This is a genomic window from Isoptericola haloaureus, assembly GCF_036689775.1.
GTDB classification, from domain to species: Bacteria; Actinomycetota; Actinomycetes; order Actinomycetales; family Cellulomonadaceae; genus Isoptericola; species Isoptericola haloaureus.
Genome location: NZ_JBAGLP010000120.1, coordinates 227,586 through 339,938, shown reverse-complemented (window position 1 = coordinate 339,938; position 112,353 = coordinate 227,586). Strand labels below are relative to the sequence as shown.

The window sequence follows — 112,353 nt, the reverse complement described above, 5'->3', positions numbered from 1 at the left end:
TGACGGGGACGACGGCGAGCTTCACCCGGGAGCAGATCGACGAGTGGGCGTCCTCGGTCGCCGGGCGCGACGGCCGGTTCGACTGGGCCATCACGCCGGCCGCGGTACGGGACGGCGAGCTGGTCAGCGACGAGCTGATCGGCGAGATCGTGCTCAACGACATCGACCCGGTCAGCCGCAGCGCCAACCTGCGCCTGCAGATGCTGCCGGACTACCGGGGCCGCGGCTACGGCCGCGAGGCGATCGAGCACGTGCTGCGCTTCGCCTTCGAGGCCGACCAGCTGCGCCTGCACCGGGTGGGCCTGGACGTGCTGAGCATCAACCCGCGGGCCAAGGCGCTGTACGCGTCGCTCGGCTTCGTCGAGGAGGGGCGGCTGCGCGACGCCTACCGCGACGGGGACGACTGGTCCGACGCGATCGTGATGAGCCTCCTCGAGGACGAGTACCGGGCGATGGTGCGCACCGCCTGAGGCCTCGCCTCACCGGCCCCGCTGGAAGTCGTCGAGGCTGACGTTGCGCTCGTGCGCGTGGTCGACCAGCGGTGCCGGGTAGTCGGCCGGCGGGGTGTCCAGCTTCCAGGGCTGGTGCACCCGCCGGCCGGCCACGTCGCGCAGCTCGGGCACCCAGCGGCGCACGTACTCCCCGTCGGGGTCGAACTTCTCGCCCTGCGTGACCGGGTTGAAGATGCGGAAGTAGGGCGCGGCGTCGTGCCCGGTCCCGGCGACCCACTGCCAGTTGAGCTGGTTCTGGGACACGTCGCCGTCCACGAGGTGGGCCATGAAGTGCTCGGCCCCGCGCTGCCAGCGCACGTGGAGATCCTTGACGAGGAACGACGCCACCACCATCCGCACGCGGTTGTGCATCCAGCCGGTGGCGCGCAGCTGGCGCATCCCGGCGTCGACGAACGGATAGCCGGTGCGCCCGTCCCGCCACGCCGTCAGCCACTCGTCCTCCTGCTCGCCCCGCGTCCAGGCGTCGTCGGGCACGACGGCGCGCAGCGAGCGGGTGCGGGCGTCGGGGCGGTGGTGCAGCACGTCGGCGTGGAACTCGCGCCACGACAGCTCCGAGCGGAACGTCGCCACGGCGTCCGGGTCGACGCCGTCGGCCTGCGCGGCGGCGAGGTCGGCGATCATCGTGCGCGGGTGGATCTCCCCCCAGCGCAGGTGCACGGACATCGCCGAGGTCCCGGCGAGGTCGGGGCGGTCCCGGGCGTCGGGGTAGTCGGCGAGCCCGTCGGCGAGGAAGTCCCGCCAGCGGCGCCGCGCCGCGTCCTCGCCGGCCCGGGGCAGGTGCGCGGTGGGCTCCGGTCCCTCCGGCAGGGAGTCACCGTCCAGCGCGGCCCACGGGACCTGCCGCGGTCGGCGGGCCGGGGACGGCCACCCGTGCTCCAGCCACGCCCGCCGGAACGGGGTGAAGACCTGGTACGGCCCGCCGGTCTGCGTGAACAGCCGCCCCGGGGACACGGCGTAGGCCGACCCGGTGCGCTCCAGGGTCACGCCGAGGTCGTCGAGGGCGGCGGCGACCTCGTCGTCCCGGCGGCGCCCGTACGGCTCGTGGCTCGCCGCGACGTGCACGGCACCGGCCCCGGTCTCGCGCACGACCTGCGGCACGACGTCGGCCGGGTCCCCGCGCCGGACCACGAGCCGCCCGTCGCAGGCCTCGTCCAGGGCCTGCAGCGACGCGCGCAGGTAGGCGAGCCGGTTGGCGCCCGCGCTGCGCCACAGCGTCTCGTCGAGCACGTACAGGGCGACGACGGACGCGTCGTCGGCCCGGGCGGCCTCGACGGCGGCGAGCAGGGCCGGGTTGTCGGCCAGGCGCAGGTCGCGCCGGAACCACATGACGGTCGACGGCATGGCGCCACCGTACGGCCCGGCCGGGCCCGGCGCGCTCGCAGGTCGGGCGCCGGGGTGCCAGAGTCGTGCCATGACGGATTCCCCGGCCGGGTCGGACCGCCCCGCGCAGCCGGCCGAGCGGACCTTCTTCGGGCACCCGCGCGGGTTGCTGACGCTGTTCACCACCGAGGCGTGGGAACGGTTCAGCTACTACGGGATGCGCGCCATCCTCGTGCTGTACATCACCGACGCGGTGGTCGACGGCGGGCTGGGCTACGACGAGACGACCGGCAACGCGATCGGGTCGATCTACGGCAGCTCGGTCTACCTGCTGTCCATCGTCGGCGGCTGGCTGGCCGACCGCGTCATCGGTGCCCGGCGTTCGGTGCTGTACGGCGGCATCGTCATCGCCGCCGGCCACGTGGCCCTCACGGTTCCCCAGGCCGCGTTCACCTGGCTCGGCCTGGTCCTCGTGGCCACGGGCACCGGCCTGCTCAAGCCGAACGTCTCGGCGATGGTCGGCGAGCTCTACGACCGGCGCGACCCGCGCCGCGAGGCCGGGTTCTCGATCTTCTACATGGGCATCAACTTCGGGTCGTTGTTCGCGCCGCTCGTGGTGGGCAGCGTGCAGCGGCTCTGGGGCTACCACGCGGGCTTCCTCGTCGCGGCGGTCGGCATGGCGGTCGCCCTGGTCTTCTTCGTCGCCGGCCGCCGCTACCTCCACGGCGCCGGCGACGCCGTGCCCAACCCGGTCCGGCGCGAGGAGCGGGGCACCATCGCACGGATCATGGTGGCGGTCGTCGCCGGCGTCGGCGTGCTCTACCTCGTGGCGGTCGCGGTCTCGGGCGGCTGGTCCGGAGGAGCGTTCGTCGACACCCTCAGCTACGTCGCCCTGGTGACCCCCGTCGTCTACTTCGTGGTGATGTACCGCTCGCCGAAGGTCACCGACACCGAGCGGCCGCGTCTGCTGGCCTACATCCCGCTGTTCGTCGCCGCCATGCTGTTCTGGATGATCTTCGAGCAGGCCGCCACGACCCTGACGACGTTCGCCCGCGACCGGACTCAGCTCGACGTCCTCGGGGTGGAGATCAGCCCGGCCTTCTTCCAGTCCGTGAACCCGGCCTCGATCATCCTGCTCGCCCCCGTGTTCGCCTGGCTGTGGCAGCGGACCGGCGGGCGCCCGCCCACGCCGTACAAGTTCGCGCTGGGGCTGGCGCTGGCCGCGGTGTCGTTCCTGTTCCTGGCGGGGGCCTCGGAGGTCGTCGGGGACGAGCGCGCGCCGGCGTGGGTGCTGATCGTCGTCTACGTGATCCAGACCCTCGGCGAGCTGTGCCTGTCCCCGGTCGGGCTCGCGGCCACGACCCTGCTGGCGCCGCAGGCGTTCCGCGGGCAGGCGATGGCGCTGTGGTTCCTGGCCAACGCCTCGGGCCAGGCGATCACCGCGCAGCTCGTCCAGGCGACCGCCGACGTCTCCGACACCGCCTACTTCGGCGGGATCGGTCTCGTGGCGCTCGCGGTGGCGGGGCTGGTCTGGGCCGTCTCGCCGTGGGTGGTCCGGCAGATCCGGGCCGCCGACGAGGCCGAGGGCGTGCACACGGCAGGCGCCTGAGCCCGACCATCACCTGGGACGGGCGTCCCAGCATGCGGCACGACGGCGTACCCTGCGGGAGCACGTCGCTCACGGTGCATCCGTGAGCCGGTCCGAAGGAGCATGCAGATGAGCCGCCCCCTGCGTTCGCGCACGTCGACCCACGGCCGCAACATGTCCGGCGCCCGCGCCCTGTGGCGCGCCACCGGCATGGGGTCGGAGGACTTCGGCAAGCCGATCGTCGCGATCGCCAACTCGTACACCCAGTTCGTCCCGGGGCACGTCCACCTCAAGGACATGGGCGACCTCGTCGCGGGAGCCATCCGCGAGGCCGGGGGAGTGGCCAAGGAGTTCAACACCATCGCCGTCGACGACGGCATCGCGATGGGCCACGGCGGCATGCTCTACTCGTTGCCGAGCCGCGACCTCATCGCCGACTCGGTCGAGTACATGGTCAACGCGCACTGCGCGGACGCCCTGGTGTGCATCTCCAACTGCGACAAGATCACCCCGGGCATGCTCAACGCGGCGCTGCGGCTGAACATCCCGGTCGTGTTCGTCTCCGGCGGCCCGATGGAGGCCGGCAAGGCGGTCGTCGCGGACGGGGTGGCGAGGACGAACCTCAACCTCATCAACGCGATCAACTACTCGGCCGACGAGAACGTCTCCGACGAGGCGCTGGCGAAGGTCGAGGAGAACGCCTGCCCGACCTGCGGCTCCTGCTCCGGCATGTTCACGGCGAACTCGATGAACTGCCTCACCGAGGCCCTGGGCCTGTCGCTGCCGGGCAACGGGTCGGTGCTGGCCACGCACGCCGCGCGCAAGGAGCTGTTCCTCGAGGCCGGCCGGACCGTCGTCGAGCTGGCGAAGCGCTACTACGACGAGTCCGACGACACCGCGGCGCCCCGCGGTATCGCCACCAAGGAGGCGTTCGCCAACGCGATGGCGCTCGACGTCGCCATGGGCGGCTCGACCAACACGGTGCTGCACGTGCTGGCGGCGGCGCAGGAGGCCGAGGTCGACTTCACGCTGTCCGACATCGAGGAGATCTCGCGCCGCGTGCCCTGCCTGAGCAAGGTCGCGCCGAACCACCCGAACTACCACATGGAGGACGTCCACCGGGCCGGCGGCATCCCCGCGCTGCTCGGCGAGCTGCACCGGGCCGGGCTGCTCGAGAAGGACGTCTCCAGCGTGCACACCCCGACGCTGCAGCAGTGGCTGGACGACTGGGACGTGCGCGGCGGGAAGGCGACCGAGCAGGCCACCGAGATGTTCTACGCGGCACCGGGCGGCGTGCGCACGACGCAGGCGTTCTCCACGCAGAACCGCTGGGAGTCACTGGACACCGACACCGCCGAGGGCTGCATCCGCGACGTCCAGCACGCCTACACCGTCGACGGTGGTCTGGCGGTGCTGCGCGGCAACCTCGCGACCGACGGCGCGGTGTTCAAGACCGCCGGCGTCGACCCGGACGTCTTCCACTTCACCGGCCGGGCGCTCGTGTGCGAGTCGCAGGACGAGGCCGTGGAGAAGATCCTGACCAAGCAGGTCGAGCCCGGGCACGTCGTCGTGGTGCGCTACGAGGGTCCCGCCGGCGGCCCCGGCATGCAGGAGATGCTCTACCCGACCTCCTTCATCAAGGGCCGCGGTCTGGGCAAGGTCTGCGCCCTCATCACCGACGGCCGGTTCTCGGGCGGTTCGTCCGGCATCTCCATCGGCCACGTCTCCCCGGAGGCGGCCGCGGGCGGCGTCATCGGCCTGGTCGAGGACGGCGACGAGATCGAGATCGACGTCGAGTCCCGCTCCGTCCGGCTCAACGTGGCCGACGACGTGCTCGCCGAGCGACGCGCCGCGATGGAGGCCTCGGACAACCCGTGGCAGCCGAAGGACCGCGACCGGTACGTCTCGCCGGCGCTGCGCGCCTACGCCGCCATGGCCACCAGCGCGGACAAGGGCGCGGTGCGCGACATCAACCTGGTCACCCGCCGCTGAGCGTGCGGGTCGTCGACCTCTCCTCGCACGACGTCGACGACGTCGTGGGGCTGTTCGCGGACGACGGGGGTTACTCCTGCCGCGTCGCGGGCCGGCCGGCCACGCGGCAGGACGCCGTCGACGCCCTCACGGCCCGTCCGCCGGGGACCGACCCCGCGGCGAAGACCGTCCTCGGCGCGTACGACGACGCGGGCGTGCTCGTGGGGCTGCTCGACGTGATCCGCGGGTGGCCGGAGGCCGACCACGCGCACGTCGGCCTGCTGCAGACCGCGGCGGGCCGGCACCGGCAGGGACTGGGGCGGGCGCTGCACGCGGCGCTGGAGCGACGGGCCGAGCGCTGGCCGGAGGTCACGACGCTGCGCCTCGCCGTCGTCGACGCCAACCGGGAGGTCGCCGAGCCCTTCTGGCGCGCCCTCGGCTACGCACCGACCGGCGGGGCCACGCCGTTCGCCGCCGGGAGCGTCGAGTCCCCGGCCCGCGTCTGGACCCGTCCGGTCACGCGCCGAGGAACCGCCGGGCCAGGTGGCGTCGTCGGCCCTAGCCTGGGGGCATGACGAGCACCGACGACCGGACCACGCCTGACCTCAAGCCCCGCTCCCGCCAGGTGACCGACGGCCTGGAGGCCACCGCATCGCGCGGCATGCTGCGCGCGGTCGGCATGGGGGACGACGACTGGGACAAGCCGCAGATCGGCGTCGCGAGCTCGTGGAACGAGATCACGCCCTGCAACCTGTCGCTGGACCGGCTGGGCGGCGCGGTGAAGAACGGCGTGCACGCCGGCGGCGGCTACCCGCTGGAGTTCGGCACGATCTCCGTCTCCGACGGCATCTCGATGGGCCACGAGGGGATGCACTTCTCGCTGGTCTCCCGGGACGTCATCGCCGACTCCGTCGAGACGGTCATGCAGGCCGAGCGCCTGGACGGCTCGGTGCTGCTGGCCGGCTGCGACAAGTCGCTGCCCGGCATGCTCATGGCCGCCGCCCGCCTGGACCTGGCCAGCGTGTTCCTCTACGCCGGGTCGATCATGCCCGGCTGGGTGAAGCTCGCGGACGGCACCGAGAAGGACGTCACCCTCATCGACGCCTTCGAGGCCGTCGGCGCCTGCTCGCGCGGGCTGATGTCCCGCGACGACGTCGACCGCATCGAGCGGGCCATCTGCCCCGGCGAGGGCGCCTGCGGCGGGATGTACACGGCGAACACCATGGCCTCGGTGGCCGAGGCGATGGGCATGTCCCTGCCGGGCTCGGCCGCCCCGCCGTCGGCCGACCGTCGCCGCGACTCCTTCGCGCACGCCTCCGGCGAGGCCGTGGTCGAGATGCTGCGCCGCGGCATCACCGCCCGCGACATCATGACCAAGGAGGCGTTCGAGAACGCCATCGCCGTCGTCATGGCGTTCGGCGGGTCCACCAACGCCGTGCTGCACCTGCTGGCCATCGCCCACGAGGCCGAGGTCGAGCTGACGCTCGAGGACTTCGACCGGGTGGCGAGCCGCGTGCCGCACCTGGGCGACCTCAAGCCGTTCGGCCGCTACGTGATGAACGACGTCGACCGCATCGGCGGGGTCCCCGTGATCATGAAGGCGCTGCTGGACGCCGGGCTGATCCACGGCGACTGTCTCACCGTCACCGGGCGCACCGTGGCCGAGAACCTGGCCGACATCGCCCCGCCGGACCCGGACGGCAAGATCCTGCGCGCCCTCGACCAGCCGATCCACCCCACCGGCGGCATCACGATCCTGCACGGGTCGCTGGCCCCCGAGGGCGCCGTGGTCAAGAGCGCCGGGTTCGACTCCGACGTCTTCGAGGGCACCGCCCGCGTCTTCGAGCGGGAGCGGCACGCCCTGGACGCGCTGGAGGACGGCACGATCACCGCCGGCGACGTCGTCGTCATCCGGTACGAGGGCCCCAAGGGAGGCCCCGGGATGCGCGAGATGCTGGCCATCACCGGCGCGATCAAGGGTGCGGGACTCGGCAAGGACGTCCTGCTCGTCACCGACGGCCGGTTCTCCGGCGGCACCACCGGGCTGTGCGTCGGGCACATCGCCCCGGAGGCCGTCGACGCCGGACCGATCGCCTTCGTGCGCGACGGCGACCGCATCCGCCTCGACGTCGCCGCCAAGACGCTCGACCTCCTGGTCGACGCCGACGAGCTGGCCGCCCGGCACACCGACGACTGGGAGCCCGTGCCGCACGGCTACACCCGCGGTGTGCTCGCCAAGTACACCAAGCTGGTGCAGTCCGCCTCGACGGGTGCGGTGCTCGGCTGAGCACGCGCGAGCGGGCGCGGAGCGCGGCACGGTAGGGACATCGCACCGGCGACCGCGGGAGGGGCCATGTCCACCGAGTCCGACGATCCCGTCACGGACGAGCTGACCCCGGACCAGTTCGAGCACGCCGACACCACCGGCCACTGGCGGGTACTGTCGCACGGGGCCTGCGCGCTCTTCCGCACCGGGACGCCGGGCGCCGGAGCCGTCCTGCTCGAGGACGTCGCGGTGCTCGCCGACGCCGCGAACCACCACCCGGACGTGGACCTGCGGCCCGACGGCGTCGTCGTGCGGTGCGTCTCGCACGACGTCGGCGGCCTGAGCCGGCGCGACGTCGCGCTCGCCCAGGACGTCTCGGCCGCGGCCGACCGGCTGGGGCTGACCGCCGACCCGGCGGCGCTGCAGGACGTCGAGCTGACGATCGACGCCACCGACCGCGAGCGCATCATGCCGTTCTGGGCCGTGGTGCTCGGGCACGAGCGGGCCGGCGACGAGGACCTGCTCGACCCGGACGCGCGCTGGCCCGGCATCTGGTTCCAGCAGATGGACGAGCCACGGCCGCTGCGGAACCGGCTGCACCTGGACGTGTTCGTGCCGCACGACGACCGGCCCGCCCGGGTCGAGGCCGCTCTGGCGGCCGGCGGGCGGCTCACCACCGAGGAGTTCGTCCCGCAGTGGTGGACGCTCGCCGACCCGGAGGGCAACGAGGCCGACGTCGAGGCGTGGGAGGGTTTCACCGACGAGCTGCCCGAGGGGCTCGTCTCCCCGGACGCCTTCCGCGCGGCCGACGGCGTGGAGGACTGGCGGGTGCTGCAGGGTGCGTGCGCGCGCTACCGGACCGGACGGTTCCACACCGGGGTGGACCTGGCGGCGAGCGCGCAGCGGATCGCCGACGACGCCGGGGTCCGGCTCTCCACGGACCTGCGCTTCGGCCACGTCACCTTCCGGGTGGGCGCGCCCGAGGACGGCTGGATCGACGACGCGGCCCTCGCGGTGGCCCGCCGGATCCAGGCCGCCGCCCGCGCCGCCGATCTGGAGCCCGACCCCAGGGCCCTGCGGGACGTCCAGCTGACGTTCGACGCCCTGGACGTCGCCGCCGTGCAGCGGTTCTGGGCCGCCGCCCTCGGGTACACCACCCGCGAGGACACCGACCTGTTCGACCCGCTGCTGCGCGGTCCGGCGGTGTTCATCCAGCCGATGGCCGAGCCGCGCGAGCAGCGCAACCGCATCCATGTCGACGCGTTCGTCCCCGCCGACGTGGCGGACGAGCGGGTCGCGGCCGCCGTCGCCGCGGGCGGGCGCGTCGTGCGCGACGCCGAGGCACCGCTGTGGCGGACGGTCGCGGACCCGGAGGGCAACGAGATCGACATCGCCGTCTCGATCGGGAGGGAAGACCATGAGTGACCACATGACCCCCACGCAGTTCCGTGCCGCCGCAGGGACCGCGGACTGGAGGGTGCTCGACGACGGGCGGGCGACGGCGACCTTCCGCACCGGTGCGTTCACCACCGGGGTGCGGCTGGTCGAGGAGATCGGCGAGCTCGCCGAGGCCGCGAACCACCATCCCGACGTCGACCTGCGGTACGGCACCGTCGTCGTGCGGACCGTGTCTCACGACATCGGCGGGCTGAGCCAGCGGGACGCCGCGCTCGCCGCACAGATCTCGGCGGCGGCGCGCGAGCTCGACATCCCCGCCGAGGCCCCGTCGTCCGCCTGACCGGTTTGCCCTCGGCATCCGATGTGCCGCTATGCTCCGCATCACACCCGGCGTCCCGCCGGGGCGGAGCAGGCGACGTGGCCGACGTCCGGCCACCGGGAGGCGACGTGGCGGTCGAGGGCGAGCTGGCGATCGAGACCCGCGGGCTGCGCAAGACCTACCGCAGCGTCCGCGGGCGGCGCGTCGGGGTCGAGGACCTCGACCTGCAGGTGCCCGTCGGCGGCGTGCACGGGTTCCTCGGACCGAACGGCTCCGGCAAGACCACGACCATCCGGATGCTGCTCGGGCTGGTGCGCCCGGACCGGGGGAGCGCGACGATCTTCGGGCACGACGTGCCGCGACACCTGCCCGACGTCGTCGGTCGGGTCGGCGCGATCGTGGAGAGCCCGACGTTCTTCCCCGCCTTCAGCGCCCGGGCGAACCTGCGCCTCCTCGCCGACGGCATCGAGGCCCCGCGCGAGCGGGTCGACGCGGTCCTCGACGACGTGGGTCTGACCGGCCGCGCGAGGGATCGGTACCGGACCTACTCGCTCGGCATGAAGCAGCGTCTGGCGATCGCGGCGACGCTGCTCAAGGATCCCGACCTGCTGATCTTCGACGAACCGACCAACGGTCTCGACCCCGCCGGCATCCACGAGATCCGGCGCACGATGCGCGACCTGGGCGACCGGGGCAAGACGGTCCTGGTCTCCAGCCACATCCTCGCCGAGGTCGAGCAGGTCGCCGACACGGTCTCCATCGTCGCGCGGGGCCGACTCGTGGCCTCCGGGCGGGTGACCGACCTGATCTCCGGGCAGGGCGGCGCGGCCGTGCGGGTCGTCGTCGCGCCCGACGACGTCGCGATCGCGACGAGCCTGCTGGCCTCCCGCGGGCTCGTCGCACGGCACGAGGACGACGCGCTCGTCGTCGAGGGCGCGGACCCCGCCGGCGTCAACCGGATGCTCGGCGAGCAGGGCGTCTGGGCTCGCGAGATCGCACCGCGCCAGGTCGACCTGGAGTCGGTGTTCCTCGGCCTGACCCAGCACGAGACGCCGGGCGGCCGCGACCACCGGGGCGGACGTCGTCGTCGGCGACGAGACGCCGAGCCGCCCGTCGAACCCGTCGAACCCGCCGCGACGCCGGCGGCCACGAGCTCCGGGACCGGCCGGGCGGACGGCGGCGAGGAGGCCTGATGCGACTGCTCAGGGTGGAGCTGCGTCGGCTGTGGATGCGGCGCGTGACGTGGGGCGGCCTCCTGCTCGCGCTGGTCGTCGCGGGCCTCGGTGTCGCCGGGCAGATCGGCAGCGCCCAGCCGCCCACCGACCGGCAGGTCGCCGAGGCGGAGGCGTTCTACGCCGAGGAGCTCGAGCGCTGGGAGGAGAACGGCGAGCAGCAGGTCGAGCAGTGCGAGGAGGCCGAGGCGGAGGCCGCCGCGGACGACCCCGGTGCGGACTTCGGCTGCGACGACATGGCGCCCCGGCTGGAGTACTTCCTGCCGCCGACCGTGTCGTTCGTCCCCGACGCCGACGACCGGGAGGCCGCCGCCTTCGGCGTACCGCCCGACCGGGGCGAGAGCCAGGACCCGCGCGTCGCGGAGATCGAGCAGTCGCTCTGGACCGGCTGGTCCGGTGTCGGGGCGGCGGCCGGCTACGCCCCGGCGTTCCTCATGCTCGCCTTCGTCGTCGGGGTGAGCTTCATGACGGCCGAGCGCAGCACGGGGGCGCTGGGCATGTGGCTCACGTTCGAGCCCCGGCGCTCGCGGGTGTACGGGTCGAAGGCGCTCGCGGCCGCGCTGGGGACCGTCCCGCTCGTCGTCGCGGGCTGGGTGGCGGTGGCCGGGGGCATCTACACGCTGCACGCCGTCTTCGGCACGGTGGGCCCCGTCGCCGCGGAGGACTGGGTCGAGATCGGCGCCTTCTCGGCCCGTCTCGTGGTGGCCGGCGTGCTCTGTGCAGCGGTCGGCACGGCCCTCGGCGTCCTGCTGCGGCACGCCGTGGCGGCGGTCGGCGCGGTGGCCGTGGTCCTGTGGGCGGGTGCGGTCTTCGGCTACCCCCTGGGCGCCGCCCAGCGCTGGACCCCGACGACGAACCTGACCGCGTGGCTCGAGGGCGGCACCGCGTACGGCGTGGCCCAGGAGTTGCGCGACGAGACCGGCATGGTCACCACGACGTGGACCACCGAGGTGGTCACGGGCCTGCAGGGCGGGCTGTACCTGCTGGCCGTCGCGGCCGTGCTCACGCTGCTCGCCGTCGTCGTCTTCCGCCGCCGCGACGTCGCCTGAGCAGCGTTTCCCTGCGGGTCCGCGAGACGCTGTCCCATCATCTGGGACGTTTGGACCAGCGCGTGACATCTGCGTTCCGACGGCGTAACGTGCGTCACGTGCAGACGATCTTCCTCGTAGTACTTCCTGGGCGCGCCGGCTGAGGCCACGTTCCGGGCTTTCGTCAGCGCGCTCACCCCTCGTTCGTCCCCACTCGTCGGGACCGAGGGGTTTTTCATTGCACAGATTCACCTGATATCCCCCCAGATTCCGTTCCAGCGGCAGGAGTGACCGATGGGCCAGCCGAACCCGACACCAGCCCAGGTGGCAGCGCGTACCGCCCCGCGCCCGGTCGAGCGCCGGGTCGACGAGCAGGTCACGGGGGCGGAGTCGATCGTCAAGTCGCTCGAGGCCGTCGGCGTCGACACCGTGTTCGGCATCCCGGGCGGCGCCATCCTGCCGACCTACGACCCGCTGATGGACTCGCAGAAGCTGCGCCACATCCTGGTGCGGCACGAGCAGGGCGGCGGGCACGCCGCCTCCGGGTACGCCCACGCGACCGGTCGGGTCGGCGTGACGATGGCGACCTCGGGCCCCGGCGCGACCAACCTGGTCACCCCGCTGGCGGACGCCAACATGGACTCGATCCCGATGGTCGCGATCACCGGCCAGGTGGCGGCGCCCGCGATCGGGACCGACGCGTTCCAGGAGGCGGACATCGTCGGCATCACGATGCCGATCACCAAGCACTCCTACCTGGTGACCGACCCGGCCGAGATCCCGCGGACCATCGCCGAGGCGTTCCACATCGCCTCGACGGGGCGTCCCGGTCCGGTGCTGGTCGACATCGCCAAGTCCGCGATGCAGGCCCAGACCACCTTCTCGTGGCCGCAGCAGCCCGCGCTGCCCGGCTACCACCCGGTGACCAAGCCGCACGCCAAGCAGATCCGCGAGGCCGCCAAGCTGCTGGCCACCGCGCGCCGGCCCGTGCTGTACGTCGGCGGCGGGGCCGTGCGCTCCGGGGCCGCGGCCGAGCTGCGCCGTCTGGTGGACGTCTCCGGCGCCGCCGTCGTGACGACCCTCATGGCACGCGGTGCGGTCCCCGACTCGCACCCCCAGCACCTGGGCATGCCCGGCATGCACGGCACCGTGCCCGCCGTGGCCGCGCTGCAGAAGGCCGACCTCATCGTCGCCCTCGGCGCGCGCTTCGACGACCGCGTGACGGGCAAGCTGTCCAGCTTCGCTCCGCACGCCGCCGTCGTCCACGCCGACATCGACCCGGCCGAGATCGGCAAGAACCGGGCCGTGGACGTGCCCATCGTCGGCGACCTGCGCGAGGTCATCGGCGACCTGGTCCCGGCGCTGGAGGCCGAGCACGCCAAGGTCGGCCGACCCGACGTCGAGGCCTGGTGGCACCAGATCGACACCTGGCGGGAGACCTATCCGCTCGGCTACACCTCCACGGACGACGGCCACCTGGCGCCGCAGTCGGTGATCTCCCGGCTCGGCGAGCTGGCCGGTCCCGACGCCATCTACGTCGCCGGTGTGGGGCAGCACCAGATGTGGGCCTCCCAGTTCATCCGCTACGAGCGGCCCAACACCTGGATCAACTCCGGTGGTCTGGGCACCATGGGGTACTCGGTCCCGGCGGCGATGGGCGCCAAGGCCGGAGCGCCCGACCGCGAGGTGTGGGCGATCGACGGCGACGGCTGCTTCCAGATGACCAACCAGGAGCTGGCCACCTGCGCGATCAACGACATCCCGATCAAGGTCGCGCTGATCAACAACAGCTCCCTCGGCATGGTCCGCCAGTGGCAGACGCTCTTCTACAACGAGCGGTACTCCAACACCGACCTGCACACCGGGCACGGCACGGCGCGCATCCCCGACTTCGTCAAGCTCGCCGAGGCGTACGGCTGCGTGGGGATCCGGGTGGAGCACCCCGGCGAGGTGGACGCCGCGATCAAGAAGGCCCAGGAGATCAACGACCGCCCGGTGGTCGTCGACTTCACCGTCTCGCGCGACGCGATGGTGTGGCCGATGGTCGCGGCCGGGGTCAGCAACGACGACATCCAGTACGCGCGGGGCATCTCGCCGGCCTGGGAACGAGAGGACTGAGCCGATGAGCCGTCACACGTTGTCCGTGCTGGTCGAGGACAAGCCGGGTGTCCTGACCCGCGTCGCCGGGCTCTTCGCCCGACGCGCGTTCAACATCCAGTCCCTGGCGGTGGGTCCGACCGAGCACGCGGAGATCTCGCGGATCACCGTCGTGGTCGACGTCGAGGACCACCCGCTGGAGCAGGTCACCAAGCAGCTCAACAAGCTGGTGCACGTCATCAAGATCGTCGAGCTCGACCCGGAGTCCTCGGTCCAGCGCGAGCTGCTGCTGGTCAAGGTCAAGGCCGACCAGGCCACCCGGTCGGGCGTGCTCGAGGTCGTCGAGCTCTTCCGGGCCAAGGTCGTCGACGTCGTGCCCGACACGGTCGTCATCGAGGCGACCGGGACGGGGAGCAAGCTCGAGGCGCTGCTGACCGCGCTCGAGCCCTACGGCATCCGCGAGATCGTCAAGTCCGGGACCCTCGCCGTCGGGCGCGGGTCGCGATCCATCACCGACCGGGCGCTGGAGCGGGTCCGCAGCGCGTGAGACGCCTGCACCGCCGACCTCCCGCGCCTGCCAGAATCCCCCTGACGCGTCACACCCTGAAGAAAGAGGAGCACCACCGTGGCTGAGATGTTCTACGAGGACGCCGCCGACCTGTCCATCATCCAGAGCAAGAAGGTCGCCGTCATCGGCTACGGCAGCCAGGGCCACGCCCACGCGCTGAACCTGCGCGACTCGGGTGTCGACGTCCGCGTCGGCCTGCGCGCCGGCTCGTCGTCGGCCGCCAAGGCGGAGGACCAGGGCCTGAAGGTCCTGCCCGTCGCCGAGGCCGTCGCCGAGGCCGACGTCGTCGTCGTCCTGGCGCCGGACCAGGTCCAGCGCGACCTGTACCGCGACGAGATCGCCCCGAACCTCCGCGAGGGCGCCGCCCTGGTCTTCGGCCACGGCTTCAACATCCGGTTCGGCTACATCAAGCCCGCGGCCGGTCACGACGTCTTCATGGTCGCCCCGAAGGGCCCCGGCCACCTCGTGCGTCGCGAGTACGTCGACGGCCGCGGCGTGCCGGTGATCGTCGCCGTCGAGCAGGACGCCAGCGGTTCCGCCTGGGACCTCGCCCTGTCGTACGCCGCGGGCATCGGCGGGCTGCGTGCCGGCGGCATCAAGACCACGTTCACCGAGGAGACCGAGACCGACCTGTTCGGCGAGCAGGCCGTGCTCTGCGGCGGTACCTCGCAGCTCGTCCAGTACGGCTTCGAGGTCCTCACCGAGGCCGGCTACCAGCCCGAGGTCGCGTACTTCGAGGTGCTGCACGAGCTGAAGCTCATCGTCGACCTCATGGTCGAGGGCGGTCTGGCCAAGCAGCGCTGGTCGATCTCCGACACCGCCGAGTACGGCGACTACGTCTCCGGCCCGCGCGTGATCTCGCCCGAGGTCAAGGAGAACATGAAGGCCGTGCTTGCGGACATCCAGTCGGGTGCCTTCGCCGAGCGCTTCATCGCCGACCAGGACGCCGGCGCCCCGGAGTTCACCGAGCTCCGCGCCAAGGGCGAGTCGCACCCGATCGAGACCACCGGTCGCGAGCTGCGCAAGATGTTCGCCTGGATCAAGCCTGCCGACTCGGACTACACCGAGGGCAGCGCCGCTCGCTGACGCCACCCCTGTCAGCGATCGACGCGCGCGGCCGTCGCCCCCACCCCGGGGCGGCGGCCGCACGCATGTCCGCCCCCGGGCGTCCGCCCGCGGGCGTCCGGCCCGGACGACGCGGGGACGACGGCGGACCGCTCAGCCCGGGACGGCGTCCGTCGCGCCGGGACCGCCGTCCTGCGCGGAGAGGTCCAGCACCCCGGCCATCGCCAGCGCGCGGTCGACGAGCTCGACCCGCGGCAGGTGGGGGACCGCCTCGAGGGGATGCCAGGCGACGTCGTCGGTGGACCCGTCCTGCTCGACCGTCAGCGACCCGCCGACGATGCGGGCCCGGTACACGACGCGGATCCCGTGCAGGGGGTCGACGTCCGCGTCGTCGTCGAACCCGATGAGGTGCTCGGGCGGGACGACGATGCTGTCGACGCCGAGCAGTCCGTCGAGCTCCACGCCGTAGCCGGTCTCCTCGCGGACCTCCCGCACGGCCGCGTCCTCGGGGTGCTCGCCCGGGTCGATGCCCCCGCCGGGCAGCGTCCAGCCGGACCGCCGTCGGTCCGACCAGTGCGGCAGGAGGACCTGTCCGTCGGAGATGATCACGGCGTAGGCCGCCACCCGCAGGTACATGGCTGCCATCGTCCCAGGTCCTCGGCACGCGCGGGTGGTCGGCAGCGTCGTGGCCGTGGTGGCAGGATGGCCGCATGACGGACGAGCAGGGACCGCACCTCGACGACGTGGCACAGGCCGAACGGATCACCGCCTTCTGGGACACCGCCCGGCCCTCCGCCGGACGCACGAGCCACGGCGGTGCCGTCGGCGAGCGCTCCGAGAACGTCGTGCCGCCGCCGGCGTGGGCGTTCGGGGACAACCCGGCGCTGGCCGACGAGCTGCTCGGCCTGGTGCTCGCCGGCACCAAGACGGCGACGGCGTCGCTCGTCGTCGAGTACGAGGACGCCGCCGAGCCCGCGCCCCGCAAGGGCGACCTGTCGATCCTCCTGGACGGCAGGGGCGAGCCCCGGGCTCTCGTGCGCACGACGCAGGTCGACCGGGTGCCGTTCCGCGACGTCACCGCGGAGCACGCGTGGCGCGAGGGGGAGGGCGACCGGACGCTGGAGTCCTGGCGCGAGGGGCACGAACGCTACTGGCGGCGCACCCTGGCCGGCACGGAGCACGAGTTCGACCCGTCCCTGGAGGTCCTCTGCGAGCGGTTCAAGGTCCTCTACTCCGAGTGAGGTGAGCCGAGGTGGCGTTGCGCTGGTACTCGACGGTGGTGGAGACCACCGACCCCCGCGCCCTGGCCGGTTGGTGGGCCGAGGCGTTGGGCTGGACGTTCGCGCACACCTCCGACGAGGAGTGCGTCCTGGTGCCGCCGTGGGCCCGCGAGCTCGTCGACCGGTTCGAGTTCCACCAGGTCCCGCCGGGGATGGTGTTCGTGCGCGTCGAGCACGAGAAGACCTCCAAGAACCGGCTGCACTGGGACTTCGCCCCGCACACGTCCGACGACCGGGACGCCGAGATCGACCGGCTCGTCGCGCTGGGGGCGACGGTGATCGACGTCGGGCAGCCGGCGGACGCGTCGTGGACGGTGCTCGCCGATCCGGACGGCAACGAGTTCTGCGTGCTCTCGTCGCGCGAGTACTGATTCCCGGTACGTCCGCATCGTGGGACGGGTGTCCGCATCCTGGGTCCGAGGCGCGTAGGATCGGCCCATGACGCGCAACATCGATCTGGCTGTGGTGGCAGGCGACGGCATCGGCCCCGAGGTCGTCGAGCAGGGGCTCGCCGTGCTCGACGCCGCGCTGGCCGGCTCCGACGTGAAGGTCTCGACCACCGAGTTCGATCTCGGCGCGCGTCGCTGGCACGAGACCGGCGAGACGCTCACCGACGACGACCTCGCCCGGATCCGCGAGCACGACGCGATCCTGCTCGGTGCCATCGGCGACCCGTCGGTGCCCTCCGGCGTGCTCGAGCGCGGCCTGCTGCTCAAGCTGCGCTTCGCGCTGGACCACTACGTCAACCTGCGCCCCGGCACGCTCTACCCGGGCGTCACCAGCCCGCTGGCCGACCCGGGCGAGGTCGACTTCGTCGTCGTGCGCGAGGGCACCGAGGGGCCCTACGTCGGCAACGGCGGGTCGGTGCGCACCGGCACGCCGCACGAGATCGCCACCGAGGTGTCGGTCAACACCGCGTTCGGCGTCGAGCGGGTCGTCCGCGACGCCTTCGCCCGCGCCCAGGCGCGCCCCCGCAAGCACCTGACGCTGGTCCACAAGCACAACGTGCTCGTGCACGCCGGACACCTGTGGCGGCGCACCGTCGAGGCCGTGGGCGCCGAGTTCCCCGAGGTGACCACGGACTACCTCCACGTCGACGCGGCGACGATCTTCCTGACCACGAACCCCTCGCGGTTCGACGTCATCGTCACCGACAACCTGTTCGGCGACATCATCACCGACCAGGCGGCGGCCATCACCGGCGGCATCGGCCTGGCCGCGTCGGGCAACATCAACCCCGACCGGACGGCGCCGTCGATGTTCGAGCCCGTGCACGGCTCCGCCCCGGACATCGCCGGGCAGGGCAAGGCCGACCCGACGGCGACCGTGCTGTCCGTGTCGCTGCTGCTGGAGCACCTGGGCCTGACCGAGCAGGCGCGTCGCGTGGAGGCCGCCGTGGCCGCCGACCTGGCCGAGCGCGGGGACCGAGTACGCTCGACGGCCGAGGTCGGACGCGAGCTCGCCGCCCGCGTCGCCGGCTGAGCGACCTCGGTCGTCGCCCCGACGATCCCCGCGAACCCACGGTTCCGGGTGACCGTTGTGGTCGAGCGCCCGCGCGGTGTCCCACGGTGCCGCCAGACGTGGAAAACTACAGGGGTTACCCGGTGAAAGGCCCCTGATCATGACCACGACCTCGCACAACGTGCTCCCCGAGGAGCTCGAGGACCTCGTCGCGCTCTTCGACGTCCGCGGAACCGACGAGCCCACCCCCGACGCCGAGCGCGAGGAGGCGCTCGCGTCACCCCGCTTCGGCACGGTCTTCACCGACCACATGGCCCGGGTCTCCTGGCGCCAGGAGGACGGTTGGCTCGACCGGCGGGTGGAGAAGTACGGACCGCTGCAGCTCGACCCCGCCACCGCCGTCCTGCACTACGCGCAGGAGATCTTCGAGGGCATGAAGGCGTACAAGCACGCCGACGGGTCGGTGTGGACCTTCCGCCCCGAGTCCAACGCCGCGCGGTTCGCACGCTCCGCCCACCGGCTGGCGCTGCCCGCGCTCACCGTGGACGACTTCATCGGGTCGATCGCCGCGCTGGTGCGGACCGACCTGGCGTGGGTTCCCGACGGCGAGGACTCCAGCCTGTACCTGCGCCCGTTCATGTTCGCCTCGGAGCCGTTCCTCGGCGTCCGCCCGGCGGCGCAGGTCGAGTACCTGTGCATCGCCTCGCCGGTGGGTCCCTACTTCGCCGGCGGCGTGAAGCCGGTGTCGATCTGGGTCTCCCAGGACTACCACCGCGCGGGCCCGGGCGGCACCGGCGACGCCAAGTGCGGCGGCAACTACGCCGCCAGCCTCCTGCCGCAGACCGAGGCCCAGCAGAACGGCTGCGACCAGGTGTGCTTCCTGGACGCCACGACGAACTCCTACCTCGAGGAGCTCGGCGGCATGAACATCTTCGTGGTGATGGACGACGGCACGGTCCACACCCCGGAGCTGACCGGCTCGATCCTCGAGGGCGTCACCCGCTCGTCGATCCTGCGCCTCGTCGCCGACCACGGGCGCGAGGTCGTCGAGCGCAAGATCCCGCTCGAGGAGGTCGTCGCGGGTCTCGCGGACGGCAGCGTGCGGGAGATCTTCGCCTGCGGCACCGCCGCCGTCGTGACCCCGGTGGGCCGCCTGGCCGGCGGGACGTTCGACCACACGGTGGCCGACGGCGAGCCCGGCGAGCTGACGATGGCGGTGCGGACCGAGCTCACCGACATCCAGTACGGGCGCGCGCAGGACCGGCACGGCTGGATGCGCCGCCTGGCCTGACCGCAGCCCACCGGGCGTTCCGTGCAGGCGGGCCCGGCCCGGACGTGCGACGGGGCGGTGCCGACGAGGAGGATCTCGTCGGCACCGCCCCGTCGGCGGTTCAGCGCGGCGGTGTCGGGACCACGAGGGTCCGCACGATGACGCTGCCGAGCATCGAGGACACCGCGATGCCCAGGATCACCCACACCAGCGCGGTCATCGCGCCGGGCAGCGGGTCCGGGTTGCCGGTGAACGGCAGCACCGCCAGGATCACGGTGGCCAGGCCCACGAGCCAGCCGAAGAACATCCGCGGCCGCGGGGCCACCACGACCAGCAGGTTGAGCACGACGGCGGCGGCGAGGGCGAAGAGCGCCCCTGCGGCGGCCCACGAGGCGTCGTCGCCCGCGCCGAATGCGTCGGGCGGCGGGATGAGCCCGATGTCGAAGACCTCGTCGAAGATCACCGAGGCGGTGAAGCCCAGGAGGGCGCACACCAGGACGGTGGCCGCGGCCCCCGCCCAGTACCGGCCCAGGTCTAGCCGCGGCTCGGGAGGCGGGTCCTTCGGAGCGGCCTCCCAGGAGGGCTTCGCCGCGGGCGGCATCCCGGGGGGCTGGTCCGCCGGCCGGTTCACCGGCCGGTAGCGCTGCGTCGGGTCCTCGGACCCGTACGGACGCTGCTGATCGCTCACAGTTCCTCTCCTCGCCGTCGTCGTGCCCCTAGCCGACCACATCCGCGGCCTCGGCGCCCCCTGGGACGGCGTGCTGCGGGGACCCGCCGGGAGCGATCCCCTGCAGGGCGAGCACGAGGTCCTTGACCGCGGCCGCCGGGACCGACCGGTCGTCGTCGTGCACCTGCCGCGCCACGACGTCGGGGACCTCCGGGGCCGAGCAGAGGATCATCGGGGAGTCCGCGGCGTCGTCGGGAAGGCGGCCGTGCGTGCCGCCCACCCAGGAGGCGTCCAGGGGCACGGTGGACATCGCGTAGCGCAGCCCGAGCTTCTTGCGCACGAGGTTCAGCCCGGCCTTGGCCTTCGCGAGCCGGTCGGCCGGGTCGAAGAACAGCTCGGCCGGGTCGAAGCCGGGCTTGCGGTGGATGTCCACGGCGCGCGCGTACTCCGGGGCCCGGTCGTCGTCCAGCCAGAAGTAGTAGGTGAACCACGCCCCGGGCTCGGCGACGACGACGAGCTCGCCGGAGCGCTCGTGGTCGAGCCCGTAGCGGGCCTGGGCCTCGCGGTCGAGCACCTCGTCCACGCCGGGCACGGCGCGCAGCAGGTCGGCGACCCGGGCGACGTCGGCGGCGTCGTCGACGTACACGTGCGCGACCTGGTGGTCGGCGACGGCGAACGCCCGCGAGGTCCACGGGTCGAGCTGTTCGCGGCCCGCCTGGGTGTAGACCTCCAGCAGCCCCTCACGGCGCAGCACCCGGTTGAGGTGCACGGGACGCTCCGCGCGGGTGATGCCGTACTCGGACACGACGACGACGGTCACGCCGTCGGCCTCGGCCTGGTCCAGCAGCGGCGCGAGCACGCCGTCCAGGTCGGCCGCGGCGGCGTCGGCCTGCGGGGACTCGGGGCCGAACCGCTGCAGGTCGTAGTCCAGGTGCGGGACGTACGCGGTGGTCAGGTCCGCGGCGCGGGTGCGCAGCAGGTGCCGGGTGGCGTCCACGACCCACCGGCTGGAGGTGAGCGACGCCGTCGGACCCCAGTAGGTGAACAGGGGGAAGTCGCCGAAACGTTCGACGAGCTCGTCGTGCAGGCCCGGCGGGCGGACGTAGGCGTCGGGGGACTTGCGGCCGTCGGCGTGGTAGATCGGCCGGGGCGTCACGGTGACCTCGGTGGTCATCCCCATCGCGTACCACCAGCACACGTTGACCGCGGCGTAGTCCGGGTGCCGTCGGCGACCGGTCTCCCAGACCGTCTCGCCGGCGACCAGACGGTTGTGCTGCCGCCACAGGAACACCTCGCCGAGCTCGCGGAAGTACCAGCCGTTGGCGACCGCGCCGTGCTGGGCGGGGGACAGGCCGGTGAGCATCGTCGACTGCACGGTGCAGGTCACGGCGGGCAGCACCGTCGCCAGCGGCGAGGACCACCCGGTGCCCGCGAGGCGGCGCAACCGGGGCATGTGGGCCAGCGCGCGGGGCGTCAGGCCGACGACGTCGAGCAGCAGGACGGGTCTCACAGCGTGTTCCTCCCGGTGGTGGTCAGGACGGCGTCGGGGGCCTCCACGGCCTCCAGGTGGTCGGCGGCCCAGCGCAGCTCGGCGGCGATGCCGGCGACGAGCTCGTCGGCCCCCGTCGGCAGCACGTCGGCGGGGAGCACCCCCCAGGTGTAGGTCTCCACGTCCAGGTGCGTCTCGCGCCCGTGCGGGGCGCGCGCCACGGCGTCGACGGCGGTGCGCAGCACGTCGGTGGTGGCCGACAGCGGGGGAGCCGGGTCGTGATGCAGCGGCACGTGGAAGTGCACGCGCCACGGACCGGTCCGGGGCAGACCGCCGGCGAGGGCCTCGGGCAGGTCGTCGACGCCGTGCAACCGGCCCGCGGCGTCCAGCGCGCGGGTCTGGTGCAGGTAGCGGGGCTCGGCGAACCGGGTCAGGGCGCTGCGGGTCTCCGGGTCGGCGGGGTCGGCGACGTGCAGGGCGGCCGACGCCTGGACCTTGACGACGCGCAGCCCGGCGTCGGTGACGCGACGCACCGCCGCGGCGGGGTCCGCGAACGACACCGCGAGGTGGCAGGTGTCGAGGCACACCCCGACGAGCGCGGGGTCGATGCGCGTCCCGGCGGGCCGGTCGGTACCGGTCCGGTCCGCCAGCCAGCCGACGACGTCGTCGACCGTGTCCAGCACGCACCCCGGTTCCGGTTCGACGGCCAGCCGCACCACGACACCGGTGCGGTCGGCCAGGGCGCGCAGCTCCGCGGACAGCGCGGCCAGCGCCCGGGTGGCGGCCTCGTCGTCGCGCGTCGTCCAGCCGGTGCGCCAGCCCAGCGGCAGGGTGGAGATCGACCCGGCGGCGCCGGGCGGCAGCAGGTCCGTGAGCACGCGGGCGCAGGCCAGGGTGTACGCGAGCCGTTCCGGCCGGGTCCAGTCCGGGTGGTACACGTCGCGGCCCACGACCTCGGCGTGGAAGCCGCCGGCGGGGAAGGCGTTGAGCGTGCGCACCTCGAGGCCGTGCCGGTCCAGCGCTCCGCGCAGCCGGTCGCGGTCCGGGGCCGAGGCGTCGAGCCGGTGCGCGAGCGCGGCGGGCAGCCACAGGCCGATCCCGAGGCGCTCGCGGCCGGTGGCGCGCCGGACCGGTGCCGCGTAACGCTCCAGCTGCGCCAGCACGCCGTCGAGGTCCTCGGCGGGGTGGACGTTGGTGCAGTACGACAGGTGCATCGGCGTCCCTCAGACCCGCGCGCCGCGCAGCACCGAGGAGCCCTCGAACTCCGCGGGCGCCGGGACCTCGCCGGGGACGAAACCGGGGACGGGGTCCAGCACGAGGTTGCCGGAGGTGCCGTAGAAGGCCACCGGGTTGCGCCACAGCACGCGGTCGACGTCGTGGTCGGTGAACCCGGCGGCGAGCATCTCGGACCCGGTGCGCGCCGTGCGCAGCGGGTCGCTGCGCCCCCAGTCGGCCGCGGAGTTCACGATCATCCGCTCGGTGCCGTACTCGTGCAGCAGCGCGACCATGCGGTGCGGGTCCATCTTGGTGTCCGGGTAGATGGAGAAGCCCGCCCACGCCCCGGCGTCGCGGACCATCGCCACGGTGGTCTCGTTGAGGTGGTCCACGAGCACCCGCGACGGGTCGATGCCGGACTCGCGCACCACGTCGAGCGTGCGCCGCGTGCCGTTCAGCTTGTCGCGGTGCGGGGTGTGCACCAGCACGGGCAGCTCGGCCTCGCGCGCCATCTGGAGCTGCGCGGCGAACGCCTCGTCCTCGGCCGGGGTCATCGAGTCGTAGCCGACCTCGCCCACGGCCACGACGCCGTCCTTGAGCAGGTACCGCGGCACCTCGTCCAGCACGTCGCGGCAGCGCGGGTCGTTCGCCTCCTTGGGGTTGAGGGCGATGGTCGCGTGGTGGCGGATGCCGAACTGCTCGGCCCGGAACCGTTCCCAGCCCACGAGGGAGTCGAAGTAGTCGCAGAAGGAGGCCACGCTGGTGCGCGGCTGGCCGAGCCAGAACGCGGGTTCGACGACGGCGCGGACCCCGGCGGCGTACATCCGCTCGTAGTCGTCGGTGGTGCGGCTGGTCATGTGGATGTGCGGGTCGAAGATGCGCATGGTCACTCCGCGGTGCTCGGGGTCGGGGCGGTCGGCGCGGGCCGGCCGGGGGTGAGGGGGTGCAGGATCCGGTCGACGTCGTCCGGGACCGGCCGGCCGGCCGCGCGCCGTTCGGCGGCGAAGTCGGACGCCATGCGGACGGTCTCGTCGTCGAGCCGGTCGGTCAGCCCGGCGACGGCGTCCAGGGGGACGCCCAGGAACACGAGCTTGAGCACCGTGTGCCGCCAGGTGTGCTGGTCCAGGTGCCGCCCGCCGAACCGGCCGACGGCGGCGGCCACCAGGGACGGGTCGTTGGCGCGGTGGGCGTCGTGGGCGAGCTCGACGCCGGTGCGCGCCAGCGGCGAGCCTCCGGGGACGCCCCCGGCGGCCTCGAGGGCGTCCAGACCGCGCAGCACGCCCCGGCGCTCGCCGGTGTCGCCCCGGTCGTAGAGCTCGCGCAGCCGCGCGGCCGTCGCGTCGCCGGTGTCGCTGCCGGTGCCGTCGACGCCGCGGACCAGCGCGACGACGAGGGCGGCGCGCGCGTCGTCCTCGGCGGTGCCCCGCACGACGCCGTGCGGGTCGCCCTGCGGGTCGTGGGGGCCTCGGCCGGCGCGTCGTGGCGCGAGGGCGAACAGGCGGGTCAGCGTCCGCGGGTCGCGGGCGACGTCGGCCCGGGCCCGGTCGATCCAGGTGTCGGTCATGAGGTGGCCTCCGGGGGGTGCCCGACGACGTCCGCCCAGGCCTGCCGCAGCGCGGCCAGGCTGCGGCGGGCGAGCGCCGGGGCGTCGTGGGAGTGGCGGGGGAGCTCGACGGCGGCGACGCCGCGGTAGTCGATCTCGGCGAGCGTGGCCAGCACCAGCGGCAGGTCGAGGTCGCCCTCGCCGAACGGCCGGTGCTCGTGGTGCGTGCGCGGCATGTCGTCGAGCTGGACGTTGGCCAGCACGGGGGCCGCGGCGCGCAGGGCCCCGACCACGCCGTCGGGCTCGACGACGAGGCAGTGCCCGACGTCGACGGTCAGTCCCAGGTCGTCCGGGTCGCCGAGCGCGGACCGCAGGTGCAGGGCGTCCTCCACGGTCTCGACGAGCATGCCCGGCTCGGGCTCGATCGCCAGGCGCACCCCGCTCTCCCGGGCCTCCTCCAGGAGCACGGGGAGCCGGTCGACCAGCCGGGCCCACCCGTCGGCGGGACGGTCGTCCTCGGGCAGCACGCCGGAGAAGAACGACACGCAGCGCGCGTCCAGCGTCGCGGCGACGTCGATCGCCCGGGTCAGGTAGCGCATCCGCAGCCCGGCCTCGGCGTCGACGAGCGTCGGACGGTGCTTGGTCCACGGGTCGAGCGTGAACCGGGTGCCGGTCTCGACGACCACGGCGGCACCGGCACCGTCGCGCATCCGGCCGAGCCGCCGCGCCAGCCGTTCCGTCGTCTGCGACGACCCAGGCGCGAAGGGGTCGAGGTGCGGGTAGCCGACCGTCAGGGCGACGGCGTCGTAGCCCAGGGCGTCCAGGACGTCGAGGGCGGACGGCAGCGGGTGGTCCCCGAACCCGTTCGTGCCGTAGCCGATCGCGAAGGGGAGCGGGGACGAGGAGGCGGAGCCGCTCACGTGATGCTCACCTGCTTGCGGCCGCGGCGGCGCAGCAGGCGCCCGGCGACCAGGGCGCCCGCGAGCACGGCGGTGCTCGCCGCCCGGCCCCCGCGCAGCGTCCAGGCGGCCTGCAGTGGGACCATCGCCTGGATGCCGGCCCGGGTCGCGGCGCGGGCCGCCCCGGCCGACCGGTCCTCGGCCGCGTGCAGCTGGGGCGGCAGGCAGGTGGCCACGTACCCGGCCGTGGCGGCCAGGGCGCCGAGCGTCCGGGTCACCGCACCGGACCGGGAGGCGGCGGGCCGGGCGGTCGCGGGCCGCAGGGCCGCGGCGGCGGTCGCGGTCGCGGCCGCCGTCGTGCCGGCGACGGCGCAGCGGGCCACCGTGCTGGTCGTGCCGTGGACCTCGCCCCGGGACAGCGCGGTCACGGCCAGCGTGTGGGTGACGAACACGGCGGCGGTCGGGGCGGCCGCCCGCCACGAGGTCGGTGTCGCGCCCAGCAGGACGTCCAGGCCGCGGCAGGCGGCCATGACGACCGCGCCGGCCGGCCGGTCCTTGGCGGCGAGGTCGTAGGTGAGCACGCAGGCCGCGAGCGGCAGCGCCACCCCGAGCCCGCGTCGTCCGCTCGCGACCCCCGCGGCGACGACGCCGGTCGCGACGAGCCCCGTGCCGACGGCGAGCGCCTGGCCCGGGGTCACCCGGCCGGACGGGATCGGGCGCTCGGGGCGTTCGAGCGCGTCGAGGTCGCGGTCGCCGTAGTCGTTCAACGCCATGCCGCCCAGGTAGAGGCAGGCCGAGGCGACGGGCAGCAGCCCGTGGCGTGCCCGGCGCGTGGCCGGCGGGGCGGCGGCCATCCCGGCGAGGGTGTCGCCCAGGACGGTCAGGGCGGCGGGGGCGCGGACGAGCTCGACGAGGTCTCCGGCCCTCACGGCCGGTGCCCCGCGACGTCGGCGGTGCGGCGGGCCCAGTCGGCCAGCTGGATCGCCTGGGCGGCGGCGCCGTGCACGTCGGAGCCCCAGGGGTCCTTGAAGAAGTAGCCGAGCTCGGGCACCGGGCCGGACACCCCGGCGGCGTGGGCCAGCGCGAGCAGGCGGGCCAGGTCGAGGATCATCGGGGCGGCGAGCATGGAGTCGTGGGCGCTCCAGGTCGTCTGCAGGGTCAGCCGCGAGCCGAGGAAGCCCTCGACGTGCACGTGGTCCCAGGCGACCTTCACGTCGCCGAGGTCGGGCACGTTGTCGATGTGCAGCGGGGTGACGTCGGTGCCGGTGAGGTCGCGCAGGCCGCGGTTCTTGGAGGTGAGCTTGCTGCGGGCGGCCACGGGGTCGGCCAGGGTGGCGCCGTCGCCGCCGCCGAGCAGGTTGGTGCCGGCCCAGGACAGCACGCGCATGCCGCGGGCGGTGAAGGCGGGCGCCAGGACGGTGCGCAGCCAGGTCTGCCCGGTCTTGCCGTCCTGGCCCGCCACCGGCAGGCCCGCCTCGGCGGCCCAGCGCGCCAGCACGGGCACGGTCATCCCGGCCGACGGCGTGAAGGAGGCGTACGCGCAACCGGCCAGCACCGCGGCGTAGGCGGTCACCGACGACGCCGGGAGCACGGCCCGGTCGGGGTCGGCCAGCGCCGCGCGCAGGAGCGCCGGGTCCTCGTGCTCGGGGAGCAGGTCCAGCGGCGGCTCGGTCGAGGCGACGTCGACGACGACGACCCGGTCCAGGTCGTGGGTCCGGCGGAAGGCGGTCAGGTCGGCGGCCAGCGCCTCGGCGGCCTCCTGCTGCGACCCGTGGTGCTGGCGGGGGTCGTACCCGGGGCGGACCTCGGCGTCGGCCGCGGCGAGCGCGTCGCGGGTGGCGGACAGCAGGTGTCCGGGGATCATCCCGGCGGCGGCGAGCGCCTCGGCCTGCTTGACCATCGTCGTGGGCGCGACGTCGTGCCCGCCGACGACGAGGTCGCCGAACGCGGGCAGCGCGAGGCCGTCGAACGGCTCGGCGGCGGTGACGCAGCCGGTCGCCGGGGCGTGCCCGGCGGCGAGCGCGGCGAGGCCGAGCGTGGCGGTGGTGGCCACCGAGCCGCGGGCGCCGACGAGCCAGAGGCCCGTGCGTCCGGTCGACGCCGGGGTGTCCGGCGCGGCGGTGGTCGTGGTCGCGTGGTGCATCGTTGCTCCCCCCAGGGGTCGGTCGTGGTCGACCGATCGCGGTGTCGAAGGCGTCCCTGCCTTCGACGTCACGCTAGCCATACTTTCGACGAATAGCAATCAAAAGATGGCGACCTATGGACGAGGATCGACATCATGTCCGGTGTTCGGACGGGTCCTGCCCGCGCGTCAGCGGGTGTGGCACCATGTGACCTATGACTCGTGCACGGCAGCCCCACCAGCGCTGCAGCAGCCTCATTAGCTAGCGCGTCCGGTCCACCCCGACCGGACGCGCAGACCTTCCGTACCCGGAGGGTCTTTTTTGTTGTCCAGACCGCACCCCTCGGAGCCACCGATGGCCACCGCCCCGTTCCACGTGTACGACACCACCCTGCGCGACGGCGCGCAGCAGGAGGGCATGAACCTCTCCGTCGCGGACAAGCTCGCGATCGCGCCGCTGCTCGACGAGCTCGGTGTGGGCTTCATCGAGGGTGGCTGGCCGGGCGCGATCCCCAAGGACACCGAGTTCTTCCGTCGCGCCGCCAAGGAGCTCGAGCTCAGCAACGCCGTGCTGGCGGCGTTCGGCTCCACCCGGCGCGCCGGCACCCGCGCCTGGGACGACCCGCAGGTCCGCGCGCTGCTCGACTCCGAGGCGCCGGTGGTCACGCTCGTGGCCAAGTCCGACGTCCGGCACGTCGAGCGGGCGCTGCGCACGACGCCGGACGAGGGCCTGGCGATGATCAGCGACACCGTGCGGTTCCTCGTGGGCGAGGGCCGCCGCGTCGTCGTCGACGCCGAGCACTTCTTCGACGGCTACCGGGACGACCCGGCCTACACGCGTTCCGCCGTCGCGACCGCCTTCGAGGCCGGCGCCGAGGTCGTCGCCCTGTGCGACACCAACGGCGGCATGCTGCCCGACTGGGTGACCGACGTCGTCGGCGAGCTGCGCACGGCCCTCGACCTGCCGCACGGGCGCGACGCGCTGCCCGGCGACCCGCTGCTGGGCATGCACGCGCACAACGACTCGGGCTGCGCCGTGGCCAACACCCTCGCCGCCGTCGAGGCCGGGTGCGCCCACGTCCAGGGCACCGTCAACGGCTACGGCGAGCGCACGGGCAACGTCGACCTCGTGGCCGTCGTCGCGAACCTGGCCCTCAAGCGCGGCCTGCCCACGCTGGCCGGCGACGGGCTCGCCGACTCCACCCGGATCGCGCACGCCGTCGCCGAGATCACCAACATCGCGCCGTACACGCGCCAGCCGTACGTCGGGTCCAGCGCGTTCGCGCACAAGGCCGGCCTGCACGCCAGCGCCATCAAGATCGACCCTGACCTCTACCAGCACATCGACCCCACCGCCGTCGGCAACGACATGCGCATGCTCGTCTCCGACATGGCCGGCCGGGCGTCGGTGGAGCTCAAGGGCCGCGAGCTCGGCTTCGACCTGGCCGGGCAGGGCGAGCTGCTCACCCGGGTGACCAACCGGGTCAAGGACGCCGAGGCGCAGGGGTACACGTTCGACGCCGCGGACGCCTCCTTCGAGCTCATCCTGCGCGAGGAGCTCACCGGCCGGCGGCCCGCCTACTTCCAGGTCGAGTCCTGGCGCGCGATCGTCGAGACCACCGGCGGGCGCACCGGCGGGGTGCCCGACGCGGACCGGCGCGACGCCGAGGCGCTGGCCGAGGCGACCGTCAAGCTGCACGCCGGCGGGGAGCGCATCGTCGTCACCGGCGAGGGCAACGGCCCGGTCAACGCCCTCGACCAGGCGCTCCGGCACGCCCTGACGCGCGTCTACCCGACCATCGAGAAGTTCGAGCTCGTGGACTTCAAGGTGCGGATCATGGACGCCGAGCACGGCACCGACGCGACCACCCGGGTGCTGGTCGAGACCACCGACGGCCACCACACCTGGTCGACCGTCGGCGTCGGGCCCAACATCATCGAGGCCGCCTGGGAGGCGCTGATCGACGCGCACGTCTACGGGCTGCTGCACGCCGACGTCGCTCCCCGCTGAGCCGCCCGCGCCGGCCGACCCCACCCTCGCCGACCACCCCTCTGTTGTGGGCGTGAAATCTGCAGTTCTCGGGCCAGGGGGCCTGCAGATTTCATGCCCACAACGAGGGGTGGTGGGGCAGTTAGGCTGACGGGGTGCATGGTGAGTACAAGGTCCCCGGTGGCAAGCTCGTCGCGGTCGACCTCGAGGTCGACGGCTCCTCCGACCCCGCCGTCCTGACGGCGGTGCGCCTGTCGGGCGACTTCTTCCTCGAGCCCGACGAGGCGCTGGGCGTCATCGACACCGCGCTGACCGGCCTGCCGGCCTCGACCGGCACCGGAGAGCTCCAGCGCACCGTCACCGAGGCGCTGGAGAAGGCCGAGCTGTCCGGTGAGATCGCCGGCCCGGTCGCGATGGTCGGCTTCGACGCGCGTGCCGTGGCGGTCGCCGTGCGGCGCGCCCTGGGCCTGGCCACGACGTGGCAGGACCACACCTTCGAGGTGCTGCGTCCCGGCCCGCTGCCGCCGCGCACGCTCGCCGCGCTCGACCAGGTGCTGACCGAGGAGCTCGCCGCCGGTCGACGCGGCCCGACCCTGCGGTTCTGGGACTGGGACGAGCGGGCCGTGTTCATCGGGTCCTTCCAGTCCTACCGGAACGAGATCGACGAGGCCGGCGTGGTCGAGCACGACGTCACCGTCGTGCGGCGCATCTCCGGCGGCGGGGCGATGTTCATGGAGGCCGGCAACTGCGTGACGTTCTCGCTCGTCGTGCCGGGCTCGCTCGTCGACGGGATGAGCTTCGAGCAGTCCTACGCCTTCCTGGACGCCTGGGTGCTCGGCGCGCTCGGCGAGCTGGGCGTCGAGGCCTACTTCAGCGGGATGAACGACGTCGCCTCACCGGGCGGCAAGCTCGCCGGCTCCGCCCAGAAGCGGCTCGCCGGGGGAGCGGTGCTGCACCACATGACGATGGCCTACGACATCGACGCCGACAAGATGATGCAGGTGCTGCGCATCGGGCGCGAGAAGATGTCCGACAAGGGCACCCGCAGCGCCAACAAGCGCGTCGACCCGCTGCGCTCGCAGACCGGCCTGGCCCGCGACGAGGTCGTGGAGGCCTTCGCGGCCTACTTCGCCGACCGGCACCGCACGGAGGCCTCAGACCTGCGCGCCGCGGAGCTCGAGCGGGCCGAGGACCTGGTGCGCACGAAGTTCGACACCGCCGAGTGGATCCACCGGGTGCCCTGAGCCGTTCAGGCGGGTGGGCGCTCGCCGAACACCGCCGTGCCGACGCGCACGATCGTGGCCCCCTCGGCCACGGCGAGCTCGAGGTCGGTGGACATGCCCATCGACAGCTCGCGGGCGTCGGCGGTCCCCGGCGCACCGGACGCGACGACCTCGTCGCGGATCTCGCGCAACCGCGCGAACCCGGCGCGCACCTGCGCCTCGTCGGAGGTGTTCGCGCCGATGGTCATGAAGCCCGTCAGGTGCAGGCCGTCCAGGGCCGCCACGGCCGAGGCCAGGTCCGCGGCGTCCGACGGCGCCGCACCGGACTTCGAGGCCTCCCCGGAGACGTTGACCTGGACCATGACGTCGAGGGTGCGGCCGTCCCGGACGCACCGCTGGGCCACGGCCTGCGCCAGCGATAGCCGGTCGACGCCGGCCAGGCCGGTGACGGTCGGCAGCATCTGGTTGATCTTGTTGCGCTGCAGCGACCCGATCATGTGCACGTCGAGGCGGCCGGCCGCGACCAGGTCGGCCAGGGCGGGGGCCTTGGCGACCAGCTCCTGGACCCGGTTCTCGCCGATCAGGACCGGGCCGTCGTCCCCGCGGACGGCGGCGAGCTCCGTGGCCGCGGCGACTGCGGCCAGCACGGTCTCGGCGTCCTGGGTCTTGGTGGCGAGCATCAGGCGCACGTCGGCAGGTCGGCGTCCCGCGGCGGTGGCGGCGTGGTCGACGCGTTCGCGCACACGGGCGATCCGGTCGGTCAGGTCGGACGGCATGGCGCCCAGTGTAGGAACCTCAGGGTCGTTCTCCGGGACTCCCCGGATCCCCCGGACGGCCCGGTGGTGGAAGAATCGGGGGGGTGAAAGCGATCCTGAACGTCATCTGGCTGGTGCTCTCGGGCTTCTGGCTCGCCCTCGGCTACGTGCTCGCGGGCCTCATCTGCTGCGTGCTCATCGTGACGATCCCCTGGGGGATCGCCTCGTTCCGGATCGCCGGCTACGCGCTGTGGCCCTTCGGCCGCACCGTCGTCGACCGGCCCGGGTCCGGGGCGTTCTCGGTGCTGGGCAACGTCGTCTGGCTGGTCTTCGCGGGCTGGTGGCTGGCGCTGAGCCACATCATCACCGCGATCCCGCTGTTCGTGTCGATCATCGGCATCCCGCTGGGCATCGCGAACCTCAAGATGATCCCGATCTCGCTGCTGCCGCTCGGCAAGGACATCGTCTCGACCGACACGCGGTACCCCACCTACCGCCCGGCCTGACGCCCCGACGCACGCCGATCCCCCGAGCCGTCGAGCCACCGAGCCGCCGTCCACCGCTCGCCGAGATCGACCCACCCGGGCGAGATCGACCTACCGTGAGTCGATCTCGGCACGGGTGGGTCGATCTCGCGGTGCTCGGGGCGGCACGGGCCGCGCGCGTGTCAGCGCCCGAGGGGTGCGGTCGTGGCGTCGGTGAGGCGCACCAGGTCGGCGGGAGCCAGCGACACGTCGAGCCCCCGGCGTCCGCCCGAGACGTAGACGGCGTCGAACGACGCGGCCGACGTGTCCACGACCGTGGTGTGCCGCGCCCGCTGGCCCAGGGGAGAGATGCCCCCCGCGACGTAGCCGGTGGCGCGTTCGGCGCGGGGCACGGCGGCCATGGCGGCCTTCTTGCCGCCGACGGCGCGGGCGAGCGCCTTGAGGTCGAGCTCGCCGGTCACGGGGACGACGGCGACCACGAGGTCTCCGTCGACGTCCGCGACGAGCGTCTTGAACACCTGCTCGGCCGGGACCCCGATCGCCGCGGCGGCCTCGAGGCCGAAGCTCAGCCCGCTGCGGGGGTCGTGCTCGTACGGGTGCAGCGCGTGCGCGACCCCGGCCCGTTCGAGCGCGAGCACGGCGGGGGTCGATCCACGGGTCTTGGAGCGGGCCACGCGCCCAGTGTGCCCGACGCCACGACGCCGGTCAGGTCCTTTCCGCCGGCCGGACGGCTCGCGGCGGCGACCGCGGCGTAGCGTGGGGGCCGTGCTCGCCCTCCTCGTCCTCGCCATCCTCGTCGGTGGTGTCCTGCAACGGGTGACGGGCATGGGGTTCGGCCTCGTGGCCGGACCGTTCATCGTGCTCATCGTGGGCCCGCTCGAGGGCGTGCTGTTCGTGAACCTCGCCGGGGCGACGGCCTCGGCCCTGATCCTCGGCCGCGTCGTGCGCGACGTGGAGTGGCGCAAGTTCGCCTGGCTCACGCTGTCCTCGCTGGTCGTGACCGTGCCCGCGGCGCTCGCCCTGCGCGACGTCAGCGCCCCGGCGCTCGAGGTGACGATCGGCCTGTTCATCCTCGCGGCGATGACGCTGGCGGTGCTCACGACCCGGCTGCGCCGCGAGGGCAGGCACCCCGTGGACCCCGCGGCCGGCTGGCCGTTGGCCCTGACCGGCACGGCGAGCGGCATCGGCTCGGTCGCGGCCGGCATCGGCGGGCCTCCCGTGGCGGTCTACGCGGTGCTCAGCGGCTGGGACCCGCGGCGCTTCGCCGCCACCGCCCAGCCCTTCTTCGCCGCCAACGCGCTCGCCGCCCTGGTGGCCAAGCTGGTGCTCGCCGACGCCTCGTTCCCGACCATGGCCCCCTGGCAGTGGGTGCTGCTCATGGTCTCGATCCTCGGCGGGCTCGTCCTGGGCGACCTGCTCGCGCCGCGCGTCTCGGCCACGGCCACCCGACGCGTGCTCATCCTGCTGGCGTACGTCGGCGGCGTGGCCACGCTGGCGCGCGGCGTCACCGGCCTGGTCTGAGCTACCGGCGCCCGACCGAGAGCACCTGGACCACGGGTCGCCCGGCCTCGTCCGAGGCCGGCAGGTCGACCAGCGCGGTGATCGACCAGTCCCGGTCGCCGTTCGCGTCGTCGAGGACCTGGCGCACCCACCAGGTGTCGGCCGGCACGGTCGACAGGGCCTCGCCGTCCGACGTCGTCGCGTCGGCGGGCAGCGCGGCCCCCGGCTCCAGCATGGTCAGCAGCGCGGTGGCGCGGGCGTCCGCCCCGAACCCGATCGCGTCGTCGCCCTGGGTCTCGAACAGGTCCTCCAGGGCGTCGGCCCAGGCGTCGCCGTCCCAGCCGGAGGCCTTGTCGAGGGCTTCGAGGGCGTCGTAGTCCTCGCGGGCGGCGAGCTCGACGCGGCGGAACATGGCGTTGCGCACGAGGCGGCGGAACGAGCGCGGGTTGCCCGTGACGGGGCGCGCCGGCGCCTCGGCCCCGGCCTCGGCCAGCTCGCCCTGGACGACGTCGTCGGCATCGTCGTCGACGGGGTTCTGCAGCCGCTCCCACTCGTCCAGCAGCGAGGAGTCGACGCCACGCACGAGCTCGCCGAGCCACTCGACGATCTCGGCGACCTCCTCGGTGCGGTGCTCCTCGGGCACGACCTGGCGCACCGCCCGGTAGGCGTCCGCGAGGTAGCGCAGCACGACGCCCTCGGTGCGCTCCAGGCCGTAGGTGCTGACCAGCTCGGCGAACGTCATGGCCTGCTCGAGCATGTCGCGCACCACGGACTTGGGAGCCAGCTCGGCGCCCGCGACCCACGGGTTGGACTGCTTGTACTGGGCGAACGCGGGCTCGAGCAGGTCGGCCAGCGGCCGGGGCCAGGTGACCTCCTCGAGCAGCTCCATGCGCTCGTCGTACTCGATGCCCTCGGCCTTCATCGCGGCGACGGCCTCGCCGCGGGCCTTCTTCTGCTGGCCGAAGAGGATCTGGCGGGGGTCGTCGAGGGTGGCCTCGATGACGGAGACGACGTCGAGGGCGTGCGTGGGCGACTCGACGTCGAGCAGGTCCATGGCCGCCAGCGCGAACGGCGACAGGGGAGCGTTGAGCGCGAAGTCGCGCGGCAGGTCGACCTCGAGCCGCACGCTGGGGCGGTAGCCCGCGGGGCGGGAGTCGTCGGGGACGCGCACCTTCTCCACGACGCCGGCCACGCGCAGGGAGCGGTAGATCCGCAGGGCCTGGCGCACGTGCCCGGCCTGCTGGGCGGCGGTGTCGTGGTTGGCGGTGAGCAGGTGGCGCATCGCCTCGACGGGGTCGACAGCGGGGCCGGACGTGCCGCCGTCGTGCCCCGACCCGCCGTCGTGCCGCGTGCGGGCCAGCACGTTGAGCACCATCGCGTGGTTGACGTGGAACTGGCTGGCCAGCGGCTCGGGCGGGGCGTCGCGCAGGCGCTCGAACGTCGACTCGGTCCAGTTGACCGCACCCGACGGCGCCTTCTTGCGGACGATCTTCTTCTTCTTCTTGGGGTCGTCACCGGCCTTGGCGAGCGCCTTGCGGTTCTCGATGACGTGCTCCGGCGCCATGACGAGCACCTCGCCGAGGGTGTCGTACCCGGCGCGACCGGCCCGGCCGGCGATCTGGTGGAACTCGCGGGCGGTCAGGTGCCGCATGCGCTCGCCGTCGAACTTCACCAGCGAGGTCATGAGCACCGTGCGGATCGGGACGTTGATGCCCACGCCGAGCGTGTCGGTGCCGCAGACGACCTTGAGCAGCCCCTTCTGCGTGAGCCGCTCGACGAGGCGACGGTACTTGGGCAGCATCCCGGCGTGGTGCACGCCGACGCCGGCGCGCAGGTACTTGGACAGGATCTTGCCGAACCCGGTGCCGAACCGGAACGCGCCGATCTCGTCGACGATCGCCTGCTTCTCCTCCTTGGAGGCGAGCTTGGTGCTGAGCAGCGCCTGGGCGCGGTCGACGGCGTCCTTCTGGGTGAAGTGCACGACGTACACCGGGGCGCGGTGGGTGTGTACCAGCTCCTCGATGACCTCGGGCAGGGGGTCCTGGACGTAGGAGAACTCCAGCGGGACCGGTCGCTCTGCGCCGGTGACCTCGGCGACGTCGCGCCCGGTGCGCTCGGTGAGGTCCTCGCGCAGGCGGCTGGTGTCGCCGAGCGTGCCGGACATCAGCAGGAACTGGGTGTGCGGCAGCTCCAGGAGCGGCACCTGCCAGGCCCAGCCGCGCTGCGGGTCGCCGTAGAAGTGGAACTCGTCCATGACGACCTGGCCGATGAACTGGTCCTGGCCCGGGCTGCCCGCGCCGTTGCGCAGCGCGAGGTTCGCGAGGATCTCGGCGGTGCAGCAGATGATCGGGGCGTCGGGGTTCACGGCGCTGTCGCCGGTCATCATGCCGACGTTGCGCGAGCCGAAGGCGGCCACGAGGTCGAAGAACTTCTCGCTGACCAGCGCCTTGAGCGGTGCCGTGTAGTAGGTGCGCCCGCCGAGCCCGGACCGGCGCCCGGCCAGGGCCGCGAACTGGGCCCCCATCGCCACCATCGACTTGCCGGACCCGGTCGGGGTCGCCAGGACGACGTGCGAGCCCGTCATGAGCTCGAGCAGCGCCTCCTCCTGGTGCGGGTACAGCGGACGACCGGTCGAGGCCGCCCACTCGCTGAACCCCTCGAACAGCGCGTCCGGGTCCGGTGCCTGCCCGGTGGGGGCGGGCAGGTGCGGCAGCAGGGTGCCGGCGGGGCGCGGGACGGAGGCGACGGACGAGGCGGCGGTGTCGGTGGCAGTCATCGTGCCGTCATTGTGTCAGCCCGTCGTCGCTACGCCGCGTCCCACAGCCTGCGGTAGAAGTCGATCCGCTCCGCGTCGGGCGCGATCCCGTAGGCCGCGAAGAAGAGCGGCTCGTACCCGTCGCCGTAGTTCCAGCCCAGGCTCATGCTCGCCACCGCCAGGTCGGCCCACCGGTCGGCGGCCCCGAGGGACCCGAGGTCGACGTGCCCGGCCGACGTGCCGTCGTCGGCCACGAGGGTGTTGGGGGCGCAGGCGTCCCCGTGGCACACCACGAGCCGGTCGACGGGCGGTTCGCCCCCGACGTCGGCACGTCCGGCGGGCGAGAGTCGCGCGATGCGGTCCGCCGCGCTCCAGGAGAACGGGCAGTCCGCGACGGGCAGGGCGTCGTGCAGCGCGCGCAGCCCGGTCCCGATCGCGCGGACGGCGGTCTCCGGGTGGGCCGGCCAGGACGGGTCGACGGCGGACCGGCCCGGCAGCGCGGCCGTCACCAGCCAGCTCCCGGCGGCGTCCGCGCCACGGTCGAGCACGCGCGGCACCCGGGCGTACCGGCCGGCCCAGGCGAGTCGGTCCGCCTCGGCGCCCGGGTCGAGCTCCGGTGTCCCGGCGGGCACCCACTTGACGTACCGGTCGCCCCGGTCGCCGGAGAGCCGGAAGGTCAGGCCGCCCAGGGTGTTGCGCCACACCGGGGTGACGGCGTCGGCGCCGGCCAGCGCGGCCACGGCCTCCGGGACGACGACGGGTCCGCGCGGCGGGGCGGCGAGGTCACGGGCCATCCCCTCATGCTGGCAGGTCTCGCGCCCGGGCGGCGGGCGAGGCCGTCGCGAGCCGCCGCGCGGTCGCGGCCTCGGCGAGCTGGACGGCGACGACGCCGGCGAGCACCAGCACGCCGCCGGTGAGCTGGACGCCGCTCGGCAGCTCGCCCAGGAGGAGCCAGGCGAGCAGGACGGCGCTGACGACCTCGAGGAGACCGGCGAACGCGCCGGCCCGGGCGCCGAGCCGCCGTCCGGCCGCGACGCCGGTGGTGTACGCGACCCCGGCGGTGACGAGTCCCAGCAGCGCCAGCACGGCCCACCAGGGCAGGGTGGAGCCGGCGAGCGGGACCGCGTCGGTGGAGGCGGACAGGGGCAGCAGCCCGACGGCGGCCAGGGCACCGAGCAGCCCCGCGCCGACGACGAGCCCGCCGGCGGCCAGCGTCATCGGCGGCAGCCCGGTGTCCAGGCGGGCGTTGATGAGGAAGTACGCGGAGGCGCCCACCATCGCGCCCAGGGCCCAGGCCGCACCGACGGGGTCGACGCTGACCCCGGTGAGGTCGAGGACCAGCACGAGGCCGACGGCGGCGAGCGCGATCCCACCGAGCGTCGCGCGGGCGGGCCGCTGACCGTGCCGCAGCCACAGCCACACGACCACGGCGGCGGGCGCCGAGTACTCGATGAGCAGCGCCGGGCCGACCTGCATGTGCTGCACGGCCGCGAAGTAGCAGAACTGCGTGGCGGCGACGCCGAGCGCGCCGTAGACGACGATCAGCCGCAGGTTGCGGCGCACGAGCGTCCAGCGTCCCCGCAGGGCGACCAGACCGACGGGGAGGACCACGAGCGCGCCGACCGCCACCCGGACGAGCACGACCGCGCCGGGGCTCCAGTCCGTGGCGAACATCCCGGCGGCGAGCGGTCCGGAGAGGCTGAAGCTCACCGCCGACACGACGGCCAGGACCAGCCCCGCTCGCCGGCCGGTGTCGGTCGCGACGAGGTCGTCAGGTGCCACTGTGCTCATGGCTCATGACGCTACGGTGCGCGGTGATAACGTGTCAACGTGGTTTTCGCTCATGACACCGCCGGTGCCCTGCGATCGGCCGTGGAGCTCGTCAACGGCGTCGAGCCGCCGGTCACGCTGGCCACCGAGGCGGACCTGGCCGCGTTCTACCGGCGCCACGGCTACACGGGGCGGCGCGACGGCACCGAGACCGAGCTGGCCGAGGTGCTGGCCCTCGCCCCGCGCCTGCTCACCCTGCTGCTGGCCGCGCGCGACGACGTCGCCCCGATCGTCAACGCGATGCTCGCCGAGGCCGGCGCCGTCCCGCGGCTCGTGCGGCACGAGCACGAGGACTGGCACCTGCACGCCATCGCCGACGACGCGCCCCTGGCCGACCGCATCGCCGTCGAGACCGCCCTGGCGATGATCGACGTCGTGCGCTCCGGCGAGAGCTCCCGGCTCGGCGTGTGCGCCGACGACGACTGCGCCGGCGTCGTCCTCGACCTGTCCCGCAACCGGTCCCGGCGGTACTGCTCGACCGCCTGCACCAACCGCAACGCCCAGGCCGCGCACCGCGCCCGGGCCACCGGCTCGTCGCCGCGCCCGCGATAAGCCCTGGGCGCGCTCGGCCGCGACGCCGTAGCGTCCGACGGTATGACGCTGCGACCGGTCCAGGTGAACATCAAGGCCCGCGACGAGGCGGCCCTGGGCCGGTTCTGGGCCGACGCCCTGGACTGGGCGACCTCCAGCGAGGCCCCCGGGGTGATCAACCTCGAACCCCGAGGGTTCGACTGGCCGGACCCGGCGGCCCTCACCGTCGACCTCGTGCGGATCCCGGACACCGCCCGGGTGCGGTACCGCACCCACGTCGACCTCGCCACCACCTCCGTCGAGCACCAGGCCGAGCTGGTCGCCCGGCTGCGGGGCCTGGGCGCGACCCCGCTCGACGTCGGGCAGGGCGACGTGCCCTGGGTCGTGATGGCCGACCCGGAGGGCAACGCGTTCTGCGTCCTGGAGCCCCGGCCGCTCGACCAGGACACCGGACCGGTCGCGGCCGTCGTCGTGCACTGCACCGACCCGCGCGGGCTGGCCCGGTTCTGGACGGCGGGCACCGACTGGGTCCTGCACGAGGCGACCGACGACCTCGCCCGGCTCCGGGCGCCGGAAGGGGTCGGCCCCTACCTGGAGCTCGTCCGGGTTCCCGAGGAGACGGTGTGGACCCGGGTGCACGTGGACCTGCTGCCGACCCCGGGCAGCGACCCGGCCGCCGACGTCGACCGGCTGCGGACGCTCGGCGCCACCGACGTCGACCTCGGCCAGGGCGAGGTTCCCTGGGTGGTGATGGCCGACCCGGAGGGGAACGCGTTCTGCGTCCTGGGCGCGCGGTGAGCCGTCCGCCCGGCCCCCGGGCCCGGCCCCGGGGTCACCCCGCGGCGAGCACGGCGTCGCACACGTCCAGCAGCCGGCCGCGCAGCGCCTGCGCCCGCTCGGCGAACGCGCGCTGACGTCGAACGTACTCGGCCTTGCCGGCCGCCGTCTCGATCTCGACCGCCTCGACGCCGTAGGACGAGACGTCGTAGGGCGAGGCCGCCATGTCGGTGTACCGGATGTCGCGGGCCAGCTCGAAGGCGTCCAGCAGCAGCTCGCCGGGCACAGCGGGGCCGAGCTTCTGGCACCACTTGTACAGGTCCATGTTCGCGTGCAGGCACCCCGGCTGCTCCATCGCGACCTGGCGCTCGCGGGTCGGGCGCAGCTGGTTGGCGTCCCGCGCCTCCGGGGTGAAGAACCGGAAGGCGTCGTAGTGCGAGCAGCCCACCCGGTGCGACTCGACGACCGCGTCGGTGCCGGCACCCCCGAGGCGCAGCGGCAGGGGGTGCCGGTGGTCCCGGCCGGCGTCGGCGTCGCGGTAGACCATGGCCCACTCGTGCAGCCCGAAGCAGCCGAAGGTGCCCGGCCGTCCCGCCGTCGCGCCCACCAGCGAGCGGACGTACCGCACGGTGTCGCCCCGGTCGGCCCGGAACACGGAGACGTCGAGCACGGCGCCGGTGGTGCCGTCCGGCAGCGCGACCGTGCGGTACCAGCGTCGGGCGGCGTGGTCCGGGGCGTCGGGCAGCACCTGCCCGACGCCGGGGTGCCACCGGCGCAGGTGGCTGGCCCGGGTGGGGTAGTAGGTGAACAGGAAGTCCTCGATCGCGTGCTTCTCGCCGCGGTCGCGCGCCGCGCGCCACACGGCGGTCAGGGCGTCGGCGCGTCGTGCGTGCGCCGCGTCGAGCGCGCGCCAACCGTCCACGACGACGCCCGGGACGGCGTCGTCCGCGGCGCCGGGACGGTGCCCGTGAGCGGCGAGTGCGGAGGGCGCTGTCACGCTGCCAGGGTACGTCGCCGGGCGTATCGTGGAAGCAGACGGGAGGTGGTGACGATGGCCACCGTCGGGACGCAGTCGGACTTCGACCCGCACCAGGACGAGGTCGAACCCACGCCGCACGTTCCCCTGGACACCTGGATCGAACGGCACGGCACCACGATCGGTCTGATCCTCGGGGCCGGGGCCGTGGTCATGACGCTGCTGCGGTACATGGACTGACGGCCGTCGTGCCGGGACGTCCGGCGGTAGCGTGCGGTCCATGACGACGTTCCCCTTCCGCCAGGTCGACGTCTTCGGGGCCGGCCCGCTGGCCGGCAACCCGGTGGCCGTGGTGCACGACGCCGACGCCTGGGGCGAGGCGCAGATGGCGGCCTTCGCGCGCTGGACCAACCTGTCCGAGACCACGTTCCTGCTGCCCGCCACCGACCCGGACGCGGACTACCGGGTGCGCATCTGGACCCCGGGCGGTGAGCTCCCGTTCGCGGGCCACCCGACGCTGGGGACCGCGCACGCCTGGCTGGAGGCCGGTGGCGTGCCGGCCGGCGAGGACGTCGTCCAGGAGTGCGGGGTCGGGCTGGTGACCGTCGCACGGACCGCCGACGGGCTCGCGTTCGCGGGCCCGCCGCTGCGCCGGTCCGGTCCCGTGTCCGACGACGACCTCGGCCGCGTCCTGCGCGGCCTGCGGATCGGGGCGGACGACGTCGTCGACGCCGCCTGGGTGGACAACGGGCCGGGCTGGGTCGGCGTGCGGCTGGTCGACGCCGCATCGGTCCTCGCCGTCGAGCCCGACCTCGCCGCCTTCGAGGGGCTCCACGTGGGGCTGGTCGGGTCGTACACGCCCGGGGAGTCCGACGCCGACGTCGAGGTGCGCGCGTTCGTGCCGGACATCGGCGTCCCCGAGGACCCGGTCACGGGGTCCCTGAACGCCGGGCTCGGCCAGTGGCTCGCCGGTTCCGTCCTGCCCGCGGGCTACGTGGCCTCGCAGGGCACGGTGCTCGGCCGGCGCGGCCGGGTGCGCGTGCGTCGCGCCGACGACGGCGTCGTCTGGGTCGGCGGGTCCACGGTCACGACCGTGCACGGCGAGGTCACGCTCTGAGCCGTGTCACCGGTCCTGGCGCTGCTCGTACTTCCGTGTGAGACGGTCCTCGACCTGCCGGCCGTCGATGAGGAACGCCAGCAGGTGGAACGCCAGGCCGAGTCCCCAGAACCCCGTGACCCAGAAGGCCCAGGTCGCGCCGGGCGGGCCGAGCGCCAGGTCGAGCACCCAGAAGAACACGTTGATGATGACGAAAGCGCCGACGTGCCACAGCAGTCCCGTCGCATACTTCGCCCGTCGTCGCGCCAGCTCGTCACGGTCGGTCTCCATGGCGCTCACCTTCTCCTGTCCTTCCTCGACGCTATGCCGCGCTCGGAGATGCAGACCAGGGCCCTTCGGCCCCTCACGGCGGGTCGAACGGTCACTCCTCCGGTCCGACGGCGGCCTGGCGCGGCGGCGGGGGAGCGGTGCGTCGCGCCACCGCGGTGAACAACCGCTCCAGGGGTCCGCGCCCGAGCCACAGCCGCCACAGGGTGGCCGCGAGCAGCGAGACCCCGATCATCGCCAGCAGCGGCCCGTTGGTCTCGGCGTCGATCAGGTCCCCGTGCCAGATCGCCACGATCTGCAGCGAGTAGACCGTCAGGGCCAACGACCCCACGGCCGCGAGCGGGGACAGCACCCACGCCCCGACGCCCCCCACGGCCAGGCACAGCCCCAGCACGGCCAGCGCGAAGCCGCCGGTGGCCAGCACCTCGAGCCAGCTCTCCTCGTGGGGGCCGGGCAGGGCCAGATAGGCCGCCGTCGGCCAGGGGTCGCCCCAGGCCCACCCGGGCACGGAGGTCGACTCGACCTGCTCGCGCACCGCGGTCGGGCCGCCGAAGCGGTCCACGACCTCGGCGGACAGCAGGTTGCCCACGACCACCGCCCCCAGGCCTCCGAGCACCAGCCCGCGGCGCAGCCGGGCCGAGGACAGGTCGCACCGCCCCACGGCCATGCCGGCGAACACGTACGCCATCCACACCACGGCGGGGTAGTGGCCCGTGAGCAGGAAGTCCGTCACCGCGCCCGAGCCGTCGTCGGGCAGGTGCAGCCCGGCCCGTGTCAGGGCCACCGGGCCCCAGTGGGCCAGCGGAGGCCCGACGACGGCCACCACGACCGCGGCCAGGGCCAGCCGCCGCGGCCCCCACGTCACGAACGGCAGCGCCAGGACGAAGTAGGTCGCGTAGAAGCCGAGGATGAGCAGGACGCGGGTGCCCAGCAGGTCCAGCAGCGCCACGAGGGCCAGGAGCAGGACCGCGCGCACCAGCAGCCGCGCCCGGGCGTGGACCAGCGCGTCGCCGGCCACCGGGCGGGGACCGCCGGTGACGAGGGCGAGCGACACCCCGGCGACCAGCGCGAACAGCACCGACGACCGGCCGTCGGCGATGGTGAGCCACAGCGTCGAGTCGTCGATCACACCGACGTGCGCCGTGAACATGCCGAGCACGGCCAGCCCGCGGGCCACATCGAGCCCGACCACGCGCGCCGGACCGCCGAGAAGACGTTCGCGCACCGTGGCCATGGCAGCGATCCTGCCAGTCGTCCCGCCTCGTGAGAAACGGGATGTCCTGACACGGTGTTGTCACTAGGTTGGCGTCATGAGCGATCTGCCGCACGGTGCCGAGCCCGACTTCCCGGAGCCCCCGAGCCTGGGCAGCCCGGCCGACGGCCCGAACGGGAACGCCTCCGACGAGCCGTCCGGGGCGGCGTTGTCCGACGCCATCGAGGCGCCGAGCTTCCACCAGACCGTGCCCAGCCAGGAGTCCGAGTCGTACACGCACGGCCACCACGAGTCCGTGCTGCGCGCCCACCGTGCGCGGACGGCGCAGAACTCCGCCGGCTTCCTGCTGCCGCACCTGAAGGACGACATGCACCTGCTCGACGTCGGCTGCGGCCCCGGGACCGTGACGACGGACCTGGGGCGGGTGCTCGCCGGGGGCAAGGTCGTGGGCGTCGACGCCTCGGCGACGGTGCTCGAGGCGGCCCAGGCGCACGCCGACGCTCTCGGGGCGTCGAACGTCCGGTTCGAGCAGGCCAACGCCTACGAGCTGCCGTTCGACGACGACACCTTCGACGTCGTCTACGCCCACCAGCTGCTGCAGCACCTGTCCGACCCCGTCGCCGCGCTGCGCGAGATGAAGCGCGTCACCAAGCCGGGCGGCCTCGTCGCGGCGCGCGACGCCGACTACGCGGCGATGGCCTGGTACCCGGAGTCGCCGGGACTGACGGAGTGGAACACGCTCTACCACGAGGTCACGCGCGCCTACGGTTTCGAGCCGGACGCCGGGCGCCGGCTCTTCTCGTGGGTGCTGCAGGCCGGGTTCGACGTGGCCGGCACGGTGCCCAGCGCGTCGTCGTGGTGCTACGCCACGCCCACCGACCGCGAGTGGTGGGGGCAGGTCTGGGCCGAGCGGTGCGTGGAGTCGAACTTCGCGCGCCAGGCCCAGGAGTCGAACCTGGCCGACGACGTCGCGCTCGAGCAGCTCGCCCACGACTGGCGGACCTGGGCCCAGGCGCCGGACGGCTGGTTCGCCGTGCTGCACGGCGAGGTGCTGGCCCGGGCCTGAGCGGTCCGGGCCGGGGTCACTCGCCCAGGAGCTCGTCGATCTCCTCGTCCGACAAGCCCTGCTCCTCGAGCTGACGCTCCAGCTCCTGCTGGATCGCGGGCGCCTGCTCCTCGATGGCCAGCACGACGAACACGGTGACGACGATCGACACGACGACGGCGAACGCCGACAGCGCGGCGCCGACGATCGCCATGGCCTTGCCGCCGGCCGTCCCCTTCGACACCTGGACCAGGGCGACGATGCCCAGCACCAGGCCGATGACGCCGAGCAGGATCGCGCCGATGTTGACGAACGGGATCCAGCTGCCGAGCAGCGCCAGGATGCCCAGCACCAGCGCGGCGATCGCGAGCCCCTTGCGCTCCGAGGGCGGGCGCGGCGGCGCGGCGCCGTACCCGGAGTAGCCCTGCGCGCCGCCGTATCCACCGCCGTAGCCCTGGGCACCGCCGTACCCCTGGGCACCGCCGTACCCGGAGTAGCCCGGCGCACCGCCGTCGCCCTGGGCGCCGCTGGTACCGCCGGGCGCCTGTCCGGGGTAGGTCGGCTGCCGGCCCGGCGCCTGGCCGGGTCCGGAGGGGCCCTGCGCGGGGGTGCCACCGGGCGGGGGCGGCGCGCCGTACGGGTCGGACGCGCCACCGGACGACGAGGGCTGCTGCGGCGTCCCGGGCTGGTGCGGTTCGGGGGGATCGTGCGGCGTGCTCATCGTCGTCCTCCGGTCGCAGGGTCCGATCACAGCAGGCTAGCGGCGTCGCGGTTTCGTCGCCTCCCCCTGCGGGGGTGTGGCGGCAGGTCCCGGCTCGCCGCGCCCGCTAGCCTGGAGCCGTGCGTATCGCGAGATTCACCACCGGTGACGACCCCCGCTTCGGATTTGTCCAGACCGAGGGCGACAGGACCTACCTGGCCGTCCTCAGCGGCGACCCGCTGTCCATGCCCGCCATGCCGACCGGCGAGCGGATCGAGCTCGGCGACGGGGTGCGCCTGCTGTCGCCCGTGATCCCGCGCTCGAAGGTCGTCGCCGTCGGGCGCAACTACCTGGACCACGTGCGGGAGATGGGCGGCGAGCCGCCGACGTCGCCGCTGCTGTTCTTCAAGCCCAACACCTCGGTGGTGGGCCCGGACGACCCGATCGTGCTGCCGGAGTGGACCTCCGAGGTCTCCTACGAGGCCGAGCTCGCCGTCGTCATCTCCAAGCCGTGCAAGGACGTCGAGCCGGAGAACGCCCGCGCCTACGTGCTGGGGTACACCGTCGCCAACGACGTCACGGCGCGCGACGCCCAGCGCACCGACGACCAGTGGGCGCGGGCCAAGGGCTTCGACACCGCCTGCCCGCTGGGGCCGTGGATCGAGACCGACCTGAACCCCGAGGACGTCGGCGTCGTCTCCCGCGTCAACGGCGAGACCAAGCAGGACGGCCGCACCGCCGAGATGATCTTCGACGTCGACTACCTGATCTCCTACGCCTCCAAGGCCATGACGCTGCTGCCCGGGGACGTGCTGCTGACCGGTACGCCGGCCGGGGTGGGCCGGATCGAGTCCGGCGACCGCGTCGAGTGCGAGGTCGAGGAGATCGGCGTCCTGGCCAACCCCGTGGTCCGGCGCGAGGACTGACCGGGGGCCGCGATGTCGGCGTGCTGCGAGCCGCAGGGGTACGAGAAGGTCTTCGACGACCGGGAGGCCCGGCGCGCCGCGGCGCGGTACGCGCGCTCGGGGCTGACCACGCTGCCCCGGCGCACCGTGGAGCTCTACCGCTCCGGCGTGATCGGCGGAGCGACGCTCCTGGAGGTCGGGAGCGGGGTCGGGGACTTCTCGCTGGAGATGCTGCGGGCCGGCGTCGAGCGTGCCACCTGCGTGGACATGTCGACCGGGTACGACGCCGTCGCGGCCCGGCTGCTGGCGGACGCCGGGCTGGCGGACCGGGTGCGCCGCCGCACCGGCGACCTGGTGACGCACCCGGACCTGGCCGGCCCGGCCGATGTCGTCGCGCTGCACAGCGTGGTCTGCTGCTACCCGGACGCCCGGGCGCTGGTCACCGCGGCCGCGGACCGGACCCGGCAGTACCTGGTGCTCGCGTTCCCGCGGCACACCTGGTGGATGCGGGCCGCGGCACGCGTGCTCAACGTCTACCCGCGCGTGCGGGGCAGCGACTGGCGCTTCCGCGTCCACGAACCGGCCGAGGTCGCGCGCGCGGCCACGGACGCCGGGCTGCGGCGGGTGCGCACCGAGCGGTTCGCGTTCGACCACCACTGGGTCTTCGCCCGCTGAGGCGGACCCCGGGCGACCCGGCGCCGTCGGCCAACTAGGCTGTGCGCGTGATCCCCGCAGCAGGTACCTCCTCCGTCCGTGTCCGCTTCGCCCCGTCCCCGACCGGCATGTTCCACGTCGGCGGCGCGCGCTCCGCGCTGTTCAACTGGGCCGTCGCCAAGCAGACCGGCGGGACGTTCGTGCTGCGCATCGAGGACACCGACGCCTCGCGCAACAAGCCCGAGTGGGTCGACGGCATCCTCGCCGCCCACGCGGCGCTCGGCATGCACGCCGACGACCCGACGTTCGAGGGTCCGTACTTCCAGTCCGCGAACGTCGACAAGCACCGCGAAGCACTCGCTCGCCTGCTGGAGTCCGGCAGCGCGTACTACTGCGACTGCACCCGCGACGACGTCGCCGCCCGGACCGGCAACCCGCACTCCGGCTACGACGCGTACTGCCGCGACCGCGGCCTGACCGAGGCACCCGGCCGCGCCCTGCGGTTCCGCACCCCGGACACCGGCGAGACGCGGGTCGTCGACCTGATCCGCGGCAACCCGGTCTTCCCCAACGACGCGATGGAGGACTTCGTCGTGGCCCGGGGGGACGGCTCGCCGGTCTTCCTGCTCGCCAACGTCGTGGACGACCTGGACGAGGGCATCACGCACGTCATCCGCGGCGAGGAGCACCTGTCCAACACGCCCAAGCAGCAGCTGCTGTGGGAGGCGCTGGGCGCCGAGCCGCCCGTGTGGGCGCACCTGCCCGTCATCGTCAACGAGAAGCGCCAGAAGCTCTCCAAGCGTCGGGACAAGGTGGCCCTCGAGGACTACCTCGCCGAGGGCTACCTGCCGGCCGCGATGGTCAACTACCTCATGCTGCTGGGCTGGGCGCCCGGAAACGACGAGGAGATCCTGCCGTTCGACGAGATGATCGAGCGGTTCCGCATCGAGGACGTGAACAGCGCCGCGTCGTTCTTCGACCTCAAGAAGCTCGCGGCGTTCAACGGCGAGTACATCCGGGCGCTGAGCGTCGACGAGTTCGTCGCCGCCGTCGGGCCCTGGCTGCGCGCCCCGCACGCCCCCTGGGCCGAGGAGCAGTTCGACCCCGCCGCGTTCGCCGCCGTGGCGCCGCTGGCCCAGTCCCGCGTGGCGCTGCTCAGCGACATCACCGACAACGTCGACTTCCTGTTCCTCGACCGGCCCGTCGAGGACGAGCGGTCCTGGAAGAAGGCGATGAAGCCCGGCGCCGTCGAGCTCCTGACGGACGTGCGCACGACGCTGTCCACGCTGGAGCCGTGGGAGGCGGAGCCGCTGAAGAACGCCGTGGCCACGGCGGGGGAGTGGCACGGCCTCAAGCTCGGCAAGGCGCAGGCACCCTTGCGCGTGGCTGTCACCGGGCGCACGATCGGGCTGCCGCTGTTCGAGTCGCTCGAGGTGCTCGGGCGCGAGCGGACCCTCGGCCGGATCGACGCCGCCCTGGCCACCCTCGCCGAGAACCCGCCCCAGGCACCGGCGCAGTGACCGCGTTCGGCGTCGCCGCCGGTCGTGTCGACGGCGTGCTGCTCGACATCGACGACACTCTCGTGGACACCAAGGGGGCCTTCGCCGCGGCGCTGCGTGCCGTCGCCGAGGCGCACCTGCCCGAGGACGTCGACCACGCGGCGGTGCTGGACCACTGGCGCTCCGACCCGGCCGGGCACTACCGCCGGTACACCCGGGGCGAGACCGACCACCGCACCCAGCGTCGGCTGCGTGCCGACCTGCTGCACCGCACCTTCGGCGGGGCTCCGGTGGGGGAGGACGCCTTCGACGCCTGGGACGAGCTGTTCTGGGGCACCTTCGAGCGGTCGTGGCGCGCGTTCGACGACGCCGCGGCGTTCCTCGACCGGCTGCGCGCGCAGGGCCTGGCCACCGGCGTGGTGACGAACGCGGGCGTGGCGCTGCAGGAGCGCAAGCTCGCCGTCGTCGGGCTCGACCTGCCCGTGCTGGTGGGTGTCGACACGCTGGGCTACGGCAAGCCGCACCCGGACGTCTTCGTCGAGGGTGCGCGCCGGCTCGGCACGATCCCGCCGCGGACGGCCTACGTGGGCGACGAGCCGCGCGTCGACGCCACGGGGGCGCACGAGGCGGGCCTGGTGGGCGTCTGGCTGGACCGGCCCGGTGCCCGGCGTGCCGACGAGCACGACGCCGACGTCGCGGCGATGCGGGCCGCGGGGATCGTCGTCGTGCCCGGGCTGGCCGAGGCGTTCGCGGAGCTCACGGGACCAGGAGCAGGACGGCGGCCAGCGACGTCCCGGTGACCACGACGGCGGAGGCCGCGCCGAGCAGCAGCGTCCGGCCGCCGCTGCGCACGAGCCGCGGCACGTCGACACCCAGCCCGAGGGAGAACATCGCCGCGACGAACAGGCCGGTGCCGAGAGGACCGGCGGCGGCCAGGACCGCGTCCGGCACGACGCCGAGGCTGCGCAGACCGACGGCGACGAGGAAGCCGACGACGAACCCCGGGACCAGGGCCGGGCCATCGCGCCCCGCCGTGCGTGTCCGGACCGCCGGGACCGGTGCACCGACGGGTGCCGCGAGGGCGACCCGCCGGCCGCGCACGGCGCCGACGCCGGCCACCAGCGGTGCCAGCAGCACGACCCGGGCCAGCTTGGCGACGGTCGCGGTGGCCAGGGCCGTGGCCACGGCCGCGGGGGCCAGGGGCAGCGCGCCGGCCGCGGCGACGACCTGGGCGACCTCCTGGACGCCCGCGCCGATCCACAGACCGGCCTGCTCCGCCCGCAGGCCCAGCGCGTCGGCGAGCGGCGGGAGCACGAGCACGGCGGCGGTCCCGAACAGGGCGACCATCGCCAGCGCGGCACCGGTCGACCCGGCGAGGTCCTCGACGGGGCCGTCCGGGGGCCGGTCCGCACCGGTGTGCCGGTCCGCACCAGTGTGCCGGTGCGCGCGGTCAGGGCGGGCCGGGGCCCGGTCGAGCACCCCGCTGACGGCCGAGACGGCCGCCGCCCCGCAGATGGAGAACCCCGTGGCCACCAGCAGGGCGGTGTCCCGGGGGACGCGCAGCCGCCGTCCGATCGCGAGCGTGCCGGCGAACGTCGTGGCCACCGTGACCGCCACGACCACCAGCCCGCGCCAGCCCAGGCCGAGCACGTCCGCGACGGACAGCTGCAGCCCGAGCAGCACCACCCCGGCGCGCAGGAGGTGCCGCGCCGTCCAGGCGGTGCCGGGGCCGACGGCGTCGCGCACGCGGGCGGTGGCGCCGCCCGGGGCGCGCCGGGCCAGCACGCCGAGCACCGACCCGGCGGCGGCGCCTGCGAGCAGGGCGAGCACGAGGGGTGACAGCGACGGGGCGGCGGTCGCCAGGACCGGGGTCAGGCCCAGCAGCGCGGCGGTCGCCGCGGCGGCCAGGGCGAGGCCGGGCAGGAGTCGCGTCATGGGCCCAGCCTGCGGGGAGGGCCTCGGTCGCGGTAGGCCCAGATGCTGATCCATCCATAGACTGCCGCTATGGCAGAGCGCATCTCGATGGCGGCCCTCGAGCTGCTCGTGGCCGTCGACACCCACGGCTCGATCAGCGCCGCCGCGCGGTCCCTCGGCGTCGCCCAGCCCACCGCGTCGGCCGGTCTGCGCCGGTTGGAGCAGCGCCTGGGCCTGGAGCTGCTGAGCCGCGGGGCGCGGGGCACGGCGCTCACCCCGTCGGGCCGCGCCGCGGCAGGCTGGGCGCGCGAGGTGGTGGAGGCGTCGGACCGCTTCCAGACGGCGGTCGCGGGCATGCGAGCGGGTGCGGCCTCGGCGCTGCGGGTCGCGGCCAGCCTGACGATCGCGGAGTACCTCGTGCCGCGCTGGCTGGGACTCCTGACCGGTGACGCCGACCCCCCGGAGATCGAGCTGACGGTGCGCAACTCCCAGGACGTCACCGCCCGGGTGCTCGCCGGTGACGCCGAGCTCGGCTTCGTCGAGAGTCCTGCGGTGGCCCGGGGGCTGCGCAGCCGGACGATCGCGCACGACGAGCTGGTCGCCGTCGTCGCCCCCGCCCACCCGTGGGCCGGCCGGGCCGGCGTGGGCCCCGAGGAGCTGGTCGCGGCCCGGCTCGTGCTGCGCGAGACCGGGTCCGGCACCCGCGAGATCCTCGAGCAGGCCCTGGCGGGCGCCGGGAGCGAGCTGCCCGAGCACCTGCCCGCCCTGGGCTCTACGGCAGCACTGAAGGCCGCCGTGCAGCACGGCGGGTCGGTCGCGGTGCTGTCGGCCCTGACGGTGGCGGAGGACGTCGCGGCGGGCCGTCTGGCCGCCGTGCCGATCGACGGGCTCGACCTGACCCGACGGCTCCGGGTGGTCTGGCGCACCGACGCGCCGCTGTCGGCGGCGGCCCGCCGGCTCAGCGCCGTCGCGCTCGGTACGCCGTCGTGACGTAGGGCAGGGCCACCTCGGTGGTGCCCGACAGGTCGGCGTGGGTCGCGGCGAGGTCCTCGACGCGCTGCACGAGGTGCTCGCGGTCCTCCGGGGACAGCGTCAGGGCGTAGCTGCGCGAGTCGGCCAGCGGGCCGAGCTCCGCCGTCGGCAGGTGGTGGTGCCAGGAGTGCTCGAAGCGCTCCGCCGGACCGAAGCTCTCGTCCAGCGCGGGCGGGGCCGCGCTCTGCGCCGAGTCCGGAGCGAGGGAGTCGCCCTCGTGCAGGATCTCGCCGAAGCGGGCGACCCAGTCGACCCGCTCGTCGCGGTCGTTGGTCAGCACGCCGAGCGTGCCGCCGGGGCGCAGGACGCGGGCGATCTCCGCCGCGGCGCGCGGCGGGTCGAACCAGTGCCAGGCCTGCCCGACCACGACGGCCCCGACGCCGGCGTCGGCCAGCGGGATCCGCTCGGCGGTCCCCGTCCGGGTGTCCACGCCCGGCAGCGCCGCCGAGAGCTCCTCGAGCATCGCGGCGGCCGGGTCGACGGCGACGACGTCGGCCCCGAGCTCGACGAGGCGGCGCGTGAGGAGCCCGGTGCCGGCGGCGAGGTCGAGGACGGGGCCGGTCGTCCCCTCCAGCAGCCAGGACACGGCCTCGGCGGGGTATCCGGGACGGACACGGGCGTAGACGTCGGCGCCCCGGGTGAAGGAGGCGGCTCGGTCGGCGCGGGACGTGGGGTCCGGGTGGGGGGTCATGGCGGCCAGCCTGCCAGGGATCGCCCTCCGCCTGCCTCCGGACGGCCTCCGTCGGCGTCCTCCGGACGGGCCGCCGGACGGTCGGTCGACGTGACGAAGGGCACCCGCCGGCCGGTTTGGTTCCAGCGCGCCGGTCGGGTAATGTTTCCGGTCGTTGGGCCACGCAGGGCACGCCGACAATTGTCGGATATGTCAGGCTTGGTCCGGACACCATGGGGTATGGTGTAATTGGCAGCACGAGTGGTTCTGGTCCACTTAGTCTAGGTTCGAGTCCTGGTACCCCAGCGCAGCGCTCTATCTCACATCTCGCGAGGTCCGATCCGGCTCCGCGGTGCGCTAGAGTTCTCACCGGCGAGTCGGCCCTGGTCGACGAACCATAGGCCCCCATCGTCTAGCGGCCTAGGACGCCGCCCTCTCACGGCGGTAACGCGGGTTCAAATCCCGCTGGGGGTACCAGCACGAAGGCCCGGTCCGTTCGCGGACCGGGCCTTCGTCGTCTCCGGGGTCGCGTCGGCGACGGGACGACGGCGGAAAGGGCCGGCGGGCGGTGGAGGAACAGGTCCGCACCGAGCTAGAGGAACGGGTCCGGGACGATCGGTCCGCCGTCTCCGGCGTCCGGCGGGGTGTCGTGCACGGGCCGACGCCGGGCCGGGATCCAGCCGCGGCGACCCGGGTGCCGGGTGTCCGCCGTCGTCGGCCGCGGGTCCGCCCCGCCGTCGAGGGGCCTGGCGCGACCGGTGGCCGCCGCCGGGGGCGCCGGTGCGGGGTCGGGCGTCCCGACGGGCACGACGGGGATCTCCGCCGTCGTCGGGCGCGGCGCGGCGCGGCCGCTCGGGGCGATCGCCGGCGGCGGCGAGGGGCTACCGCCGTTCCCCGGGGGCGGCTTCGGCGCGAAGATCGTGTCGCACAGCGTGCGATAGGTCTGGTCCGGGTCGGGGACGTGGTCGATCTGGCGCAGCGCCTGGTCCTGGCCCGCGGACTCCATGACGAAGCGCCCGTAGCCGAGCACCTGGCCCACCGGGGTGCGGGTGTAGCCCATGTCGGTGACCTTGGCCAGCGGCATCATCGCGACCTTGTGGATGATGAACCCGTAGGTGAGGAGCAGGCGCTTGTCGGTCGCGACGAACCACTCGTAGTGCCACTCCGCCCACCGGGCGACGAGGCGCCCGGCGGGCAGCAGCCACAGCACCCAGACGAGTCCGGACCCGCTCGTGGAGTGCAACCAGGCCACGAGCACCGTCGCGGCGAGCGTCGTCGCGATCGGCTCGACCAGCTTGGCCCAGTGCAGCCGTGTGGCCACCGACACCCGTTCGCCGGCCAGCACGTAGCGCCGCAGGTGGCTGTGCCGACGGACCGCGAGGTCGGGGTCCGCGCCGTTCATGACGTCAGGTTCGCGAGGAACTCCCCGAAGCTGGCGAAGGCTCCCGCGATGACGTCCCAGAGGGCCTGGACGATGTCGGCAGCACGCTCGGGGCTCGTCACGATCGCGTAGATCAGGAAGATCACGACGAGCCAGATCAGCAGGGTCTTGGCCTTGGCCGGCATCGGGTCCTCACGCCTCTCGGGTGACGGGACGTTGGTGCCCCGCTCGGGATGAGCCTACTGATCGCGACGTGATGTTTGCGACAATCGGGTCGGCGCGCCGTCAGTCGCCGGCGCGCTGCAGGACCTCGGTGAGCCGGTTCGCGGCCGCGACCACGGAGGCCGAGTGCAGCCGGCCCGGCTGACGGGTCAGTCGCTCGACCGGACCGGAGACCGAGACCGCGGCGACGATCCGCCCCGACGGTCCGCGCACCGGTGCCGAGACCGAGGCCACCCCGAGCTCGCGCTCGGAGACGGACTGGGCCCAGCCGCGGCGTCGGACGCCCGACAGGATCGTCGCGGTGAAGACGGCCTCGCGCAGCCCGCGGTGCAGGCGGTCCGGCTCCTCCCACGCGAGCAGGATCTGCGCCGCGGAGCCCGCGTGCATCGTCAGGGTGGCCCCGACCGGGATGGAGTCGCGCAGGCCGACCGGCCGCTCGGCGGCGGCCACGCACACGCGGTGGTCACCCTGTCGGCGATAGAGCTGAGCGCTCTCCCCGGTGTGGTCCCGCAGCGCCGTGAGCACGGGGTTCGCCGCGGCGAGCAGCCGGTCCTCCCCGGCCGCGGTCGCCAGCTCGTTGAGCCGGGGACCGAGCACGAAACGGCCTTGCATGTCGCGCGCCACGAACCGATGGTGCTCGAGCGCGACCGCGAGGCGGTGCGCGGTCGGACGCGCCAGGCCGGTCGAGGCGACCAGCTGCGCGAGGGTGGCCGGACCGGCCTCCAGTGCGCCCAGTACGGACGCGGCCTTGTCCAGTACGCCGACTCCGCTAGTATCGTCCATAGGTCGATACTGACGTCTCGCGTACTGAGATTGCAAGTTCTCAGGTCCGGGGCCTCCCGCCAGGACGTCAGATCGCGGACGATGGAATGAACGACAGCCGCCCCGGGGCGGCGGACGAGGAGCTCGCCATGGCCGGCACGCTGGCAGAGAAGGTCTGGGAGGCGCACCTGGTGCGCCAGGGCACCGACGGGGCACCGGACCTGCTCTACATCGACCTGCACCTGGTGCACGAGGTCACCAGCCCGCAGGCCTTCGAAGGTCTGCGCCTGGCCGGCCGGCCCGTGCGCCGGCCCGACCTGACGATCGCGACCGAGGACCACAACACCCCCACCCTCGACATCGATCTGCCGATCGCCGACCCGACGAGCCGGACCCAGATCGACACGCTGCGCAACAACGCCGCCGAGTTCGGCGTGCGCATCCACTCCCTCGGCGACGCCGACCAGGGCATCGTCCACCAGGTGGGCCCGCAGCTCGGCCTGACGATGCCGGGGCTGACCGTGGTCTGCGGCGACTCTCACACCTCGACCCACGGGGCCTTCGGCGCTCTCGCGTTCGGCATCGGCACCTCCGAGGTCGAGCACGTGCTGGCGACCCAGACGCTGCCGCTCGCCCCGTTCAAGACGATGGCGATCACCGTCAACGGCGACCTGCCGCCCGGCACCACCTCCAAGGACATCATCCTGGCGATCATCGCCAAGATCGGCACCGGCGGCGGACAGGGCTACGTGCTCGAGTACCGCGGCGAGGCCATCCGGCAGCTCTCGATGGAGGCGCGGATGACCATCTGCAACATGTCCATCGAGGCCGGGGCCCGCGCCGGCATGATCGCCCCGGACGAGACGACCTTCGAGTACCTCCAGGGCCGCCCGCACGCCCCCGAGGGGGAGGACTGGGACGCCGCCGTCGAGTACTGGAGCACGCTGCGCAGCGACGACGACGCCGAGTTCGACGCCGAGGTGGTCCTCGAGGCCGCCGACCTCGAGCCGTTCGTCACCTGGGGCACCAACCCCGGTCAGGGCCTGCCGCTGTCCGCCTCCGTGCCCGTGCCCGCCGAGATCGCCGAGGAGGGCGAGCGCGTCGCCGCCGAGCGGTCCCTGGAGTACATGGGCCTCGAGCCCGGCACCCCGCTGCGCGACATCGCCGTGGACACGGTGTTCATCGGCTCGTGCACCAACGGGCGCATCGAGGACCTGCGGTCGGTCGCCAAGGTCCTCCAGGGCCGCACCAAGGCCGACGACGTCCGCGTGCTCGTCGTGCCGGCGTCGGCCCGCGTGCGCCTGCAGGCCGAGGCCGAGGGCCTGGACGTCGTCTTCAAGGACTTCGGCGCCGAGTGGCGCAACGCCGGGTGCTCGATGTGCCTCGGCATGAACCCCGACCAGCTGCAGCCGGGGGAGCGGGCCGCCTCGACGTCGAACCGCAACTTCGAGGGCCGCCAGGGCAAGGGCGGCCGCACGCACCTGGTCTCGCCGCTGGTGGCGGCCGCGACCGCCGTGCGCGGCACGCTGTCCTCCGTTGCCGACCTCGACCTGGGCGAGGACGTCGACCTGACCACGTTCGACGGGTCCCCGCTGGCGCCGCTGACCGCGCCGTCGTTCGTCTGAGCCCGCCCCGCGCCCTTCCGACAGGAGAACCCTCATGGAGAAGATCGTCACCCACACCGGCGTCGGGGTCCCGCTGCGCCGCAGCAACGTCGACACCGACCAGATCATCCCCGCCGTGTACCTCAAGCGGGTCACGCGCACGGGCTTCGAGGACGCGCTGTTCGCCGCCTGGCGCGGCGACGAGTCGTTCGTCCTCAACCAGGATGCCTACCGCAACGGCTCGGTGCTCGTGGCCGGTCCGGACTTCGGCACGGGCTCCTCGCGCGAGCACGCCGTGTGGGCGCTGAAGGACTACGGCTTCCGCGTCGTGCTGGCCTCCCGGTTCGCCGACATCTTCCGCGGCAACTCGGGCAAGCAGGGCCTCGTGGCCGGCATGGTCGCCCAGGACGACATCGAGCTGCTCTGGAAGATCCTCGAGACCAAGCCGGGCACCGAGGTCACGGTCGACCTGGAGCAGCGCAGCGTGCACGCCGACGACGTCACCGTGCCGTTCCAGATCGACGACTACACCCGCTGGCGGCTGATGGAGGGGCTCGACGACATCGGCCTCACTCTGCAGCACGAGGAGGACATCTCCGCCTACGAGGCGTCGCGGTCGTCCTGGCGCCCGACGACGCTGCCGGCCAAGCACCTGCCGAAGGTCGAGATCGAGCCGGCGCGTCCGGTGGCCTGACCGCTCCGAGCGCCACGAGCGTGCTGCGGGGGTGCGTCGTCCGACGTGATGACGTGGCCCCGCAGCACGCTCGTTCGTGTCACGACGCCGGTGGCCCCTGACGCACGCGGGCCAGGAGCGACTCCGGCGTGGCCTCGGCCGGGTCCCAGCGCGACTCGACCCACCACGTCGCGCCCGCTTCCCGCAGGGCCGCGACGAGCTCCGCGGCTGCGGCGCCGTCGTCGGGCAGGCGACCCTGCACCACGACGTCGAACGGACGCCCGGCGTCGTCCTGCCGGGACCGCTCCGCCTCGATCCAGGCGACGAGCCCCTCGACGTCGTCGGGCCCCGGCACCTCGGCCGTGCCGCGCAGCTGGGGGACGACGCCGTCCCAGCGCAGCGCGCGGCGCAGGTTCGCCACCGGAGGCCGGGCGGCGTCCCAGACGCCGACCGGCCACACGGGGATGCGGCCCGCGACGGGCCGCTGGGGGAACTGGAACTCACCGGTGCGGACGTGCTCGCCCTCGGCGGCGAAGGGCTCTCCCGTCCAGGAGCGCTCGAGCCAGGCCAGCGTCTCGTCGAGGGCGGCGGCGCGGTCCCTCAGGGCGAGCGGCTGCCCCGGCACCGAGCTGAAGCCGCGGTCGTCGGTGACACCCACGCCCACGGGCAGCACGAGACGGCCCCCGGACAGGTGGTCGACCGTCAGCGCCCGCTGGGCCAGCTCCCACGGTCGGTGCCGGGGAAGCGCGAAGACCATCGCCCCCAGCGTGACGTGTTCGGTGACCGCCGCCGCGGCAGCGAGGATCCCGAACGGGTCCCACGTCGCCACGGCGCCCTCGCCGAGCTCGCCCAGGCTGACGCCGTCCCAGGTGAAGAAGCCGTCCCAGCCGTGCTCCTCGCACGCGCGGGCGAGCTCCACGTGCTGGACCGGTGTGCCGAAGCTGCTGACGAACCCGAACCTCATGCCCGTCACGGTAGGCACGCCCTCCGACACCGGGCGCGCCCCCCACACCGTCCGGCCCGACGAGGGCCGGATGCACATGCTCGTCGGTGACGGCGGCGGGGGGCCGGGACGTAGGGTGACCCGGTGAGCGACAAGCCGACCGTGGAGATCTGGACCGACGGCGCCTGCAAGGGCAACCCCGGTCTCGGGGGATGGGGCGCCCTGCTGCGTTCCGGGGAGCACAGCAAGGAGCTGTTCGGCGGCGAGAAGGTCACCACGAACAACCGCATGGAGCTGACGGCCGTCGTCGAGGCCCTGCGGGCGCTCAAGGGACCCAGCGAGGTCACGCTGCACGTCGACTCCCAGTACGTCATGAACGGCATGAAGTCGTGGATCGCCGGCTGGAAGCGCAACGGCTGGCAGACGTCGGCCAAGAAGCCCGTCAAGAACGTCGACCTGTGGCAGGCCCTGGACGCCGAGGTCGCCGAGCACGACGTGCGCTGGGTCTGGGTCAAGGGCCACGCGGGCGACCCCGGCAACGAGCGCGCCGACCAGCTCGCCAACGCCGGCGTCGACTCCGTGCGCTGAGGGGCCGTCCGGCAGCCGGACGCGCCGTTGCGACAGACGTCACAACGCACGCACTCGCGCGCACCCATAGGCTGGGGCCCATGGCTTCCCACTACGACGTCGTCCTCCTTGGAGCTGGCCCCGGCGGCTACGTCGCCGCCATCCGCGCGGCACAGCTCGGCAAGTCCGTCGCCATCATCGAGGAGAAGTACTGGGGTGGTGTGTGCCTCAACGTGGGCTGCATCCCCTCCAAGGCTCTCCTGCGCAACGCCGAGCTGGCGCACATCTTCCACGACCAGGCCGACTACTTCGGCATGTCGGGGGACGTGAGCTTCGACTTCGGCAAGGCGTTCGACCGGTCCCGCGAGGTCGCGGACGGCCGCACCAAGGGCGTCCACTTCCTCATGAAGAAGAACAAGATCACCGAGTACGACGGCCGCGGCACCTTCCGTGACGCGAACACGATCGAGGTGGCGCTGAACGACGGCGGCACCGAGACCGTGACCGGCGACGACGTGATCATCGCGACCGGCTCGCAGGTCAAGCTCCTCCCGGGCGTCGAGCTCTCCGAGAACGTCGTGACCTACGAGAAGCAGATCATGACGCGCGAGCTGCCGTCGTCGATCGCCATCGTGGGCGCCGGCGCCATCGGCATGGAGTTCGCCTACGTCATGAAGAACTACGGCGTGGACGTCACGATCGTGGAGTTCCTCGACCGCGCCCTGCCGAACGAGGACGCCGAGGTCTCCAAGGAGATCGCCAAGCAGTACAAGAAGCTCGGCATCAAGATCCTCACCTCGACCGCGGTGCAGTCCGTCAAGGACAACGGCTCCTCGGTCACCGTCGACTACAAGGGCGTCAAGGACGACAAGCCCGGCTCGCTCGAGGTCGACAAGGTCCTCATGGCGGTCGGCTTCGCGCCGGCGGTGGAGGGCTTCGGCCTGGAGAACACCGGCGTGCAGCTCGACGAGCGCGGCGCGATCGCGATCGACGACCACATGCGCACCAACGTGCCGCACGTCTTCGCCATCGGTGACGTCACCGCGAAGCTCATGCTCGCCCACGTGGCCGAGGCCATGGGCGTCGTCGCGGCCGAGACGATCGCCGGCGCCGAGACCATGACGCTCGGCGACTACCGCATGATGCCGCGCGCGACGTTCTGCTCGCCGCAGGTCGCCTCCTTCGGCCTCACCGAGGCGCAGGCCAAGGACGAGGGCTACGACGTCAAGGTGTCGAAGTTCCCGTTCATGGCCAACGGCAAGGCCCACGGCCTGGGCGAGACCGCCGGCTTCGTCAAGCTCGTCGCGGACTCCACGTACAACGAGCTGCTCGGCGCCCACATGATCGGCCCGGACGTCTCGGAGATGCTGCCCGAGCTCACCCTGGCCCAGAAGTGGGACCTCACGGCCGACGAGGTGGCGCGCAACGTGCACACCCACCCGACCCTGTCGGAGTCGGTCCAGGAGGCCGTGCACGGCCTCGCAGGGCACATGATCAACCTCTGATCGACCCGTCGCGGCCGCACGACGGCGGTCGCCCCGGACGAGGCCCGGTCCTGCGGTACGCCGCGGGACCGGGCCTCGTGCGTGCTTGCCACCTGGCCGTCACGGTTCCCAGGCTGCGCCCAGCCTGACCGCGTACGCTCGGTGGTCCTCGCTGCCCAGCCCCGCGGAGGACTCCGGTGACCCCCCTCGACGTCGTGCTCGTCGTCCTCCTCGTCGCCGCGCTCGCGACCGGGCTGACGCGTGGCGTGCTGTCCACGGTCGGCGGGCTCGTCGGCCTCGTCCTCGGCGGCGCGGTGGCGTTCCTGGCGGTGCCTGTCGTGGTCGACGCGCTGCCCGTGTCCGAGTGGCGCGGGGCGGCCACGGTGCTCCTGGCGGTGGCCGTCCCGCTGCTGGGCCTGTCGCTCGGCGCCGGGGTGGGACGCCGCCTGCGCCAGCAGGTCGACCGCACCCGCGCCGTCCCGCTCGAGCGTCTCCTCGGTGGGGTCGCGAGCCTGCTGGTGGCCGCCGTCGCGCTCTCGTTCGTCGGCTCGACGATCAAGGCCACGGGGACTCCGGTCCTGGCCCCGGCCGTGTCGTCGTCGGCGGTCCTGCGCGCCATCGACGCGTACACGCCGGCACCGGTGACGCGGACCCTGGCCCAGGCGCGGGCCGCGGTGCTCGACGACGGTCTGCCGCAGCTGGACGGGCTGCTCGACCCGCGCCGGAGCAGGACGGTCCCCGCTGTCGACCTCGCGGACCCGGCGCTGGAGGCCTCCGCGCAGTCCGTCGCCCGCGTCTGGGGCACCGCCTACGAGTGCGGCACGGGCGTGACCGGGTCCGGCTTCGTCGCGGCGCCGGACCGCGTCGTGACCAACGCGCACGTCGTGGCCGGCGTCGAGCGGCCGCTCGTCGAGCTGCCCGGGCGGACGGCCGAGGAGGGGCGGGTCGTCTACTACGACCCGGAGGCCGACCTCGCCGTCGTGGCGGTCGACGGGCTGGACGCCACCCCGCTGACCATCGCGCCCGCGCTCGAGCGCGGCGACGCGGCGGTCGTGCAGGGCTATCCGTACGGGGGACCGTTCACCTCGACCGGCGCGGAGGTGCTCGACGCCGGGGGAGTGCGGATCCCGGCGTCCGACGGGACGGGCACCGTCGAGCGCGACGTCTACGCCCTCGCCGCGACCGTGCACGGCGGGAGCTCGGGCGGCCCCGTGCTCTCGCCCGACGGCGAGGTCGTCGGCGTGATCTTCGGTCAGTCCCAGTCGGACGACGAGCTGGCCTACGGCGTGACGTCCACCGAGCTGATGCCCGTGGCGGCCCGGCTCGCCGACCTGGACGACGCGGTCGCGCCGGGGCGCTGCGCCGCCTGATCCTCCCGGGACCGGACGGGCCACCCTCTCGGGCCGTTCGGCCCTGTCCGCCGGGGGCCGCCGCGTCCACCCTGGAGGTGGAAGGGAGCCGTCATGAGCCAGGCCAGCGCATCCCGCCCCGCCCCCCGACCTGCCCCCCGCCCGGCCGCCCGCCCGGAAGCATGGCGCGCCGTCGGGCGCTGTGCCGTCGCCAGCACGTCCCTGCTCGTGCGGGGTCGGGTGCGCCAGCCGCGGTCCCGCGTCGGACGGGTCGTGCGGTTCGCCGACGGCACGCAGGGCCGCGTCTACCGGGAGACGGTCGTCGCCCGCGTGCCCGCCGAGCCCTGCTTCCTGGCCGTCGCCTTCCGGCTGCGGTGGGTCCACGGCCCCCGGGGACACGCCGTGTTCCGCGCCGAGAGCCTGCTCAACACCCCGCTGTTCGTCGGCTTCCCCGGCTTCGTGTCCAAGCTGTGGCTGGCTGCCGACGAGCGGCACGTCTACCGGGGCCTGTACGAGTGGGACGGCGCCGGTCGCGCCGAGGGCTACGCCCGCTCCCTGTGGCGGGTGCTCGAGCTCGTCAGCGAGCGCGGCTCGATCGACTACCGGGTCGTGCCCGGACTGACCCGCGACGAGGCGCTGGCGCGGCTCGTGCCGACGGGCACCGGCGACGCCGCGCCGGACGACGGCTGGTGGCGGGTGGTCCCGTGACCGACGTCCTGGTCGTGGGCGCCGGACCCACCGGGCTGGCGACGGCCCTGCAGGCGCACGACCACGGCGCCGCGGTGCGCGTCGTCGAGCGGCGCCCGACGGCGTGGCGGCCGTCGCGCGCGATGATCGTCCACCCGCACACGCTGGAGTCGCTGCGCCCCCTCGGCGTGGCCGACGCCCTGCTGGACCGTGCCGACCGCTCGCCCCGCGCGCAGGTGCACCTCGGGCGGCGCCTGGTCGACGTCCGGCTGGCCGACGTCGACTGGCCCGCCACCCCGTACCCGCACCTGACGATGGTGCGCCAGGCCGACGTCGAGGACGTGCTCGCGCAGGCGCTCGCGGCCCGGGGCGTCACGGTGGAGCGGGGCACCGAGTGCGTCGCGGCCAGGGACGGCGGCACGGCCGGACCGGACGCCGGCGCCGTGCGTGCCGTGCTGCGCGCCGAGGGCGGCGACGAGGAGGCCACGGCCCGCTTCCTCGTCGGCTGCGACGGCCCGGACAGCACCGTGCGGCGCGACGCCGGGACCGCCTGGCGCGGCGGCCCGTACCCGGTGGAGGTCCTGCTGGCCGACCTCGAGCTCGACGGCGACCTCGCCCCGGGCGTCCTGCACGCCGTCGTCGCCCGTCGCGGTCTGGTGTTCCTCTTCGCGCTGGGGGAGGGCGCCCCGTGGCGGCTGCTCGCGACCCGTCCGGCGTCCGACGGCGGCGCACCCGCCGGGCAGCCCGGTGCACCGGTCCCGGCAGACGAGGTCGCGGCGCTCCTCGACGACGCCGGGCTGGGCGCCACGCTCGCCGACCTGCGCTGGTCGGCACGGGTGCGGCTGCAGCACCGGGTCGCCGGGGCGTTCCGCCAGGGCCGGATCTTCCTCGCCGGGGACGCCGCCCACACCCACTCGCCGGCAGCGGCGCAGGGCATGAACTCCGGCCTCCTCGACGCCGTCAACCTCGGGTGGAAGCTCGCCCTCGCCGCCGGGACCGCGGACCCCTCCGGCGACACCGACAGCCCCCTGCTGGCCTCCTACGACGCCGAGCGGCGCCCGGTGGCCCGCCAGGTCCTCGCCCTGACCCACCTCGTGTTCTTCGGCGAGGCGTCCACGCACCCGCTGCCCGCCCTGCTGCGCGGGACGGCGCTGCCCCTCGCGGCCCCGGTGGTGCCGCTGGCGGTGCGCCGACGTCGGCTCATGGGCCTGGTCGTCCGGCTGCTGTCGCAGGACTGGGTCGCCTACCGGCACAGCCCCCTGACGGTCGCGGGACGCCCCGCTCGGGCGGCACCCCGACCGGGGCACCGACTGCGGGACCAGGACGTCACCTGTGCCGGGCGCACCCGCCGCCTGCACGAGCTCACCGCGAGCCCGGGCGTCCACGTCCTGCTCGACCGCGACGCCCCGGCGCTCGACCCGCGCGACCTCGGCCCGCACGTGGCCGTCCACCGCCTCGCGAGCAGTCCCGGGCGGGGCGTGGTCGCCGTGCGCCCCGACGGGTTCGTCGGGTACGCGGACGCCGGCGGCGCCCCGCGGGGGCTCACCGACTGGCTGGACCGCGCCGGGGCGCGTCCGCCGGCCCGCTGACGCTCACGAGCGCAGGTGCACCGGGTGCTGCTCGATCTCGGCGAGGTCGTCCGACGTCTCCTGCAGGAGCCGGTCCGAGAGGTCGCGGAGCGCCCGCGCCGTCGCGAGCTCCTCGCCGATCGCCTCGACCTCGACGTCGTCGGGGTTGCGACGCGCCGTGCCGCGGCCCTCGAGCGTCGTGCCGCTCGAGGTGGTCAGCACCGCGTGGGCGGAGGTGATGCCCCGGTCGGGATCGATGTCCTCGGTCTCGACGAGGTGGACGGTGATCGTCCAGGTGTGCGCCATGGTTCTGCTCCTGTCGGACGGCCCGGCGATCAGGCCGGGGGACTCTGCTGCGGCACGGTGCCGGCCGGTTCGTGGGGGCCCAGGTCGAGGCGGAACGGCGGGTAGTCGTCCGTCATGAGGGCGGCGTAGGCGGCCACGCGCAGTGCCCAGCGCTGCAGCCCCAGGACCAGGTCGAACATGCTGCGCGGGTAGGTGCCGCGGAAGAGGAGCACCACGGCGGCGAACAGGACGAGCACGCCGACGAGCCCGACACCGGGCGGCCAGTCGGTGACGACGACCGTGCCGTCGGAGGCGATCTCCGTCGTGCGGGAGCTGGTGCCGAGGAAGATGCCGACGACGACGTAGTGCGGGATCGCGAGCAGCCACCACTTGACGAGCACCAGGCCGCGGGAGAGCTGCTGCGGGGGCGTGACGTCCAGGTGGGTGGGGTAGTCGGGCACCTCGTCGAGCGTGAACGGCGGGTAGCGGTCGGTGCCCAGCGCGCCGTAGGAGTAGTACGCGACGCGCCAGCACCAGCGCAGGACGCCGACGTTGAAGGTGAAGATGCCCTGCGGGTAGCGGCCGGTGAACAGGATCGCGAAGAACGCCACGACCGTCAGCACGACGAAGGCGATCCACAGGCCGATCAGCACCACGACGTGCGGGAGGATCAGCAGCCACTTGACCAGCCAGAGCCCCCGGGAGAGCTCGGCGGGTGGTTCGGCCTCCATCCGCAGCGGGTAGCCGGTGCGGGGCTTCTCGGGCATCACGGTCATCACGGTCTCCCTCGTCCGGTCGCCAGCCGGACGAGGCCGACGACGATCCCGATCGCGCTGCCCACCATCGCGACGACGAGCAGGATGCGGACCACCAGCGCCCAGTCGAAGGTGCCGGCGAAGTCGAACGGGAAGACTCGCCACACGACCACGACCGCGACGAGTCCCACCGCCGTGGTCACGACGTCGCCCAGGGCGCGCAGCCGCGGCGGGTCCGCCAGGAGGTAGACCAGGTTCGCGACGATGCCGACGACGATCGAGGCGTCGACCGCCGTCAGCACCTCGGTGGTCCGCGGCGTCAGGAACGGCACCGCCTCCCAGCCCGGCCAGCCGTGGATCAGCACGAGCAGCAGACCGTTCACGAGCACGGCGACGGCGTAGCCGACCCGCCGCGAGGCGGCGGAGGGGCGTCGTGCGGTCGTCTGCGTGCCCGTCATACCTCGATGGTGCCGACCCCGGGCGGGCCGTGTCCCGGGCCGTCGGTCCCGCGGGGGCAGGACCTTCGGCCCGGAACAGGCGGTGTCACGGCAGCTTGACCTTGCCGGCCTTCATCTTGGCCAGGGAGTACTTCTCGAAGCCGATCTTGAACGCGTGGTTCTGCGGTCCGGGCACCATGACGGCGGCCTTGCGCGGGGGCAGCATGTGGTCGGCGACCATCGCGACGCCGTTGTTGCCGGCGTCCATGACGCACAGCGCCGGGATCTTCGAGAACTCCTTCTCCTCCGTCGGCTCCTCGCCGCGCACCTGGGAGACGATGTTCTTGGCCGCGACGTGCGCCTGCTGCTCGCTGGGGAAGCCGGTCTTCGGGATGCCGGTCGCGACCTGCGTGGTCCAGGGCACGGGCACGGCGGCGGCGATGCCGACGGCGTAGACGTCGTCCCACTTCTCCGACTGGTAGGTCGGGCGGACCGTGACGTAGTTGCCGGCGTCGACCAGGTCGGGCGTCTTGGCGAGGAAGTCCTGGCCGCGGAACGGCGGGACGATCATCGCGAACTTGTACGGCAGCTCGCGCCCGTCGGACAGCACGACGACGTCGGGCTTGATCTCCGCGATCGACTGGTTCGGCTCGACGGTGATGCCCTCCTTCTTGGCGAACATCTTCATCAGCGGCTTCGCCCCAGGCATGCCGTCGATGCCGAAGTGGCCGGCGAAGGGCTCGGAGGTGACGTACGTCAGCTTGACCTTGCCGTGCAGGCCGGCGCGGCGCAGCTGGTAGGAGGTGTTGAACAGGAACTCGTAGGCGGCGCCGAAGCAGCTCGCGCGCTGCGTCGCGCCGATGACGACGTCGCCCGGGTCGTCGAGGAACCGGCGCCAGGCGTCGTAGGTGCGCTCGGCGTCGTGCAGGGTGGTGATGGTCGGCGTGTCGCGCATCCCGGGGACGACGTCGAGGTCGTTGCGGTACCCGGTGGCGATGACCAGGTAGTCGTAGTCGAACGTCCCCTCGGTGGTCTCCACCCGGTGGTGGTCGGGGTCGACGTAGGTCGCGGACCCGTGCACGAACCGCACGCCCTGCTTGGTGAACGTCGGCTCGAGGGGGAACGTGATGTCGGTGCGGCCCCGGCGCCCGAAGGGCAGCCAGATCAGCGACGGGTTGAACACGAACCGGTCGGAGGCCGACACGACCGTGACCTCGGCCTCCTCGCCCAGGTCGGACTTGATGGACAGGGCGGCCGTCATCCCTGCGAAGCTGCCGCCGAGAACCAGGACACGTGCGGTCATGATCGACTCCTTCATCGCGGACCTACCGTTGATTCCAGGCTACTCCTCACACCCTGGGGGGTATGTGTTTGTGACACACTTCACCCAGGCGTCAGCAGACGGCCCGCCCCGTCACGATCTGGCCACGACGCGTGCGCCCCCGCGCGAGTCCGCGCCCGCCGCGTGAAGGTGTGGTGAACGTGAATACTGGGGGCGTGCCGGATGTTGGCACCACCGGGTCGGCAGGGGCAGGATCGTTCGCGCTGCGTACGACCGCGGCAACCGCGCACGACCGCGCCACGCGAGCCGCCGGCCCGCACCGACGAGCAGCACCACCGTGCTGTGCACTCCCGAGGACAGGACGAACGACGAGCCATGACTGATCTGCTGTACGTCAACGGCGGCACGCCGCTGCAGGGCACCATCGAGGTGCGCGGGGCGAAGAACTTCGTGTCCAAGGCGATGGTGGCGTCGCTGCTGGGGGAGTCGCCGAGCGTGCTGCGCAACGTGCCGCAGATCCGTGACGTCGCGGTCGTGTCCGGTCTGCTCGAGCTCCACGGGGTCAACGTCAAGTACGACCCCGACGCCGGCATCCTCGACCTGGACCCCTCGAACGTCGAGTCGGCGCACGTCGCGGACATCGACGCCCACGCCGGCTCCAGCCGCATCCCGATCCTGTTCTGCGGCCCGCTGCTGCACCGCCTGGGCGAGGCGTTCATCCCCGACCTCGGCGGCTGCCGGATCGGCGACCGGCCGATCAACTACCACCTGGACATCCTGCGGCAGTTCGGTGCCGTGGTCGACAAGCGGCCCAACGGCATCCACCTGCGCGCGCCGCGGCGTCTGCAGGGCACCAAGATCGAGCTGCCCTACCCGTCGGTGGGGGCGACCGAGCAGCTGCTGCTGACGGCCGTGCGCGCCGAGGGCATCACCGAGCTGACCGGCGCGGCCACCGAGCCCGAGATCATGGACCTCATCGCCGTGCTGCAGAAGATGGGCGCGATCATCTCGGTCGACACCGACCGCGTGATCCGGATCGAGGGCGTCGACCAGCTGTGCGGCTACTCGCACACGGCGCTGGGCGACCGCATCGAGGCGGCCTCCTGGGCGTCCGCGGCGCTCGCGACCGGCGGCGACGTGACGATCAAGGGCGCCTCGCAGCCCGAGATGATGACCTTCCTGAACACCTACCGCAAGGTCGGCGGCCAGTTCGACGTCCAGGACGACGGCATCCGGTTCTGGCACCCGGGCGGCGAGCTGCGCTCGATCGTCCTGGAGACCGACGTCCACCCCGGGTTCATGACCGACTGGCAGCAGCCGCTGGTCGTGGCGCTGACCCAGGCCACGGGGCTGTCGATCGTGCACGAGACCGTGTACGAGAACCGCTTCGGGTTCACCGAGGCGCTGCGTCAGATGGGCGCCACGATCCAGGTCTACAAGGAGTGCCTGGGCGGTGCCGCCTGCCGGTTCGGCCGCCGCAACTTCCAGCACTCCGCCGTCGTGTCCGGGCCGACCACGCTCGAGGCCGCCGACATCGAGGTGCCGGACCTGCGCGGCGGGTTCTCCCACCTCATCGCCGCCCTGGCCGCCAAGGGCTCCTCGACGGTGCGCGGGATCAGCCTCATCGACCGCGGCTACGAGTCCTTCCAGGACAAGCTCGAGGCGCTCGGCGCGGACGTCACCCGCGGCTGACACCTCGGGCCGGGCGGCAGGTAGGCTTCCCGCCGTGCCCATCGCCAGACCTGAGTCACGGCTCTACCGCCTCGTCGCGCTCGTCGTGCGGCCGCTGATGTTCTCGATGTGCCGCTACGAGTGGAGCGGCAGCGAGAACTTCCCGACCGACGGCGGGTTCATCGCGGCCGCCAACCACGCGACCGAGCTCGACGCGCTGACGTTCGTGCACTACCTGTTCGACCACGGCGTCGAGCCGCGGGTGCTCGCCAAGCGCGGCCTGTTCGACGCCCCGGTCGTGGGCGGGGTGCTGCGGGCGACGAACATGATCCCCGTCGACCGCGGCAGCAAGGCCGCCGCCGCCTCGCTCGAGCGCGCCGGTCGCGAGCTCGGCGAGGGGGCCTGCGTGGCCGTGTTCCCCGAGGGCACGCTGACCCGTGACCCGGACCTGTGGCCGATGGAGCCGAAGACGGGCCTGGCGCGGATCGCCCTGGCCTCGCGGCTCCCGGTCGTCCCGGTCGCCCAGTGGGGCGCCACGGAGATCCTGCCGCGGTACGGCAAGCTGCCGCGTCCGTTCCCGCGCAAGCGGGTGCAGACCACCGCCGGCCCGCCGGTGGACCTGTCCGACCTGTACGACCGGCCGCTGGACGCGGCCACCCTGCGCGAGGCGATGGACCGGGTGATGGACGCCATCACCGCCCAGCTCGCCACGCTGCGGGACGAGGTCCCGCCGGAGCACCGGTTCGACCTGCGCAAGCACCCCGACTACGAAGCGAGACAGATGCACTACCCGCCGGTGGAGCGCCCGTGAGCGGCCCGACGACCGCCGTCCTCGGCTCCGGCTCCTGGGGCACGACCTTCGCCATGGTCATGGCCGACGCCGGCTGCGACGTGACGCTGTGGGGCCGCGACGAGGCCCTGGTCCGCCAGGTCGCCGAGGAGCGGCGCAACAGCAAGTACCTGCCCGACGTCGAGCTCCCGGCCATGGCCGCCACGACCGACGCCGCCGCCGCCCTCGCCGGCGCGAAGATCGTCGTCGTCGCCGTGCCGTCCCAGGTGGCCCGCCGCACGCTGGAGCCGCTGCGCGAGCACCTCGAGCCCGACGCCGTCGTGGTCTCGCTGATGAAGGGTGTCGAGCTCAGCACCGACAAGCGGATGAGCCAGGTCGTCGCCGAGGCGCTCGACGTCCCGGCCGGGCGCGTCGCCGTCGTCTCCGGACCGAACCTGGCCAAGGAGATCGCCGCCCGGCAGCCCACCGCGACCGTCGTGGCGTGCTCCGACCCGGACAACGCCCGGCTGGTCGCCGACGCGTGCTCGAACTCGTACTTCCGCCCCTACACCAACACCGACGTCGTCGGCGTCGAGCTGTGCGGTGCGGTGAAGAACATCATCGCGCTCGCCGTCGGGATGGCGCAGGGCAGCGGCTTCGGCTGGAACACCACCGCGACCGTCATCACCCGCGGCCTGGTGGAGATCACCCGGCTGGGACGTGCCCTCGGCGCCGAGCAGGAGACCTTCTCCGGGCTGGCGGGCATGGGCGACCTCGTCGCGACCTGCGCCTCGCCGCTGTCCCGCAACCACTCGCTGGGCAAGTACGTCGGCCAGGGCATGACGCTCGACGAGGCGCTCGAGGCCACCGGGACGACGGCGGAGGGCGTGAAGTCCTCGCGCTCGGTCCTGGAGCTGGCCCAGCAGCACGACGTGGACATGCCGATCACGGCCGGCGTGGTGGCGGTGCTGCACGAAGGCCTCTCGGTCGACGAGATGGCCCGCGCGCTGCTCTCGCGCCCGCAGAAGTCCGAGAGCGTCGCCGACTGACGCCCCGGGCTCAGCTGCCGACGTCCACCACGACCCGCGTGGGGTCCTCCAGGGAGAACATGCGGAACGGCCGCGGCTCGCCGTCGACGCCGACGAACGCCGTCGTCGTGCCCTCGAAGACGAAGCTGTAGACGACCTCCGCGACGGAGCCGCCGGGCCCGGCCACGGGGTCGCCGCCGTACTCGGTGACGCCGGTGTCCGTCGGGTAGCCGGTCCCGGTGATCCCGACCTCCAGCACCGAGTCCCCGCCGACGTCGAGCTCCTCGCCACGGCCCGGCTCGAGCGCCGCCTCGACGTACTGCGCCCGCCACCCGGGCGTCCCGGTGCCCTCCAGGTCGAACACGACCCGGTCGTAGCCGTCGTGGGAGCCGACGCGGACGTCCGTGACGGTCAGCAGCGCGTCGTCGCTCGCGGTGGACTCGTCCAGGGCGGTGCCGCCCTCGAACGGGGTCTCGGGCTCGGTCGGGGTCGCGTCGTCGGTCGGCTCGTCGGTGGCCTCGTCGGTCGGCTCGTCGGTCGGTTCCTCGCTCGGCGTCTCCTCGTCCTCCGGCGCGCTCGACGCGGCGGTGGGCGACGACGACTCCGTCGCGGGCGCGCCGCCGCCGTAGCCGGGCAGCCCGTCGCCGTCCCCGCACGCGGCGAGCAGGGCGGCGGTCGCCACGAGCGCGACGGCCCCCGCGGTCCGACGACGGTGCGGTGAGCGCTGCACGGTGCCTCCTTGCTCGACGGTTCCCTGCCTCGAGCCTAGGACCGCACGGGCCCTCCGGCACGGTGTCCCCGCACCACCCCGGTCAGGAGACCGCGCGGTCGAGCGCCTGGGCCAGGTCCGCCCACAGGTCCTCGACGTCCTCGACGCCCACCGAGAGCCGGACCAGGTCCTCGGGCACCGTCGGGGACTCGGTCGCGAGGCGGCGACGGCGCTCCAGCATCGACTCCACGCCGCCCAGGGACGTCGCCGGCACCCACAGCCGCACCGCGTCGACCAGCGCGTCCGCCCCCGCCGGGCCGCCGACGGGCCGCACCCCCACGACGGCGCCGAAGTGCGCCATCTGCGCCGACGCCCGTGCGTGGCCGGGGTCGTCGGGCAGGGAGGGGTGCCGCACCTCGGCCACGGCCGGGTGCTCGCGCAGGCGGTGGGCGATCTCGGCGGCGTTGGCGGTGGCGCGCTCGACACGCAGGTGCAGCGTGCGCAGCCCGCGCAGCGCCAGGAAGACCTCCATGGGGCCCGCGATCGCGCCGTGCAGGGTCCGGTAGGCGCGGACCTCGTCGGCCCGCTGCGCGTCGTTCGTCAGCACCGCGCCGAGGACGACGTCGGAGTGGCCGGAGAGGTACTTGGTCACCGAGTGCACGACGACGTCGGCCCCCAGGGCGAGGGGCTGCTGGCCCAGGGGGGTGGCGAACGTGTTGTCCACCACCGACCGCACGCCGCGCTCGCGGGCGGCGGCCAGGACGGCGGGCAGGTCGGCGACCTCCAGCATCGGGTTCGTCGGCGACTCGAGCACGAGCAGGGCGGCACCGTCGAGCGCCGCGACCACGGCGTCGGTGTCCGCGACGTCCACGCGCCGCACCTCGACGTCGTACCGTGCGGCCCGGTCGTCCAGGTAACCGAGCGTGACCTGGTAGGCGTGCCGGGGCACGACGACGACGCTGCCCGGGGGCAGGTCGCCGACGGCCGCGGCGATCGCGGCCATGCCGGAGGCGAGGACGACGCCGTGGGCCGCGCCCTCGAGCGCGGCGAGCGTCTCCTCGAAGGTCTGCCAGGTCTCGTTGCCGCCGCGGGCGTAGAGCAGCTCGTCGCCGGGCACGCCGCGCGAGACGTAGGTGGAGGTCAGGGAGACCGGTGCGTTGACCGGGCCGCCCTGGGTCCGGGCGGGCCGGCCGGCGGTCACGGCGACGGTGGCGGGGGCGAGGTGCGGGTCGTGCGTCATGGCAGCACAGCCTACGGGCGGCGCGGCTCGACCAGGCGCGCGAGCAGCTCGGTGAGCAACCGCTCGGCCACCGGCGCCGGCAGGGCCTCCACGGCGGCGAGCAGCGGGGCCATCGGTCCGACGCCGGGGCCGTCGTCGCCCAGCCGCGAGGCGTCCAGCCCCAGCGCCCCCAGCAGCCCCGCGGCCGTCTCCGCGTCGAGGGTGCCGGGGTCCGCCCCCGGGACGCCGTCGGCGGGCGCTCCGGCTGCCGGCAGGGCGGCCAGCAGCGCGGTCGCGTCCGGCCGGGGCTCGCCGCGCACGGCGTCGGCGGCGGCCTCCAGGGCGGGGACGAGCTCGCCGAGGACGGACTCGGTCACGGGCGTGACGGTCAGGTGCGTGGTGTGCGGCAGCCGGGTGCCGTCGTCCTGGCTGTACGCGGGCTGCGCCTGCAGCACCCAGCCGTGCGCCGTGGCCGCGTCCGCCCAGCGGTGCGGGTCGACGCGACGGTCGGCGGGGACGGCGTCGTCGGTGGCGACGGCGAGCAGCGGGCCGACGGGGTCGCCGACGACGCGCAGCCCCTCGACGGCCCCGACGGCGTCGCGCAGGGCGTCGGTGGCGCGGCGCGACCGTCCGGCGAGCTCGGCGAACCCCTCGTGGCCGAGCGCCTGGACGATCGCCCAGGCGGCGGCCAGCGGCCCGCCGGAGCGGGAGCCGAGCAGCGTCGGGTTGACCACGGGGTACCCGGGCCAGCGCGTGGTGGCGAAGTACTGGCCACGCTGGCGGTCACGGCCGCGCTGCAGCAGCACCGAGACGCCCTTGGGCGCGTACCCGTACTTGTGCAGGTCGACGCTCAGGCTGGTCACTCCGGGCACCCGCAGGTCCCAGTCGGGCAGGTCGGGCCAGAACGGCAGCGCCATGCCGCCGATGCAGGCGTCCACGTGCACGGGGACGCCGGCGTCGGCCGCGACGGCGGCGACGTCGGCGACGGGGTCGAGCGCGGCGTGCGGGTAGGAGGGCGCGGAGACGACGACGAGCGCGACGTCGTGCGCGGCCGGCCCGCTCACGCGCTCGGCCACGGCCGCGGCGGTGACCTCGCCGGTGGCCGTGACGGGCACGAGGTCGGTCTCGAGGCCGAAGTAGTGCGCGGCCTTGCGGAAGGCGGCGTGCGCCGTCGTCGGCAGCACCAGCCGCGGCCGGGCCTCGCCCGGGCGCAGACCGTGGGCGGCGAGCCAGGCGTCCCGGGCGGTCTTGACGGCGAGCAGGCAGCTCTCGGTGCCGCCGGAGGTGACGGTGCCGACGACCTCGTCGTCACCGCCGAGCAGGTCGCGCGTGAAGCCCACCAGGTCCCGCTCCAGGGCGGCCACGGACCCGAACGTCGTGGGGTCGAGGCCGTTGACGGGCTGCATCGCGCGGATCGCCTCGCCGGCGAGCCGGTCGAGCTCGGGCTCCCCGGAATCGTAGACGTAGCTGAGCACGTGGCCGCCGTGGGTGGGCGCGTCGTGGGCGCGCAGGGCTGTCAGGCGCTCCAGGACGGTCTCGGGACTAGTGGCGAACTTCATGCGCGGTGCTCCTCGGTCCGGGCGGCGGTGTGTGCCGCCTCGATGTCGGTCCGGCGCAGCGGGTAGCGGCGCAGGGGGACGAGGCTGACGGCGACCAGGGCGGCCGGCAGCAGGGTGAAGGCCAGCACGATGCCGAGCACCGCGCTGTCGGGCTGGACGACGACGGCCTCGGCGCGGGACTCCACGTAGCCCGTGGTGGCCAGGACCGTGGCGAGGACGGCCGTGCCGAGTCCGAACCCGGTAGTCTCCCCGGCGGTCCACAGCCCGGAGAACGTGCCGGCGCGGCCCGGGCCGCGGGTGACGGCGTCGTGGCTGACGACGTCGGGCAGCATCGCCATCGGCAGGGACTGCAGTCCGGCGTACGCGGCGCCCGCGACCGCGACGACGGCGTACACCCAGACGCCGGGGGACCAGTACATGACGACGAGCGCGGCGGCCGCCACGAGGAAGACGCCGGAGGCGACGGCGAAGGCCCGCTCCTTGCCGATCCGGCGCGCGGCCCGGCCCCACACCGGTGCGAAGACGACGGCCGGGCCGACCAGCGCCGCGAACAGGAACGTCACGGCGCCCTCGTCGTCGAGCACCCACGTGGCCACGTACTGGGCGCCGGCGAGCATGGTGCCGGTGGCCAGCGCCTGCAGGACGAACGCGGACAGCAGCGCGCGGAACGGCGGGCTGGTGCGCAGCACGGCGAGGCCCGCGCGGTAGTGCGCCAGCACGCCGGGCGTCGCACCGTCCGGGGTCGCGACCTCCGGGGGCTGCGGGACGCCGTCGGCGGCCCGGCCGGGGTCGCGCCGTCGGACCCGGCCCTCGACGCCGGCCGCCACGAGCAGGGACGCGCCGAGCACCAGCCCGGCCACGGCCCCCATCAGCAGGTACCCGGCGTGCTCGTCCGGCACCGGCCCGCGCAGCGCGGGCGCTCCGCCGCCGAAGGCGAGGATCGCCACGGTCAGCACCACGACGCGGGCCGTGAGCAGGCGGGTGCGCTCGTCGTAGCTGCCGGTGAGCTCGGCGGGCAGGGCGATGTAGGGGACCTGGAACAGGCTGAACGCCGTCGCGGCGCACAGGAAGGCGACGAGCACCCAGACGGCGCCGGCGAGCGACCCGAGCGACGGCGGGACGGCGAAGGTCAGCAGGAAGAACACCGGCAGCAGCACGCCGCCGACGATCATCAGCCGGCGGCGCGTGCCGTGCGCGGCGCGGTCCCGGTCGCTGGCGGCCCCGATGACGGGGTCGACGACGACGTCCCACACCTTGGCGAGCGTCACGATGAGCCCGGCGGCCAGCGCCGCCACCCCGAGCGTGTCGGTGAGGTAGTAGACCAGCACGAGCCCGGGCAGCGTGCCGAAGCCTCCGGTGCCGACGGATCCGACGGCGTACCGGGCGACGGTGCCCCTGTGCAGACTCATGCGGGGGATCCTACTGACCTCCCGTCGGCGGCCGGTCGTCTCAGGGGCGCAGCGCGGGCTCGGTGGTGGTGGTGTCGTCCGCGCGGTCGCGCCGGAACCCGATCACGAGCAGCAGGCCGATCATCCACAGCTCGCCGACCGTGGCCGGCACGACCAGCAGCTCGGCGAGCGGGCCGGCGTCGGGGACCAGGAAGGTCACGAAGGACTGCAGCAGGTACCCGGCTCCGCCGACGACGAGGAACCAGCCGAGCACGCGCGGCAGGCCGGAGCGCAGCACCAGCCGTCCCATCGGGATCAGCCACAGCCCGAAGAACGCGGCCCCGGCGGCCCAGAGGTTCTCCGACAGCCCGTACAGGAGCTGCGGCGCGGCCTGGTCGCCGGCGAGGGCGCTGTCGAGGGCCGTGCCGAGGGCGGCCGTGCTGCCGAGGATCGCCACGGCGTTCATCATGCCCAGCGCGCCGACGGCGGAGGCGGCGAAGGCGTCCACCGGGCGGAAGAGCCGGACGAACCACAGCGCGGCCAGCGCCTGGCTGACCACGGTCGCGAGCTCGAGGGCGACACCGGCGCGGGCCAACGGCTCGTGGTCGACGAGCAGCGCGGCGGTGGCCGCGGCGTCGGTGGGGTCGAAGACCTGCGGGCGGACGAGCAGGAAGCCGGCCATGCCGGCGAGGCCGAGGGCGAGGTAGAGCAGTCCGGTGGTGCGGGCCACCGGGCGGGCGATGCGCTGGTCCATGATGGGTTCCCTCCAGAGGAAGCGGGCCGCATCCTTACGGCGTAAGGCAACCATACGGCGTAAGGTCGGCAGAGGGAAGAGGTGGGATCGTGTCGAACGGGTTGAACCGTGACCGCGTGCTGGAGGCCGCCGTGGCGCTCGCGGACGCCGAGGGGCTGGGCGCGGTGACCATGCGCGGCGTCGCGACGCGGCTCGGGGTCGAGGCGATGTCGCTCTACCACCACCTGCCCGGCAAGAAGGACGAGCTGCTCGACGGCCTCGTCGACGTCGTCGCCGCCGAGATCCACGCCGGCCTGGCCGCCCGCGACGGCGTCGGGGACGACTGGGTCGCCGACGTCCGGTCGCGGTGCCTCGTGGCCCGCGAGGTGGTGCTGCGCCACCCGTGGCTCCCCGCGCTGCTGGGTTCGCGCCCCGCGATCCGCCCGGGGGTCTACACGCTCTACGACGGGGTGCTGGGCGCGATGGTCAGCGGCGGGTGCTCCTACCGGCTCGGGCACCGCGCCATGCACGCCCTGGGCAGCATGGTGCTGGGGTTCACCCCGGAGCTGTTCAGCCCCGAGGCGGGTGACGAGGACGCGACGCCCGAGGCGCTCGAGGCGATGGCGCAGACCGTGCCGCACATCACGGCCATGGTCGCCGCCGAGCTGCACGACCCGGCCGACCCGACGCTCGGCTGGTGCGACAGCCAGACCGAGTTCGAGTTCACCCTCGGGCTGCTGCTCGACGGGATCGAACGGTCCCGCCGCGCCGGCGTCTGAGGTCCCGGCTCGCGCTCGCACGCTCGCTCCGGCTCGGTCCCCGGGGTCTTCTGGTCGGACTGTGCCTGCGCTCGCGAGCTCGCTCCGGCTCAGTCCTCCAGCGGGCCGAGGAGGGACTGCGCCACCTGGGAGTGGGCCGACTCGTCGTCGCTGGGATGGAAGATGCCGGCCAGCACGTCCCGGTACAGGCGTCCCAGCTCGGACCGGCTGAAGTAGCTCGAACCGCCCGAGCAGCGGATCGCCTCGTCGACCACCTGCCGCGCGGTCTCGGTGGCGCGCACCTTGAGGCCCGACGTCGCGCGGAACCATCCGGCCCCGCGGTCCTCCCGGGCGTCGATGCCGCCCGCGATCTGGTCGATCTGCGGCCAGATGCCGTCCTGGGCGAGGGCCGCCGTGGCGATGCGCCACCGGATGTCCGGGTCCTGGGAGTACGCCTTGCCCGTCTTCATCGAGGTGCGCCGCCCCACCGCGGCGACCGCGAGCTCGAGCGCCCGGTCCGCGATCCCCGCGTACACCGACGCCAGCAGGATCTCGAAGCTGGTGAAGATCCCCAGCACGTACGGGTCCAGGCTCGGGCCCGGTGCGATCCGGCGCATGACGCGGTCGGCGGGCGCGGGGGCGCCGTCGAGCACGGTGGTGCAGGACTGGGAGGCCCGCATCCCGACCGTGTCCCAGTCGTCGAGGATCTGGAAGCCGCCGGCGTCGCGCGCGACGAACGCGTGGACGATGCGCGGGTCCTCGGGGTCGGTGGTCGAGTCCAGGCCCATCACCCCCAGACGGGTCCAGCCGGGGGAGTTGGAGGTGAAGATCTTGCGGCCGTGGAAGGTGTAGCCGCCCGCGCCGTCCGGCCGGGCCTCCGTGCGCGAGCCGAGCAGCACCAGGTCGTTGCCCGCCTCGGAGTACCCGAACCCGAAGACCTCGCCCGCGGCCGCCTCGGCCAGCAGCCAGTCCAGCGAGTCGTCGTCGCGCTCGTGCAGGAAGCGCGCGACGCCGGTCCACACGTGGTGCATGTTCACGGCCAGCGCCGTGGCGGGTGCGGCACCGGCGAGCGCCGCCTGCTCGTGGCAGAGCTCGCGCAACGTCAGGCCGGCGCCGCCCATCGACGTCGGGACGAGCGCCGCGAGGTAGCCGGCCGCGCGCAGGTCCGCCAGGTCGTCGGCGAAGAACGAGTTCTCGCGGTCGTGGATCGCGGCCCGGCCGCGGATCGTGGCCAGCAGGTCGTCGGAGAGCAGCGTCGTCATGCCCTGATTCAAACATCACCGGCCCCGGCGTCGGTCGGGCCGCGTCCTCACCACGCCGACGGGTCCGTCCGCGTGGTTAGGGTGGGAGCCGGCGCGGTCGACGAGGACCGCACGGAACGAAGGAGCTCACGGTGGTCGTCTCGAGCCCGCACCCGGACGTCGACATCCCCGACGTGACCCTGTACGACTTCCTCTTCGCCTCGCTCGAGGACCAGGACCTGGACCGTGTCGCGGTCGTCGACGGCCCGAGCGGCGCCACGACGACCTTCGGGGAGCTGTGTGCGCAGGTCGACGCGATCGCGGGGGCCGCGGCCGCCCGGGGGCTCGGCGTCGGCGACGTCGTCGCCCTGCACAGCCCGAACGTGCCGGCCTTCGTCAGCGTCTTCCACGGGCTGCTGCGCGCCGGCGTCACCGTCACCACCGTCAACGCCCTGGCCTCCGGGGCCGAGGTGGGCAAGCAGCTCGTCGCCTCCGGTGCCACGGCGTTGTTCACGGTCTCGGCCCTGCTGCCGCAGGCTGCCGAGGGGGCCGAGCAGGCCGGTCTCGACCGGGACGCCGTCGTCGTGCTGGACGGGGCCGAGGGCTACGCCAGCCTGCGGGACCTGCTGGCGGCCGGGGCGCCCGCACCCGAGGTGACCATCGACCCGTCGACCCACCTGGCGGTGCTGCCCTACTCGTCCGGCACCACCGGGCTGCCCAAGGGCGTGATGCTCACGCACCGCAACCTGGTGGCGAACGTGCTGCAGACGCGGCCCTACCTGCCGCTGGGGCGCGAGGACGTGGTGCCGGCCGTGCTGCCGTTCTTCCACATCTACGGCATGACCGTCCTGATGAACTTCGCCGTCCTCGAGCGCGCGACGCTCGTCACCCTGCCCCGCTTCGACCTGCCGGAGTACCTGGGCGTCATCGGTGCGCACCGGGCCACGGTGCTGTTCGTCGCCCCGCCCATCGCGCTCGCGGTCGCCAAGCACCCCCTCGCCGCCGAGGCGGACCTGTCCAGCGTCCGTCTCATGATGTCCGGGGCCGCGCCGTTCGACGCCCGGCTCGCCGCGGCGGTGCGGCAGCGGCTGCCGCAGGCGCGGGTCGTCCAGGGGTACGGCATGAGCGAGATGTCCCCGGTCTCCCACGTCGTCCCCGTCGACCGGGACGACATCGACCCCGGGTCCATCGGGCTGCTCGCGGCGAACATGCTGGCCAAGATCGTCGACCCGGCCACCGGCGAGGAGATCGAGCCGCCCGCCGAGGGGACCAGCGCCCCCGGCGAGCTGCTCTGCGCCGGTCCGAACGTCATGGTCGGCTACCTCGGCGACGAGGCCGCGACGCGGGACACCTTCGACGCCGACGGCTTCCTGCACACCGGCGACATCGCCACCGTGGACGCCGACGGCGTCTTCCACATCGTCGACCGGCTCAAGGAGCTCATCAAGTACAAGGGCTACCAGGTGCCGCCCGCGGAGCTCGAGGCGCTGCTGCTCGGGCACCCGCAGATCACCGACGCCGCGGTCGTCGGGGTGCCGGACGAGGACGGCGAGGAGATCCCCAAGGCGTTCGTCGTGGCCGCCGAGGGCGCCGAGCTCACGGCCGAGGAGGTCATGGAGCACGTGGCGGCCAAGGTCGCCCCGTACAAGAAGGTCCGTGCCGTGCAGTTCACGCGGACGATCCCCAAGTCCGCGGCGGGCAAGATCCTGCGCAAGGAGCTGCGGGCCGGCTGACGGCGCGCGTGCCGCAGCGGGGGACGGGTCCGGTAGGGTCGCCTCGATGCTCGACACCCAGTCCTCCGCCCCCGCGCGCAAGCCGCGCGTCGCCCTCCTGTTCGGGGGGCGTTCCGGCGAGCACGCGATCTCCGCCGCCACCGCCGCCGGGGTGCTCGGCGCCATCGACCGCGACGTCTACGACGTCGTCCCGATCGGCATCACCCGCGCCGGCCGCTGGGTGGTCGCCGAGGACGACGCCGAGCGCTGGCAGATCACCGCCGGCCGGCTCCCCGAGGTCACCTCCGACGAGGGTGCCGAGGTCGTGCTCTCGCTGACGGCGGGGGAGCGGACGCTGCGCACCCTGGAGCCCGGCCAGGTGCCGGACGTCCTGGGTCAGGTCGACGTCGTCTTCCCGCTGCTGCACGGTCCCTTCGGCGAGGACGGCACCGTCCAGGGCCTGCTCGAGCTGGCCGACGTGCGCTACGTCGGGGCCGGCGTGCTGGCCTCCGCCGTCGGTATGGACAAGCACTTCATGAAGCTGGTGCTCGCCGGCCACGACATCCCCGTGGGTCCGTTCGAGGTCGTCCGGCCGCGGGACTGGGAGGCCGACCCCGAGGCGTGCGTCGCGCGGGTCGAGGCTCTGGGCCTGCCGGTGTTCGTCAAGCCCGCCCGCGCCGGGTCCTCGCTCGGCATCACCCGCGTCGACGACCTGGCCGACCTGCCGGCCGCCGTCGAGGAGGCCCGCGAGCACGACCCCAAGGTGATCGTGGAGGCCGCGATCGACGGTCGCGAGATCGAGTGCGCCGTCCTCGGCGGTCGCGGGGGCGAGCGTCCCCGGGCGTCGCTGCCCGGCGAGATCGTCGTCGACGGCACGCACGCGTTCTACGACTTCGAGGCCAAGTACCTCGACGAGGCGCACGTGGAGCTGGCCTGCCCGGCCGACCTGCCCGAGCCGGTCGTCAAGGAGATCCGCGAGCTCGCGGTGCGCACCTTCGAGGCGGTGGAGGCCGAGGGGCTGTCCCGCGTCGACGTGTTCGTCACGCCCGACCACCAGGTGATCGTCAACGAGATCAACACGATGCCCGGGTTCACGCCGTTCTCGATGTACCCCCGCATGTGGGAGGCCACCGGGATGAGCTACCCCGAGCTCGTCGACGAGCTGATCCGGCTCGCCCTCGAGCGGCCCACCGGCCTGCGCTGAGTCCCGGCGCCCCGTCAGGTCAGGTGCACTGCCGCGTCTGCGGGACCTGACCGATCGCTCCCGTCAGGTCCGCGATGAACGACGTGGAGTGGTCCGTGGTGACCGCCGGCGGCACCGTGACCTCGATCGCCGGGCTGCGTCCGTAGGTCGTGAACCGCCACGTGCCGGTGTCGTTGCTCTCGACGATCCAGTCCACCGACCCGTTCGCGGTCTCGATCCGCTGGCAGTCGGGCGACGGGCCGGGCTGCTCGACGCCGCACCGCAGCGTCACCGCCGCGCCTGGCTCGCCCCACGCCGCCGTCGCCTGGGCGTTGACCTTCGCGCGCTCGAGGTCGCCCGCGACGACGTCCGGCAGGGCCAGCATGACGGGCGCGCAGTCGGGGTCGTCGGCGTCCGGGGCAGCCTCCACACCGATGGTCGGCGTGCAGGCGGCGAGCAGCGCGAGGCACGGCAGGGACAGCAGCACGGCGAGACGACGGACCAGCACGTGCCTACGGTAACCGGCCCGGCGGCGCCGTCCGGACGGTTAGGGTGCGGTCGTGACCGACCCCACCCTGCGCGTGCGCGACCTCGACGAGACCGAGCTGCTGGCGCGGATCTTCCCGCTGCTGCCCACCGGTGAGGGCGTCGACGTCGGACCGGGCGACGACGCCGCCGTGGTGCGCGCCGACGACGGCCGCTTCGTCGTGACCACCGACGTGCTCGTCGAGGGGCGCCATTTCCGGCGCGCGTGGTCGAGCGGGTACGACGTCGGCCACCGGGCGGCGGTGCAGAACCTCGCCGACGTCGCGGCCATGGGCGCCCGTCCCACGTCGATGGTGGTCTCCCTGGTGATGCCCGCCGACCTGCCGGTGGCGTGGGTGACGGACTTCGCCCGGGGGCTGGCCGACGCGTCCGGGCCGGCGACCGTCGTCGGCGGCGACCTGTCGGGCGGCGACGCGGTGGTCGTGTCGGTGACCGTCCACGGCGACCTCGACGGTCGTGCCCCCGTGCTGCGGTCGGGGGCCCGGCCGGGTGACGTCGTCGCGCACGCGGGCACGCTGGGTGCCTCGGCGGCCGGCTTCGACCTGCTCTCCAGCGGGGCGGGGAGCCCTGCGGACGGCGCACCGGGCGTCTCGAACCCCCGCAGCCCCTACGTGACGGCGTTCCTGCGCCCCGAGACTCCGCTCGCGGCGGGACCCGCGGCGGCCCGCGCGGGAGCGACGGCGATGCTCGACGTCTCGGACGGGCTGCTGCGCGACGCCGGTCGGCTCGCCCGCGCCAGCGGCGTCGACGTCGACCTCGCCGAGGGGGTGCTGATGCGGGACGTGACCGCGCTGGTGCCGGCCGCCGTCGACGTGGCGGTCGCGACCGACGACGCCGACGGCGCCCACCGGGCGCGCACCTGGGTGCTGTCCGGAGGAGAGGACCACGGGCTGCTCGCGACGTTCCCGCCCGAGGTGGCCGAGAAGGGGTTGCCGGCGGGCTTCCGCCCGATCGGCGACGTCCGGGACGCCGGGGAGGCCGGGCCGCGGGTGCTGCTCGACGGCGAGCCGCCGCACGAGGCGACCGGCTGGGACCACTTCCGGCCCTGATCCTGCCCGACCCCAGCGTCGAGCCCCGCGCCACCCACCGTTGTGGGCATGAAATCTGCAGTCTCGGAACGTTCCGAGACTGCAGATTTCATGCCCACAACACTGGCGGGGTCAGCGCTCGGGCTCGCGGACGAAGCGCAGCTCGGTGACGGGGACGTCGGCGATGTCCTCCATGCGCTCGATCCCGTCGGGCTGGAACCCGTGGCGGCGGTAGAAGTGGTGGGCCCGCTCGTTCTCGGAGAGCACCCAGAGCGTGATCCGGGCGCGCGGCCCGACGTCGCCGAGCATCGTGCGCATGAGGTCGCGGGCGACGCCGCGTCCCCAGGCCTCGGGGTCGAGGTAGATGGCGTAGAGCTCGAGGCAGTCGTCCTCGGCGTCCTCGTCGCGGGACGGTCCGTAGCTGGCGAAGCCGAGGGTGCGTCCGTCGGCCTCGGCGACGATCGTGCTGCTGCGGCCCTGGTGGAGGATCTTCTCCCACTCGGCGGTGCGCTCACCGACGTCGAGCGACTCGAGGTAGTCCGCCGGCAGGACGTGCGCGTAGGCGCTGCGCCAGGAGGTCAGGTGCACCCGAGCGATCGCACCGGCGTCGGACGTGCTCGCCGATCGGATCACCACGTCGTTGTCGGTCTCCACCATCATGGGCTCAGCCTGCCACGGTCCGACCGGGGCGCCAAGAGGTATTGGTGAACAGTTCACGAACTCTTTGCACTCGGGAGGGTCGTCAGGAGACGACGCAACGCCCGCCGGGTCGGACCCGACGGGCGTCGTCGATCATGTCGCCGTACGGCGCAGGCTCAGGCCTGGCGCTGCACCTTGCCGGCCTTGAGGCACGAGGTGCACACGTTCACGCGCTTGGGGGTGCCCGCGACGACGGCGCGCACGCGCTGGATGTTCGGGTTCCAGCGGCGCTTGGTCCGGATGTGGGAGTGCGAAACGCTGTGCCCGAAGCCCGGGCCCTTGCCGCAGACGTCGCAGTTGGCAGCCACGGTGTCTCCTGAATCGTCGTGTCACGTCCCGCGCCAGGGCAGCAGGGCGTGAAGGTCGGTGGTCTTGGGGGTGCCCGGAGGTCCAGGCAACTACACGATGATAGCGGATCGCCGCCGCAACCCTCAATGCACCGCCGACGTGCCCTGGGTCACCGCGACGGTGGGCCGCTACGGTGGGCACCGTGGATCAGCCCGAGCTCCTGGACGCCGCCGTGGTGCGCACCTGGGCGCACACCGTCGTCGAGGCCCTCGACGTGGCGCGCTCGGAGCTCGACGGGGTCAACGTCTTCCCGGTCGCCGACGGTGACACCGGCACCAACATGTACCTCACGCTGCGCGAGGCGGCGGGCGCCGTCCACGACGCGAACGCGGACGACGGCGGCGCGAAGCTCCTGCGGGTCGCCGCCCGGGCCGCCCTGCTCGGGGCTCGCGGCAACTCGGGGATCATCCTCAGCGAGTGGCTGCGCGGGTTCGCCGTCGCCGCGAGCCGGCAGGACACGCTCGGCCTCGCGCTCGACGTGGCCGCGCGCTCCGCACGGCGCGCCGTCGCCCATCCCGTGCCCGGCACCATCCTCACGGCCGCGGACGCCGCCGCGGCGGCCGCCCGGCACGCCGAGGCCGGCGGGATGGTCGGTCCCCTCGGCGCGCCGCGACGGCTCAGCGTCATCGACGCCGCACGGCGCGGGGCGCGCGAGGCGGCCCTGCGCAGCGTCGGGTCGCTGGCACCGCTGCGCGCGGCCGGGGTCCTCGACGCCGGCGCCTGCGGCCTGGTCCTGGTGCTGGCCGCGCTGGCTGCCGCCCAGCGGGCCGCCGGGGAGCGCGGCGCGTCCCCGGTGCCCGGCAGCACGGCTCCGGTCCGGCTCGACCTGGACCTCCGTGGCCACGACCCGGACGACCACGACGCCCCGGTGGTGCCCGAGGGTGCGACCGAGCCGGAGCCCGGGAGCCTCGACGAGGTCGAGCTCATGTTCGTGCTGCACCGCTCCGCCGACGCCGAGGGCTTCGTCCCCGGCGCCGTGGCGGACGCGCTGCGGGCCGACCTGGACCAGGTCGGCAACTCCGTGGTCGTGGTCGGCGGCGCCGCGGGCGAGGCGCACGCCGACGACGTCGACTCGCTGTGGCAGGCGCACGTGCACGCCCCGGTCCTGGACGCGGCCCTCGCGGTCCCGCGGCGCTGGTCCCGGCGCGGAGCCATCTCGCACGTGCACGTCCGCCACCTCGCGGTGCCGCCCACGGACTGGGCGGTCGTGGTGACCACGTCGGCCCCGGCCCTGGCCTCCGAGCTGGCCACCGGCGGGGCGGCGGTGCTGCTCGACCTCGACACGGCTCCGACGACGGCGGACCTGGCGCAGGCGGCGCTGGCGGCCGGGACCCCGAACGTGCTGGTCCTGGCCCCGCCGGACGTGCTGGCCGACGTCGACGACGCCGTCGCCGAGCTCGTCGCCCGCGACCTCGCCCGCGGGGGACCCGGGGCACGGCCCCGGCTCGCCGCCGTGCCGGCGCCCCAGGACGTCCATCTCGTCAGCGCCGTGTCCGCCCTGGCCGGCGCCCTCGACGCCGTCGGTGCCGACCAGGGCTCCCTGGACGTCCCGGGCGTGGTGCGCTCGGCGCACCGGCGCCTGCGGGCCGACCGGGTGCCGTCGCAGAGCGCCGCGACCGCCGTGGCCCGGCTGGTCCACGACTGCGAGGACGACCCCGGCATCGTCGCCGTGCTGCCCGACGCCGACGTCGGCGCCTCCGCCCTGGAGGAGGTCGTCGCCCGCGCCGGCACCTGCGCCCCGGGTGCCGACGTCGTCGTGCTGGCCACCGGCCGGCCCGGCGACCGCATCGGGCTGGGTGTCGAGCCCGCCGAGGACGTCGTCGACCTGCCGCTGCTGACCGTGCGGGACGGAGAGGGCCGATGAGCCCGCGGCTGGCCGAGCCGCTGACCACCACGCTGGGCAAGCGCGCGGCCGGCCCGCTGGCGAAGATGGGGCTGGTCACGATCGACGACCTGCTGCGCCACTACCCGCGCCGGTACGGCGACCCGGGCACGCTGACCGACATGGACCGCCTGCAGCTCGGGGAGCACGTCACGGTCATGGCACGGGTCGCCAGCGCCACGGTGCGGCCGATGCGCAGCCGCGGCGGGGCCCTGCTGCAGGCGCGGGTGACCGACGGCCACCACGAGCTGGCCCTGACCTTCTTCGCCAAGCGTCCCGGGGCGCTGCGACCGCACGAGGACAAGCTGCGGCCCGGCCGCTCGGGTCTGTTCACCGGGGTGGTCTCCGAGTACCGCGGTACCCGCCAGCTCACCCACCCGGACTACGTCCTGGTGGGGGTCGACGCCGACGACGACGAGGCCGCCATGATGGAGGCGTCGCGACCGATCCCGATCTACCCGGCCACGGCCTCGGTGCCGACCTGGCGGATCCAGAAGGCCGTGCGCGCGGTGCTGGACCCGCTCACGGAGGACGAGGTCCCGGACCCCGTGCCCGACGAGGTCCGGGCGCGGCTCGGGCTGCCGACCCGGCTGGACGCCCTGCGCGCCGTGCACGTGCCGGACTCGGCGCAGCACTGGCAGAGCGGGCGCCGCCGGCTCCGCTTCGAGGAGGCGTTCGTGCTGCAGTCGGCGCTCGCCCAGCGCCGCGCCGCGGTCGCGGCCCAGGAGGCCACCGCGCGGCCGCCCCGCGCCGCGGCCGAGGGCGGCCTGCTCGCCGACTTCGACGCCGCGCTGCCCTTCACCCTCACCGACGGCCAGCGCGCGGTCGGGGCCGAGATCGCCGACGAGCTCGCGCGGCCCCGCCCGATGCAGCGGCTGCTGCAGGGCGAGGTCGGCTCCGGCAAGACGGTGGTCGCCCTGCGCGCCATGCTGCAGGTCATCGACGCCGGGGGACAGGCCGCGCTGCTCGCCCCGACCGAGGTGCTCGCCGCCCAGCACGCCCGCACGCTGCGCACGATGCTGGGCCCGCTGGCCGAGGGCGGGCTGCTCGGCGGCGCGGCGCACGGCACCCGCGTCGCCCTGCTCACCGGTTCGCTGCACGCCGCGGCCCGCAAGGAGGCCCTGCTGGATGCCGCGAGCGGCGAGGCCGGGATCGTCGTCGGCACGCACGCGCTGCTGGGCGACCAGGTGCAGTTCGCCGACCTGGGCCTCGTGGTGGTCGACGAGCAGCACCGGTTCGGCGTCGAGCAGCGCGACGCCCTGCGCGCCAAGGCACGCGTCGCCCCGCACCTGCTGGTCATGACCGCGACGCCGATCCCGCGCACCGTGGCGATGACGGTGTTCGGCGACCTGACGACCTCCACGCTCACCGAGATCCCCGCGGGCCGCTCCGGCATCACCTCCCACGTCGTGCCGGCGGAGAACCCCCGCTGGATGCAGCGCGTGTGGGAGAAGGTCCGCGAGGAGGTCGACGCCGGCCGGCGCGCCTACGTCGTGTGCCCGCGGATCCATCCCGACGACGACGGCGCCGCGGGCCGGGGAGGGGACACCGGCGACTTCGACGAGGTCCCGGAGTTCCTCGACCTCTCCGACGGTGCTGCCGGCGGTACCGGCGAGGCCGCCGGCGACCGTGCCTCGCTGCGGGCCGTGCTCGAGGTCGCCGAGGCGCTGCGTGCCGAGGCCCGGCTCGACGGCGTCGAGATCGGCGTGCTGCACGGGCAGATGGCCCCCGCCGACAAGGACGCCGCGATGGCGCGCTTCGCCGCGGGGGACGCGCCCGTCCTGGTGTCCACGACGGTCGTCGAGGTCGGCGTCGACGTGCCCGAGGCCACGGTGATGGTGGTGTTCGACGCGGACCGCTTCGGCATCTCCCAGCTGCACCAGCTGCGCGGGCGCGTCGGGCGCGGCGCCGATGCCGGTCTGTGCCTGCTCGTGTCGACCGCCCGGCCGGGTACCCCGGCGGCGGCGCGGGTCGAGGCGCTGGCCGCCACGACCGACGGCTTCGAGCTCGCCACCCTCGACCTGGAGCTGCGGTCCGAGGGGGACGTGCTGGGCGCCGCGCAGTCGGGCCGGGCGAGCTCGCTGCGCCTGCTGCGGGTCGTGCAGGACGCCGACCTCATCGCCTCCGCCCGCACCGAGTCGACCGGCGTCGTCGAGGCCGACCCGGACCTCGGGCGGCATCCCGCGCTGGCCGCCGCGATCGCGGCCCAGCTCGACGCCGAGCAGGAGGAGTTCCTCGAGCGTGCCTGAGCGGACCACCGGTTCCGCGGGACGGGGCTCGCCCCAGTAGGCTCGCGCCCATGACCAGGATCGTCGCCGGAACCGTCGGCGGGCGCTCGCTGACCGTGCCGCCGTCGGGGACCCGCCCCACCAGCGAACGCGTCCGGGAGGCGATGTTCTCCCGGCTCGAGCACCTCGGCGTCGTCGACGGCGCCCGCGTGCTAGACCTGTTCGCCGGGTCGGGCGCGCTCGGGCTCGAGGCCGCCAGCCGGGGCGCGGCCGAGGTCGTGCTCGTGGACGCGGCCCGGCAGGCCGCCGACGTCGCCCGCCGCAACGCCGCCGACCTCGGTCTCGGCCGCCGGGTCCGGGTGCTCGCCGAGCCCGCCGAGCGGGCCGCCGCACGCCTGGCCGCCGACGGCGCACCGTCCGGCGGCTTCGACCTCGTGCTCATCGACCCGCCGTACGACCTCGACCCCGCGGTCCTGAACCGGGTGCTGGCCGACCTGGCGGCTCCCGGCGTGCTGGCGCCGGACGCCGTCGTCGTCCTCGAGCAGGCCCGCCGCGGCGCTCCGTTCACCTGGCCCGACGCGCTCACCGAGCTGTCGGCCAAGCGGTACGGCGACACGGTCGTCCACTACGCGGAACCGCGCCAGGCCGAGGAAGATCCCCGCGAATCGTGACCGGTCGTCCTACCGTGGGCAGCGTGAGCATCGCCGTCTGTCCCGGGTCCTTCGACCCGATCACGCTCGGGCACCTCGACATCGTGCGCCGGGCGAACCGCCTGTTCGACGTCGTCGTGGTGGGCGTGGCCCGCAACGCCGCCAAGAACGCCCTGCTCACCGCCGACGAGCGGGTGGAGGTGGCACGCGCCGCCGTCGCCGCCGACCCGGACACCGCCGACGTCCGGGTCGACGTGGTGCCCGGCCTGCTGGTCGACTTCTGCCGCGAGGTCGGCGCCCTCGCGGTGGTCAAGGGGCTGCGCGGCGGCGCCGACTTCGACGGCGAGCACCCGATGGCCCTGATGAACCGCCACCTGAGCGGTGTGGAGACCGTCTTCCTGCCGGCCGAGCAGCAGCACGCCCACGTGGCGTCGTCGCTGGTCAAGGACATCGCCCGGCACGGCGGACCGATCGACGACCTCGTGCCGTCCGCGGCGGCCGAGGCGGTGCGCTCCGCCGTGGCGCACCGTGCGTGAGGAGCGCGACATGACCGACACCACCCAGAACCCCACCGCCGGGCTGCTCGAGATCCTCGACGACCTGGCCGCGCTCGTCGAGAACGCGCGCACCTCGCCGCTGTCGACGAACGTCAAGGTCGACCGCGAGCAGGCGCTCGGGCTCGTGGCCGAGCTGCGCGAGAACCTGCCCACCCAGGTCGCGCGCGCGGACGACGTCCTCGCCGACGCCGAGCGCACCCTGGCCGACGCGCACCGCCGGGCCGAGGAGATCGTCGCCACGGCGCGGGCGCGGGCGATCGAGCTCGTGCAGGACGAGCAGGTCGTCGTGCAGGCGGAGTCCCGCGCGGCGGACATCGTCGCCGAGGCGGAGCGCCGGGCTGCCGGGCTGCGCGCCGACGCCGACGAGTACTGCGACGGCCGGCTCGCCGACTTCGAGGCGGACCTGGGCCGGCTGACCTCCCAGGTGCAGGCCGGGCGGGCCAGGCTCGCCGAACGCCTGGAGGCGTCCTCCGGAGCGCCCCGGGTGCGGTGGGACGCCGTGCCGGACCCCGCGTGGCCGGCCGGCGACGAGGACGACCGCCGCAGCGCCTGACCGCCGGCCGGGGGAGCCGTCGTTGCGCACGTCACGTCGTCGGCCCGTTGGCCCGTGCGGGACGATCGCGTAGACTTGATCGTTGGTCCGTGACGGGCCGTCCCACCTGCACACCGCGCCCTTCGGAGTGCCGTCGTCTGGAGCCTCACCATCACCACCGCCAAGCGTTCGCCGCTCGTGCTCGACACGCACGAGCTCTCGCGGCGTCCCGGGACCATGCGGGAGGTCGCGACCGTCGTCGCCGCGCCCGCAGACCTGGGCACGGCGGTCATCGGTGTGCCCGAGGGCGCCGACCTGACGCTCGGGCTGCGCCTCGAGGCCGTCATGGAGGGCGTGCTGGTCTCCGGCGTCGTGCGCGGTACCGCGGTCGGGGAGTGCGTGCGGTGCCTGGACGAGGTCTCCGAGCAGGTGACCGTGCGCGTCCAGGAGCTGTTCGTCTACCCCGAGCGGGCCGAGGCGGCCGAGGACGCCGGTGACGAGGAGGCCGAGGACGAGGCCCTGCTGACCGACGACCTGGCGGACATCGAGCCCACGGTTCGGGATTCGCTGGTCACTGCATTACCATTTCAACCGCTGTGCCGGCCGGACTGCCCCGGTCTGTGCTCCGAGTGCGGAGCACGACTGGAGGACGATCCCGAGCACCACCACGACATCGTCGACCCACGATGGGCGGCGCTGCAGACCATGCTCGAGGAGTCGAGCGTGTCCGACGAGACGAAAGAGAGCTGACCGTGGCTGTTCCCAAGCGCAAGATGTCGCGCAGCAACACCCGCGCGCGCCGCTCGCAGTGGAAGACCACCGCAGCGCCGCTCGCGACGTGCCCGAAGTGCAAGGGCGACAAGCTGTCCCACACCGCGTGCCCCACCTGCGGTGCCTACAAGGACCGCCAGTACGCCGAGGCGCTGCGCACCGAGCACGCGGGCTGACATGCACCCGCGCGGCAACGGATCACGTCCGGAGCCGACCGCACTTCTCGAGAAGCTCGGGGTCCACCTGGACCCCGAGCTTCTCGTGCTTGCCCTGACCCACCGGTCGTTCGCGCACGAGGCCGGCGGCATCCCCACCAACGAGCGCCTGGAGTTCCTCGGGGACACCGTGCTCGGCCTGGTGGTCACCGAGGCGCTGTACCGGCGTCACCCGGACAAGCCCGAGGGCGAGCTCGCGAAGATGCGGGCGGCGACGGTCTCGCAGCGGTCCCTCGCGGCGGTGGCGCGTCGGCTCGAGCTCGGCAGCTACGTCCTGCTCGGCAAGGGCGAGAAGCGCACCCGCGGGTTCGACAAGGACTCGATCCTGTCGGACACGGTCGAGGCGCTGCTGGGCGCGACCTACCTCTCGCACGGCCTCGAGACGGCCCGCGACCTGGTGCACCGGCTCGTGGACGACACCATGGAGGCCGCCGCCGACCTGGGGGCCGGCCTGGACTGGAAGACGTCCCTGCAGGAGGCCGCGGCCGAGCGCGGGTTCGACGCCCCCGCCTACGAGGTCACCGGCGAGGGCCCCGAGCACGCGCGCCGCTTCTCGGCGCACGTCACGGCCGGGCCGGTCGTCGGGATCGGCGAGGGCACCGCGAAGAAGCACGCCGAGCAGGCCGCCGCGGAGCAGGCCTACCGCGCCGTCGTCGCGCTGCCCGTGCCCGGCACCGCGGGCACCACCGGCGGCGCGGAGCAGCCCGCCGGTGCCTGAGCTCCCCGAGGTCGAGACCGTCCGTGACGGCCTCGACCGGCTGGTGACCGGCGCCGTCGTGCGGGACGTCGAGGTCTTCCGCGACTACTCGGTGCGACGCCACGACGGCGGCCCGGCGGGGTTCGCCGACCAGCTCCGCGGTCGCCGGCTGGCCGGCGCCGCCCGCCGCGGCAAGTACCTGTGGCTGCCCCTGGCCGACGCCGCACCCGCCGACCCCGCGGCCGCGCTGCTGGCCCACCTGGGCATGTCCGGCCAGCTGCTGGTGCGCGACCCGGCGGTCGCGGGGGAGTGGGCGCACCCCCACCTGCGGGTCCGGCTCCACCTGCTGGACGCCCCCTCCGGCGCCCACTACCTGGACTTCGTCGACCAGCGCACCTTCGGGCACCTGTCCGTGGCCGACCTCGTCCCGACGCCGGACGGCGCACCGGGCGGGTTCGGCAGCCCCCTGGCCGCCGTGCCGGAACCCGTGGCGCACATCGGCCGCGACCTGCTCGACCCCGCGCTCGACCGGGACGTGCTGGTCGAGCGCGTGCGCCGTCGTCGGACCGGGATCAAGCGCGCGCTGCTGGACCAGACCGTCACCTCCGGGGTGGGCAACATCTACGCCGACGAGGCCCTGTGGCGGGCCCGGGTGCACTTCGCCCGCGCCACGGACACGATGACGCGACCCGTGGTGCACCGGGTGCTCGACGCCGCCACGGAGGTCATGACCGAGGCGCTGGTCCAGGGCGGCACGAGCTTCGACGCACTCTACGTCAACGTCAACGGCGAGTCCGGATACTTCTCCCGCTCGCTGGCCGTCTACGGCCGGCTCGGCGAGGCCTGCCCCCGCTGCGCGACGCCGGTGCGCCGCGACGAGTTCATGAACCGCTCGTCGTTCACATGCCCGCGCTGCCAGCCCCGTCCACGGAACGGTCGCTGGTAGCGACCTCGCCGTCGGGTCCGCGGGACCGCCGGGTGCGCGCCGTGCGACGTGCCTAGGCTCGGAGCATGACCGTGCACCTGGCACGCGTGTACACCGAGCCCGGGCCCGACGACGGTCGTCGGGTGCTGGCCGACCGGCTCTGGCCGCGCGGGGTCCGCAAGGACGACCCGCGGGTGGGCGTCTGGCTGCGGGACGTGGCGCCGTCGACCGAGCTGCGCCGCTGGTACGCCCACGACCCCGACCGGACGGCGGAGTTCGGCGAGCGGTACCGGGCCGAGCTGGAGACGCCGGGACCGGCGGCCGACGCTCTCGCGGAGCTGCGTGACCTGGCGCGGGAGGGGACGGTCACGCTGGTGACCTCGACCCGTGAGCTCGACGGCAGCCACCTGGTGGTGCTGGCCAGGCTGCTGCGGGAACCGTCCGGCGAGGAGGGACCGGCGGCCGAGGAGGGCCTGTCATGGCCGTGACGACCGTGCCGACGAGCCGCGGGCCCCTGCCGGTGTACCTGGCGGTCCCCGACGGCGAGGGTCCCTGGCCGGGGGTGGTGGTGATCCACGACGCGCTGGGCCGGACGACCGACGTGCGCCGGCAGTGCGAGTGGCTGGCCGGCCACGGGTTCGTCGCCGCCGCGCCCGACCTGCAGCACTGGGGGCCGCGCCTGCGGTGCGTCGTGTCCGCCGTGCGGTCGCTGACGCGCCGGGCGGGCCGGGAGCTCGACGAGCTGGAGGCGACCCGGGCCTGGCTCGCCGGCCGCGCCGACGGCACCGGCCGCGTCGGCGTCGTCGGCTTCTGCCTCGGGGGCGGGTTCGCCGTCCTCCTCGCCGGCAGCGGCCGGTACCAGGCGGCGAGCGTCAACTACGGCGGCGTGCCCGAGGACGCGGACGAGCTGCTCGCCGGGTCCTGCCCGGTCGTGGGCAGCTACGGCGCGCGCGACCCGAGCCTGCGCGACGACCCCGCCCGTCTCGAGCGCGCTCTGCAGGTCGCCGGCGTCCCGCACGAGGTCACCGTCTACGACGAGGCCGGGCACTCGTTCCTCAACGACCACCCGCGCGAGGAGATGCCGGTCTGGGCGGTCGTCGCGGGGCGGTTCGTCGCCACGGAGTACCGGCCCGAGGCCGCCGCCGAGGCCCGGGAGCGGATCGTGGCGTTCTTCGGCGAGCACCTCGCCGCCCCGGGGACGGCGAGGTCCTCCGGCGACGGCACCATGGCCTAGGCTCGGCACGCACCCGACCTGCCCACCTGCGAGGGAGTACCCCGTGCTCGACGGCCAGATGATCGGCTCGCTCGTCCTCGTCGCCGGGCCGACCGCGGCGTCGTTCCTCACGACCCGCTACTGGCAGGCCCGCGACCTCGGCGACCCGCGTCGGCACGCCTGGTTCGCGCTCTACCTCGCCGTCGTGCTGACGCTGCTCGGGGCGGTGCTGGCGACGTCGTCGGTGGAGGACCGGCTGCGGTCGGTCGGGATCTTCTTCGCCGTGACGATCGGCGCGACGTTCCTGCAGGAGCGCCGCGCGCGGCGGCAGCGGCGCGTGCCCGCCCCGTCGCGGACCACGGAGTCCTGACCCCGGCACCCGCACGGCGGCTCAGCGCGCGACGACGTTCTCCAGCGCGTCCGCCCCGCCCTCGCGCCAGCGCCGCACCTGGGCGGTCACGAACGCCGCCGCGCCCTGCGGCCGCCCGCCGGCGACGTGCGGCGTGAGGATCAGTCCCGGGGCGTCCCACAGCTCCGAGTCGGCCGGCAGCGGCTCGGTCTCGGTGACGTCCAGGGCGGCCCCGGCGATCGACCCCGACCGCAGCGCGGCGACCAGCGCGGTCTCGTCGACCGTGGCGCCGCGCCCGGCGTTGACGAACCGGGCGCGGGCGGGCAGGAGCGCCAGGACGTCGGCGTCGAGCGCGTGGCGGGTGGCCGCGGTGGCGGGCAGCAGGGAGACCAGCACGTCCGCCGTCGGCAGCACCTCGGCCAGCCGGTCCTGGCCGACCACGGGGTAGCCGTACCGCTGCCCGTCCGACGACGCCACCCCGGACACGCGGGCCCCGAGCGCCTCCAGCAGCGGGGCGAGGCGGGCGGCGATGGACCCGAAGCCCCAGATCACCACGTGCGCGCCGCGCAGGGTGAACGCCTGCTCGTCGCGGGCCTGCTCGCGGCCCAGGTCCCGGTCCCACTCGTGGCGGCGCTGGGCGTCCAGGGTGCGGTCGATCCGGCGCACGGACGCCAGCAGCAGCGCCAGGGTGTGCTCGGCGACGGTCGCGTCGTGCAGGCTCCGCCCCGAGGCGACGACCACCTCGGGGGCGAACCCGGTCGCGAGCGCCTGGTCGGGCCCGGCGTTGAGGGTCTGCACCCACCGCAGGCGCGTCAGGCGCCGCGCGGCGTCGTCCATGACCCGTTGCGGGCTGGCCCAGGTGACGATCGCCTCGGCGTCGAGGTGCTCGTCGGGGACCGGGTCGCGCATGACGTACGGCGCGACGTCGACCCCCTCGACGTCGAGGGTCAGGTCGAAGGGCACGTTGCTCGGCACGAGGATCTTCACGCCGGTGACGTTACCTGCCGTGCGGGCCGTCCCGCCGTGCCACGATGACCCGCATGGAACCCGCGCGTACCCCTGCCACCGCCGCCCGCTACGACGTCGTGGTCGTCGGGGGCGGCCACAACGGTCTGACGGCGGCCGCCTACCTGGCCCGGGCGGGCCGGTCGGTGCTGCTGCTGGAACGCCTCGACCACGTGGGCGGGGCGTCGGTGTCCGCCCCGGTGTTCGGCGGCGTGGACGCACGGCTCTCGCGGTACTCCTACCTGGTCTCGCTGATGCCGCGGCAGGTGGTCGACGAGCTCGGGCTCTCGCTGCGGCTCGCCCGCCGGCGGTACTCCTCCTACACGCCGGTGGGCGACCGCGGCCTGCTCGTGGACACCGGGTCCGACGACGCCACCCGCGCCGCGTTCGAGGCCGTCGGCGCCGGGAGGGACCACGCGCGCTGGCAGGAGCTGTACGCCGGGCTGGAGCGGCTCGCGGGCCGGCTCTTTCCCACGGTCACCGAGCCGCTGCTCTCGCGGGACGAGGCACGTGCCCGGGCCGGCGACGACGCGCTGTGGCACGCCGTCGTCGAGCAGCCGCTCGGCGAGATGCTGCGCGAGAGGTTCGACGCGGACCTGGTGCGCGGCGTGGTCGCCACCGACGCGCTCATCGGGACCTTCGCCGACCTGGACGAGACCTCGCTGGTCCAGAACCGCTGCTTCCTCTACCACGTCATCGGCGGCGGCACGGGGGACTGGGACGTGCCCGTCGGCGGGATGGGCGCCGTCTCCGGGGCGCTGCGCGACGCGGCGCTCGGCGCCGGGGCCACCCTCGTCACCGGCGCGGACGTCACGGCGGTCGACCCGGGGCCGCCCGCCGGCGACGCCGAGGTCACGTGGACCGACGACGACGGCGTCGCCCGCGGGGTGCGGGCCGGTGCGGTGGTGTGCGGGGCGGCCCCCGCCGTGCTGGACGCGCTGCTGGACGCCGGTGGGGCGACGCCGTCGGGCCGCGCCACGGCCACGGCGCCCGAGGGTGCCCAGCTCAAGGTCAACATGCTGCTGCGGCGGCTGCCGCGGCTGCGCGAGGACGTCGACCCCGTCGCGGCGTTCAGCGGGACGTTCCACGTCCACGAGTCCTTCGACGAGCTGCAGACCGCCCACGCCCAGGCCGCGGCGGGCCGGATCCCCGACACCCCGCCCTGCGAGATCTACTGCCACTCCCTGACCGACGACTCGATCCTCGGCCCCGACCTGCAGGCAGCGGGCGCCCAGACCCTCACCCTGTTCGGTCTGCACATGCCGGCCCGGCTGTTCTGGGACGGTTCGGACGGCGACCACGACGCCGCCCGTGACGCGGCGCTCGCGGCCACGCTGCGGTCCCTGGACTCCGTGCTCGCCGAGCCGGTCGAGGACGTGCTGTGGCGCGGTCCCGACGGCGAGCCCTGCCTCGAGGCCCGCACGCCGGTGGACCTGGAGCGCGGCGTCGGGCTGCCCGGCGGGCACATCTTCCACCGCGACCTGTCGTGGCCCTGGGCCGAGGACGACGGCCTGGACGCCCCGGGGACGTGGGGCGTGGCCACCGAGCACCCGCGGGTGCTGCTCGCCGGTGCGGGCGCACGCCGGGGCGGGGGCGTCAGCGGCATCCCGGGACGGGCGGCGGCGATGGCCCTGCTGGAGGGGTGACTTCGGCGCCCGGATCAACTATGTTGACCGGGTCCCTGGTGGTGAACATCACGAAGGTCTGATTCGTCGTGAAGAGGCGGTTCCTCGTCGTCCTGGCCGGTGTCCTGGCCGCCTGCGCCTGTCTCGCGCCCGGAGCGCTCGGGCAGTCCGAGGCCGACCGACCCCGTGGGCTCGACGACCGCGTCTCCACGGCCTGGCTCGTGCTGGCCGGTTCCGAGGATCGGGCGGAGGACGAGTCCGCCGCGGCTCCGGCCGAGCAGCACGCGGCACGGCGTACGGCGCAGTCGAGGTGGGCCGAGACGGTGACGGCGTGCCTGCGCGCGCAGGGATGGCCCGGCGCGCAGGCCGGGCCGCAGGACCCGCTCGAGGCGGGCGCGGAGACCGCCGCCCAGCACGCGGCGCTGCAGGAGGACCGGGCCGCCTGCGAGCGGGTCGCCGGTCCGCGACCCGGGACGCGGCCGTAGGTCAGGCGCACCCCGACAGCACGGCGCCCACGTACGGCACGTGCACCGCGAGCGACACCGCGGCGAGCACCCCGAGGTGGGCCCCGACGGCGACGGCGGGCCACGTCCCGGCCCGCCCCGCGCCGGGGGCGACCAGGTGGCGGATCCGGTCCGGGCCGGCCGCGTGCAGCGCCCCGGCCGCCGCGGGAACCCTCGACCGCTCCGCGGCACCGAGCGTGAGCAGGGCGCCGGCGAGCGCCGTGGTGCCGACGCGGCGCCGGGCCGCGTCGTCGGCGGCGATCTCGAGGTAGGTGGGCACGGCGTCCGCGACGGCGGCGACCACGGGGACCCAGCGCAGGTGGGTCGCCAGGGCCGCGGTGAGCGCGGCCACGAGGTGGTGGCGCTGACGCAGGTGGGCCTCCTCGTGGGCGAGCACGGCGGCGAGCCCGGCGTCGTCCAGGGAGGCCAGCGCGCCGGTGCTCACGACGACGCCGCCGTGCCGGGCGGGCAGGGCGAAGGCGGCCGGCGCGTCGTCGGGCACGACCAGCACCCGGTGGCCGGCCACGACGCGGGGGACGCCGACGGCCCGGAGCGCGGCGGCCGTACGGGCGGTCTCCCGCCGCCGGTGCCACAGCTCACGGCCCAGCACCGCGGCGAGCACGGCGGCCACCAGGGCCGGTCCTGCCAGGAGCAGCACCACGGGCACGGCGGTGTCGACGGGGGAGCCGGCGAACGGGTCGGCCGCGTCCAGGCACCGCTGGCAGACGGCGCCCGCGGCCCCGGGCAGCACGGCCGGCCCGGAGAGGGTCCAGGCGAGCATCGGTCCGACGGCGAGCAGGGCGGCCAGCCAGAGCACCACCCCGCCGGTGAGCGCCACCGCGGCCACCAGCGGAGCCCGCACGAGCGCGGGTGCGGCGCGGCGGACCAGCCACGGCCCGCCGAGCGCGGCGAGGGCGATGCCGAGACCGACCAGGACGGCAACGGCCGCGGTCACGGGGTTCCCCGGGCGGACCGGCCGCCCGGTCCGTCCAGGTAGTCGCGCAGCAGGGCGCGGTCGCTCTCGGGCATCGCCTCGACGAAGTGCAGGATCGACGCCGCGCGGTCGCCGCTGGCGGCGAGCGCGTGCTCCATCACCTCGGCGGCGTGCTCGGACCGGGTCGAGGCGGGCAGGTACCGGGCGGAGCGGCCCTCGCGCACGTGCTCGACGAAGCCCTTGCGCTCCAGGTTGCCGAGCACGGTGGCGATCGTGGTGTAGGCGGGCCGGCCGTCGAGGCGGTCGATGACGTTCCGGATCGTGCAGCCTCCGCAGGTCCACAGCACGTCCATGACCTGGGACTCCAGGGTCCCCAGGCGGGCGGGCTCGTCGGTCTCCCGTGCGGTCATCGCGCGGCTCCCTCCGGGGCGGACGTCGGTGCGGCCGCCGGCGTGGGGCACGCGACCTGTCCGCGCAGCCGCCACACGAGCGCGACGGCGGTCAGCGCGAGCGCGGCCAGGCCGAGGAACGGCTGGACCGGCGCGAACCAGGTGATCGCGCCGCTGTAGCCGAGGGCCAGCAGCGCCAGCTTGTTGCACACCGGGCAGCCGACGGCGAACCAGGCGAGGACCCCGCCGGCCATGCCCAGGCGGCTGGTCCGGGTCTCGTCGTCGGACGGTGCGGCGGACCGCACGTAGGTCGCCACGAGCATCCCGGACAGGACGGAGGTGAGGATCCACACGGGGTAGTTCCACCACACCGGCGGGATCTCGCGGGAGAAGACCGGATTGGGGATGAGCACGGTCGCCCACCCGATGAGCAGGCCGACGGCCAGAGCCGCGACGACGGCGACGACGCGCTGGCGGGGGGTCCAGGCGCGCAGGCCGAGCACGGCGAGCCCGGCGGTCTCGCGCCACGTGGTGCGGGGTGGTGTCTCGAGCGTCACGAGGTAACTATGCACCATAGTCGACTATGGTGCATAGTCGACTACCGCACGTAGTAACAATCTTTCCGGAGGAACCCGTGGCCGACCCCCGCACCCCGACCGCCTCGCGGCCGTGGGTCCTGCCCGCCGTCGTCGTCGCCGTCCTGACCCTCGTTCTGCTCGTCGCCGTGGCGTGGTCGTCCGACGGCGACGCCCCGGCCGCGCCGGGTGCCGGCCCGGGCACGACGGCGACCGCGCCGGAGGACGCCGACCCGGGCGACGCCCCGACCGACGTCCAGGGGCCTGCCGAGGTCGACACCGCCGCCGTCGAGCGCCGCGACCCGGACGACCCCCTCACGGACGGCCCGGTCGACGCGCCCGTCGTGCTCGTCGTCTTCTCCGACTACCAGTGCCCGTTCTGCGCCCAGTGGAGCCAGGAGACGCTGCCCGAGATGCGCGAGCACGCCGCGGCCGGCGACCTGCGCATCGAGTACCGGGACGTCAACGTCTTCGGCGAGGCCTCCGAGCGCGCGGCCCGCGCCTCCTATGCCGCCGCGCTGCAGGACGAGTTCTGGACCTACCACGAGGCCCTGTACCCGGAGGGGGAGACCCGCTCCGAGGACGAGCTCTCCGAGCAGGCGCTGACCGACCTCGCCGCCGAGCTGGGGCTGGACGTCGAGCAGTTCACCCGCGACCTGGGCTCGGCCGGCACCGCCGACGCCGTCGCGGCCAACGAGCAGCTCGGCCTCGACCTCGGCGCCTACTCCACGCCCGCCTTCCTGATCGGCGGCCGGCCGATCGTGGGCGCCCAGCCGACCCAGGTCTTCCGCGACGCCTTCGATACCGCTCTCGCCGCGAGCCGGGGCTGACGTGGACGTCGGTCTCCTCACCGCGTTCCTCGGGGGAGCGCTGGCGCTGCTGAGCCCCTGCGGTGCCCTGCTGCTGCCCGCGTTCTTCGCCTCCACCGTCGGCTCCGGCCCGCGGCTGTGGGCCCACGGCGGCGTCTTCTACGCCGGGCTGGTCGTCGTGCTCGTGCCGCTCGGCGTCGGCGCCGGGGCGGTCGGAGCGCTGTTCGCCACGCACCGCGAGACCGTCGTCGCCGTGGCCGCCGTGCTGCTCGTCGTGCTCGGCGTCCTGCAGCTGCTCGGCCTCGGCTTCGACCCGGCCCACGTGCTGCCCGGCGCCCGGGCGGTCCAGCGGTCCTCGGCGTCGCGCACCGGCTGGGTCAAGACGTTCCTGCTCGGCGCCGCGGGCGGGGTGGCGGGGTTCTGCGCCGGGCCCGTCCTCGGTGCCGTGCTCACCCTCGCCGCCGCGCAGGGCGACGTCGTCGGTGCCGGGCTGCTGCTCGCCGTCTACGCGGCCGGGATGGTCCTGCCGCTGCTCGCCCTCGCCGCGGCCTGGGGCCGGCTCGGCGAGCGCGGCCGGTCCGTGCTGCGCGGCCGGACGGTGCGGGTGCTCGGTCGCGAGCTGCACACCACCTCGATCGTCACCGGTCTGCTGCTGATCGCGGTCGGCGTGCTGTTCTGGTTCACCAACGGGCTGGTCGGGATGCCCGAGCTCCTGCCCGTCGGCACGCAGGCCTGGCTGCAGGGCCAGGGCGCCCTGCTGGCGCACCCCGTCCTCGACGTCGCCCTCGTGCTGGTCGTCGCCGTGGTCGTGGTCGTCGTCTGGACGCGCCGCCGGACCCGTGCCCAGCGGGCCGCCGCCCCCGAGACCGAGGAGACCTCGTGACGCCCCCGACCCGCCGTGGCGCTCTGCTCGCCGGGCCGCTGACCGCCGCCCTGGTGCTGGCCGGATGCACCGACGACCCCGCGACGCCCGACGCCGCACCGGCACCGGTCGAGCGCACCCCGGACACGGCCGTCGACGCCCCGCCCACCGTCGACACCGACGCTCTGCGCGTCCCGCTGCAGGTCGACGCCGTGCGTCTCGTCGACCCCGGCTGGGACGCCGCTCCGCAGACGGCCGACGGGATCGCCCTGGGCGTCGAGGACCGCGACGGACTCCGGCGGTTCACCGCCGTCGCGGCCGACGGCGAGGCGCTGTGGAGCGCCGAACGCCCCGCGAGCAGCACGGGCCACGCCGTCACGACGACCTCGGCCGGCCGGGCGCTCGCGGTCCTGGCCGACACCGCGGCGGAGTCCACGACCGCGACGGCCTACGACCTGCGCACCGGCGAGCCGGTCTGGGGACCGGTCGACGTCCCCGGACCGCCGTCCGGTCCGGGGCTGGTGTTCGCCGCGAGCGGGTCCGAGCCGGCGGACGCGGCCGGGCCCCGCGTCGTCCTGGACGCCGACACCGGCGAGACCGTCCCCCTGGAGGCCGACGTGCTCGTGCTGGGGGAGCACCGCGGCACCGTGCTCGTCCGGGACGGTGACGAGGTCGTCGCCCGCACCGCGGACGGCGAGGCCCGCTGGAGCCTCGACACCGCCGACCAGGGCTGGGAGGCCGGGGCCGTGACGGCGTCCCCCGAGCCGTCACCGGGCCCGGGCACCGTGCGGCTGCGCACCGGCGAGGCCTCCGAGGCGCTGGTCGACCTCGACGACGGCACGGTCCTGGCGGACGGGTTCACCGACGTCGGCGTCGACCCGACCACCGGCACCCTCGTCACCGTCGACGCCGACGGGCTGCGCGGGCTCGACGCCGCGGGCACCGAGCTGTGGACCACCTCGACCACGCAGGAGACCACGATCGAGGGCGTCAGCGGCGCGCTGGTCTACCTGCGGGTCGGCGACTCCCTGCGCGCGCACAACGTCGTCACCGGGAACGTGGCGGAGGCCTACGACCCCGAGGGCACCGGCGACCTCGTGGTGCCCGTCGCCGTGACCGACGCCAGCAGCATCGTGCTGTCGGACTACTCGGGGTACCTGCTGGCCACCACGGACACCGTCGCGCCGCCCGCCCCGTGACGCGACGGTCCGCTCAGCGGACCTCGACCCGCAGCAGCCGCCGCAGGCCCAGTGCCAGCGGCAGCGCGAGCCACAGCAGCACCGAGGTCCCCACCTGGGCCCACTGCGTGCCGGTGACCTGCGGGCCGGTCAGGAAGGCCAGTGACCAGCTCAGGTCGAACCAGGCGCCGTGCTCGGCCCACCAGGACCACAGGCCGGCGGCGACGGACGAGATCATCGGCACCACGAACAGGAACCCGAGACCGGCCACCATCGCCGGGGCGGTGCTGCGGATCGCCACTGCGGCGACGAACCCGACGGCCACGGCCGCCAGGTAGGCCAGCACCGAGCGCAGGGCCAGACCCGCGCCCAGGTCCCACACGGCGTCGATCCCGCGGACCTGCGCCGCCACGACGGTGCCGACCGCGCTGAGCACCACCACGGCGGCGGCCGCGGCGAGCGTGACCAGCACCAGCGCGACGGCCTGGGCGCCGACCACGCGACCCCGGCGCGGGACGAGGGCGAACGTCGTCAGGGCCGACCGCTGGCTCCACTCGCCGGCCACGGTGAGCACGGCGACCAGGGGCAGCAGGAGCTCCAGCGGCATGAGGTTGGTCGTGGCGAGCGCCGCGAAGGCGGTCTCGGCGTCGCTTCCCCAGATCGTCACCCCGGCGGCGACGACGAGGGTCAGCAGCGGGACCGCGGCGAGCAGCCAGCGGCTCGCCCGGGTGTCGACCAGCTTGCGCAGCTCGACCTCGACCAGCCGCGTCAGGGGGATGCCGTTCCGGGGGACGGCCCGGGCTCCGGAGCGCCCGGCGGCGTCGGCGGGCGGGGCGGTCAAGGCAGTCATGCGAGGGCTCCGATCGGGTGCGGGTCGCGCTGGTCGTCGGCGGTCAGGTCGAGGAACATCTCCTCCAGGGCGGTGCCGTCGGCGGACCGCAGCTCGACGAGCGGCAGCCCGGCCGCGAAGGCGACCCGACCCGCGTCGGCGGGGCCGGCGTCGGTGACGACCGTGCCGTCGGCACCCGGCGTCGCGCGGTAGCCCGCCGAGGCCAGCGCCGAGACGAGCGCCTCGCCGTCGTGCGCGCGCACCAGCGTGCCGGAGGCCGCCAGGAGCTCGTGCGTCGCCCCGGAGGCCACCACGCGGCCGTGCCCGATGACGACGATGTCGTCGGCGACCAGCTCGATCTCGGCCAGCAGGTGGCTGGACAGCAGCACGGTGCCGCCGTCGTCGGCGAAGGAGCGCAGCAGGTCCCGCATCCAGCGGATCCCGGCCGGGTCGAGGCCGTTGGCCGGCTCGTCGAGGATCAGCACGCGCGGGTCGCCGAGCAGCGCCGTGGCGATGCCGAGGCGCTGGCGCATGCCGAGGGAGTAGTCGCGCACCCGTCGCCGCGACTCGGTGCGGGTGAGCCCCACCAGGTCGAGCATCGCGTCGACCTGGGCGTCCGGCAGGCCCATGGTGCGCTGGGCGAGCACCAGGGTCTCGCGGCCGGTGCGGCCGCCGTGCTGGGCCGAGGCGTCCAGCAGCACCCCGACGTCGAGCCCCGGGTTGGGCAGGTCGGCGTAGCGCCGGCCCAGCACGGTGGCACGGCCGGACGACGACGTCGCCAGCCCGGTGAGGAGCCGCAGCGTGGTGGACTTGCCGGCCCCGTTCGGGCCGAGGAAGCCCGTGACCCGTCCGGGGAACGCGGTGAACGAGACGTCGTCGACGGCGGCGAGGTCCCCGTAGCGCTTCGTGAGGGAGTCGATCCTGATCATGCCTCGGACGCTACGGAGCCGCGGGTCCCGGCACATCGGGGACCACCCCGGTTCCGGCCCTGAGGTCGTCCGGGTCGCTCAGGGGCCGGCCGACGCGGGCGCGGACGCGGCCTCCCGCTCGGCCGCCCAGCGGTACCCCGGCACGTCGCGCAGCAGCGCGGCGTGCGCCCCGCGGGCCACGACCTGCGCGGCACCGTCCGGGGCTCCGCGGTCGTGCCCGAGCAGCAGCACCTCGTCGGCGGCGCCGAGCGGCGTCAGGCGGTGCGAGGCGACGACGACGGCCCGCCCGGTCCCGCGGGCCAGGGCGGCCAGCATCTCCACCAGCGCGTCGGCGGTGGCGGCGTCCAGGTGCTCGGCGGGCTCGTCGACCAGCAGCACCCGGTGGGGTGCCAGCAGCGCCCGGGCGACGAGCAGCCGACGGCGCTCGCCGCCGGAGACGTCGGTGCCGCCCGTGCCGAGCCCGGTGGCGAGCCCGTCGGGCAGACCGTCCAGCCAGCTGGTGAGCCCGACGGCGGCCAGCGCCTCGCGGGCGTCGGCCTCGGTGACGTCGGCGCGGGCCACCCGGAGGTTCTCCAGCACGGTGGTGCCGAACACGTGACCGTCCTCGGCGACGAACAGGCCCTCGCCGCGCACCTGGCCCGCCACGGGCCCGAGCAGCCCGGCGGCGGTGAGCAGCAGCGTCGTCTTGCCGACGCCGGAGGCCCCGGCCAGGGCCACGACCGACCCGGGGCGCAGCGTCAGGTCCACGTCGCGGACCACGGGTGTCTGCGACGACCACCCGGCCGTGACGCCCGCGGCCTCCAGCAGGGTCCCGTCCGGCGCGGGCGCGGCCTCGGGCTCGCGGTGCGGCGGTGCGTCGTCGGGCAGCAGGTCCACCAGCCGCCGGGCCGCCGCGCGGGACCGCCGCAGCTGGACCGCCGCGGCAGGCAGCGCCGTGGTCACCTCGAAGACGGCCAGCGGCGTGAGGACGACGACGGCGAGCTCGGTCGCCGCCAGGTCGCCGGCCAGCGCGGCCGGGATGCCGAGCAGCAGGCAGCCGAGCACCGCCAGCGTATGGGCACCGGCCTCCAGGGCCGCCGACAGCCCCGAGACGCGGGCGCCGTCGTCCGTGGCGGCCGCGAGGCGGCGGTCGGCGGCCCGCAGGCCGTCGGTGCGCTGGGCGAGGCGGCCGGCGACGCGGAGCTGCTGGCCGTCCTCGAGCAGCTCCAGGGTGCGGGCGGCGACCTCGCCGCGGGCCTCGGCGCCGCGTTGCTCCACCGACGCCGACGCGCGCGAGGCCAGCCAGGGGGACAGGACCCCGGTCACCAGCAGGCAGGCGAGCAGCACCGCCCCCGCGGCGGGCAGGAAGATCCCGACCAGCAGCACCGAGCCCAGTCCCGCCACCACGGCGACCCCGCCGGGGACCAGCGCGCGCACGACGACGTCACCCACGTCGTCGACGTCGTTCCCGACCCGGGCGAGCAGGTCGCCGCGGCGCAGGGCGACGACGTCGGCGCCGCCGCGGGCGAGCCGGTCGTACAGGTTGGCGCGCAGCGCGGCCATGCCGCGCAGCGCGACGCCGTGCGAGGCGAGCCGTTCGAGGTAGCGGAAGAACGCCCGGCCGGTGCCGAAGGCGCGCACGCCGACGGTGGCGACCGAGAGGGTGAGCACGGGCGGCATCTGCGAGGCCCGCGCGATGAGCCAGGCCGCGGCGGCGGCCAGCCCGATCGCGCACACGAGGGTGGCGGTGCCGAGGCCGACGGCGCGGAGCACGCGCCCCCAGCGGATCTCGAGCAGGGGAGCGAGCCGCAGCAGCGGGTCCTGGGCGACGCGGCGGCGCAGGGTCTCAGGCACGGGCGACCTCCCGGGCCTCGACGTCGACGACCTGGTCGGCCAGGCCCAGCAGGGAGGCGCGGTGCGCGACCACGAGCACGGTACGGCCGGCCTCCCGCCAGGCCCGGACGGTGTCCAGCACGACCTGCTCGCCCCGGGCGTCCAGGTGCGCGGTGGGTTCGTCGAGGACGACCACGGGCCGGTCGGCGGCGCCGACCAGCGCCCGGGCCAGGGCGACGCGCTGACGCTGACCGACGCTCAGCCCGACGCCGCCCAGCCCCACGGGCGCGTCCCACCCGCCGGGCAGGTCGGCGAGCACGGCGTCGAGGCCCGTGGTGGCCGCGGCCGCCGCCAACGTCTCCGGGGGGACCTCGCGGCCGTCGGTGACGACGTCGCGCACCGTGCCGGGGCCGATCGCGGGACGCTGGGGGACCCACGCCACCTGGTCCCACGGCAGGACGGGGGAGATGCTGCCGTGGTCGGGGCGCAGCAGCCCGAGGAGGAGCAGCACGAGGGTCGACTTGCCGGCCCCGCTCGGTCCGCGCAGCGCGACCACCCGGCCGCCGCCCGGTTCTCCCGAGCCGAGCGCGATGCGGGCGGTCAGGTGCGCGGGGGCGTCGACGTCGCGGCCGGGTGCCCGGACGGTGACGTCGTCGAGCACGAGCGTGCCCCCGGCGAGCCCGGTGGCCGTCGGCGCCGCACCGCTGGTGCGCTCGCCGTCGGTGCTGCTGTCCGTGACCGGCAGGTCCAGCACGGCGAAGGCGCGCCGGGTGGCGGCGAGCCCGTCGGTGGACGCGTGGAACTCGGACCCGACCCGGCGCAGCGGCAGGAAGATCTCGGGCGCGAGCACCAGCACGGCGATCGCGGGGACCAGCTCCATGCCGCCGTGCACGAGCCTCAGCCCCACCCCGACGGCGATGATCGCCACGCACAGCGTGGTGAGCAGCTCCAGCACCGCGCCGGACAGGAACGCCACCCGCAGCGTGCCCATCGTGGCGCGTCGCGAGGACTCGCCCAGGGCCCGGACCCGGGCGGCCGGGCCGAACTCGCGGCCGAACGCCCGCAGGGTCGGCAGCCCGGCGATCAGGTCGAGGACCTGCGACCCGAGCCGCTCGACGGTCGCGAGCCGTCGCTCGGAGGTACCGGCCGTCATGGTGCCGATGAGCCACATGAAGAACGGCACCAGCGGCAGCGTGACGACGGCGATCAGCGCGGAGACCCAGTCGAGCCCGAGCACGACGAGCACCGTGGCGGGGGTGACGAGCGCCGTGAGCAGCAGCTGCGGCAGGAACCGCACCAGGTACGGCTCGAGGTCGTTCAGCCCGCGGGTCGCCAGGGTGGCGACGTCCGACGGCGCCGCACCGGCGGGCGGGCGCGGGCCGAGCGCGACCGCGTGGCCGACGACCTGCTCGCGCAGGTCGGCGACCACGGCCGTGGCGGCGCGGCGCCCGAACCGCTCCTGCGCCCAGGCCACCGCCGCGCGTCCGACGGCGGCACCCGCCAGGACGGCGAGCCACCGGGCGACCGCGGCCTGGTCGACGGCGCCGTCGCCCCCGGGGCTGGTGGCCACCACGACGGGTCCGAGCGCGAAGGCGATCGCGAACGCCTGGACCACGACCAGGGCGGCCGAGGCCGTACCCAGGGCGGTGGTGAGCAGGACGTAGGAACGGGCGGCCCGGGCCTGCCGGAGCAGCCGGGGGTCGAGCGGTCTCACCTCAGAACGCCGCGTCCTTGATCTTCTGCCAGCTCAGGCCCGCGGGGGCGGGGATGTCCTTCGTCGACAGGCGGCGCCGGAACACCCAGTAGGTCCACGCCTGGTAGGCGATGACCACCGGGGTGAGGAACACCGCCACCCACGTCATGACCGTCAGCGTGTAGTCCGTCGAGGAGGCCTCCGCGACGGACAGCGCGTTGCCCCCGTCGAGCGCCGGGATGACGTCGGGGTACATGGAGCCGAAGATCAGCACGACGGCGGCCACGATGGTCACGGCCGACAGCGTGAAGGCCGTGCCCTCCTTGCGGGCGCGGGTCGCGGCCACGACACCGATCAGCGACAGCGCCGCCACCGCGACGGCCGCCCAGGTCCAGGTCGCCGAGTAGGCGACCTGCGCCCAGATCGCCCAGCCGCCGGCCACGACGAGCGCCGTGACGGCCAGACCGGAGGCGAGGCGCTGCGCACGCTCCCGGATCTCGCCGTCCGTCTTCAGCGAGACGAACACGGCGCCGTGCAGGAGGAACAGCGTCAGCGTGGTCAGCCCACCGACCAGGGCGAAGGGGTTGAGCAGCGCCCAGAAGCCGCCGACGTACTGGTGGTCGGCGTCCAGCAGGAGGCCGCGCACGAGGTTGCCGAAGGCGACGCCCCACATCACCGCCGGGATCCAGGAGCCGAGCTGGATGGCCTGGTCGCAGCGGCGGGCCCACGTCGGGTCGTTGATCTTGCCGCGGTACTCGAAGGCGACGCCGCGGGCCACGAGGCCCACGAGGATGATCAGCAGCGGGATGTAGAAGCCCGAGAACATCGTGGCGTACCACTCGGGGAACGCGGCGAAGGTCGCACCGCCGGCGGTGAGCAGCCACACCTCGTTGCCGTCCCAGACGGGGCCGATCGTGTTGACGAGCACGCGCCGTTCCTTCTCCCGGTGCTCCTTGTCGCCCCGGGGCAGGATCGACAGCAGCATGCCGACGCCGAAGTCGAAGCCCTCGAGCACGAGGTAGCCGGTCCACAGCACGGCGATGATGACGAACCAGAGGATCGCGAGGTCCACGTCAGGTCTCCAGTCTCTTCAGGTTCGGGCGCTCAGTACGCGAAGGACAGCGGGCGGTCGGAGTCGTCGGGGTCCTGCGCCTCCGGCGACTCGTCGCGGACGGCGTCGGGCACGCCCTCGATCGCGTACCGGTGCATGAGCCGGAACCACACCACCGCCAGGATCGCGTAGATGATCGTCAGCACGATCATCGAGGTCAGGATGACGCCCGCCGGCACGGCGGTGGACACCCCGCGTTCGGTGAGCAGCCGGACCTGGTCGATGCCGGTGGGGTTGGGGGCCACGACCCACGGCTGGCGCCCGACCTCGGTGAAGATCCAGCCGAACGAGTTCGCGACGAAGGGCATGGGGATGGCCAGGAGCGCGAGCCGGCTGAGCCAGACGTTGTCGCTGATCCTGCCCTTGCGCGTCAGCCAGAACGCCACGAGGGCGAGAGCCACGGAGAACGCGGCGAACCCGATCATCAGGCGGAACGACCAGTAGGTGATCGCCAGCGGCGGGGTGTAGGAGATCTCCTGGCCGTCGGCCGTGGTCTCGCCGTAGCGCTCCGCGTACTCCTCCTGGACGTCGTAGACGCCGGGCAGGTAGGAGTCCTCGCCGGAGAACTCCCCGGTGCCGAGGTAGCTGGTCACGCCGGGGATCGAGATGAGGTGGGCCACGTCCTCGCAGCCGGCGTAGAGCGGGCCGACGGCGAGGATGGAGAACTCCGCGGACTCGGTCCCCTCGCACAGGGCCTCGGCCGAGGACATCTTGCCGGGCTGCTGCTCGTACATGAGCTTGCCCTGGATGTCGCCGGACCAGATGACGCCGAGCCCGGCCACGACCATGACCCACACGCCGAGCCGGACGGCCGGACGATAGACGTCCCGGGCGGTCTCGAGGTTCTCGGCCTTCTTGGTGCGGGCCAGCCGGACCATCCACCAGGCGGCGACGCCGGTCACGAACGTGCCCGCCGTGAGGAACGCGGCGGTGATGGTGTGCGGGAACGCCGCCAGCAGGGTGTTGTTGGTCAGCACCGCCCAGATGGACTCCATCTCGGCGCGCCCGGTGGCCTCGTTGTAGATGACGCCGACGGGGTGCTGCATCCAGGAGTTCGCCGCCAGGATGAAGAACGCCGAGAGGTTGGTGGCCAGCGCGAAGAGCCAGATCGAGGCCAGGTGGATCTTCTTGGACACGCGGTCCCAGCCGAAGATCCACACACCCAGGAAGACCGACTCCACGAAGAACGCGGCCAGCGCCTCCATGGCCAGCGGGGCGCCGAAGACGTCGCCGACGAACCGGGAGTACTCGCTCCAGGCCATGCCGAACTGGAACTCCTGCCAGATGCCGGTCACGACGCCGAGGGCGAAGTTGATCAGCAGCAGCTTGCCGAAGAACTTCGTCAGCCGCAGCCAGCGGTCGTTCTTCGTGACGACCCACGCCGTCTGCATGCCGGCGACGAGGGGGGCGAGCCCGATCGTCAGCGGCACGAAGATGAAGTGGTACACGGTGGTGATGGCGAACTGCCACCGTGCCAGGTCGAGAGCGTCCACGTGGACTCCTTCGATGCGGGCCAGGGGGAGAGAGGCCGCCTTGTGCTGGGCTGATTCGACGGTAGGACCGTCGTCGCAGGTCCGCACGATGAGCGGCGCTGTCACCGACTTGTGAAGACTTTCACGACTTTCTCGTGAAGGCATTCACAAGTCAAGCGGATCTGACACGACGTGACGGTCGCCACGCCGGTGGGTGGACGGGGGAGATCGGACGGCCCCAAGGGTGCGATACTGGATCGAGACCTTCGGGGCCCACATCCCTCGAAGGTCGACGAGCTCGCCGCTCCCGCGTCCGCACGCGGTGCCGCGACCGGGGTGAAGGGCCCGGCCGCCTGGCGTCCGCGAAGTCGTGGGGCTGCAGCCGACCGAGACTTCCGTCCGGGCGGCGCGCTTCTGAGCGCTGCCGCCGCCGACGACCGCCGGGGTGGCCGGCAGGTGTGGGTCGGCCGCCGCAGAGCAGGAGCACCCTCCGTGACATCCGACACCCCCGACCAGCCCGTGGCCGCTGCCGACGAGACGCCGCGCCGGGCTCCCCGCCGTCGCGTGACCCGCGCGACCTCGGCCCCGTCGACCAGCGCGCCCGCCCCGATCGTCGTGCCGGCGACGTCGTCCGAGCCGGCCGCCCCGGCCGCCGAGCCGGCGACCGCCGCCGCGCCGCAGCCCGACCAGGCGACGGCCGCGGCGCCGTCCGCCCCCGCGCGTCGTCCGCGCCGCGCCAGCCGCCGTGCCGCCGGTCCGGCGCAGGCCGAGCCCCAGACCGAGCCCCAGACCGAGCCCCCGGCCGAGCCGTCGGCAGAGACTGCGCAGCCGGCGGTCGTGCCGGAGCAGCCGGAGCAGCCCACCGAGCCGCAGGAGCCGGTCGCTCAGGAACCCGAGCAGCCGGCCGAGGCCGCCGCGCCGATCGCCCTGCCCGACCGCGCGCCCGAGGCGACCGCGACGGCCGCTCCCTCGCTGTCGCTCGACGACATCGTCCTGCCGGGCCGGGACGCCGCCTCTGGCGACCGGCCGGCCACCGGTGCCGAGGCCGCGTCAGCCCCCGCCGCGCCGCCGGCGCGCCGGGCCCGCCGCAGCACCGCGAAGGCGTCGCGCGCCGAGGCCCCGGCGGAGGTCTCCGGTGACGAGAGCGCCGACGAGGGCGCCGCGTCCGCCGCCACGACCTCGACCGCGGCGAAGAAGTCGAGCTCCGCGAAGAAGTCGACCGCCACGAAGGAGGCCGGCACGAAGGAGGCCGGCACGAAGAAGTCGGCCGACAAGAAGTCGGCCGACAAGAAGCCGGCCGACAAGAAGTCCGCCACGAAGAAGTCCGCCGCCAAGAAGCCGGCCGACAAGAAGTCCGGTGCCGAGCAGGCCGCCACGGCCGAGACGACGGGCGCCGCGACCGGTGCGCCCCGGACCGAGTCCACCACCGGCACGGCCAGCGGGTCCGGCACACCTCGCCTCGCCACCACGGCACTGCTCTTCCAGGCGCCCGACCTGTCGGGCCAGCGCGCCGCGCGCCGCGCCCAGGCACCGGCGGGTCCGCCGCGCCCGAGCGACGAGCCGGACGCCGTCGAGAGCACGGACGCCGGGCCCGCGCCGGAGTCGCGCGAGTCGCGCACCGCGACCACGGACACGTCGTCCTCGACGTCGGCGAAGGCCGGGAAGTCCTCCCGCTCGTCGCGCGCCCGGGGTTCCGCCGCGTCGGCCACGTCCGCCACGGACGGGGCCGCGCAGGCCGAGGCGTCCGCCGACAAGACGTCCGACGAGAAGTCCGACACGCCGTCGGACCAGCGGCCCGCCGAGCAGCCGGCGCAGCAGCCCGCGGCGACGCCGCTCGAGCTGAGCGACGTCGACGAGGCCGCCGTCGAGGAGCTCGAGCAGATCGAGACCGAGATCGTCGACGAGGGTGTCGAGCTCGTGGAGTTCGGCCCTGCCGACTTCCTGGAGGACGGCGACGAGTCCGACATTCGCCCGCGCCGGCGTCGGCGCCGGGGCGGCCGCGGCCGTCGCGGGGGTCGCAAGGGCGACCGCCGGCCCCAGGACGAGGCAGAGGGCGAGTCCTCCGACTCCTCGGCCGACGAGGACGAGGAGCGTGGCGCCGAGGAGCAGGACGAGCAAGGCTCCTCCGCACGGGACGACCGTGACGGCCAGGGCGCCGACGGCGCCGCGTCGTCCGCCACGGAGAGCGAGACCGAACGGTCCGGGGCCTCCGAGGGGTCCGACGACGCCGAGCAGTCGTCCGGCAGCAGCAGCCGCCGGCGTCGGCGCCGTCGGCGTGGCCGGGGCAGCGACCGCGAGGGGAGCCGCCCGGCCCGCGCCGAGGACGAGGTCACCGCGCTGAAGGGGTCGACGCGGCTGGAGGCCAAGCGTCAGCGTCGGCGTGAGGGGCGCGACGCCGGTCGTCGCCGTCAGGTCATCACCGAGGCCGAGTTCCTGGCCCGCCGCGAGTCGGTCGAGCGGTCGATGATCGTGCGCGAGCACGACGGCCGCACCCAGATCGCCGTGCTCGAGGACGGCGTGCTCGTCGAGCACTACGTCTCCCAGCAGGCGCAGGCGTCCATGGTGGGCAACGTCTACCTCGGCCGCGTGCAGAACGTGCTGCCCTCGATGGAGGCCGCCTTCGTCGACGTCGGCAAGGGCCGCAACGCCGTCCTCTACGCCGGCGAGGTCAACTGGGACGCCGCCGGGATCGAGGGGCAGCCGCGCCGCATCGAGGAGGCGCTCAAGTCCGGCGACTCGGTCCTGGTCCAGGTGACCAAGGACCCGATCGGCCACAAGGGCGCGCGCCTGACCTCCCAGGTCACGCTCGCCGGCCGGTACCTGGTCTTCGTCCCCGGCGGGGGCATGACCGGCATCAGCCGCAAGCTGCCCGACACCGAGCGCAACCGGCTCAAGAAGATCCTGCGCGACATCGTCCCCGACGGTGCGGGCGTCATCGTGCGCACCGCTGCCGAGGGTGCCTCGGAGGAGGAGCTGCGCGCCGACGTCGAGCGGCTGCAGTCGCAGTGGCAGTCGATCACCGCCAAGGCCGAGAAGTCGTCGACCAACGCGCCGTCGCTGCTGCAGGGCGAGGCCGACATGGCCATCCGCGTGGTCCGGGACATCTTCAACGACGACTTCACCTCGCTGGTGGTCCAGGGCGACAGCGCCTGGACCGAGATCTCGTCCTACGTCGCCGAGCTGGCGCCCGACCTGCGCGAGCGGGTCACGCGGTGGAACGAGACCGGGGACGTCTTCGCCCGGCACCGGGTCGACGAGCAGCTCGCCAAGGGCATGGACCGCAAGGTCTGGCTGCCCTCGGGCGGCTCGCTCGTGATCGACCGCACCGAGGCCATGACGGTCATCGACGTCAACACGGGCAAGTTCACCGGCAGCGGTGGCACGCTCGAGGAGACGGTGACGCGCAACAACATCGAGGCGGCCGAGGAGATCGTGCGCCAGCTCCGGCTGCGCGACATCGGCGGCATCATCGTCATCGACTTCGTCGACATGGTGCTCGAGTCGAACCGCGACCTGGTGCTGCGCCGGCTCGTGGAGTGCCTGGGCCGGGACCGCACCAAGCACCAGGTCGCCGAGGTGACCTCGCTCGGACTGGTCCAGATGACCCGCAAGCGCGTCGGGCAGGGGCTCGTCGAGGCGTTCAGCTCGACCTGCGAGCACTGCAAGGGCCGCGGGTTCATCGTCCACGAGCACCCCGTCGAGAAGGGCGCGGCCTCCTCGGGCGACGGCGACGGCGGCAGCGGCTCGAAGCGCTCGCGCCGCAAGCGCTCCTCCGGCAAGAAGGAGGAGCCGGCACCGGCGCACGCCGACGTGCCGAAGCTGCCCGACGACGAGTCCGAGAAGCGTCAGGCGGTCAAGGCCACGCTGGCCACCATCGCCGCGGCGGCCGCCCACGCCCACGAGCACGAGGGCGAGGAGGGCCACGAGGCGTCCGCGCCGACCGAGCCTGCCGGTGAAGCCGCGGCCGAGCCTGCCGAGCCTGCCGGCGAGCAGGCGGCGTCGACCCCGGCCGAGACCGCGCCGGACCCCGACGCGGCCGGCGCTCCCGCACCCGGTGGTGACACGCCGCCCAAAGGAGCCGGGGCCGACGGGGCTCCTGAGCAGGCTGCGGCGTCGTCTGCGTCGCTGACCGACACGCCCTGAGCGCCGGGACGGTCGGGGTGCTTGACTGGTCGCCATGGACGACCGTCGAGCCCCCGGCCGTCTCGAGGTCATCGGTGGGCCCATGTTCGCGGGCAAGACCACCGAGCTCGTGCGCCGGGTCGACCGGGCACGGATCGCCGGCCGCGAGGTGCTGGTGGTCTCCCACGCGCTGGACGACCGGCACGGCCCGGGCCGCATCGCCTCCCACACCGGGCTGGCGGTGGCGTCCCGCGCGGTGACGCGCGCGGCCGAGATCCCCGGCCACCTGCAGCCCGGGACCGTCCTGGTGGCGGTCGACGAGGCGCAGTTCCTCGGTCCGGAGCTGGTGGACGTCGTCACCGGCCTCGCCGACGACGGCCTCGACGTCGTGGTGGCGGGCCTGACGGTGACGTTCGACGGCCGGCCCTTCGAACCGCTGCCGTCCCTCATGGCGCTGGCGGAGTCGGTCACGCGGCTGACCGCCGTGTGCACCGTCTGCGGTCGCGACGCCGCGTACCACGTCCGCCTCGAGGGGGCGGTCGCGGGCGGCGACGCGCTGACGACGGTGGCCGGGTACGTCGGGGGAGCGGAGACCTACCAGGCCCGGTGCCGCGCCCACCGCACGGTGACCGGCCGGTCCTCGTGACCGGTCAGTCCTCCACGAGCGGCACGAAGCTGTAGGTGCCCTCCTCGGCGGTGCGCACGCTGCCGTCGTCGTCCCGGTCGACGACGACCATCCGGTGCCGGA

At 74.3% G+C, this 112,353-nt stretch carries 112 protein-coding genes and 2 tRNA genes (2 of these 114 running past the window's edge); 65 read left to right on the top strand and 49 right to left on the bottom strand.

What is annotated here, in order from left to right; translation table 11 throughout:
* Nucleotides 1-470, top strand: partial view of a GNAT family N-acetyltransferase gene (locus tag V5O49_RS16965; RefSeq protein WP_278234982.1) — the 3' portion only. Its footprint begins 106 nt before the window's first position; the window shows 470 of its 576 coding nt (coding positions 107-576); its start codon lies off the left edge, out of view; its stop codon occupies nt 468-470.
* Nucleotides 471-479: 9 nt separating this feature from the next.
* Here V5O49_RS16965 and V5O49_RS16960 read toward each other — a convergent pair whose 3' ends face one another.
* On the bottom strand, nt 480-1,853 hold the full coding sequence (locus tag V5O49_RS16960) for a cryptochrome/photolyase family protein (RefSeq protein ID WP_332903245.1): 1,374 nt from the start codon (nt 1,851-1,853) through the stop codon (nt 480-482).
* A 70-nt stretch (nt 1,854-1,923) separates the two neighbouring features.
* Between V5O49_RS16960 and V5O49_RS16955 the strand changes: the two genes are divergently transcribed.
* The 11 genes from V5O49_RS16955 to ilvC all read left to right on the top strand — a co-directional run bounded on the left by V5O49_RS16955 (nt 1,924) and on the right by ilvC (nt 15,385).
* Nucleotides 1,924-3,441 carry a peptide MFS transporter gene (locus V5O49_RS16955; protein ID WP_332903244.1) on the top strand — a complete coding sequence of 506 codons (1,518 nt, stop codon included), beginning with the start codon at nt 1,924-1,926 and terminating at the stop codon, nt 3,439-3,441.
* Nucleotides 3,442-3,549: 108 nt separating this feature from the next.
* Entirely contained in the window at nt 3,550-5,412 is a 1,863-nt protein-coding gene (gene ilvD / locus V5O49_RS16950; protein WP_332903243.1) for a dihydroxy-acid dehydratase, read from the top strand.
* A 2-nt stretch (nt 5,413-5,414) separates the two neighbouring features.
* Nucleotides 5,415-5,966, top strand: a complete 552-nt coding sequence (locus tag V5O49_RS16945) for a GNAT family N-acetyltransferase (RefSeq protein WP_332903242.1) — start codon at nt 5,415-5,417, stop codon at nt 5,964-5,966.
* Nucleotides 5,963-7,678: a dihydroxy-acid dehydratase gene (gene ilvD / locus V5O49_RS16940; protein WP_332903241.1), complete on the top strand. Its 1,716-nt coding sequence runs from the start codon at nt 5,963-5,965 to the stop codon at nt 7,676-7,678. Before V5O49_RS16945 ends, ilvD (V5O49_RS16940) begins: the two co-directional genes overlap by 4 nt.
* A gap of 66 nt (nt 7,679-7,744) precedes the next feature.
* Nucleotides 7,745-9,082: a VOC family protein gene (locus V5O49_RS16935; RefSeq protein WP_332903240.1), complete on the top strand. Its 1,338-nt coding sequence runs from the start codon at nt 7,745-7,747 to the stop codon at nt 9,080-9,082.
* A gap of 4 nt (nt 9,083-9,086) precedes the next feature.
* Nucleotides 9,087-9,395, top strand: coding sequence for a 4a-hydroxytetrahydrobiopterin dehydratase (locus V5O49_RS16930; protein ID WP_332903239.1), 309 nt, complete (start codon nt 9,087-9,089; stop codon nt 9,393-9,395).
* A 77-nt stretch (nt 9,396-9,472) separates the two neighbouring features.
* Entirely contained in the window at nt 9,473-10,567 is a 1,095-nt protein-coding gene (locus tag V5O49_RS16925; RefSeq protein WP_332903238.1) for an ABC transporter ATP-binding protein, read from the top strand.
* Nucleotides 10,567-11,655, top strand: coding sequence for an ABC transporter permease subunit (locus tag V5O49_RS16920; protein ID WP_332903237.1), 1,089 nt, complete (start codon nt 10,567-10,569; stop codon nt 11,653-11,655). The genes V5O49_RS16925 and V5O49_RS16920 overlap by 1 nt, the downstream gene beginning before the upstream one ends.
* 273 nt (nt 11,656-11,928) lie before the next feature.
* Nucleotides 11,929-13,752, top strand: coding sequence for an acetolactate synthase large subunit (locus V5O49_RS16915; RefSeq protein WP_278234973.1), 1,824 nt, complete (start codon nt 11,929-11,931; stop codon nt 13,750-13,752).
* Nucleotides 13,753-13,756: 4 nt separating this feature from the next.
* Nucleotides 13,757-14,278, top strand: coding sequence for an acetolactate synthase small subunit (gene ilvN, locus V5O49_RS16910; RefSeq protein WP_278234972.1), 522 nt, complete (start codon nt 13,757-13,759; stop codon nt 14,276-14,278).
* A 78-nt stretch (nt 14,279-14,356) separates the two neighbouring features.
* Nucleotides 14,357-15,385, top strand: coding sequence for a ketol-acid reductoisomerase (gene ilvC, locus V5O49_RS16905; protein WP_278234971.1), 1,029 nt, complete (start codon nt 14,357-14,359; stop codon nt 15,383-15,385).
* 132 nt (nt 15,386-15,517) lie between these two features.
* On the opposite strand, the gene V5O49_RS16900 is transcribed toward ilvC, so the two are convergent.
* Nucleotides 15,518-16,000: an NUDIX hydrolase gene (locus V5O49_RS16900; protein WP_332903255.1), complete on the bottom strand. Its 483-nt coding sequence runs from the start codon at nt 15,998-16,000 to the stop codon at nt 15,518-15,520.
* Between the two features lie 74 nt (nt 16,001-16,074).
* On the opposite strand from V5O49_RS16900, the gene V5O49_RS16895 reads away from it, so the two are divergent.
* The 4 genes from V5O49_RS16895 to V5O49_RS16880 all read left to right on the top strand — a co-directional run bounded on the left by V5O49_RS16895 (nt 16,075) and on the right by V5O49_RS16880 (nt 19,396).
* A complete protein-coding gene (locus V5O49_RS16895) occupies nt 16,075-16,605 on the top strand; it encodes an ASCH domain-containing protein (RefSeq protein ID WP_332903236.1) in 531 nt (176 codons plus the stop codon).
* Nucleotides 16,606-16,616: 11 nt separating this feature from the next.
* Nucleotides 16,617-17,015 (top strand): VOC family protein, encoded by a 399-nt coding sequence (locus V5O49_RS16890; RefSeq protein ID WP_332903235.1) that lies wholly within the window; start codon nt 16,617-16,619, stop codon nt 17,013-17,015.
* 67 nt (nt 17,016-17,082) lie between these two features.
* Entirely contained in the window at nt 17,083-18,126 is a 1,044-nt protein-coding gene (locus V5O49_RS16885; RefSeq protein WP_332903234.1) for a 3-isopropylmalate dehydrogenase, read from the top strand.
* A gap of 139 nt (nt 18,127-18,265) precedes the next feature.
* Complete coding sequence (locus V5O49_RS16880) at nt 18,266-19,396, top strand: branched-chain amino acid aminotransferase (protein WP_332903233.1); 1,131 nt, start codon at nt 18,266-18,268, stop codon at nt 19,394-19,396.
* A 100-nt stretch (nt 19,397-19,496) separates the two neighbouring features.
* Here the strand turns inward: V5O49_RS16880 and V5O49_RS16875 are convergent, their stop codons facing one another.
* Genes V5O49_RS16875 through V5O49_RS16840 form a run of 8 tightly spaced genes read right to left on the bottom strand, consistent with a single transcriptional unit; the run spans nt 19,497 to nt 27,331 of the window.
* Entirely contained in the window at nt 19,497-20,063 is a 567-nt protein-coding gene (locus V5O49_RS16875) for a hypothetical protein (RefSeq protein ID WP_278234966.1), read from the bottom strand.
* Nucleotides 20,064-20,091: 28 nt separating this feature from the next.
* Nucleotides 20,092-21,552, bottom strand: a complete 1,461-nt coding sequence (locus V5O49_RS16870; RefSeq protein ID WP_332903232.1) for an alkaline phosphatase family protein — start codon at nt 21,550-21,552, stop codon at nt 20,092-20,094.
* Nucleotides 21,549-22,745 (bottom strand): metabolite traffic protein EboE, encoded by a 1,197-nt coding sequence (gene eboE / locus V5O49_RS16865; protein ID WP_332903231.1) that lies wholly within the window; start codon nt 22,743-22,745, stop codon nt 21,549-21,551. The genes V5O49_RS16870 and eboE overlap by 4 nt, the downstream gene beginning before the upstream one ends.
* A 9-nt stretch (nt 22,746-22,754) precedes the next feature.
* Complete coding sequence (locus tag V5O49_RS16860) at nt 22,755-23,630, bottom strand: TatD family hydrolase (protein WP_332903230.1); 876 nt, start codon at nt 23,628-23,630, stop codon at nt 22,755-22,757.
* A 2-nt stretch (nt 23,631-23,632) separates the two neighbouring features.
* Nucleotides 23,633-24,310 carry an EboA domain-containing protein gene (locus V5O49_RS16855; protein ID WP_332903229.1) on the bottom strand — a complete coding sequence of 226 codons (678 nt, stop codon included), beginning with the start codon at nt 24,308-24,310 and terminating at the stop codon, nt 23,633-23,635.
* Complete coding sequence (locus tag V5O49_RS16850; protein ID WP_332903228.1) at nt 24,307-25,209, bottom strand: sugar phosphate isomerase/epimerase family protein; 903 nt, start codon at nt 25,207-25,209, stop codon at nt 24,307-24,309. Before V5O49_RS16850 ends, V5O49_RS16855 begins: the two co-directional genes overlap by 4 nt.
* On the bottom strand, nt 25,206-26,117 hold the full coding sequence (locus V5O49_RS16845; protein ID WP_332903227.1) for an SCO3242 family prenyltransferase: 912 nt from the start codon (nt 26,115-26,117) through the stop codon (nt 25,206-25,208). The genes V5O49_RS16850 and V5O49_RS16845 overlap by 4 nt, the downstream gene beginning before the upstream one ends.
* Complete coding sequence (locus V5O49_RS16840; protein WP_332903226.1) at nt 26,114-27,331, bottom strand: inositol-3-phosphate synthase; 1,218 nt, start codon at nt 27,329-27,331, stop codon at nt 26,114-26,116. The genes V5O49_RS16845 and V5O49_RS16840 overlap by 4 nt, the downstream gene beginning before the upstream one ends.
* A gap of 334 nt (nt 27,332-27,665) precedes the next feature.
* On the opposite strand from V5O49_RS16840, the gene cimA reads away from it, so the two are divergent.
* A complete protein-coding gene (cimA, locus tag V5O49_RS16835; RefSeq protein WP_332903225.1) occupies nt 27,666-29,321 on the top strand; it encodes a citramalate synthase in 1,656 nt (551 codons plus the stop codon).
* A gap of 134 nt (nt 29,322-29,455) precedes the next feature.
* Entirely contained in the window at nt 29,456-30,544 is a 1,089-nt protein-coding gene (locus V5O49_RS16830) for a lipoate-protein ligase small subunit (protein WP_332903224.1), read from the top strand.
* Between the two features lie 5 nt (nt 30,545-30,549).
* Here the strand turns inward: V5O49_RS16830 and V5O49_RS16825 are convergent, their stop codons facing one another.
* Nucleotides 30,550-31,299, bottom strand: a complete 750-nt coding sequence (locus tag V5O49_RS16825) for a YggS family pyridoxal phosphate-dependent enzyme (RefSeq protein WP_332903223.1) — start codon at nt 31,297-31,299, stop codon at nt 30,550-30,552.
* Nucleotides 31,300-31,382: 83 nt separating this feature from the next.
* Here V5O49_RS16825 and V5O49_RS16820 point away from each other — a divergent pair, with 83 nt between their 5' ends.
* Nucleotides 31,383-31,784 carry a YccF domain-containing protein gene (locus V5O49_RS16820; RefSeq protein WP_278234955.1) on the top strand — a complete coding sequence of 134 codons (402 nt, stop codon included), beginning with the start codon at nt 31,383-31,385 and terminating at the stop codon, nt 31,782-31,784.
* A gap of 161 nt (nt 31,785-31,945) precedes the next feature.
* Here the strand turns inward: V5O49_RS16820 and ybaK are convergent, their stop codons facing one another.
* Entirely contained in the window at nt 31,946-32,437 is a 492-nt protein-coding gene (gene ybaK / locus V5O49_RS16815; protein WP_332903222.1) for a Cys-tRNA(Pro) deacylase, read from the bottom strand.
* A 91-nt stretch (nt 32,438-32,528) separates the two neighbouring features.
* Between ybaK and V5O49_RS16810 the strand changes: the two genes are divergently transcribed.
* Nucleotides 32,529-33,284 (top strand): sulfite exporter TauE/SafE family protein, encoded by a 756-nt coding sequence (locus V5O49_RS16810; protein WP_278234953.1) that lies wholly within the window; start codon nt 32,529-32,531, stop codon nt 33,282-33,284.
* A gap of 1 nt (nt 33,285) precedes the next feature.
* Here V5O49_RS16810 and V5O49_RS16805 read toward each other — a convergent pair whose 3' ends face one another.
* From V5O49_RS16805 to V5O49_RS16795, 3 genes are read right to left on the bottom strand one after another with little or no spacing between them, the layout of a single operon-like run.
* Nucleotides 33,286-36,039 (bottom strand): DEAD/DEAH box helicase, encoded by a 2,754-nt coding sequence (locus V5O49_RS16805; RefSeq protein ID WP_332903221.1) that lies wholly within the window; start codon nt 36,037-36,039, stop codon nt 33,286-33,288.
* Nucleotides 36,040-36,068: 29 nt separating this feature from the next.
* Entirely contained in the window at nt 36,069-36,812 is a 744-nt protein-coding gene (locus V5O49_RS16800; RefSeq protein ID WP_332903220.1) for an aminoglycoside 3'-phosphotransferase, read from the bottom strand.
* A gap of 4 nt (nt 36,813-36,816) precedes the next feature.
* Nucleotides 36,817-37,809: an EamA family transporter gene (locus V5O49_RS16795; RefSeq protein WP_332903219.1), complete on the bottom strand. Its 993-nt coding sequence runs from the start codon at nt 37,807-37,809 to the stop codon at nt 36,817-36,819.
* A 39-nt stretch (nt 37,810-37,848) separates the two neighbouring features.
* Here V5O49_RS16795 and V5O49_RS16790 point away from each other — a divergent pair, with 39 nt between their 5' ends.
* Together V5O49_RS16790 and V5O49_RS16785 are read left to right on the top strand one after the other, a co-directional pair.
* Nucleotides 37,849-38,400 carry a CGNR zinc finger domain-containing protein gene (locus tag V5O49_RS16790; RefSeq protein ID WP_332903218.1) on the top strand — a complete coding sequence of 184 codons (552 nt, stop codon included), beginning with the start codon at nt 37,849-37,851 and terminating at the stop codon, nt 38,398-38,400.
* A 42-nt stretch (nt 38,401-38,442) separates the two neighbouring features.
* Nucleotides 38,443-39,177, top strand: coding sequence for a VOC family protein (locus V5O49_RS16785; RefSeq protein ID WP_332903217.1), 735 nt, complete (start codon nt 38,443-38,445; stop codon nt 39,175-39,177).
* Between the two features lie 34 nt (nt 39,178-39,211).
* On the opposite strand, the gene V5O49_RS16780 is transcribed toward V5O49_RS16785, so the two are convergent.
* On the bottom strand, nt 39,212-40,078 hold the full coding sequence (locus tag V5O49_RS16780; protein WP_332903254.1) for a 3-methyladenine DNA glycosylase: 867 nt from the start codon (nt 40,076-40,078) through the stop codon (nt 39,212-39,214).
* Between the two features lie 129 nt (nt 40,079-40,207).
* Here V5O49_RS16780 and V5O49_RS16775 point away from each other — a divergent pair, with 129 nt between their 5' ends.
* Both V5O49_RS16775 and V5O49_RS16770 read left to right on the top strand, forming a co-directional pair.
* A complete protein-coding gene (locus V5O49_RS16775) occupies nt 40,208-40,372 on the top strand; it encodes a hypothetical protein (RefSeq protein WP_278234947.1) in 165 nt (54 codons plus the stop codon).
* 40 nt (nt 40,373-40,412) lie between these two features.
* Entirely contained in the window at nt 40,413-41,249 is an 837-nt protein-coding gene (locus V5O49_RS16770) for a PhzF family phenazine biosynthesis protein (protein WP_332903216.1), read from the top strand.
* Nucleotides 41,250-41,255: 6 nt separating this feature from the next.
* On the opposite strand, the gene V5O49_RS16765 is transcribed toward V5O49_RS16770, so the two are convergent.
* On the bottom strand, nt 41,256-41,519 hold the full coding sequence (locus tag V5O49_RS16765; protein ID WP_332903215.1) for a 2TM domain-containing protein: 264 nt from the start codon (nt 41,517-41,519) through the stop codon (nt 41,256-41,258).
* 91 nt (nt 41,520-41,610) lie between these two features.
* Nucleotides 41,611-42,750: a heparan-alpha-glucosaminide N-acetyltransferase domain-containing protein gene (locus tag V5O49_RS16760; protein WP_332903214.1), complete on the bottom strand. Its 1,140-nt coding sequence runs from the start codon at nt 42,748-42,750 to the stop codon at nt 41,611-41,613.
* Between the two features lie 226 nt (nt 42,751-42,976).
* Between V5O49_RS16760 and V5O49_RS16755 the strand changes: the two genes are divergently transcribed.
* Nucleotides 42,977-43,795, top strand: coding sequence for a methyltransferase domain-containing protein (locus V5O49_RS16755; RefSeq protein WP_278237509.1), 819 nt, complete (start codon nt 42,977-42,979; stop codon nt 43,793-43,795).
* Between the two features lie 16 nt (nt 43,796-43,811).
* On the opposite strand, the gene V5O49_RS16750 is transcribed toward V5O49_RS16755, so the two are convergent.
* Nucleotides 43,812-44,495: a DUF4190 domain-containing protein gene (locus V5O49_RS16750; protein ID WP_332903213.1), complete on the bottom strand. Its 684-nt coding sequence runs from the start codon at nt 44,493-44,495 to the stop codon at nt 43,812-43,814.
* Nucleotides 44,496-44,614: 119 nt separating this feature from the next.
* Between V5O49_RS16750 and V5O49_RS16745 the strand changes: the two genes are divergently transcribed.
* Genes V5O49_RS16745 through V5O49_RS16730 form a run of 4 tightly spaced genes read left to right on the top strand, consistent with a single transcriptional unit; the run spans nt 44,615 to nt 48,332 of the window.
* A complete protein-coding gene (locus tag V5O49_RS16745) occupies nt 44,615-45,400 on the top strand; it encodes a fumarylacetoacetate hydrolase family protein (RefSeq protein ID WP_278234942.1) in 786 nt (261 codons plus the stop codon).
* A gap of 12 nt (nt 45,401-45,412) precedes the next feature.
* Complete coding sequence (locus tag V5O49_RS16740) at nt 45,413-46,054, top strand: class I SAM-dependent methyltransferase (RefSeq protein WP_332903212.1); 642 nt, start codon at nt 45,413-45,415, stop codon at nt 46,052-46,054.
* A 47-nt stretch (nt 46,055-46,101) separates the two neighbouring features.
* Nucleotides 46,102-47,553 (top strand): glutamate--tRNA ligase, encoded by a 1,452-nt coding sequence (gene gltX, locus V5O49_RS16735; RefSeq protein WP_332903211.1) that lies wholly within the window; start codon nt 46,102-46,104, stop codon nt 47,551-47,553.
* Nucleotides 47,550-48,332, top strand: coding sequence for an HAD family hydrolase (locus V5O49_RS16730; protein WP_278234939.1), 783 nt, complete (start codon nt 47,550-47,552; stop codon nt 48,330-48,332). The genes gltX and V5O49_RS16730 overlap by 4 nt, the downstream gene beginning before the upstream one ends.
* Here V5O49_RS16730 and V5O49_RS16725 read toward each other — a convergent pair.
* Complete coding sequence (locus tag V5O49_RS16725; RefSeq protein WP_332903210.1) at nt 48,289-49,467, bottom strand: YeiH family protein; 1,179 nt, start codon at nt 49,465-49,467, stop codon at nt 48,289-48,291. The genes V5O49_RS16730 and V5O49_RS16725 overlap by 44 nt on opposite strands.
* 69 nt (nt 49,468-49,536) lie before the next feature.
* Between V5O49_RS16725 and V5O49_RS16720 the strand changes: the two genes are divergently transcribed.
* Nucleotides 49,537-50,436: a LysR family transcriptional regulator gene (locus tag V5O49_RS16720; RefSeq protein WP_332903209.1), complete on the top strand. Its 900-nt coding sequence runs from the start codon at nt 49,537-49,539 to the stop codon at nt 50,434-50,436.
* Here the strand turns inward: V5O49_RS16720 and V5O49_RS16715 are convergent.
* The gene (locus tag V5O49_RS16715) at nt 50,405-51,169 is read right to left on the bottom strand and encodes a class I SAM-dependent methyltransferase (RefSeq protein WP_332903208.1); all 765 of its coding nucleotides are present in this window, start codon (nt 51,167-51,169) and stop codon (nt 50,405-50,407) included. The two genes, V5O49_RS16720 and V5O49_RS16715, sit on opposite strands and share 32 nt — an antisense overlap.
* 213 nt (nt 51,170-51,382) lie before the next feature.
* On the opposite strand from V5O49_RS16715, the gene V5O49_RS16710 reads away from it, so the two are divergent.
* Together V5O49_RS16710 and V5O49_RS16705 are read left to right on the top strand one after the other, a co-directional pair.
* Nucleotides 51,383-51,454, top strand: a tRNA-Gln gene (locus tag V5O49_RS16710).
* 95 nt (nt 51,455-51,549) lie between these two features.
* Nucleotides 51,550-51,625, top strand: a tRNA-Glu gene (locus V5O49_RS16705).
* 115 nt (nt 51,626-51,740) lie between these two features.
* On the opposite strand, the gene V5O49_RS16700 is transcribed toward V5O49_RS16705, so the two are convergent.
* The 3 genes from V5O49_RS16700 to V5O49_RS16690 all read right to left on the bottom strand — a co-directional run bounded on the left by V5O49_RS16700 (nt 51,741) and on the right by V5O49_RS16690 (nt 53,534).
* The gene (locus tag V5O49_RS16700) at nt 51,741-52,550 is read right to left on the bottom strand and encodes a PH domain-containing protein (RefSeq protein ID WP_332903207.1); all 810 of its coding nucleotides are present in this window, start codon (nt 52,548-52,550) and stop codon (nt 51,741-51,743) included.
* Nucleotides 52,547-52,714: a hypothetical protein gene (locus V5O49_RS16695; RefSeq protein ID WP_278234934.1), complete on the bottom strand. Its 168-nt coding sequence runs from the start codon at nt 52,712-52,714 to the stop codon at nt 52,547-52,549. The genes V5O49_RS16700 and V5O49_RS16695 overlap by 4 nt, the downstream gene beginning before the upstream one ends.
* Before the next feature lie 100 nt (nt 52,715-52,814).
* Nucleotides 52,815-53,534: an IclR family transcriptional regulator gene (locus tag V5O49_RS16690; RefSeq protein WP_332903206.1), complete on the bottom strand. Its 720-nt coding sequence runs from the start codon at nt 53,532-53,534 to the stop codon at nt 52,815-52,817.
* 128 nt (nt 53,535-53,662) lie between these two features.
* Here V5O49_RS16690 and leuC point away from each other — a divergent pair, with 128 nt between their 5' ends.
* Together leuC and leuD are read left to right on the top strand one after the other, a co-directional pair.
* A complete protein-coding gene (gene leuC / locus V5O49_RS16685) occupies nt 53,663-55,138 on the top strand; it encodes a 3-isopropylmalate dehydratase large subunit (RefSeq protein WP_332903253.1) in 1,476 nt (491 codons plus the stop codon).
* Nucleotides 55,139-55,172: 34 nt separating this feature from the next.
* Nucleotides 55,173-55,811, top strand: coding sequence for a 3-isopropylmalate dehydratase small subunit (gene leuD, locus V5O49_RS16680; protein WP_332903205.1), 639 nt, complete (start codon nt 55,173-55,175; stop codon nt 55,809-55,811).
* A 79-nt stretch (nt 55,812-55,890) separates the two neighbouring features.
* Here leuD and V5O49_RS16675 read toward each other — a convergent pair whose 3' ends face one another.
* Complete coding sequence (locus V5O49_RS16675; RefSeq protein ID WP_332903204.1) at nt 55,891-56,754, bottom strand: LLM class flavin-dependent oxidoreductase; 864 nt, start codon at nt 56,752-56,754, stop codon at nt 55,891-55,893.
* Nucleotides 56,755-56,877: 123 nt separating this feature from the next.
* Between V5O49_RS16675 and rnhA the strand changes: the two genes are divergently transcribed.
* From rnhA to V5O49_RS16650, 5 genes are all read left to right on the top strand, one after another.
* Nucleotides 56,878-57,321 carry a ribonuclease HI gene (gene rnhA, locus V5O49_RS16670; RefSeq protein ID WP_278234930.1) on the top strand — a complete coding sequence of 148 codons (444 nt, stop codon included), beginning with the start codon at nt 56,878-56,880 and terminating at the stop codon, nt 57,319-57,321.
* A gap of 80 nt (nt 57,322-57,401) precedes the next feature.
* Entirely contained in the window at nt 57,402-58,805 is a 1,404-nt protein-coding gene (gene lpdA, locus V5O49_RS16665; protein WP_332903203.1) for a dihydrolipoyl dehydrogenase, read from the top strand.
* Nucleotides 58,806-58,981: 176 nt separating this feature from the next.
* Nucleotides 58,982-60,154: a MarP family serine protease gene (locus V5O49_RS16660; protein WP_332903202.1), complete on the top strand. Its 1,173-nt coding sequence runs from the start codon at nt 58,982-58,984 to the stop codon at nt 60,152-60,154.
* Between the two features lie 93 nt (nt 60,155-60,247).
* Complete coding sequence (locus V5O49_RS16655; protein ID WP_332903201.1) at nt 60,248-60,841, top strand: hypothetical protein; 594 nt, start codon at nt 60,248-60,250, stop codon at nt 60,839-60,841.
* Nucleotides 60,838-62,409 (top strand): FAD-dependent monooxygenase, encoded by a 1,572-nt coding sequence (locus tag V5O49_RS16650; RefSeq protein WP_332903200.1) that lies wholly within the window; start codon nt 60,838-60,840, stop codon nt 62,407-62,409. Before V5O49_RS16655 ends, V5O49_RS16650 begins: the two co-directional genes overlap by 4 nt.
* Before the next feature lie 3 nt (nt 62,410-62,412).
* Here the strand turns inward: V5O49_RS16650 and V5O49_RS16645 are convergent, their stop codons facing one another.
* The 4 genes from V5O49_RS16645 to V5O49_RS16630 form a co-directional block, all read right to left on the bottom strand.
* Nucleotides 62,413-62,694, bottom strand: coding sequence for a DUF1876 domain-containing protein (locus V5O49_RS16645; RefSeq protein WP_332903199.1), 282 nt, complete (start codon nt 62,692-62,694; stop codon nt 62,413-62,415).
* Between the two features lie 29 nt (nt 62,695-62,723).
* Complete coding sequence (locus V5O49_RS16640) at nt 62,724-63,449, bottom strand: DUF4389 domain-containing protein (RefSeq protein ID WP_332903198.1); 726 nt, start codon at nt 63,447-63,449, stop codon at nt 62,724-62,726.
* Nucleotides 63,449-63,886 carry a hypothetical protein gene (locus tag V5O49_RS16635; protein ID WP_332903197.1) on the bottom strand — a complete coding sequence of 146 codons (438 nt, stop codon included), beginning with the start codon at nt 63,884-63,886 and terminating at the stop codon, nt 63,449-63,451. Before V5O49_RS16635 ends, V5O49_RS16640 begins: the two co-directional genes overlap by 1 nt.
* Before the next feature lie 85 nt (nt 63,887-63,971).
* The gene (locus V5O49_RS16630) at nt 63,972-65,168 is read right to left on the bottom strand and encodes an NAD(P)/FAD-dependent oxidoreductase (RefSeq protein WP_332903196.1); all 1,197 of its coding nucleotides are present in this window, start codon (nt 65,166-65,168) and stop codon (nt 63,972-63,974) included.
* A 354-nt stretch (nt 65,169-65,522) separates the two neighbouring features.
* Between V5O49_RS16630 and murA the strand changes: the two genes are divergently transcribed.
* The 3 genes from murA to V5O49_RS16615 are packed head-to-tail and all read left to right on the top strand — an operon-like array spanning nt 65,523 to nt 68,636.
* On the top strand, nt 65,523-66,839 hold the full coding sequence (murA, locus tag V5O49_RS16625; RefSeq protein WP_278234921.1) for a UDP-N-acetylglucosamine 1-carboxyvinyltransferase: 1,317 nt from the start codon (nt 65,523-65,525) through the stop codon (nt 66,837-66,839).
* A 34-nt stretch (nt 66,840-66,873) separates the two neighbouring features.
* On the top strand, nt 66,874-67,629 hold the full coding sequence (locus tag V5O49_RS16620; RefSeq protein WP_332903195.1) for a lysophospholipid acyltransferase family protein: 756 nt from the start codon (nt 66,874-66,876) through the stop codon (nt 67,627-67,629).
* Nucleotides 67,626-68,636 (top strand): NAD(P)H-dependent glycerol-3-phosphate dehydrogenase, encoded by a 1,011-nt coding sequence (locus V5O49_RS16615; protein WP_332903194.1) that lies wholly within the window; start codon nt 67,626-67,628, stop codon nt 68,634-68,636. The genes V5O49_RS16620 and V5O49_RS16615 overlap by 4 nt, the downstream gene beginning before the upstream one ends.
* Nucleotides 68,637-68,646: 10 nt before the next feature.
* On the opposite strand, the gene V5O49_RS16610 is transcribed toward V5O49_RS16615, so the two are convergent.
* The 5 genes from V5O49_RS16610 to V5O49_RS16590 all read right to left on the bottom strand — a co-directional run bounded on the left by V5O49_RS16610 (nt 68,647) and on the right by V5O49_RS16590 (nt 74,244).
* The gene (locus V5O49_RS16610; protein ID WP_332903193.1) at nt 68,647-69,345 is read right to left on the bottom strand and encodes an AMIN-like domain-containing (lipo)protein; all 699 of its coding nucleotides are present in this window, start codon (nt 69,343-69,345) and stop codon (nt 68,647-68,649) included.
* An 82-nt stretch (nt 69,346-69,427) separates the two neighbouring features.
* The gene (locus tag V5O49_RS16605; RefSeq protein WP_332903192.1) at nt 69,428-70,564 is read right to left on the bottom strand and encodes a trans-sulfuration enzyme family protein; all 1,137 of its coding nucleotides are present in this window, start codon (nt 70,562-70,564) and stop codon (nt 69,428-69,430) included.
* An 11-nt stretch (nt 70,565-70,575) separates the two neighbouring features.
* Nucleotides 70,576-72,102: a pyridoxal phosphate-dependent decarboxylase family protein gene (locus V5O49_RS16600; protein WP_332903191.1), complete on the bottom strand. Its 1,527-nt coding sequence runs from the start codon at nt 72,100-72,102 to the stop codon at nt 70,576-70,578.
* Nucleotides 72,099-73,511: an MFS transporter gene (locus V5O49_RS16595; protein WP_332903190.1), complete on the bottom strand. Its 1,413-nt coding sequence runs from the start codon at nt 73,509-73,511 to the stop codon at nt 72,099-72,101. Before V5O49_RS16595 ends, V5O49_RS16600 begins: the two co-directional genes overlap by 4 nt.
* Before the next feature lie 40 nt (nt 73,512-73,551).
* Entirely contained in the window at nt 73,552-74,244 is a 693-nt protein-coding gene (locus V5O49_RS16590; RefSeq protein WP_332903189.1) for a DUF4386 domain-containing protein, read from the bottom strand.
* Between the two features lie 89 nt (nt 74,245-74,333).
* Between V5O49_RS16590 and V5O49_RS16585 the strand changes: the two genes are divergently transcribed.
* A complete protein-coding gene (locus V5O49_RS16585) occupies nt 74,334-75,002 on the top strand; it encodes a TetR/AcrR family transcriptional regulator (RefSeq protein WP_332903188.1) in 669 nt (222 codons plus the stop codon).
* 89 nt (nt 75,003-75,091) lie between these two features.
* On the opposite strand, the gene V5O49_RS16580 is transcribed toward V5O49_RS16585, so the two are convergent.
* A complete protein-coding gene (locus tag V5O49_RS16580; RefSeq protein WP_332903187.1) occupies nt 75,092-76,243 on the bottom strand; it encodes an acyl-CoA dehydrogenase family protein in 1,152 nt (383 codons plus the stop codon).
* Nucleotides 76,244-76,374: 131 nt separating this feature from the next.
* Between V5O49_RS16580 and V5O49_RS16575 the strand changes: the two genes are divergently transcribed.
* A complete protein-coding gene (locus V5O49_RS16575; protein WP_332903186.1) occupies nt 76,375-77,955 on the top strand; it encodes an AMP-binding protein in 1,581 nt (526 codons plus the stop codon).
* A gap of 46 nt (nt 77,956-78,001) precedes the next feature.
* The gene (locus tag V5O49_RS16570; RefSeq protein WP_332903185.1) at nt 78,002-79,138 is read left to right on the top strand and encodes a D-alanine--D-alanine ligase family protein; all 1,137 of its coding nucleotides are present in this window, start codon (nt 78,002-78,004) and stop codon (nt 79,136-79,138) included.
* Between the two features lie 19 nt (nt 79,139-79,157).
* Here V5O49_RS16570 and V5O49_RS16565 read toward each other — a convergent pair whose 3' ends face one another.
* Nucleotides 79,158-79,625, bottom strand: coding sequence for a DUF3515 domain-containing protein (locus V5O49_RS16565; RefSeq protein WP_278234910.1), 468 nt, complete (start codon nt 79,623-79,625; stop codon nt 79,158-79,160).
* A gap of 52 nt (nt 79,626-79,677) precedes the next feature.
* On the opposite strand from V5O49_RS16565, the gene V5O49_RS16560 reads away from it, so the two are divergent.
* A complete protein-coding gene (locus tag V5O49_RS16560) occupies nt 79,678-80,712 on the top strand; it encodes a thiamine-phosphate kinase (protein ID WP_332903184.1) in 1,035 nt (344 codons plus the stop codon).
* Nucleotides 80,713-80,823: 111 nt separating this feature from the next.
* On the opposite strand, the gene V5O49_RS16555 is transcribed toward V5O49_RS16560, so the two are convergent.
* Together V5O49_RS16555 and rpmB are read right to left on the bottom strand one after the other, a co-directional pair.
* Nucleotides 80,824-81,351 carry a GNAT family N-acetyltransferase gene (locus tag V5O49_RS16555; protein WP_332903183.1) on the bottom strand — a complete coding sequence of 176 codons (528 nt, stop codon included), beginning with the start codon at nt 81,349-81,351 and terminating at the stop codon, nt 80,824-80,826.
* 155 nt (nt 81,352-81,506) lie between these two features.
* Entirely contained in the window at nt 81,507-81,698 is a 192-nt protein-coding gene (rpmB, locus tag V5O49_RS16550) for a 50S ribosomal protein L28 (protein WP_171247217.1), read from the bottom strand.
* A 182-nt stretch (nt 81,699-81,880) separates the two neighbouring features.
* Here rpmB and V5O49_RS16545 point away from each other — a divergent pair, with 182 nt between their 5' ends.
* From V5O49_RS16545 to V5O49_RS16490, 12 genes are all read left to right on the top strand, one after another.
* Nucleotides 81,881-83,602: a DAK2 domain-containing protein gene (locus V5O49_RS16545; protein ID WP_332903182.1), complete on the top strand. Its 1,722-nt coding sequence runs from the start codon at nt 81,881-81,883 to the stop codon at nt 83,600-83,602.
* Entirely contained in the window at nt 83,599-85,869 is a 2,271-nt protein-coding gene (locus V5O49_RS16540; RefSeq protein ID WP_332903181.1) for an ATP-dependent DNA helicase RecG, read from the top strand. The genes V5O49_RS16545 and V5O49_RS16540 overlap by 4 nt, the downstream gene beginning before the upstream one ends.
* Nucleotides 85,870-85,919: 50 nt before the next feature.
* On the top strand, nt 85,920-86,519 hold the full coding sequence (gene rsmD / locus V5O49_RS16535; protein WP_278234905.1) for a 16S rRNA (guanine(966)-N(2))-methyltransferase RsmD: 600 nt from the start codon (nt 85,920-85,922) through the stop codon (nt 86,517-86,519).
* 23 nt (nt 86,520-86,542) lie between these two features.
* A complete protein-coding gene (gene coaD, locus V5O49_RS16530; RefSeq protein WP_332903180.1) occupies nt 86,543-87,034 on the top strand; it encodes a pantetheine-phosphate adenylyltransferase in 492 nt (163 codons plus the stop codon).
* 10 nt (nt 87,035-87,044) lie between these two features.
* Complete coding sequence (locus V5O49_RS16525) at nt 87,045-87,608, top strand: SPFH domain-containing protein (protein ID WP_332903179.1); 564 nt, start codon at nt 87,045-87,047, stop codon at nt 87,606-87,608.
* A 177-nt stretch (nt 87,609-87,785) separates the two neighbouring features.
* Nucleotides 87,786-88,337: a YceD family protein gene (locus tag V5O49_RS16520; RefSeq protein WP_278234902.1), complete on the top strand. Its 552-nt coding sequence runs from the start codon at nt 87,786-87,788 to the stop codon at nt 88,335-88,337.
* 2 nt (nt 88,338-88,339) lie between these two features.
* Entirely contained in the window at nt 88,340-88,534 is a 195-nt protein-coding gene (gene rpmF, locus V5O49_RS16515; protein ID WP_278234901.1) for a 50S ribosomal protein L32, read from the top strand.
* A 1-nt stretch (nt 88,535) separates the two neighbouring features.
* Entirely contained in the window at nt 88,536-89,291 is a 756-nt protein-coding gene (rnc, locus tag V5O49_RS16510) for a ribonuclease III (protein ID WP_332903178.1), read from the top strand.
* Nucleotides 89,284-90,216, top strand: a complete 933-nt coding sequence (gene mutM, locus V5O49_RS16505; RefSeq protein WP_332903177.1) for a bifunctional DNA-formamidopyrimidine glycosylase/DNA-(apurinic or apyrimidinic site) lyase — start codon at nt 89,284-89,286, stop codon at nt 90,214-90,216. The genes rnc and mutM overlap by 8 nt, the downstream gene beginning before the upstream one ends.
* A 65-nt stretch (nt 90,217-90,281) precedes the next feature.
* Nucleotides 90,282-90,683, top strand: coding sequence for a DUF488 domain-containing protein (locus tag V5O49_RS16500; RefSeq protein WP_332903176.1), 402 nt, complete (start codon nt 90,282-90,284; stop codon nt 90,681-90,683).
* A complete protein-coding gene (locus tag V5O49_RS16495; protein ID WP_332903175.1) occupies nt 90,674-91,429 on the top strand; it encodes a dienelactone hydrolase family protein in 756 nt (251 codons plus the stop codon). The genes V5O49_RS16500 and V5O49_RS16495 overlap by 10 nt, the downstream gene beginning before the upstream one ends.
* 43 nt (nt 91,430-91,472) lie before the next feature.
* On the top strand, nt 91,473-91,778 hold the full coding sequence (locus tag V5O49_RS16490) for a hypothetical protein (protein ID WP_332903174.1): 306 nt from the start codon (nt 91,473-91,475) through the stop codon (nt 91,776-91,778).
* Nucleotides 91,779-91,799: 21 nt separating this feature from the next.
* Here V5O49_RS16490 and V5O49_RS16485 read toward each other — a convergent pair whose 3' ends face one another.
* A complete protein-coding gene (locus V5O49_RS16485; RefSeq protein ID WP_332903173.1) occupies nt 91,800-92,744 on the bottom strand; it encodes an NAD(P)-dependent oxidoreductase in 945 nt (314 codons plus the stop codon).
* A 53-nt stretch (nt 92,745-92,797) separates the two neighbouring features.
* Between V5O49_RS16485 and V5O49_RS16480 the strand changes: the two genes are divergently transcribed.
* Together V5O49_RS16480 and V5O49_RS16475 are read left to right on the top strand one after the other, a co-directional pair.
* Nucleotides 92,798-94,408 carry a phytoene desaturase family protein gene (locus V5O49_RS16480; protein ID WP_405001200.1) on the top strand — a complete coding sequence of 537 codons (1,611 nt, stop codon included), beginning with the start codon at nt 92,798-92,800 and terminating at the stop codon, nt 94,406-94,408.
* Between the two features lie 68 nt (nt 94,409-94,476).
* Nucleotides 94,477-94,872, top strand: coding sequence for a hypothetical protein (locus tag V5O49_RS16475; RefSeq protein WP_332903171.1), 396 nt, complete (start codon nt 94,477-94,479; stop codon nt 94,870-94,872).
* A 1-nt stretch (nt 94,873) separates the two neighbouring features.
* Here the strand turns inward: V5O49_RS16475 and V5O49_RS16470 are convergent, their stop codons facing one another.
* Genes V5O49_RS16470 through V5O49_RS16460 form a run of 3 tightly spaced genes read right to left on the bottom strand, consistent with a single transcriptional unit; the run spans nt 94,874 to nt 96,770 of the window.
* Nucleotides 94,874-95,845: a M56 family metallopeptidase gene (locus V5O49_RS16470; RefSeq protein WP_332903170.1), complete on the bottom strand. Its 972-nt coding sequence runs from the start codon at nt 95,843-95,845 to the stop codon at nt 94,874-94,876.
* Nucleotides 95,842-96,234, bottom strand: coding sequence for a BlaI/MecI/CopY family transcriptional regulator (locus V5O49_RS16465; RefSeq protein WP_332903169.1), 393 nt, complete (start codon nt 96,232-96,234; stop codon nt 95,842-95,844). Before V5O49_RS16465 ends, V5O49_RS16470 begins: the two co-directional genes overlap by 4 nt.
* Nucleotides 96,231-96,770 carry a hypothetical protein gene (locus V5O49_RS16460; RefSeq protein ID WP_332903168.1) on the bottom strand — a complete coding sequence of 180 codons (540 nt, stop codon included), beginning with the start codon at nt 96,768-96,770 and terminating at the stop codon, nt 96,231-96,233. The genes V5O49_RS16465 and V5O49_RS16460 overlap by 4 nt, the downstream gene beginning before the upstream one ends.
* Before the next feature lie 77 nt (nt 96,771-96,847).
* On the opposite strand from V5O49_RS16460, the gene V5O49_RS16455 reads away from it, so the two are divergent.
* From V5O49_RS16455 to V5O49_RS16445, 3 genes are read left to right on the top strand one after another with little or no spacing between them, the layout of a single operon-like run.
* On the top strand, nt 96,848-97,618 hold the full coding sequence (locus V5O49_RS16455; protein ID WP_332903167.1) for a DsbA family protein: 771 nt from the start codon (nt 96,848-96,850) through the stop codon (nt 97,616-97,618).
* Between the two features lies 1 nt (nt 97,619).
* Nucleotides 97,620-98,480 (top strand): cytochrome c biogenesis CcdA family protein, encoded by an 861-nt coding sequence (locus V5O49_RS16450; RefSeq protein WP_332903166.1) that lies wholly within the window; start codon nt 97,620-97,622, stop codon nt 98,478-98,480.
* Nucleotides 98,477-99,658 (top strand): hypothetical protein, encoded by a 1,182-nt coding sequence (locus V5O49_RS16445; RefSeq protein WP_332903165.1) that lies wholly within the window; start codon nt 98,477-98,479, stop codon nt 99,656-99,658. Before V5O49_RS16450 ends, V5O49_RS16445 begins: the two co-directional genes overlap by 4 nt.
* A gap of 13 nt (nt 99,659-99,671) precedes the next feature.
* On the opposite strand, the gene V5O49_RS16440 is transcribed toward V5O49_RS16445, so the two are convergent.
* From V5O49_RS16440 to V5O49_RS16415, 6 genes are all read right to left on the bottom strand, one after another.
* Nucleotides 99,672-100,487 carry a hypothetical protein gene (locus V5O49_RS16440; RefSeq protein WP_332903164.1) on the bottom strand — a complete coding sequence of 272 codons (816 nt, stop codon included), beginning with the start codon at nt 100,485-100,487 and terminating at the stop codon, nt 99,672-99,674.
* On the bottom strand, nt 100,484-101,395 hold the full coding sequence (locus V5O49_RS16435; RefSeq protein WP_332903163.1) for an ABC transporter ATP-binding protein: 912 nt from the start codon (nt 101,393-101,395) through the stop codon (nt 100,484-100,486). Before V5O49_RS16435 ends, V5O49_RS16440 begins: the two co-directional genes overlap by 4 nt.
* A 78-nt stretch (nt 101,396-101,473) precedes the next feature.
* Nucleotides 101,474-103,228 (bottom strand): thiol reductant ABC exporter subunit CydC, encoded by a 1,755-nt coding sequence (cydC, locus tag V5O49_RS16430; RefSeq protein ID WP_332903162.1) that lies wholly within the window; start codon nt 103,226-103,228, stop codon nt 101,474-101,476.
* Complete coding sequence (cydD, locus tag V5O49_RS16425; protein WP_332903161.1) at nt 103,221-104,921, bottom strand: thiol reductant ABC exporter subunit CydD; 1,701 nt, start codon at nt 104,919-104,921, stop codon at nt 103,221-103,223. The genes cydC and cydD overlap by 8 nt, the downstream gene beginning before the upstream one ends.
* A gap of 1 nt (nt 104,922) precedes the next feature.
* Nucleotides 104,923-105,972 carry a cytochrome d ubiquinol oxidase subunit II gene (cydB, locus tag V5O49_RS16420; protein ID WP_332903160.1) on the bottom strand — a complete coding sequence of 350 codons (1,050 nt, stop codon included), beginning with the start codon at nt 105,970-105,972 and terminating at the stop codon, nt 104,923-104,925.
* Between the two features lie 32 nt (nt 105,973-106,004).
* The gene (locus tag V5O49_RS16415; protein WP_332903159.1) at nt 106,005-107,504 is read right to left on the bottom strand and encodes a cytochrome ubiquinol oxidase subunit I; all 1,500 of its coding nucleotides are present in this window, start codon (nt 107,502-107,504) and stop codon (nt 106,005-106,007) included.
* Nucleotides 107,505-107,975: 471 nt separating this feature from the next.
* Between V5O49_RS16415 and V5O49_RS16410 the strand changes: the two genes are divergently transcribed.
* Nucleotides 107,976-111,626, top strand: coding sequence for an Rne/Rng family ribonuclease (locus V5O49_RS16410; RefSeq protein WP_332903158.1), 3,651 nt, complete (start codon nt 107,976-107,978; stop codon nt 111,624-111,626).
* Between the two features lie 34 nt (nt 111,627-111,660).
* Nucleotides 111,661-112,251 (top strand): thymidine kinase, encoded by a 591-nt coding sequence (locus V5O49_RS16405; protein ID WP_332903157.1) that lies wholly within the window; start codon nt 111,661-111,663, stop codon nt 112,249-112,251.
* Between the two features lie 4 nt (nt 112,252-112,255).
* Here V5O49_RS16405 and V5O49_RS16400 read toward each other — a convergent pair whose 3' ends face one another.
* Nucleotides 112,256-112,353 carry the 3' portion of a protein-L-isoaspartate O-methyltransferase family protein gene (locus V5O49_RS16400; protein WP_278234878.1) on the bottom strand. 478 nt of this gene lie beyond the right edge of the window, so 98 of the gene's 576 nt are visible here — the last part of the coding sequence; its start codon lies beyond the right edge, outside the window; its stop codon occupies nt 112,256-112,258.

Excerpts from the sequence above, each read along its gene's own strand:
- V5O49_RS16960 (WP_332903245.1), bottom strand. The coding sequence starts at position 1,853 with ATGCCGTCGACCGTCATGTGGTTCCGGCGCGACCTGCGCCTGGCCGAC.
- V5O49_RS16955 (WP_332903244.1), top strand. The coding sequence starts at position 1,924 with ATGACGGATTCCCCGGCCGGGTCGGACCGCCCCGCGCAGCCGGCCGAG.
- ilvD (WP_332903243.1), top strand. The coding sequence starts at position 3,550 with ATGAGCCGCCCCCTGCGTTCGCGCACGTCGACCCACGGCCGCAACATG.
- ilvD (WP_332903241.1), top strand. The coding sequence starts at position 5,963 with ATGACGAGCACCGACGACCGGACCACGCCTGACCTCAAGCCCCGCTCC.
- V5O49_RS16935 (WP_332903240.1), top strand. The coding sequence starts at position 7,745 with ATGTCCACCGAGTCCGACGATCCCGTCACGGACGAGCTGACCCCGGAC.
- V5O49_RS16930 (WP_332903239.1), top strand. The coding sequence starts at position 9,087 with ATGACCCCCACGCAGTTCCGTGCCGCCGCAGGGACCGCGGACTGGAGG.
- V5O49_RS16920 (WP_332903237.1), top strand. The coding sequence starts at position 10,567 with ATGCGACTGCTCAGGGTGGAGCTGCGTCGGCTGTGGATGCGGCGCGTG.
- V5O49_RS16915 (WP_278234973.1), top strand. The coding sequence starts at position 11,929 with ATGGGCCAGCCGAACCCGACACCAGCCCAGGTGGCAGCGCGTACCGCC.
- ilvN (WP_278234972.1), top strand. The coding sequence starts at position 13,757 with ATGAGCCGTCACACGTTGTCCGTGCTGGTCGAGGACAAGCCGGGTGTC.
- V5O49_RS16900 (WP_332903255.1), bottom strand. The coding sequence starts at position 16,000 with ATGTACCTGCGGGTGGCGGCCTACGCCGTGATCATCTCCGACGGACAG.
- V5O49_RS16895 (WP_332903236.1), top strand. The coding sequence starts at position 16,075 with ATGACGGACGAGCAGGGACCGCACCTCGACGACGTGGCACAGGCCGAA.
- V5O49_RS16885 (WP_332903234.1), top strand. The coding sequence starts at position 17,083 with ATGACGCGCAACATCGATCTGGCTGTGGTGGCAGGCGACGGCATCGGC.
- V5O49_RS16880 (WP_332903233.1), top strand. The coding sequence starts at position 18,266 with ATGACCACGACCTCGCACAACGTGCTCCCCGAGGAGCTCGAGGACCTC.
- eboE (WP_332903231.1), bottom strand. The coding sequence starts at position 22,745 with ATGCACCTGTCGTACTGCACCAACGTCCACCCCGCCGAGGACCTCGAC.
- V5O49_RS16860 (WP_332903230.1), bottom strand. The coding sequence starts at position 23,630 with ATGCGCATCTTCGACCCGCACATCCACATGACCAGCCGCACCACCGAC.
- V5O49_RS16855 (WP_332903229.1), bottom strand. The coding sequence starts at position 24,310 with ATGACCGACACCTGGATCGACCGGGCCCGGGCCGACGTCGCCCGCGAC.
- V5O49_RS16840 (WP_332903226.1), bottom strand. The coding sequence starts at position 27,331 with ATGCACCACGCGACCACGACCACCGCCGCGCCGGACACCCCGGCGTCG.
- cimA (WP_332903225.1), top strand. The coding sequence starts at position 27,666 with ATGGCCACCGCCCCGTTCCACGTGTACGACACCACCCTGCGCGACGGC.
- V5O49_RS16825 (WP_332903223.1), bottom strand. The coding sequence starts at position 31,299 with ATGCCGTCCGACCTGACCGACCGGATCGCCCGTGTGCGCGAACGCGTC.
- V5O49_RS16805 (WP_332903221.1), bottom strand. The coding sequence starts at position 36,039 with ATGACTGCCACCGACACCGCCGCCTCGTCCGTCGCCTCCGTCCCGCGC.
- V5O49_RS16800 (WP_332903220.1), bottom strand. The coding sequence starts at position 36,812 with ATGGCCCGTGACCTCGCCGCCCCGCCGCGCGGACCCGTCGTCGTCCCG.
- V5O49_RS16795 (WP_332903219.1), bottom strand. The coding sequence starts at position 37,809 with ATGAGCACAGTGGCACCTGACGACCTCGTCGCGACCGACACCGGCCGG.
- V5O49_RS16785 (WP_332903217.1), top strand. The coding sequence starts at position 38,443 with ATGACGCTGCGACCGGTCCAGGTGAACATCAAGGCCCGCGACGAGGCG.
- V5O49_RS16775 (WP_278234947.1), top strand. The coding sequence starts at position 40,208 with ATGGCCACCGTCGGGACGCAGTCGGACTTCGACCCGCACCAGGACGAG.
- V5O49_RS16770 (WP_332903216.1), top strand. The coding sequence starts at position 40,413 with ATGACGACGTTCCCCTTCCGCCAGGTCGACGTCTTCGGGGCCGGCCCG.
- V5O49_RS16765 (WP_332903215.1), bottom strand. The coding sequence starts at position 41,519 with ATGGAGACCGACCGTGACGAGCTGGCGCGACGACGGGCGAAGTATGCG.
- V5O49_RS16760 (WP_332903214.1), bottom strand. The coding sequence starts at position 42,750 with ATGGCCACGGTGCGCGAACGTCTTCTCGGCGGTCCGGCGCGCGTGGTC.
- V5O49_RS16750 (WP_332903213.1), bottom strand. The coding sequence starts at position 44,495 with ATGAGCACGCCGCACGATCCCCCCGAACCGCACCAGCCCGGGACGCCG.
- V5O49_RS16740 (WP_332903212.1), top strand. The coding sequence starts at position 45,413 with ATGTCGGCGTGCTGCGAGCCGCAGGGGTACGAGAAGGTCTTCGACGAC.
- V5O49_RS16725 (WP_332903210.1), bottom strand. The coding sequence starts at position 49,467 with ATGACGCGACTCCTGCCCGGCCTCGCCCTGGCCGCCGCGGCGACCGCC.
- V5O49_RS16720 (WP_332903209.1), top strand. The coding sequence starts at position 49,537 with ATGGCAGAGCGCATCTCGATGGCGGCCCTCGAGCTGCTCGTGGCCGTC.
- V5O49_RS16715 (WP_332903208.1), bottom strand. The coding sequence starts at position 51,169 with ATGACCCCCCACCCGGACCCCACGTCCCGCGCCGACCGAGCCGCCTCC.
- V5O49_RS16700 (WP_332903207.1), bottom strand. The coding sequence starts at position 52,550 with ATGAACGGCGCGGACCCCGACCTCGCGGTCCGTCGGCACAGCCACCTG.
- V5O49_RS16695 (WP_278234934.1), bottom strand. The coding sequence starts at position 52,714 with ATGCCGGCCAAGGCCAAGACCCTGCTGATCTGGCTCGTCGTGATCTTC.
- V5O49_RS16690 (WP_332903206.1), bottom strand. The coding sequence starts at position 53,534 with ATGGACGATACTAGCGGAGTCGGCGTACTGGACAAGGCCGCGTCCGTA.
- leuC (WP_332903253.1), top strand. The coding sequence starts at position 53,663 with ATGGCCGGCACGCTGGCAGAGAAGGTCTGGGAGGCGCACCTGGTGCGC.
- leuD (WP_332903205.1), top strand. The coding sequence starts at position 55,173 with ATGGAGAAGATCGTCACCCACACCGGCGTCGGGGTCCCGCTGCGCCGC.
- V5O49_RS16675 (WP_332903204.1), bottom strand. The coding sequence starts at position 56,754 with ATGAGGTTCGGGTTCGTCAGCAGCTTCGGCACACCGGTCCAGCACGTG.
- lpdA (WP_332903203.1), top strand. The coding sequence starts at position 57,402 with ATGGCTTCCCACTACGACGTCGTCCTCCTTGGAGCTGGCCCCGGCGGC.
- V5O49_RS16655 (WP_332903201.1), top strand. The coding sequence starts at position 60,248 with ATGAGCCAGGCCAGCGCATCCCGCCCCGCCCCCCGACCTGCCCCCCGC.
- V5O49_RS16645 (WP_332903199.1), bottom strand. The coding sequence starts at position 62,694 with ATGGCGCACACCTGGACGATCACCGTCCACCTCGTCGAGACCGAGGAC.
- V5O49_RS16640 (WP_332903198.1), bottom strand. The coding sequence starts at position 63,449 with ATGACCGTGATGCCCGAGAAGCCCCGCACCGGCTACCCGCTGCGGATG.
- V5O49_RS16635 (WP_332903197.1), bottom strand. The coding sequence starts at position 63,886 with ATGACGGGCACGCAGACGACCGCACGACGCCCCTCCGCCGCCTCGCGG.
- V5O49_RS16630 (WP_332903196.1), bottom strand. The coding sequence starts at position 65,168 with ATGACCGCACGTGTCCTGGTTCTCGGCGGCAGCTTCGCAGGGATGACG.
- murA (WP_278234921.1), top strand. The coding sequence starts at position 65,523 with ATGACTGATCTGCTGTACGTCAACGGCGGCACGCCGCTGCAGGGCACC.
- V5O49_RS16605 (WP_332903192.1), bottom strand. The coding sequence starts at position 70,564 with ATGACGCACGACCCGCACCTCGCCCCCGCCACCGTCGCCGTGACCGCC.
- V5O49_RS16600 (WP_332903191.1), bottom strand. The coding sequence starts at position 72,102 with ATGAAGTTCGCCACTAGTCCCGAGACCGTCCTGGAGCGCCTGACAGCC.
- V5O49_RS16595 (WP_332903190.1), bottom strand. The coding sequence starts at position 73,511 with ATGAGTCTGCACAGGGGCACCGTCGCCCGGTACGCCGTCGGATCCGTC.
- V5O49_RS16590 (WP_332903189.1), bottom strand. The coding sequence starts at position 74,244 with ATGGACCAGCGCATCGCCCGCCCGGTGGCCCGCACCACCGGACTGCTC.
- V5O49_RS16580 (WP_332903187.1), bottom strand. The coding sequence starts at position 76,243 with ATGACGACGCTGCTCTCCGACGACCTGCTGGCCACGATCCGCGGCCGG.
- V5O49_RS16570 (WP_332903185.1), top strand. The coding sequence starts at position 78,002 with ATGCTCGACACCCAGTCCTCCGCCCCCGCGCGCAAGCCGCGCGTCGCC.
- V5O49_RS16555 (WP_332903183.1), bottom strand. The coding sequence starts at position 81,351 with ATGATGGTGGAGACCGACAACGACGTGGTGATCCGATCGGCGAGCACG.
- V5O49_RS16540 (WP_332903181.1), top strand. The coding sequence starts at position 83,599 with ATGAGCCCGCGGCTGGCCGAGCCGCTGACCACCACGCTGGGCAAGCGC.
- rsmD (WP_278234905.1), top strand. The coding sequence starts at position 85,920 with ATGACCAGGATCGTCGCCGGAACCGTCGGCGGGCGCTCGCTGACCGTG.
- V5O49_RS16525 (WP_332903179.1), top strand. The coding sequence starts at position 87,045 with ATGACCGACACCACCCAGAACCCCACCGCCGGGCTGCTCGAGATCCTC.
- rnc (WP_332903178.1), top strand. The coding sequence starts at position 88,536 with ATGCACCCGCGCGGCAACGGATCACGTCCGGAGCCGACCGCACTTCTC.
- V5O49_RS16500 (WP_332903176.1), top strand. The coding sequence starts at position 90,282 with ATGACCGTGCACCTGGCACGCGTGTACACCGAGCCCGGGCCCGACGAC.
- V5O49_RS16495 (WP_332903175.1), top strand. The coding sequence starts at position 90,674 with ATGGCCGTGACGACCGTGCCGACGAGCCGCGGGCCCCTGCCGGTGTAC.
- V5O49_RS16480 (WP_405001200.1), top strand. The coding sequence starts at position 92,798 with ATGGAACCCGCGCGTACCCCTGCCACCGCCGCCCGCTACGACGTCGTG.
- V5O49_RS16465 (WP_332903169.1), bottom strand. The coding sequence starts at position 96,234 with ATGACCGCACGGGAGACCGACGAGCCCGCCCGCCTGGGGACCCTGGAG.
- V5O49_RS16440 (WP_332903164.1), bottom strand. The coding sequence starts at position 100,487 with ATGACTGCCTTGACCGCCCCGCCCGCCGACGCCGCCGGGCGCTCCGGA.
- V5O49_RS16435 (WP_332903163.1), bottom strand. The coding sequence starts at position 101,395 with ATGATCAGGATCGACTCCCTCACGAAGCGCTACGGGGACCTCGCCGCC.
- V5O49_RS16405 (WP_332903157.1), top strand. The coding sequence starts at position 111,661 with ATGGACGACCGTCGAGCCCCCGGCCGTCTCGAGGTCATCGGTGGGCCC.